This window comes from Streptomyces sp. NPDC058001 (assembly GCF_042886315.1).
Lineage (GTDB): Bacteria > Actinomycetota > Actinomycetes > Streptomycetales > Streptomycetaceae > Streptomyces.
Map to the genome: position 1 here is coordinate 1 of NZ_JBHVQT010000016.1, position 112,514 is coordinate 112,514.

Genomic DNA, 112,514 nt, shown 5'->3' on the forward strand with positions numbered 1-112,514 from the left:
CAAGACGCTCGACTGGGATAACCCAGCCGAGCGCCTACGTGATCTACTGACCGCCTGAATCTGGATCGGTGTTGCGACGATCACTAGAACCCAAGATGGCTGGGGGCCTTCGTCGTTTCGCATCGGTCGCCGGTCGCCGGTCGCCGGTCGCCGGTCGCCGGTCGCCGGTCGGCAGTGCGCGGCGGACAAAGTCACCGGTGCGCGGCCAAAGGCCACAGGTCACAGGTCACAAGCCACAGGTCGGCGGACGCGGTCACCGTCTCGGCAGCCGGTGGCGGGCCTGTGTGTTTCAGGCTCATCCGGGCGTTCACGGTGTCGGGGCCGATGAGGTCGGTCCAGTAGCGGTGGCAGGTGATGAAGATCGCCAGTTCGCGCTCGCGTTCACGGAGTTTCTCCACCTGGGCCTGTTCGTCGGGGGTCCAGCCGGGGGAGGCGGGGCGTTCGACCTTGCGCCAGCCGTTGTCGTCGCTGAAGCCGTCGAGGGGCTCCACCGACCAGGGCAGACGCTTGAGCAGTTCCAGAAGCTCGGTCCGTATCTGACGCAGCTCCTCCTGGCCAGCGAGGAGATCGCTCGGGAAGTCATAGGTCGCAGCCACGCGGTAATGCTACGCCTGTTCGATTTTGTGTTGCGAGTCAATCCTGGGACTTCCCCGGGGCTTCACACGAAAGGGGTGCCAGGGGAGACACTTGACGCATGTGCCGCAGCATCAAGACTCTCCGTCCGCCCGTGCTCCCCGAAGAGGCCACCGAGGAGGACATCCGCGCCGCCGCGCTTCAGTACGTACGGAAGGTGTCGGGGTTCCGGGCTCCGGCCGCGCACAATCGCGAGGTCTTCGAGCGTGCCGTGGAGGCCATCGCCGAAGCGACCGCCGAGTTGCTCGACGGTCTGGAGGTACGGGGACAGGCCGCCGGCGGCCGGGCAGCGGCGAGCTGAACCCTCATCCGGTGCCGGAGGGAGGGAAGAGTGCCACTCGGCACCCGGCCCTCAGATGTCACCGGCCCCCAGATGTCACCGGCCCCCGGATGTCACCCGGTGGCCGCCACCGGCCTCCGTATGACATAGGCCGCCCCGGCCCCCGCCGCGAAAAGCGCGAGCAGGGAGACCCCGGTGGCGAGCCAGGTCGCGCCCAGCCACTGGCCGCCGAAGTAGCCGAGGCCGACGCTGTACGCGGCCCAGGCGATGCCCGCGAGCGCGGACCAGGGGAGGAATTCGCGGATCGTACGGTGGGCGGCGCCCGCGGCCAGTGAGACGACCGAGCGTCCCGCGGGGGCGAAGCGGGCGATCACGACCAGGGCGCCGCCGCCCCGGGCGAGGGCCGCGCCGAGGTGCTCCTGGGCCCGGGTCAGCCGGCGGGAACGGGCGATGGCGCGGTCGAGGCGTGCGCCCCCGCGTCGGGCCAGACGGTACGCGACCAGGTCACCGAGTACCGAGGCGGTCGCCGCGCACAGGGTCAGTACCAGCATGTCCGGCACCTCGTGCGGGACCCGCCCCGACGCGGCGCCCGAGCCGGCGGCGGCGGCCGTCGCGGTCGCGATCACCAGGACACCGCTCGGCAGGACCGGCAGGAACACGTCACACAAGACCGAGAGGGCCACGACCGCGTAGATCCAAGGGCTGCCGGTCAGCGACCCCACACTCTCCAGCACCGGAACTCCCCGTTCGGCAGACGATGCCGCGATGTCGCGGGGGAGCGGCAGGGGCGGCCTGGTGACAGCCATACAGCGTACGCGGGATGGCGGGCCGGAGATCCACCGGGGGCTCAGGAGTTCGCCGGGCGACGTTCACCCGGCCGCCGTCCGCATTGGGTCGGCACCGGCTTCCCCAGGTACCCGGGCGACCGGATACCTGGGGATACCTGAGGCGAAGGGTCAGACCGTGACCGTCTCCCGGTCGCGCGCCTGCCCGGCGTTCTCCAGGCGTCCGGAGAACAGGCGGTCGAGGCCGAAGGCGCCCGACCCCGTGAAGACGAACAGCAGCGTGGCCCAGCAGAACATCGCCGCGGCCTCACCGCTGTTCTGGATCGGCCAGAGCGCCTCGGGCTGGTGGACCTTGAAGTACGCGTACGCCATCGACCCGGATGAGACGAGGGCGGCGGCGCGGGTGCCGAGGCCGAGCATGATCAGGGTGCCGCCGACGAGCTGGATCAGGGCCGCGTACCAGCCGGGCCAGGTGCCGGCGGGGATGGTGCCGCCGCCCGCCGCGCCGCCGAGGACGCCGAAGAGCGAGGCGGCGCCGTGGCAGGCGAAGAGCAGACCGATCACGATGCGGAACAGCCCGAGGGCATAGGGCTGGGCGCTGTTGAGACGTCCAGTCATGGTGGGGGGCTCCTTCGGTTGGGTGGGGGACTAACCGAGTGGGCCCAGATTAGGAGCGCCTTATCAGTGCTTGCAAGTTCAACATTTGGCCATGGCTCACCCGAGCCCCCACCCCGGTAAGCGCCCCCCGTAGCCCCGTAGCCCCGTAGCCCCGTAGCCCCGTAGCCCCGCAGTCCCGCAGTCCCGTCAGCCCGTCACCGCCAACTCCTCCACCGTCTCCAGCCGTGCCTCGCCGCCCCCCACCTCCCGCGCCTGGTCCAGCCGCAGTGACGCCGAACGGCCGCGCAGGGTCAGGGTCATGAGCTGGTTGCCGAACCAAGGGCCGCCCGTCCTGGCCCAGGCGAGACCCGGTTCGCCCGCGCGGCCATGGCGGGCGATACGCCGACCGAGTGCCTGGCCGACACGGCTCCAGCCGAAGCGGAATCCGAACTCGATATATCGGGGGATCGAGTTGTGCACGGGGGAACAGGTCAACTGCAACACCCGCGCGTCAGGCCCCGTACCCCCAGATCCCGTACGGGCAGGCCCCGTACCGCCAACTCCCGTACTGGAAGCCCCCGTACCGCCAAGTCCCGTACTGGAAGTCCCCGTACCGCCCGGCCACGACGACGGCTCCGCGACATACGCGTGGTGGACGTCACCGGACAGTACGCAGATCGACGCCGGAGCGTCCGGTCCCGATCCGGCCTCGGCGATGAGGTCGGTCAGGGCCCGGAAGGACGACGGAAACGCGGCCCAGTGCTCCAAGTCGGCCCTGCGGCGTAGCTTTTCGCCGAACCGGGCCCAGCGACCGCCGCGCGACCCCCCGCACAGCGCGGCGTTCCACGCCTCGGCGTCATGGATCAGCGGCGGCAGCAGCCAGGGCAGTGACGTACCGATCAGGAGGTGGTCGTACGAACCGGGCGTGTCCAGGGCCTGGGCCCGTACCCAGGCCGCCTCGTCCGGGTCGAGCATGGCCCGCCGGTCCTCGTCCAGGACGCGGGCGGCGCGGGTGTCGATCATCAGCAGCCGGACCCGGCCGAAGTCCCGGCGGTAGCTCCAACGGGTCGACGCGGGTTCGGCGTCGGCGCGGGCGGCGAAGGCGCGCAGCGCGTCGGTGCCGTCGGGGGTCGCGCGCACCGCCGCGTAGAGCGGGTCGGCGGCGAGGTCGGCGGGTGGGAGATTGCCGAGGTGCTGGTGGACCCAGTAGGACATCAGACCGCTGAGGATGCGCTCGTTCCACCAGGGGGTCGCCCGCATCGAGGCCAGCCAGGAGGCGCTGGTGTTCCAATCGTCGATCACGTCGTGGTCGTCGAAGATCATGCAACTGGGCACGGTGGACAGCAGCCAGCGGACCTCGGGGTCGAGCCAGGACTCGTAGTAGAGGCGGGTGTACTCCTCGTAGTCCGCGACCTGGCTGCCCGGGGGTTCGGCGAGATCGCGGCGGGCGGCGATCCAGCGGCGCGTGGCCTCGGAGGTCTCGTCGGCGTACACCTGGTCACCGAGGAGCAGCAGGACATCGGGCCACTCGGCGTCGGGGTTCGCGGCGAGGCGCGCCGCGAGGGTGTCCAGGGCGTCGGGGCCCACCGGATCATGGCCCCCGGCGGGCGGCGCGGCCCAGCGGCACGACCCGAACGACACCCGAACGGCCCGATCACCGGCGTCACCCGCGTCACCGGACCTGCCCGCGTCACCGGCGTCACCGGTGTCACCCGCGTCACCGGACCCGCCCTCGCCCGGTCCTCCACCCGGCGTACGGATCACCGACGCCGGAAACCGGGAGTCGGCCGGCGGCCACACCCGGACCCCGTCGAGCAGTACCTCGTACGCCGTGGACGTCCCCGGCGTGAGCCCTTCCACCGGTATGAGGGCGTAGTGATGCCCCGCGATCTGGAAGGTGCGCGTCACACCTCCCGTGCCGTCCGCGCAGCGCACCTCGGCGGAGCACGGACGGCCCGCCTCGACCCAGACCGTCGCGGACGAGCCGTCCACATACCTCAGCAGTGGCCCCAGACGCAGCTTCGCCACGGTGATCACCCTCCTCCGTCGCCCCGTACGGTACGGAACGACGGAGGCCGGTGTGGTGGTTCCGGTCAGGAGCCGCCGGAGAGTGTCAGCGGACGCCGGGGAGCGTCAGCAGCCGTTGAGGATGGACTGGAGCGCGCTCTTCTCGGCCGAGTCGACCGTGAGGTTGTAGTAGTACTTCACGTGCACCCACATACGGGCGTACGTGCAGCGGTAGGAGGTACGCGACGGGAGCCAGGCGGCCGGGTCCTTGTCGCCCTTGGACTGGTTGACGCTGTCGGTGACGGCGATGAGCTGCGGGCGGGTCAGGTCGTTGGCGAAGCCCTGGCGCTTGGCGGTGGTCCAGCTGTTGGCCCCCGACTTCCACGCCTCGGACAGCGGGACGACGTGGTCGATGTCGACGTCGGACGCGGCGGACCAGGTGGCGCCGTCGTACTCGGAGTACCAGGTGCCGGACACGGCGGCACAGCTGGAGTCCTGCTGGACGTTGGAGCCGTCGCGCTTGAGGACGACCTCACGGGTGTTGCAGGTACCGGACTGGGTGATCCAGTGCGGGAACAGGTCACGGCTGTAACCGGTCGAGGAGCCCGGGGCCTGGACGGTGAGCGAGGAGAGGTACGTACGGGCGGTGGCCGCACTGACGGGGGTGGGGGGTGCGGCCTGCGCGGGCGGGCCGGTGAGGAGCGCGACGGCGGACATGGCGGCGGTGAGGGCGCCGAGTACGCCGAGCCGACGGCGACGGGAGGAACCGGACAGTCGACGCGCGTAGACACCTGACATGCGAACTCCCTTGATGTGGGGGTGTATTGGCCGCTCGAACCCGGCCATGGTGGCGTTCGAGGGTTTCCGGGGGGTGGGCGACAGGTAACAGGGTGGGGTCATGCGCACGTCACATCAAGGGGCCTGTCGAGAAGTCATGTGTGTGGGTGAACAAGGGAGTTGAAATAAGGGGAGAAAAGGGGGGTGGGTTCGGGGGTCGGGTGTGGCGCGGATCACGTCGCGCGGGGGCGCCGTTCGCCTCTGGGGAGCCGCCCCTACTCCTGGGGGCCGTCCGGGGTGTCCGAGATGTCCCGTACCATGAGGGCGGTATTCAGGGGAGTAGCTCTTCGCCTTGAGGGATCTTGATCAGCTTCAGCGTGATGGCGGTCGTCTTCGGCGTTGTCTTCCTGGCCGAACTGCCCGACAAGACCGCGCTCGCCGGACTCGTCCTCGGTACGCGGTATCGCGGCTTGTACGTCTTCGTAGGGGTCGCCGCGGCCTTCGCCGTCCATGTCGCGCTCGCCGTCGCGGCGGGCAGCGTGCTGACCCTGCTGCCCGGCCGGCTGCTGAGTGTCATCACCGGTGTCCTCTTCATCGGTGGCGCCGCGGTGCTGCTCCTGAAGAAGGTCGACGGCGAGGAAGAGGTGCGCCGGCCCAAGGATCAGAGCTTCTGGCGGGTGTCCGCCGCGGGCTTCATGGTCATCCTGATCGCCGAGTTCGGGGATCTCACCCAGATCATGACGGCGAACCTCGCGGCTCGTTACGGCAATCCGCTCTCCGTCGGGATCGGCGCCGTACTGGCCCTGTGGGCGGTCGCGGGCCTGGGTATCGTCGGCGGCAAGGCCCTGATGAAGCGGGTGCCGCTGGGGCTCATCACCAAGATCGCGGCGGCGCTGATGCTGGCGCTCGGTGGGTGGAGTCTGTACGAGGCGGTGGCGGGCTGAGCGGTCTTTTTGTATCGTTGAGAAACAAAGTGGTTCCGTCCGCTCACCCTGACCGGCGGGCGGGACCACCTTGACCCGGACCACCTTCACCCGGACCGCTTGCCCTTTCCTTCCGCTTCTTTCCGGAGCTTTCTGGAGCCTGCCGATGTCGGCCACCCCTGTCCTGACCGCCCGCGCCCTGCTGCTCGACATGGACGGCACCCTCGTGAACTCGGATGCCGTGGTGGAGCGATGCTGGCGGCGCTGGTCCCACCGGCACGGCCTGGACTTCGACGAGGTCATCCGCGTCGTCCACGGCCGGCAGGGCTACGCGTCCATGGCGGTACTGCTCCCGGACCGTCCCATGGCCGAGAACTACGCCGAGAACGAGCTGATGCTCGCCGAGGAGACCGCCGACATCGACGGCGTCGTGCCCATCGAGGGCGCACCGGAATTCCTCGCCTCGCTCGTGGGTGTGCCGCACGCGCTGGTGACCTCCGCGACGCTGGAGTTGGCCAGATCGCGGATGGATGCCGCCGATCTGGCCATTCCTGAGACCTACATCACCGCCGAGTCGGTCGGCGAGAGCAAGCCGCACCCCGAGGGCTTCCTCAAGGGCGCGGCCGAACTCGGTGTCGACCCCGCCGACTGCGTCGTCTTCGAGGACTCCGAGGCGGGCATCGCCGCCGGACGTGCCGCCGGAATGCGCGTGATCGGCATCGGCCCCCGCGCGGCGGCCTACGGCCCCACGGTCCAGGTGGACGACCTGACGCGCGTACGCGTCGAGCGCACCCCCGAAGGACCGGTGCGCCTGCACATCGGCTGAGTCGCCGCGGGCCTCCGCACATCGGCTGAGTCGCCCCGCGCCTCCGCACATCGGCTGAGTCGCCGCGGGCCCCGCGCGTCGGTTCAGGCGCCGCGGGCCCCCGCACGGGTCAGCGGTACGACGTCTCCGACTCCAGGCTCCGCCGCGTCTTCGGGCCGTACACGCCCGACTCCTCGTCGATGCCGCGCGCCCACTGGTAGCGCGCGACGGCCTCTTCGACCCGGGAGCTGTAGACGCCGTTCATCCGGCCGGAGTAGAGGCGGAGTTGGCGCAGGCGCTCCTGGAGCCGCTGGACCTCGGGACCCTCGTCACCCCGGCGCAGCGTCTCGTCGGGAGCCGGTGGCGCCGGCGGCTGCGGTGCCGTGGATCCGCCGGCCTTCGCGGTCGACGGTGCGGGCGACGAGGGCGTGGACGGGGCCGAGCTGTTCGGCGACGGTGACGACGAGGGCGACGACGAGGGCGATCCGCTCCGAGTGCCCGACGGCGCGGGCGGCGACGGATTCGCCGGAGCCGGGGCGGAGGACCGGGCGGACGCCGACGGTGACGACGGTTCCGGTTCCGCGGTGTCCGGGGCGCTGCGCGGGGTGTCGGGCAGCGCCGTGTCCTCATGCCGGGGCTTCTCGTAGGAGAACAGGCCGCTCGCGAAGGCGGCGGCCCCGACCACGGCCACCGTGGCGCCGGACGCGGCGACCAGCGCGAGACGGCGGCGCCGGGAGCGGGGGCCGGGGCTCTCGGGCGGCTGTGCGAGCGGGCCCCCGGGTGCGCTCCCCACGGGACCCCCAAGTCCCGCAGGCCCCCCAGGACCCGCAGACACTCCAGGACCCGCAGACACCCCAGGACCCCCGAACCCCCCGAGCCCCTCGGCCCCCTGAGGCGGCGCCGCCGGCTCCGGCGGATCCGCCAGCGGTGGCAGCGGCCCGGCCGGAGTCAGCGGCGCGCTCCCGCCACCCGAAGGGTCCAACTCGTCGGGATCCGGCAGCGACACATAGGGACGTACCCGGAGCGGGTCGTAGTCCTCCGCCGCCGCGGTCTCCGCCGTTCTCGTCTCCCGCAGCGCGTCGGACGCGCGCTGCGCGCAGGTACAGCCGTGGGCGCCCCCCGGGCCCCGTGCCGTACCGCATTCTGGACATATCTGTCCGTTCACCGTTTTGGGTCCCCTCCCCTGAGAACACCGCCGATTATGCAGACACCGCGCCCCCGAGCCCAGCGCCGGGGTGAGTGCGTCAACAGGCCATAACGGGGCATACCGATCACGATGGAGGTGCGGAAAGCCTCGGGACGGTCTCAGGAGGTGTCCATGGCCCAGAGCGCTCACCGGGCGAGCGGTACGCACGCCGCACGCTCCGGCAAGGATGAGGACCGCATCCAGGGCGGCGTTCTGGTGTCGATCGGCGCGCTGCTCCTCGGAATGCTGCTCGCCGCCCTCGACCAGACCATCGTCTCCACGGCGCTGCCGACGATCGTCAGCGACCTCGGCGGTCTGGAACACCTCTCCTGGGTGGTCACGGCGTATCTGCTGGCGTCGACGGCGGCGACGCCGCTGTGGGGCAAGCTCGGCGACCAGTACGGCCGCAAGCGGCTGTTCCAGTACGCGATCGTGATCTTCCTGATCGGCTCGGCGCTCTGCGGTGTGGCGCAGAACATGTCGCAGCTCATCGGCTTCCGGGCGTTGCAGGGGCTCGGTGGCGGTGGGCTGATCGTGCTGTCGATGGCGATCGTCGGCGACATCGTGGCGCCGCGTGAACGCGGTAAGTACCAGGGCCTGTTCGGCGCGGTGTTCGGTGCGACGAGTGTGCTCGGGCCGCTGCTCGGCGGGGTGTTCACGGAGCATCTGAGCTGGCGTTGGGTGTTCTACGTCAACCTGCCGATCGGGGTGATCGCGCTCGCCGTCATCGCCGCGTATCTGCACATCCCGCGCCGCGCCACCCGGCACACCATCGACTATCTGGGCACCTTCCTCATCGCCTCCGTCGCGACCTGTCTGGTGCTCGTGGCCTCGCTCGGCGGCACCACCTGGGACTGGAACTCGACCCAGGTCATCGGGCTCGCCGCGCTCGGGGTGCTCCTGGCGGGCTGGTTCGTGAGCGTGGAGCGGCGGGCGCCCGAACCGGTGCTGCCGCTCAAGCTGTTCCGGATCCGCACCTTCACCCTGGCCGCGGTCATCAGCTTCGTCGTCGGCTTCGCGATGTTCGGGGCGATGACCTATCTGCCGACGTTCCTCCAGGTCGTACACCGCATCTCGCCGACCATGTCCGGCGTGCACATGCTGCCGATGGTCGTCGGGCTGCTCCTGTCGTCCACGCTGTCCGGACAGATCGTCAGCCGCACCGGCCGCTGGAAGGTGTTCCCCATAGCCGGCACCGGCATCACCACGATCGGGCTGCTCCTGCTGCACCGGCTCGACGAGTCGAGCAGCACGGCCGAGATGAGTGCCTACTTCTTCGTCTTCGGCCTGGGCCTCGGCCTGGTGATGCAGGTCCTGGTGCTCATCGTGCAGAACGCGGTCTCCTACGAGGACCTCGGCGTCGCGACCTCCGGGGCCACCTTCTTCCGGTCCATCGGGGCGTCGTTCGGCGTGGCCATCTTCGGTTCGATCTTCGCCGGCCGGCTCGGCGGCAAACTCACCGACGCGCTCGCGGGGCAGTCGCTGCCGCCCGGCGTCGGCGTCGACTCGCTCAAGTCCGACCCGCGCGGCATCGCCCAACTCCCGCCCCTCCTGCGCCCACCGGTCATCCACGCCTACGCGTCGTCGATCACCGATGTCTTCCTGTACGCGGCCCCGGTCGCGCTGCTCGCCTTCTTCCTCGCCTGGTTCATGCGCGAGGACCCGCTGCGCGGCTCGGTGCGGGCGCCCGACGCGACCGAGACCCTGGCCAGTAACCCCGTACAACGCTCCTCGCGCGACGAGGTGGCACGCGCCCTGTCCCTGCTCGGCACCCGCGAGGGCCGCCGCGAGATCTACCGGACGATCACCGAACGGGCCGGCTACGACCTGCTGCCGGCGGCGAGTTGGCTGCTGCTGCGCATCAACCGGTTCGGTTCGGCGGAACCCGCGCTCCTGGCCGAACGCAGCTCCGTCCCGCTCGACGTCATCACCAACGCGGCCCGGCAGGTCGAGGAGCGCCGTCTCGCCGTGCGCGAAGGGCTTCCGCTGATCCTCACCGACGAGGGCCGCGAGGTCGCCGCCGCGCTGTCCCGGGCCCGCGAGGAATCGCTCGCCGAAATGCTCGGCGACTGGTGGGGACCCGGCCGCCCCACCGACCTGGTCACGCTCGTCAAGGATCTCAACGCCGAGATGTGCGGCTGCGACGCGGAACGCCCGCACGACGGCAGCAGCAAGCAACGTCCGGTGCGCGGCACGGTGATCTGAATGACCGCCCCCACTTCCGTGATGTCGGCGCGCCGCCTTCCGGCGGCCGGAGCACGTACACGAGGCTGTGCGTCCCATCGGGACAGGCGCGACACTACCCGACGGTAACGACCAGTTCAGGCCATGTCATCGATATTTGAGGGACTTGCCATGGAACACGACGAGTTGTTACGGAACGTACGGCCCGTACCCGATGTCGTCTCCCGGCTCGACACCGAAGGGCGGCTGACCCTGCTGTGCGCGGCGCGCCACGAGACGTTCTCGTGCGGGCCCGGCGGTACGGCGATGTGGATCGCGTTGCAGCAGCACGACTGGCATCTCGACGCGACCGCGCACGCCCTCGGCGGAATCTGGGCGATGGACGTGCTCTGGGTACGGATGATGCTCGCCCGCTGGCTGGAGGAACTGATGGCGGCGGGCGTGGTCGAAGAGGTCCGAGGGGAGAGGGTCTGAGGTCAGAGGAGAGGTCGGAGAAGGGCGGCCGGGAGATGGGTGCGAGGACTGGCGGTCTTCTCGTTGATCGCCGTGGCGGGACGCGGTTACGCTCCCAGAGCGTCGTCGCCCGGTACGACGGCGAAGGGGGGTTGCGATGGCGGCACCGACCGGTGCTCTCCTCGCGGTGAGCGACCTGCACGTCGCCATGCGGGACAACCGGCCCATCGTGGAGTCCCTGCGGCCGGATTCGGACGAGGACTGGCTGATCGTCGCGGGTGACGTCGCCGAACGCTTCGACGACATCACCTGGGCCCTCGACCTGCTCGCCCGCCGCTTCTCACGGGTGATCTGGACCCCCGGCAACCACGAGCTGTGGACCCCGCGCGAGGACCCGGCGCCCCTGCGCGGCCAGGCACGCTACGAGCACCTGGTCGACCTCTGCCGAAGCCTGGACATCCTCACCCCCGAGGACCCCTACGCGCTCTGGCCCGGCCCGGAAGGACCGGTCGCGGTCGCCCCGCTGTTCCTGCTGTACGACTACACCTTCCGGGCGCCCGGTACGGCGACCAAGGAGGAGTCGCTGGCCGCCGCGCACGCCTCCGGAGTGGTGTGCACGGACGAGTTCCTGCTGCACCCGGACCCGTATCCCACCCGGGACGACTGGTGCCGCGCCCGGGTCGCGCTGACCGAACGCCGGCTCGCCGCCCACGACCCGGCACTCCCGCTGGTCCTCGCGGGCCACTGGCCGCTGGTCCGGCAACCGACATCGGTGCTCTGGTACCCGGAGTTCGCGCAGTGGTGCGGTACGGAACTCACCGCCGACTGGCACACCCGCTTCAACGTCGCCGCCGTCGTCTACGGCCATCTCCACATCCCCCGTACCACCGTCCACGACGGCGTCCGCTTCGAGGAGGTCTCGATCGGCTACCCCCGCGAGTGGCGCAAACGCGGGCACCCCCGGGGCCTGCTGCGCCGGATCCTGCCGTACGACGCGTCGGCCGACGCGGACCCCGTGTGATCGGCCGGCTGCTGCCCGCCGCGGTCTCGTCCGCCGACACCCGCGAGGACGCGCCGCCCGGCACCCTCTTCCCCGAGGAGGAGGCGCTCGTGGCGGCCAGTGTGCCGTCCCGGCAACGGGAGTTCGCGGCGGTCAGGGGCTGTGCCCGGCGCGCCATGAGCGGCCTCGGACTGCCGCCCGCGCCGGTGCTCAACGGAACACGCGGCGTGCCCCGCTGGCCGGCCGGGGTGGTCGGCAGCATGACGCACTGCGCGGGCTACCGGGCCGCCGCGCTCGCCCGCGCCACGGAGTTCCGGGGCCTGGGCATCGACGCCGAACCCAACGCGCCGCTGCCGTCCGGGATCCTCGACTCGATCGCCCTCGCGTCGGAGCTGAGACGGCTGCGCGAGAGGCCGTTGCCCGTCGGGGTGCACGAGGACCGGTTGCTGTTCAGCGCCAAGGAGAGCGTCTTCAAGACGTGGTTCCCGCTGACCCGGATCGAACTCGACTTCCACGACGCCGACATCACCTTCCACCCGGCGACGCCGACCGAGGGCACGCTCACGGCACGGCTGCTGCGGACCGTGCCGGAGCTGCCCGCGCGGTTCGACGGCCGGTGGATCGTGCACGAGGGCATCGCGGCGACCGCGATCACGCTGCCCGTGTGACCGGGCGGCACGACACCGGGGCTCAACGGAAGGGTCAGGCGAAGGGCTATGCCGAGGGTTCCGGAGGGTGCCTGCGGTGCCATTCGGCGGCGACCTTGTCCGGATCGAACGGCTTCATCCCCAGCGGCGGACCCGGCTGCGGCTTCAGCATCATGTCCTTGATCTTGGGATTGACCTTCTCGACGATCCGCCGGGCCGCCGCCTCGGACGGCGCCTCATAGGCCGCCGCGAGCGCGTCCTCCGCCTCCTTGCGCAGGGCGAGCGAAGGGGGCAGATGCGAGAGACCCTCGCGGGCCATCTTCGCCTTGATCCACCACAGTTCGTCGTAGGCCGTGTCCGCGGTGGCGGCGAGCGGCTTGCCCGCTCCGGCCAACCGTGCGAACTCGCCTCGGGCCTCCGCGTCGCGGATCTGCTTGTCGACCCATGACTCGAAGCTGACACCTGGGGGTTTCCGCTCCGTCATGCCCTCATTGTCCCAGACGGGAGACGAATGTCAGTGGGCTGTGCGACGCTCCCGAAGTCCACTCAGGACGACGGAAGACCACGGCATGCCGGGCGAACCGGCCGGAAGAAGGAGCCGTACGTGCTGGAGCTGACCATGGCCACGGTGGCGGAGGGCGACGCGGGTGCGACCGCGGGCATGCTGATGGCCGAGGCGCCGAGCGAGCCGGGCGCGGTGCTGCGCGTCGGCCGCGACCGGACCCAGTGCCGGCTGGCCACGCCCGACGACTGGCTGTTCGTGTCCCGCACCCATCTGGAGTTCCGCTGCGGACCCGACGGCACCTGGACCGTCACCTGGCTGCGCGGCTCCCAGCCCGACCCGTCGTCCGAGGCATGGGTCGTGATGGGCGGAGCCGCGCAGCCGCTCGTCCACGGCGGGTGTGCGACGCTGCCGCGCGGGGGCTCCGGCGAGGTCGTGGTACGGGACCGGACGAGCGCGCGCAGCGTCAACGTGGGCTTCTACCACGAGATATGACCCACCGGGGACCCGAGACCGGGGACCCGAGACCGGGGACCGGAGCGCCACGGAGGTGGTCAGTCGGTCACACGGGCCAGGACGAACCCGTCGTACCCCTTGCTGCCCACCGTCTGGATCGCGGTGCCGCTCAGCTTCGGATGGGCGGCGACCCGCTCGATCAGCGCACGGGTGCCCCGCACGCTCGGCTCGGTGCTCGCCGCGTCGATGACGGCGCCGCCGCGCACCACGTTGTCGCAGACGATCACGGAACCAGGCGCGGTCAGCTTCACCGACCAGTCCAGATAGTGCGGGTTGTTGACCTTGTCGGCGTCGATGAAGACCAGGTCGAACGGGCCCGCGCCCTCCGCTTCGAGGACCGGCAGCGAGTCGAGCGCCGCGCCCGTCCGTACCTCGGCGATCGTGTCGAGCCCCGCGTGGGCGAGGTTGCGGCGGGCCACGTCGGCGTGTGCCGGGTCGTATTCCAGGCTGATCAGCCGGCCGTCGGCGGGGAGTGCGCGGGCCAGCCAGATGGTGCTGTAGCCGCCGAGCGTGCCGATCTCCAGGATGCGCCGGGCGCCCTGGATCTGGGCGAGCAACTGGAGCAGCTTGCCCTGGTTCGGGGCGACGTTGATGTGCGGCAGTCCGGCGGCGTCGCTGGCGCGCAGGGCCGCGTCCAGGGGCTCGTCCGCCGGGGCGAGGGACGAGGTGAAGTAGGCGTCGACGTCGGTCCACAGCTGCTCGGTCATGGGTGGCTCTCCCCAAAAGTGGTCATTAGTACGACTAAGTAGTTTCGCTAAGGAATATAGCCGGGCGGTGTCCGCCGAAGCGACCGCGAAAGGGGCCAGAGCTGGCCAGATTGTGATCTGTGTCGCGCCTTACGGAGAAAACGGCACCTTCCCCGCACTATCGTCATCCGTTCAAAAGTGAAGAGGCCGCCAGGTGAATCGGGGGTTGCCCGCGTCTCTTCACCGGGGCAGTGCGAGCCTTTGACGATCCGGCCCGGGGACAGGGCCGGACACGGTGACGAACGGGCGGAGGGCCGACGCGGCGTGGCGAATGCGGAGCACGGTGGAGCAGGGAACGCCTTGGCGAGACCGGCCGGGGCGGTGAACTCCCGTATCGCGGCCGTGCGCGCCGGCCTCTGGCTGATGGCAGCGCTGCTCGCGGTGCGCCAGGTCACGGCAGTCCTGCGGCAGCCACCGGGAGAGCGCTTCACCGATCTGGAGGCGTGGGTCGGACCCAACGGCGTCCTGCACGTCAATGGGTCGCTGTACGACGCCGACCAGTTCACGGGTACCCCTTTCGGGGGACTCGTCCTGAAGCCGCTCGCCCGGTCCGCCGAACAGTCGCTGGGCTGGGCATGGACGTTCGGCACACTGCTGCTCGTCGTCGTCCTCGGTCTGGTCGCCGCACGCTCCCTGCCGCACCCCGTCTCGCGTCGTACCTCCCTGCTCGCCGCGCCCGTCGCGATCTGTCTGCTGATCCTGTCGCTGCCCGTCCGCAACACCCTCCACCTCGGCCAGACCAGCATCATCCCCGTCCTGCTCGTCCTCCTCGGCTGCTTCGCCGTGCGCGGGGAACGCGCGAGCGGTGTCCTGATCGGCATCGGCGCCGCCCTCCAGCCCACCGTGCTGCTCTTCGCACCGCTGCTCTGGTTCACCGGCCGCCGCAAAGCCGCCGTCGCCTCCGGCATCACCTTCGCCGCCTGCACCGCCCTCGCCTGGGCCGCGATGGCCGAGGACTCGTGGGCGTACTGGATACGCCATCTCGCGGGCGCAGGACTCGGCGCCGAACCCGACGGGCTCGCCAACCAGTCCCTGCACGGCGTCCTGCTCCGGTTCGGGCTGAGCGGACCGCTGGAACAGGGCCTGTTCCTGGTCATCGGTGCCACCGTCGCCGTGGTCGGTCTGCGCCGGGCCGTGCGGTACGCGGCCGACGGGCAGTTGCTGCTCGCCGTCGCCATCACCGGCTGTGTCGCCGTCGTCGTGTCCCCGACGACCTGGCAGCACCAACTCCTGTGGGTACTGCTCGCCGTCGTCGGCCGGGTCGGCAAGCGCGCGTCGGACCGCCCGGTGTGGCCGGTCGCGGTGGTCCTGGTGATGACGCTGCCCGCGACGATGATGCTGCCGAACATCACGGTGCTGGTCCCGGTGCGCGACAACGCCGTGGTCCTCGCGGCCCTCGCCGCCGCCTGCTTCGTACCATTCCTGTCCCGGACCTCGCCGTACTACCGGGACCCCGTCCCCACGGTGTACGCGGCGCCCGTACCGGCGCGCTGGAGCCGGGTGCCGCTGCTGCCGTTCTGGCGACGGGTCCTGAGCCGGCCCAACCTGTTGCTCGAACTGCTGCTGATCCGGGTCGGCTACTCCGCCTACTCACAGGTGCGGATCGCCGCCGCCGGGGGCCGGCCCGCCGCCGAGCGGCACGGGGAGCAGATCCACTCGATCGAGAAGTTCCTCTTCATCGACATCGAGTACGGGATCAACCACGCGGTGGTGAAGGTCCCCTGGCTGGAGAGCTTCTTCAACTTCTACTACACGTCCTTCCACTTCTTCGTACCGCTGACGGTCCTCGGTTTCCTGTACATGCGGCGGCCCGTCGACTTCCGCTGGGCGCGCACGGCACTCGGCTTCGCCACGGTGCTCGCGCTGCTCGGCTTCTGGCTCTATCCGCTGGCCCCGCCCCGGCTGATGCCGGACCTCGGGTTCATCGACACGGTGCACGGCGTCCAGGACTTCTCGCAGCCGGACTACGGCACCCTCACCTCGGTCACCAACCAGTACGCGGCGATGCCGTCGCTGCACTTCGGGTGGTCCCTGTGGTGCGGTGTCGTCGTCGTGATCCTGGCGCGCCGGTGGTGGATGAAGGCCCTGGGGCTGCTGCATCCGCTGCTGACCGTCTCGGCGATCGTCGCGACCGGCAACCACTGGATCCTCGACGCGGTCGGCGGCGCGGTCGTGGTCGCCCTGGGCTTCGGGCTCGGTCATCTCCTGGCGGGACCGAGGGCACGGGTCGTGACACGCACGGCGATGGAGGAGGCGGGGGAGGCGAAGAGGCCGGAAGGGGCGCCGGAAGGTGTCGTGCTGCCGGAACAGTCCAAAAAGGTGCCCGAACCGGGGCGGGAGGGTGTGCCCATCCCCGGTCAGGCGACCTCGTCCGACGGCAAACTCAACGCCCGCTGAGGGCAGGGCGGTTGGCGGGTCGGGCGTCGGGCCGGAATCGGGTCAGGCGGCGCCGGACACCCGTAGCTCCTTGACGCCGTTCAGCCACGCGGAGCGGAGCCGGCGCGGTTCACCGATGAGCCGCAGATCGGGCATCGCGTCGGCGACCGCGTTGAAGATGAGGTTGATCTCCAGCGTGGCGAGGGACTTGCCGAGGCAGAAGTGCGGTCCGCCGCCGCCGAATCCGAGGTGCGGGTTCGGGTCGCGCAGGACGTCGAACCGCTCGGGGGCTTCGAAGACCTCCGGGTCGTTGTTCGCCGAGGAGTAGAACATGCCGACGCGGTCGCCCTTCCTGATGCGCTGCCCGCCCAGGTCGGTGTCCTCGGTGGCGGTGCGCTGGAAGGAGACGACGGGCGTCGCCCAGCGGACGATCTCCTCGGCGGCGGTCTCGGGGCGCTCGCGCTTGTACAGCTCCCACTGGTCGGGGTGGGTGAGGAAGGCGTGCATGCCGTGGGTGATGGCGTTACGCGTGGTCTCGTTGCCGGCGACGGCGAGCAGGATCACGAAGAACCCGAACTCGTCGGAGCCGAGGTTGCCCTCGTCCTCGGCGGCCACGAGCTGCGACACGATGTCCTTGGCCGGGCACTCCTTGCGGGCCGCGGCGAGATTCATCGCGTACGAGACGAGTTCGGCGGCGGCCTCGACGCCGACCTCCTCGGTGATCGCGTACTCCGGATCGTCGTACGCGGCCATCTTGTTGGACCAGTCGAAGATCTTGGAGCGGTCCTCCTGCGGGACGCCGATCAGTTCGGCGATGGCCTGGAGCGGCAGTTCCACGGCGACGTTGGTGACGAAGTCGAAGGCGCCGTCCGGGCCCGCCTGGCTCAGCGCCGTCTCCACGATGGAGCGGGCGCGGGCGCGCAGGGTGTCCTCCAGGGAGCGGATCGCGCGCGGGGTGAAACCGCGCTGCACGATCTGCCGGACCCGGGTGTGCTCGGGCGGGTCCATGTTGAGCATGATCAGCCGCTGGACCTCGATCTGGTCGCGGCTGATGGTCTCGTTGAAGCGGATCACGGCGGTGTTGAGGTGCGAGGAGAAGAGTTCCGGGTGCGTGGAGACGTACTTGACGTCCGCGTGCCGGGTGACGGCCCAGTAACCGGCGTCCTGGAAGCCCGAGATGCCGGGGGTCTGGGCGATCCACCGGACCGGTTCGGACTCCCGGAGCGCGGCGAACTCCGGCAGCGGCACTCGGTGGTGGAGCAGATCGGGATCCGTGAAGTCGAACCCTTCGGACAGCGCGGGGCAGGACATCGGCAACTCCAGCTGTTTCACCGTAAGTCGATGGACCATCAAGGCGATGACGGATAGTGACGATCTATCAGAAAGTGACGGTCCATCAGAAGTTGCTGGAAAGGTAGTAACCGGTTCTACAACTCGCAAGGGGCGCGGCGGGATCTGTTGCGCACGCCGTACCGCGAGATGCGTGCACGACCCTTGCGTGCCGGGGGTTACGCAACGAGACTTCTCACAGAACTAGAACGCGTACTAGTTCTGTCGTGGGTCACCGCACGCCCCGCGGGATGTGGAGAGAGGACGCGCTCATGGCCGCTGAACCCGTCATCGTCGAAGCCGTACGGACCCCCATCGGCAAGCGGGGAGGGGCGCTCGCCAATCTTCACCCCGCCTATCTGCTGGGCGAGACCTACCGGGAACTCCTCGGCCGTACCGGCATCCAGCCGGACTGCGTCGAGCAGATCGTCGGCGGCACGGTCACCCACGCGGGTGAGCAGTCCATGAACCCGGCCCGCACCGCGTGGCTCACCATGGGGTTGCCCTACGAGACCGCGGCGACCACCGTCGACTGCCAGTGCGGCTCCTCGCAGCAGGCGTCGCACATGACCGCCAACATGATCGCGGCCGGAGTCATCGACATCGGCATCTCCTGCGGGATCGAGGCCATGTCCCGGGTGCCGCTCGGCTCCGCCTCCAAGCACGGCCCCGGCAAACCGGCGCCCGACGAGTGGAACGTGGACCTGCCCAACCAGTTCGAGGCCGCCGAACGCATCGCGCGGCACCGGGGGTTGACCCGCGAGAACGTCGACTCGCTCGGCTTGATCTCGCAGGAGCGGGCCGCCGTCGCCTGGGCCGAGGAGCGGTTCAAACGCGAGACGTTCGCCGTGCAGGTGCCGACCACCGAGACGGAACAGGCCGCCGGGCAGGGCATGTGGCGGCTCGTGGACCGGGACGAAGGGCTGCGTGACACCTCGATGGAGGCCCTGGGCCGGCTCAAGCCGGTGATGCCGACGGCCGTCCACACCGCGGGCAACTCCTCGCAGATCTCGGACGGCGCATCCGCGATCATGTGGGCGTCCAAGCGGATGGCGCGGGCCCTCAAGCTTCGCCCGCGCGCACGGATCGTCGCCCAGGCACTCGTCGGCTCCGATCCGCACTTCCACCTCGACGGGCCGGTCGACGCGACCCGCGCGGTCCTCGGCAAGGCCGGCATGACCCTCAAGGACATCGACCTGATCGAGATCAACGAAGCCTTCGCCTCAGTGGTGTTGAGCTGGGCCCAGGTCTTCGGTCAGGACCTGGAGAAGGTCAATGTCAACGGCGGCGCCATCGCCCTCGGACATCCGGTCGGCGCCACGGGGGCCCGGCTCATCACGACCGCGCTGCACGAACTGGAGCGCCGCGACAAGGAGTTCGCGCTGATCACGATGTGCGCGGGCGGCGCCCTGGCGACGGGGACGATCATCCAGCGGCTGTGACGCGGACGTGGACGCAGACGCAGGTGCAGACGCGGCCCGGTGTCAGAGTCGGTCCGGTGTCAGAGTCGGCCCGAGGCCGTCACGGCGAGTGCCGCCGCGATCAGCGCGGCCACCAGCAACGGCAGCCCCAGACCGTGGTTCAGGACCAGCCACGCGCCGAGCAGCGCGCCCGCCAGCAACGCCAGGGCCGAGCCCGCGCGCCGCAGCGTGTGGATGCTTTTGCCGCCGCCCAGCCAGGAGTCGGCGGCCAGACCGGTCAGGGCCATGGTGAGCACGGTCGTCGTCATGTCGGCCACGCCCAACTTCCGTACGGTGGCGTTGCGCAGGCCCATCGCGACCGCCGTCACCGCGATCAGCGCGAAGACGGTGCCGCGCGCGTCGGGGGCCGCGTACGCGATGACCGCCGACGCGCCGACCAGGACCGCCTCGCACGCCAGGACCGTCCGCATCCAGGTACGCCGTGAACCCTCGCTGAACCGCAGGACGCACCGGCCGCCGACCACCGAACCGACCAGGAACGCGCCGAGCGACACCAGTGAGTGCGTGGCCGAGAAGCCCGGCGCGCCGGCGGCGGCGAAACCGAGGACGACCACGTTGCCGGTCATGTTCGCGGTGAAGACATGGCCGAGGCCGAGATAGCTGACGGCGTCGATGAGTCCACTGACGACCGTCAGCGCACCGAGCACCAACGGCAGCCGCAGCCCCCGCGACTCGATGCTCGATGGATTCGGTTCGTCCGTACCGCCGACCGCCGTGGCCATGTCGCGCCTCCTGAGATGTGCAAACCGACATGGTGCTCTCCCCCGGACGCGCACATGGTCCCGGCGCGCGGGGCGCGACCGGGACCACGGGAAATGGGTCAGGCGGCGACACCCGGGGTGTCAGGGTGCCGCCGCCTGCGTCTGTGCGGGGGGCGCGGCTCAGTACCAGCCGTTGGCCTGCCAGAAGCTCCACGCGGCTGCGGGGCTGCCGTAGCGCTGCTTCATGTAGTCCAGGCCCCACTTGATCTGGGTCTCGGGGTTGGTCTTCCAGTCGCTGCCGTGCGTGGCCATCTTCGAGGCCGGCAGCGCCTGGACCAGGCCGTAGGCACCGGAGGACGCGTTGGTGGCCGTGACCTTCCAGTTGCTCTCGTGGGTCACGATCTTGTCGAAGGCGTTGTACTGCGCGGCGTCCGGGATCAGCTTCTTCGCGATCGACTGCGCCGAGGTGGGCGTGGCGGCGGGGGCCGCGGCCTGGGCCGGAGCCGCGGCGAACACCGAGCCGGCGGCGACAGCGGCGACGGCGGCACCGGTGAGGGCCTTCTTCGGGGACGCGATGCGGCGGAGCAGGGAGGCGGACAACTTCGGACCTTCCGGTGGGGGACAGATGCCGTCGCGGTACATCGGGGACCGCGGACGGACCGCGGGGACTGCGTCGGCGCCGCGGCCCGGGTGGGCACGTCGGCGCCGTGCGACTGCTCCAGAGAAGCAAAGCCGACCCCCTCGCGGCAATCGCCCCTTTTACTAGTCGGAGTCGCATTCGCCGGGAAGGCCCCCTGTGTGACGTGGCTCTCAAGTCGCAGGTCAGGGGCGTCGGCGACGCGAGCATGCCAACCCTGTGGGCTACGGCCCCGGATAGTGGAAGGCCGAAGTGCTGTGGGATGCCTCACGGCGCCGGGGTGTGTTCGGTGACGGACCGCGTGCGCGGGCCCACGGAGCGGATGCGGGGAGTGTGACGCGGGTCGCAGGGAGGGGAGTTGGGGTGTGACGCAGGCCGCTGACACGGTGTCCGAAATGGGTGAAATGTGCCGCTCGGGTCAGGGCTGGAGATCCTTGCCGGCCACCGGCGCCTTGTCGGCCACCGATCCTTCTGAAGCCCCCGACCCCTCGACAACCCCCGATCCCTCGAAAGCCACCGGCGCCTCGAACGCCGCCCGCCGTGTCGCCCGCCGCAACGCCTTCAGCACCGTCGCGCCCAGCGTCACCGTGAGCACCACCGTGAGCGCCGCCCGGCCCAGGTCCCAGCCGAGCGAGGTCGCCGCGCAGTAGGCGAGGAAGCGGACCAGATTCGCGTGCACCGCGTCCCCGGGGTGGAAGGCGACGCTCGACGTCAGCTCGCCCATGAAGGGCCAGCCCGCCAGATTCATGACCGTGCCGTACGCGAACGCGGCCAGGAACCCGTACACCGCGAGCATCAGCAGCTCACCGCGTCCCCGTAGCCGCTCGGGCCCCGGCAGCAGGCCCGCGCCGAGCGTGAACCAGCCCATCGCCAGCATCTGGAACGGCATCCACGGCCCGACGCCCCCGGTCAGCAGCGCGGACGCGAACATCGTCACCGAACCGAGGACGAATCCGAAGCCGGGCCCCAGGACCCGGCCGCTCAGCACCATCAGGAAGAACATCGGCTCGATGCCCGCCGTGCCCGCGCCCAGCGGCCGAAGTGCCGCGCCGGTAGCCGCCAGGACCCCGAGCATCGCCACCGCCTTGGGCCCGAGCCCGGACTCCGAGACGGTGGCCGCGACGACCCCGACCAGGAGCACGAGCAGCGCCGCGAACAGCCAGGGGGCGTCCTGGGCGTGGGCGCTGAGCTGGGAGCCGGGACCCGCGATCAGGGGCCAGCCGAAACCGGCGACCCCGACGGCGCTCACCAGACCGAGGGCGGCGACGGACCTCGGGCCCAGCCGGACGACCCGTGGCCTCGTACGAGCGCCTGCGACCCGCGCCCTCATGCCAGCGCCTCCCGCACCTGTGTGACCGTGAGCCACGGCTGGGGCGCGAGCACTTTGGTGACCTGCGGCGCGAAGGACGGCGACGCCACCACGACCTCGGGCGTCGGGCCGTCCGCGACGATCTCGCCGTCCGCGAGGATGACCACGCGGTGGGCGAGTTCGGCCGCCAGCTCCACATCGTGCGTGGCGAGCACGATCGCGTGCCCCTCGGCGGCCAGTGCGCGCAGCAGGGTGACCAGCCGGGCCTTCGCCGCGTAGTCCAGGCCCCGGGTCGGCTCGTCGAGCAGGAGCAGCGGCGGGCGGGCCGTGAGCACGACGGCGAGCGCGAGCGCCAGGCGCTGTCCCTCCGACAGGTCACGCGGATGCGTCGCGCCGTCGATCCCCGGCAGCAGCTCGGACACCAGGGCCCGGCAGGTACCGGGGTCCGCGCCCGCGTCCCGGTCGGCCGCCGCGCACTCGGCGGCCACCGTGTCCGCGTACAGCAGATCGCGCGGCTCCTGCGGGACCAGGCCGACGTGGCGCACCAGGTCGCGGGGGCTCGTTCGGTGCGGCACGGCGCCGCCGACGTGGACGGAGCCGGACGCGGGCGGGACCAGGCCGACCAGCGCGGACAACAGGGTGGACTTTCCGGCGCCGTTGCGGCCCATCAGCGCGACCGTCTCACCCGGGGCGAGGGAGAACCCGACCCCGCGCAGGGCCTCGACCCGGCCGTGCCGGACGGTGAGCCGGGAGACGTCCGCCACGGGGTTCCCGCCGACGGGTGCCGGTACCGATGGGGGCGTCGCCGTCGCCAGGCGTTCCCGCAGCCCGCCCGCCCGGCGCCGTGCGTCCCGCACCGTCAGCGGCAGCGGTGACCAGCCCGCGAGCCGGCCCAGGGCGACCACCGGCGGATACACCGGCGATCCGGCCATCACCTCGGCGGGCGCGCCGAGGACCGGACGGGCGCCCGGCGCCGCGAGAAGCATTACCTGGTCCGCGTACTGCACGACCCGTTCGAGCCGGTGCTCCGCCATCAGGACCGTCGTACCCAGGTCGTGCACCAGCCGTTGCAGCACGGCGAGGACCTCTTCGGCGGCGGCCGGGTCGAGCGCGGACGTCGGCTCGTCCAGGACCAGGACCCTCGGATGCGGGGTGAGGACCGAGCCGATCGCGACCCGCTGCCGCTGCCCGCCGGACAGCGTGGCGATGGCCCGGTCCCGCAGCTCGGCGAGCCCCAGCAGATCGAGGGTCTCCTCGACGCGCCGCCGCATCACGTCCGGGGCGATCCCCAACGACTCCATGCCGTAGGCGAGTTCGTCCTCGACGGTGTCCGTCACGAAGTGCGCCAGCGGGTCCTGGCCGACCGTGCCGACGACATCGGCGAGTTCACGCGGCTTGTGGGTCCGCGTGTCCCGGCCCGCCACGGTGACCCGGCCCCGCAGGGTGCCGCCGGTGAAGTGCGGTACGAGACCGCTCACGGCGCCGAGCAGGGTGGACTTGCCGACCCCGGACGGGCCGACGAGCAGCACGAGTTCGCCTTCCGGCACGGTGAAGTCGACGCCACGCACGGTCGGTTCACCGGCGCCGTCGTAGGTGACGGAGACATCCTCGAAGCGGATCATGAGGTCTCCTCGGAGCGGGCGGTGATCGACGGGGGCGGCGGCGAAGGGGTGGGGGCCGGGGTGACGAACGCGGGCAGCAGACCGACGAGGACCACGGCCGACCAGAGCGGCAACTCCGGGACGCTCAGCGGCACGACCCCCGGGTGCAGGGCCGCCGGGTCCACGGCCCCGCCCCGGATCAGCGCCGCCGCGACGACCGCGCCCGATCCGGCGACCAGCCACGCCCGCACCCCCCACGCGTCGGGCCGGTACCGGGTACGGATCGAGCGGCGCCCGCCCAGCCACAGTCCGCCGAGCGCGGCGGCGACCCCGGCGAGCAGCAACGGCAGCGCGTAGCCCGCGCCGTCCGTGGCGAGCAGCCCGTACGTCCCGGCGCAGACACCGAGCAGACCGCCGAGGGTGAGGACGGCGGTGGTACGGCGCACGGCGGTCGGCACTTCGGCGCTGCGCCCGTAACCGCGCGCGTCCATCGCCGCCGCCAGCGCCACGGACCGCTCCAACGCGCCCTCCAGGACCGGCAGTCCGACCTGGAGCAGCCCGCGCAGCCCCCGGTCGGGGCGCCCCCGCAGCCGGCGCGCGGACCGCAGGCGCCGTACATCGGCGATGAGTTGCGGCGCGAACGTCATCGCGACGACGACGGCGACCCCGGCCTCGTACAGGGCGCCCGGCAGGGACTTCAGGAGCCGTGCCGGGTTGGCGAGCGCGTTCGCGGCGCCGACGCAGATCAGCAGCGTGGCCAGCTTCAGCCCGTCGTACAGCGCGAACACCAGGCCCTCGGCGGTCACCCGGCCGCCGATCCGCATGCCCTGCGCCCAGTCGGGCAGCGGCAGTTCGGGCAGCGTGACCAGGACCTGCGTGCCGGGGATAGGCGACCCGAGGAACACCGCGAACACCAGCCGGATGCCGATCACCACCAGGGCGATCTTCACGAACGCGCCGTAGGAGCGGGCCCAGGGCGCCTCGATGCGGCGCGCGGCGACGACATAGCCCGCGACGCCGATCAGCAGACCGAGCAGCAGCGGGTTCGTCGTACGGGACGCGGCGGTGCCCAGGCCGAGCGCCCAGAGCCACCAGGCGCCGGGGTGGAGGGAGTTGGCGCGGTGGGCCTCCGGGGCGGTACGCGGGCGGACGCGAAAGGGCGCAGGACTCATGGTGGGGACCCGGTCAGCCCCGGCGGCGGCGGGACTGCCAGTACGCGGCGCCCCCGAGGACGACCACGGCACCGATCCCGACGGCGACCCCGACGGAGGAGCCGCCGCTGTCCCCGCTGTCCCCGCTGTTCTCGTTGTCGGACGCGGTGGTCGCCTTGCCGGTCTTCGCGCCCCCGGACCCCGCCACCTGCTCCCCGCACCCGGCCTTCGGATACCCGGAGATGGCGCACAGCAGCGCGTTGGTGTCGTACCGCAGCGGCTTCGCGACCTCGGCGAGCGCCTCGGCGGTGGTCGCGTCCTCGCCGACCCGGGCGCACGCGGTACGGGCCGCCGGCGGGGTCTCGCCGTCCGGGGCGTCGCCCGCCGTGCCGAAGTCGACGACGAGGGCGATCCGCTTCTCGCCGGACCGTGCCGGGGTGCCGTCGCAGATCGCGCCGAAGTCATGGGCGCCGCGCGGTGTCGTGGCGTCCTGGGAGTCCTCGCTCACGGCGAAGCGGAAGCCCTGTACGTCACCGTCCGACGGGCGTGCGGTGGAGGGGCCCTGGGTCGCGTACGCCCACCGGTCGCCGTCGAGGTCCCAGAAGGACCAGTAGCGGTAACCGGCGGCGTGCGCGGGGGCCGCGCCGAGGAGGGTGACGCACAGGGCGACGAGAAGGGCGCCGAACAGGGCGGCCACCGCCGGACCAGGGCGCCGGAGGACCGCTGCCGGCTTCACGACCGCTGCTTCTTCAGGCGTCCGCTCAGCAGGAATCCGATGCCGACACCGCCGACGAGTCCGACGCCGATGATCCACCAGACGCCGACACCGCCGTCGTCATCGGTGTTCTTGCTGGTGTCGGTCTTCCCGGTCGGGGACGCGTCGGCCGTCTTCGCCTGGGGCGCGGGCCCGGTCGCGTTCAACTGCCCTACCAGGTCGGTGGAGCCGAAGTCGCGCGGGTCGGAGCCCACCGCGTGCGCGGCGAAGATCAGCTGGGCGTACGCGGCCGGGCCGCCCTGGTCGGCCCAGGCGGTGGCGTTGCCCTCCAGCCAGGCCAGCGCCTTCTCGCCCTCGTCGGTCCGTCCGGCGGCGGCGAGCGCGACGACGGCGTCGGCGGTGTTGCCGTAGTCCGGCTGGTCCTCGGCGCCGGGCAGCGCGGACATCAGGTGCCCGTCCTTGAGGAGGGCCTTGGCGAGCTGGGCGGCGCCGTTGCGGGCGGCGCCGTCCGTAGTCTTGGCGGAAGCCGCGTCGCAGCCCGTACTGGTCTCCTTCGGAGCCTCGGCGGCCGTGGCCGCGAGGCCGACGCCGAGTCCGCCGACGATACCGGCGGCCGTGGCGTCCGCGTTCGCCGCGAGCTTGCCCTTCTTGTCCGGCTGGTAGGCGTAGGCGCCGCCGTCCTTCTCGTCGCAGGGGATCGCGAGGGCGAGGAGCGCGTCGTACGGGGACTTGCCGTCCGGCGAGGCGACGTCGGCGGGCTTGGTGCCCGCGGCGACGAGCGCGCCGATCACCACGGAGGTGGAGTTGGCGTCGCTGGGACCGCCCGGGTTGTAGGCCCAGCCGCCGTCCTTGTTCTGGACGGACCGCAGCCAGTCGACGCTCTTGCGTACCGTGGCGTCCTGCCCGCCGAGCGCGGCGAGTGCCTGAACGGCGGCGGCCGTGCTGTTGGTGTCGACGGGGGTCTTCGCGTCGCACGCCGTGCCGGAGTCGGCCCGGAACGCGGCGAAGGCGCCGTCCGCGCACTGCTGCCCGGTGAGCCAGTCGACGGCCTTGGCCGCCGGCTTCACCTTCACGGTGTCCTGGGCGAGCAGGGCGAGCGACTGCCGCCACACCCCGTCGTACGTCGGGTCGGCCTTGCCGTAGAGGCCCGAGGGGAGCGCCAGCGAAGGGGACGCGGAGGGAGCTGTCTCGTCGGCGAGGGCGGACGGGGCGGCCCCGGTGCCTATCACTGCGGTGGCGGCCAGGACCGCTGCGCTGCGGCGAATATTCATGATCGGCGGGTGCCTCTCCCTGCGGGGGCCGGGCGGCACGGGCACACGGGGGTACCAGGCGGCTCCGGCTCCGTATGCCTCGACGGTGCCGGTCACCGGAGGTCCCGGTGACATGGGCCGGTCACGTCCCCGGTGAGGCATTCCGGCTCACCTCGGAGACGGCTCGTATCGAGAAGGGCTCGATTCGAGGACGGCTCGAAGGCTCACGGCTGCGGGTCAGCGCCGGATTCCCACCGGCTTCCCCCCACCAGGGCATGATGACGACCTGCTTACTGTACCGGCCCCGGAATCGCGCTCTCCGGCACCTCGGAACCGGGCTCGGCCGCTCCGTTTTCCGCCGTCAGTCCACCGCCCGGTACGTCACCGGTTCACTGCTCGGCACCGGCTCGGCGCGGCCCAGTTTGACCAGCCGGCGCAGATGGGCCTCCGCCTCCGAGACGGCGATGGTGCGGGAGGCGAACGGAATCTCCGCCCAAGGCCGGTTCCAGTCCATGCGTTCGGCGAGCTGCCAGGGCGTGAGCGGGGCCGCGAGCAGGGCGTGCAGATGGGTGAGACGGGACTCGTGGTGGTCCAGGAGGGCCCGCACCCGGGCGGGCGCGTCGGTGAACGCGTGCTGGTGCGCCGGGAGGATCTCGGCCGGCCCGAGCCGGCCCACGCGCTCCAGCGAGTCGAGGTAGTCGCCGAGCGGGTCCGGTACGGCGGTGCTGTCGTCCGGGTCCTCGTAGAGACCGATGTGCGGGGTGATCCCGGGCAGCAGATGGTCGCCGGAGAAGAGCCGGCCATGGCCCGGTAGGCCCGCCGGGTGTTCCTCCTCCAGGTGGAGGCAGACATGGCCCGGGGTGTGGCCCGGCGTCCAGATCGCGCGCAGCCGGCGGCCCGCGAGGGGCAGCAGATCGCCCGGGACGATGTCACGGTCCGGGAGCGCGGGGCGCGTGCCGGGCATGCCCGAGCGCCCGGAGCCGCGGGCCGCGCGCAGCGGCGCCACCAACTCGTCGGGCGCCCCGGCCGCGGTGAGCTTCGCGGCCATGTAGGCGTACCAGCGCTCGGGCCGGTTCTCCCGGGTGCGGCGCACCACCTCCGCGTCGGCGGCGTGCATCGCGATCCACGCGCCCGACGCCTCACGGACCTTGCCCGACAGACCGTGGTGGTCGGGGTGGTGATGCGTGACGACGACGCCGTGCACCGCGTCCACCGAGGTGCCGCAGGCGGCCAGCCCCTCGGTCAAAGTGTCCCAGGACGTGGGGTCGTCCCAGCCGGTGTCGACCAGGACCGGGCCGCTGTCGGTGTCGAGGAGATGGACCAGGGTGTGGCCCAGCGGGTTGTCCGGAATGGGGACCCGGATCGACCGGACGCCTCCGCCGTGATCGGTCACCTGCGTCTGCGAAGTCAACGGTTGCCCCATCTCTCTGCGGTGGCACGGGCATTGCCCACTATAACTAGAACTGGTACTAGTTCTGAGACAGTGTCAGATAGCGTCCTCCGGGAGGCGGTCACAGCCATGACCGAGCGTGTGGAACACGGACAGCTGTTCATCGGCGGGGCGTTGGCCGACCCCCTCGGCCAGGAGGTCATCGAGGTGATCTCGCCGCACACCGGTGAGGTCTTCGGCCGCGTACCGCACGCCTCGCCCGCCGACGTCGACCGTGCCGTGGCCGCCGCCCGCACGGCGTTCGACGAGGGCCCCTGGCCTCGGATGACCCTCGACGAACGCATCGAGGTGGTGTCGCGGATCAAGGACGGAATCGCCGTACGGCACGAGGAGATCGCCCGCTCCATCAGCTCCCAGAACGGCACCCCGTACACATCGAGCGTCATGGTGCAGGCGCTCGCCGCGATGATGGTGTGGGACGCGGCGATCACCGTGGCGCGCGGCTTCCGGTACGAGGAGGCGCGCGACGGTGTCCTCGGGAAGCTGCTCGTGCGGCGCGAGCCGGTCGGGGTCGTGGCGGCCGTGGTGCCGTGGAACGTCCCGCAGTTCACCGCCGCCGCCAAGCTCGCGCCCGCGCTGCTCGCCGGGTGCCCGGCCATCCTGAAGACCTCGCCCGAGGCGCCTTTGGACGCGTACATCCTCGGTGAGATCGCCGCCGAAGCGGGCCTGCCCGAAGGTGTGTTGTCGATTCTCCCGGCCGACCGCGAGGTCAGCGAATACCTCGTCGGACACCCCGGCGTCGACAAGGTCTCCTTCACCGGGTCGGTCGCGGCGGGCAAGCGGGTGATGGAGGTGGCGGCGCGCCATCTCACCCGCGTCACCCTGGAGTTGGGCGGCAAGTCGGCGGCGGTGATCCTGCCGGACGCCGACGCGGCCACCGCGGTCGCGGGCATCACGCCCTTCGCGTGGATGATCAACGGCCAGGCGTGCGTGGCCCAGACCCGGATCCTCGTACCCCGCACGCGTTACGACGAGTTCGCGGAGGCGTTCGCCGCCGCCGCGAACGGGCTCAAGGTCGGCGACCCGCTCGACCCGGCGACCGAACTCGGCCCGCTGGTCGCCGAGCGCCAGCAGCGGCGCTCCCTCGACTACATCCGCATCGGCCAGGAGGAGGGCGCCAAGGTCCTTGCCGGGGGCGGCCGTCCGGCCGGATTCGACCAGGGCTGGTACGTCGAGCCGACGCTCTTCGGCGACGTCGACAACTCGATGCGGATCGCCCGCGAGGAGATCTTCGGGCCGGTGATCTGCCTGCTCCCGTACGGCGACGAGGACGAGGCCGTCCGGATCGCCGACGACTCCGACTACGGGCTCTCCGGCAGCGTATGGACCGCCGACGTCGAACGCGGCCTCGACATCGCCCGCCGGGTACGCACCGGCACCTACTCCGTGAACACCTTCAGCCTCGACATGCTCGGGCCGTTCGGCGGCTACAAGAACTCCGGTCTGGGGCGGGAGTTCGGGCCCGAGGGGTACGGCGAGTACTTCGAGCACAAGATGATCCATCTGCCGGCGGGGTGGGAGGCGTAGCGATGGGAGACCGCTGGCATGTCGAGGTGGACCGGGGGGTGTGCATCGGCTCCGGCATGTGCGTCGGCACCGCCCCGACCGGCTTCCAACTCGACCCGGCCCGCCAGTCCCACCCCCGGGACTCGGACACGGACGCCAACGAAGCCATCCTCGCGGCGGCGGAAGGCTGCCCCGTGGAGGCCATCACGATCACCCTGCGCGAAACCGGGGAACCGGTGTTCCCCCCTGACGACTGAACGCCCCCTTGCGCAGGGGGCGGCAACGAGCGAATCCCCGCCCCCCATTCCGCTACGCGGGACGCTCTCGGCCGTGGCGCACTGCGGCTGCGGCGGGAGGGGTTTCGGCGGGGTTCGGGGTGCGGGTTCGTTGCTCGTCCCGCCGGACTCTGGCCGATGTGGCGCACCACGGCTGCGGTGGGAAGGGGTTTCGGCGGGGTTCGGGTGGAGGCCGTCCTCCATTCCGCCGGACTCTCGCCGATGTGGCGCACCACGGCTGCGGCGGAAAGTGGGGCGGCGGCGGTCGGGGGTGAGCCTTCCCCGGCCGGGCGAGGGCGGGACTCCTGCCGCCGGCGCGGTGGCCTCTTGCCCCGGCGGGGCACCTTTCCGCCGCAGCGGTGGCGCGCCAGGGTGCTGGTTGTTCGGCGGAATGGGTGGCGGGCCCGGCCTGGGGGTGGTGTCTGCCTCCGTCGGCTCCGGGCATCCGCCCCGGCGGCGGCTGGTGTGCGGCGCTGCGGTGGGCTTTCGCCCCGGAGGGGCAAACTTCCCGCCGCAGCGGCGGTCCGCCACGGTGGCGGGTGTTCGGCGGAATGGGTGGCGGGCCCGGCCCGGGGGTGGTGTCCGCCTCAGCCGGCACCAGGCATCCGCCCCGGCGGCAGCCCTTCGCCCCGGAGGGGCACTTTCCCGCCGCAGCGGTGGCGCGCCACGGTGGTGGGTGTTTGGTGGAATGGGTGGCGGGCTCGGCCCGGGGCGGGCTTCGCTTGCCGTGTGGCGGGAAGCCAAGGACAGGGCTTCGCCCTTGGGTGTGGGGGCGGGCCGTGTCCGGGAACTCCGGTGACGTTACTTCCGGGGAGCCGGTTCCGTGAGGTCAATCAGGCGGCAGACCGTTTCGATGTCGATTTTTACCTGTGCGATCGACGCTCGGCCGGAGAGCCAGGTGATAAGGGCCGAGTGCCAGGTGTGTTCGATCACGCGGACCGCCGACAGTTGCTCGGGGGTCGGGTTCTCCAGGCCCATCGCGTCCAGGATGATCGCCGTGGTCTGGCGGGACACCTGGTCCACCTCGGGGCTGACCGACCGGTCGGCGAAGGTCAGGGCGCGCACCATGGCGTCCGCGAGATGCGGCTCCCGCTGGAGTGCGCGGAAGGCCCGCATCAGGGTCTCCGCGACCCGCTCGGCGGGCGCGTCGGCCCCGGGCGGACGCTTCCTCAGCGTCGTGTGCAGATGCTGCAACTGATCCTGCATCGTCGCCACCAGCAGATGCACCTTCGAGGGGAAGTACCGGTACAGCGTGCCCAGGGCGACACTCGACGACTCGGCGACCTCCCGCATCTGCACCGCGTCGAAACCGCCCCGGCTGGCCAGTTGGGCGCTGGCGTGCAGAATGCGCCGGCGCCGCGCCTCCTGGCGCTCGGTGAGAGGAGGCGATGCCGGATCCGACGGCTTGGCTTCCGCTGTCATCTGTCCCGTTCCATGGCGGTCGTCCGTGTTCGATCGAGTATGAAGGAATGTGCACCGAACTGAACCAAAGGGAACCAGGCTCCCGGCCGCACAGCATGGCAGGGCTCGCCGTCGTGGCGCGAATCACCTGGTCCGGCCGACCATCGGTGGCTACCTGCCGGTAGATTCAGAGCTTCTTGAACGATCAAGTCTGAAACTTGTTCTACATTAGCGCCCACGCGTAGGGTCGCGTGGAATCGCCGCGAGAAGGGGGCCCGGAGTGACCGCTGAGGCCATGGAAGCTGGCCCTCGTGCCTCCATGGAGAACGGCCCCCCGGCGGACGGCGGCAAGCCGCTGCGCATCGCCCTCCTCACCTATAAGGGCAACCCGTTCTGCGGCGGCCAGGGCGTCTACGTACGCCACCTCTCGCGTGAACTGGCCCGCCTGGGCCACCGCGTCGAGGTCATCGGAGCCCAGCCCTACCCCGTACTCGACGTGTTGGACGGAAACGAAGACGGGAACGAAGTCGGGGCCGAAGATCTCCCCCGCGCCATCGATCCCGCTCTCACCGAGCTGCCGAGTCTCGACCTCTACCGCCAGCCGGACCCCTTCCGCACCCCCGCCCGCTCCGAGTACCGCGACTGGATCGACGCCCTGGAGGTCGGCACCATGTGGACCGGCGGCTTCCCCGAGCCGCTGACCTTCTCGCTGCGCGCCCGCCGTCATCTGCGCGCCCGGCGCGGCGAGTTCGACGTCGTCCACGACAACCAGACCCTCGGCTACGGCCTGTTGGGCGGCCTCGGCGCCCCGCTGGTCACGACGATCCATCACCCCATCACCGTGGACCGCCAGTTGGAGCTGGACGCGGCCGACGACTGGAAGCGCCGCGCGTCCGTCCGCCGCTGGTACGCCTTCACCCGGATGCAGAAGCGCGTCGCCCGCCGTCTGCCGTCCGTACTCACCGTCTCCGGCTCCTCGCGCCAGGAGATCGTGGACCACCTCGGCGTACGCTCCGAGCGCGTCCACGTCGTCCCTATCGGCGCCGACACCGCCCTGTTCTCGCCGGACGCGTCGGTGCCCGAGATACCGGGCCGTATCGTCACCACGTCCAGCGCGGACGTCCCCCTCAAGGGCCTGATCCACCTGGTCGAGGCGCTCGCCAAACTCCGTACCGAACGCCCCGACGCGCATCTCGTCGTCGTCGGCAGGCGGGCCGAGGACGGACCGGTCGCGGGCGCCATAGAGCGGTACGGGCTCCAGGGCGCCGTCGAGTTCGTCAAGGGCATCTCCGACGCCGAACTGGTCGACCTCGTCCGCTCGGCCCAAGTCGCCTGCGTCCCTTCGCTGTACGAGGGTTTCTCGCTGCCCGCCGCCGAGGCGATGGCGACCGGGACACCGCTCGTGGCGACCACCGGCGGCGCCATCCCGGAGGTCGCCGGCGCCGACGGCGAGACCTGCCTCGCGGTGCCTCCGGGCGACGCGGGGGCGCTGGCCGCCGGGCTCGGCCGGCTGCTCGCCGACCCGGACCTGCGGACGCGACTCGGGCGCGCCGGACGCGAGCGGGTCCTGAACCACTTCACCTGGGCGCGGGCCGCGCGCGGGACGGTCGACCACTACCGTGACGCCATCGGCCGCTCGACGGCCACCGATCCCGGCCGCTCAGCGGCGGCCCCGCTGGGGAGCAACCACGCATGCTGACCGTCGACTTCACCCGCTTCCCGCTCGCTCCGGGGGACCGCGTCCTGGACCTCGGCTGCGGCGCGGGCCGGCACGCCTTCGAGTGCTACCGGCGCGGCGCCCAGGTCGTCGCCCTCGACCGCAACGGTGAGGAGATCCGCGAGGTCGCCAAGTGGTTCGCCGCGATGAAGCAGGAGGGCGAGGCACCCGAGGGCGCCACCGCCACCGCGATGGAGGGCGACGCGCTCGCGCTGCCGTTCCCCGACGAGTCCTTCGACGTCGTGATCATCTCCGAGGTGATGGAGCACATCCCCGACGACAAGGGCGTACTCGCCGAAATGGTCCGGGTGTTGCGCCCCGGCGGCCGGATCGCCGTCACCGTCCCGCGTTACGGCCCCGAGAAGGTCTGTTGGGCGCTCAGTGACGCGTACCACGAGGTCGAGGGCGGCCACATCCGTATCTACCGCGCCGACGAACTGCTCGGCAGGATGCGTGAGGCGGGCCTCAGGCCGTACGGCACGCACCACGCGCACGGGCTGCACTCGCCGTACTGGTGGCTCAAGTGCGCGTTCGGCGTCGACAACGACAAGGCGCTGCCCGTACGGGCGTACCACAAGCTCCTGGTCTGGGACATCATGAAGAAACCCCTGGCCACCCGGGTCGCCGAGCAGGCGCTGAACCCGCTGATCGGCAAGAGTTTCGTGGCCTACGCGACCAAGCCGCACCTGCCCGTGGCGGTCACCTCGTGACCACACCCCGGACAGAACATCTCGTACTGCCCGGGGTCCTCACCGCGGAAGAGGCGTCGGTCACCGTCCGGGGCATCCTCGCCGCACAGCGCGAGGACGGCGCGATCCCGTGGTTCCGCGGCCACCATCTCGACCCCTGGGACCACACCGAGGCGGCGATGGCCCTCGACGCGTCCGGCGAGCACGAGGCCGCCGCGCGCGCCTACGCGTGGCTGGCCCGGCATCAGAACCCGGACGGCTCCTGGTACGCCGCCTACGCGGACGGCGACTTCGAGCGGGTGACGGACCGGAGTCGCGAGTCCAACTTCTGCGCGTACGTCGCCGTCGGCGTCTGGCACCACTATCTGGCCACCGGTGACGATGTGTTCCTCGACCGGATGTGGCCCGTCGTGCACGCCGCCGTCGAGTTCGTCCTCGCGCTCCAGCGGCCCGGCGGCCAGATCGGCTGGAAGCGCGAGGCCGACGGAAGCGCCGTCACCGACGCGCTGCTGACCGGGAGTTCATCGGTGTACCACGCGCTGCGCTGCGCGCTCGCCGTCGCCGAGCAGCGCGAAGAGCCGCAGCCCGACTGGGAGTTGGCGGCGGGCGCGCTGCGGCACGCGATACGCCGGCACCCCGAGCGGTTCCTCGACAAGGACCGCTACTCGATGGACTGGTACTACCCGGTGCTCGGCGGCGCGGTCACCGGCGCGGAGGCCACCGCCCGGATCGCGGCGGGCTGGGACCGGTTCGTCGTGCCGGGACTCGGGGTGCGCTGTGTGGTGCCCAACCCGTGGGTGACGGGCGGTGAGTCGGCCGAACTCGCCCTCACCCTGTGGATGGTGGGCGAGTCCGACCGCGCTCTGGACGTCCTCCAGTCGATCCAGCATCTGCGGGATCCCGCGTCGGGCCTGTACTGGACGGGGTACGTCTTCGACGACCGGGCGATATGGCCCGAGGAACTCACCACCTGGACGGCGGGTTCCCTGCTGCTCGCCGTGGCGGCACTCGGCGGCGACGAGGCCACGTGCGCCGTGTTCGGCGGGGAGCGGCTGCCGGTGGGCCTGGACCCGGACTGCGCGTGCTAGGGCTTGGTACGGGTCCGGGCGGCGGGTTCTAACGTCGGTGGAGGCGGTTGGCGATGGCGTGGCCGATGAACAGGTAGACCACCGCCGCCAGACCGTAGCCCGCCACGACGCGGGCCCATGCCTCGTCGAAGGTGAACAGGTCGTGCGACCAGCCCGCCAGCCAGTCGGCGAGGTGGTGGACGAACTGGACGAGGTCGTTCCCGCGGTTCGCGTCCAGCAGATACATCAGGATCCACAGTCCGAGGATCACGGCCAGGACATCGGCGACGATCGCGACGACCGTCCCGGCCTGGTTGGCTCCGGTGCGCGTGTGAGACGACATGCCGTGCGAGTAGCCCGTATCGCGGCGGCCAAACCCGTACGGGCTCGCCCGACTGGCGCAGGACACGGCACCGGGTGAGGCTGCCCGGGAGAATCGCCCATCCCGGGAGGACCCGCCGTGCCCCGTACCGCGCCGTCGCCACGTTCCGCTCCGCTGCGTCGGACCGTCGTCGCCGTGACCCTGTGCTGCGGCCTGCTGGCCGGGGCCACCGCCTGCGGCGGCAAGGGCGACAGCGCCGCGTCGGCGTCCCTCGCGGACGCCGCGTCGCCGACCGCGTCCGACACCGCCGAGCGGCAGAAGCTCGCCAAGACCCGCTTCGTCGCCAACGCGGGCCTCGCGGCCGGGGCGACGTACCAGTGGATCGTGAAGCCCTATCGCGCGGGCACGTTCAAGAGCGGGGCGAAGGGCCGCAAGGTCGCCCTGGTGAAGGCGGGGCTCGCGGGGACCTTCGCCTACAACCGGTTCAAGGCCGCCTCGCGCAACGCCCAGGGCGACCCGACCCTCGCGAAGGCCGTCGCGCCGCTCACCGCGGGCATCGAATCCCTCAAGAGCCTCCCGTCGAAGCTGCGCAAGGGCGAGTCGACGGACTCCGTGGTGAACTCCTTCGACCAGGTCGTGGGCCAGGTCAAGGGGGCGGGCAAAAGCGCGGGCGCGGAGGTGACGGACAAGGTGCCGTCCACCTCGCAGCTCAACTCGGGGGGTTGAGGGGTTGAGGGGGAGCCGTGAAGGGGCGTCGGAAAAAACCGGTTGCCGTGGGCCCCGGGGTGCCCGGTAGCGTGACCGGCATGTGTTGTGGCTTCTCAGTCTTCGTAGGGATCGCGCTGATTCGCGAGCGCCGCGTCTAGCGGCGGCCCTTTCCCGTACCGCATCGCGTACCGAGTTCCGTACAGAATTCCGTACTGAATCGCGTACCGCATCGCGTACCGAGAAGTACCGCCGCTCCGGAGAGACCTCGCCGGGCGGCTCCTCTCGCGCTGCCCGGCTTCCCCCGAAGCCGCGGAGATCCAGCAGTGCCCACCTCATCTCGTCCTGGCCGTCATGAACTCGGCCAGAACTTCCTGTACGACCCGTCTGTCATCCGCTCCGTCGTCGGCCTGGTCGCCGAAACCGCCGGACCCATCATCGAGATCGGTGCCGGAGACGGCGCGCTGACCCTGCCGTTGCAGCGGCTCGGCCGACCGCTGACCGGTGTCGAGATCGACGACCGGCACGCGGCACGGCTCGCGCGCCGTACCCACCCGTCGACCGCCATCGTCCACGCGGACTTCCTCCGCTACACCGTGCCCGCCACCCCGCATGTCCTGGTGGGGAACCTGCCCTTCCACCAGACCACGGCGATGCTGCGGCACATCCTCGGCGCCCCCGGCTGGACCGAGGCCGTCCTCCTGGTGCAGTGGGAGGTCGCGCGGCGCCGCGCGGGGGTGGGCGGCGCGACGCTGATGACGGCCCAGTGGTGGCCGTGGTTCGCTTTCGGTCTCGTCCAGCGGGTCCCGGCCACGGCATTCCGCCCACGCCCCGGAGTCGACGCCGGCCTGATGACGATGACCCGCCGCCTCCACCCCCTGATCGACCACGGAGACCGAAAGCGGTACCAGGACTTCGTGCAGCGGGTGTTCACGGGAGCGGGGCGCGGTCTGCCGCACATCGTCTCGGGCGCCGCACCGCACCTGCCGCGACGTCAGATCCAGTGCACGCTGGGCAAGTTGGGCATCACCCCCACCGCCCTCCCCAAGTCACTGACCGCCGAACAGTGGGCGGGGCTGTTCCGGTCCGCCCGGTGCGGGCCTGTCTAGGCATACGAGCGCTACCGGGCGGGGCTCAACTGTTCAACTCCGCCAGGACGCGGAGCGTGTGGGGGTCCGGGGACAGGAGGAGTAGGTCTGTTACCGGGCCCTTGCGCCACAGGTCCAGGCGTTCCGCTATGCGTTCGCGCGGGCCCACCAAGGAGATTTCGTCGGCGAAGGCGTCCGGGACCGCGTGGATCGCCTTGTCGCGGTGGCCGGCGAGGAACAGGTCCTGGACCTGCCGGGCCTCCTCCTCGTATCCCATGCGGGCCATCAGGTCGGCGTGGAAATTGCGGGCCGCGTGACCCATGCCGCCGATGTAGAAGCCGAGCATCGCCTTCACCGGGAGGAGCCCTTCGGCCACGTCGTCGCAGACCGTCGCTCGGGCCATCGGCGCCACCATGAAGCCGTCCCGGGCCTCGGCGAGGGGCGCCTCGTAGAGGTCCGCCCGCTGCGGTGACCAGTACAGCGGCAGCCAGCCGTCCGCGATCCGGGCCGTCTGCGCGATGTTCTTGGGGCCTTCCGCGCCGAGCAGGATCGGCAGGTCGGCGCGGAGCGGGTGCGTGATCGGCTTCAGCGGTTTCCCGAGGCCCGTACCGTCCTCGCCCCGGTACGGATGCGGATGGAAGCGACCGTCCGACTCCACCGGGCCCTCGCGCCGCAGCACTTGGCGGATCACGTCCACGTACTCGCGGGTCGCCGTCAGCGGTGAGGAAGGGAACGGACGGCCGTACCAGCCCTCCACCACCTGCGGGCCCGACAGGCCCAGGCCCAACATCATGCGCCCGCCCGAGAGATGGTCCAACGTCAGTGCGTGCATCGCCGTCGTCGTGGGGGAGCGCGCCGCCATCTGCGCCACCGCCGTGCCCAGGCGGATACGGCTCGTACGCGCCGCGATCCAGGTCAGCGGGGTGAACGCGTCCGAGCCCCAGGACTCCGCGGTCCACACCGAGTGGTAGCCCAACTCCTCGGCCGCGCGGGCCAGTTCGATGTGCGCGGGGTCGGGGCCACGGCCCCAGTAGCCGAGCGCCACTCCTAGCCGCATGTCCCCACCAGCCTCCGTAGCACGACTGCTGCTGCTTTCTGACTGTTCGTCAGCTTCCTTATCCGCTCGGACTGTACGGGCACCCCGCGCCCGGCGCAACGGCCACGGGAACACGGGCAACGACAACGGCCCCCACCCATCAGGGTGGAGGCCGTCGCCAACCGTACAAGCGGACGCGGGGTCAGCCGCGCTGGATGCCCGTCGTGTCCTGGAGCATTCCGCGCCGACCGTCCTGCGTCTGCGCGATCAGCCCGGGACCCCGCTGCTCGACCGCCAAGTACCAGGTACCGGGGGCGAGTTCGGCGATCGGGGTGGGGGAGCCGTCCTCCGGGTACAGCGGACGCGGCACCGGCACCGCGAACCAGAACGGCGAGAACTCACCGGGGTTGGCTGCCTGCGGTGCCGGACCGGGCTGGCCCGCACCGGCCGGCGGCGGCTGCGGCGCGGCCTGGCCGCCGAACAGGTTCTGCTGCGGCGGCTGCTGGCCCCCGTACGGCTGCTGCTGCTGGGCGCCCGGGTAGCCGTAACCACCCTGCGGCTGGCCGCCGTACGGCGGGACCTGCGGGCGCGGGGCGCCGACGAGCGGTGCCTTGAGCGCCGGTACGAGCGGGGTCGCGACGGCCGCGCCGGCGAGCGCCAGCGCGGCGATCAGGCCGAGGATGAGGCCGACACCGCTCGACAGGTCGCCACCGAGACCCAGCAGGTCGTCGAACGAACCGGCCGGGTCGAAGATGGCGCCGAGCGACGACCAGGCGGCGAAGATCGCGAACGCGACGCCGACCTGGGCCAGTTCGAGACCGGCGACCTTCTTTCCCTCGGGCAGGGCGCGGCTCGCGATGATCAGGCCCGCGGCGATGATCCCCGCGAGATAGACGCTCATGATGAGGTTGCCGTTGTCCCAGGCGTTCGGCACGTTGTCGCAGCTGCCGCCCTTGCAGTCGAACGTGTCGAGGAACGAGGCGATGAACAGCAACACCGCTGCTCCGATCACCACGCCGTCGCCTCTAGTGAGGGAGCGGATATTCACTTCAGGTCCTTCGTCAGTCGTCTGGTCGGTCGCTGGTGGGCGTCGCTGTCGCCGATCGGTCGCGGTGTCTCGCGGTCGTGCGATGGTGCGGGGCCGCGGTGGTTCACGGTACGAAGCGCGGGGGTGGCCCCCCATCGTAGAGGTGACACTATCGTCCGTATGGCGGGGGTGTCTGCCAGGTCAGGGGCAGGAAAGGTCACCCTCGCAGGAAACTCACGATTCCCTCAGAGATCCCTTGCGCCGCGCGCTGCCGCCAGGCGCCGTCCGTCAGCAGCGCCGCGTCCTTGGAGTCCCGCATGTTGCCGCACTCGATGAACACCTTCGGGACCTTCGACAGGTTGAGACCGCCGAGGTCGCTGCGGACGTCCAGGCCCGTGCCGTCGCCGACATAGTTGGAGGGCGCGCTGCCGGTCGCGCGCACGAAATTGCCCGCGATCCGCTCACCGAGGTCACGCGAGGGCGCCATGATCGGGGCCGTGTCGGCGCCGCCGCCCTTGACCAGGGCGGGCAGGATCACATGGAAGCCCCGGTTGCCCGCGGCCGAACCGTCGGCGTGCACCGACACCACCGCGTCGGCCTTCGCCGTGTTGCCGATCCGGGCCCGCTCGTCCACGCAGGGGCCCCAGGGCCGGTCAGCGTTCTGCGTCAAGGTGACCGTGGCGCCCTGCTGTTGGAGCAGCGTCCGCAGCCTGCGGGACACGTCGAGGGTGAACTGCGCCTCGGTGTACCCCGCGTTGGTGGAGGTGCCCGTGGTGTCGCACTCCTTGCGATTCGTCCCGATATCGACCTGGCGGTTGATCTCGGTCGTGTGCTGGAAGTTGCCCGGATTGTGCCCCGGGTCGATGACGACGACCTTGCCCTTGAGGGGGCCCTTCGCGGCAGGCGCGGACGACGACGGCTGGCTGCCGCCGGGCTTGGTGTCGTCCTTGTCGCCGTCCTTGGCGCTCTTGCTCGGACCGGGGGACCGCGACGGCGTCGGCGTCGGGTCGGCCTCGGTTCCGGACACCGTGGCCGAGCCGTGCGTCTCGGGCAGCGAGCGGGCGGGCCCGCCCCCGTCGGAGGCGCTGCCCACCACCGTCCAGATCAGCCAGGCGACGAGCGCCGTGGGCACCAGTGTGGCGACCGCGACCATGGCGGTACGCCCACGGGAGCGGCTCGGCGGCGGGGTGGGCTCGAATTCCGGACCTGCGTACGACACGACAGCGACTCTAACCTCGGGGTCAGGCGCCGGGGCCTGTTCGGCGCAGGACGCGCAGGGAGTCGGTCACGGATACCTCCGAGAAGGCGCCGGACGCCAGTGCCCGGAGGTAGACGCGGTACGGGGCCTGGCCGGTGAATTCGTCCACCGGGTCGGGGAACACGTCATGGATCGCGAGCAGGCCGCCGTCCGCGAGACGTGGTGCCCAGCCCTCGTAGTCCGCGGTGGCGTGCTCGTCGGTGTGGCCGCCGTCGATGAAGACCAGACCGAGCGGGCCGCTCCAGATCCGGGCGACCTGCGGGGACCGGCCGACGATCGCGACGACGTGGTCCTCCAGGCCCGCGCGGTACAGGGTGCGGCGGAAGGTGGGCAGCGTGTCCATCGGCGCGGCTCTGGTGGCCGGGTCGAACAGCTCGGGGTCCACCACCTCCGGGTCGTGGAAGTCCCAGCCCGGCTGCTGTTCCTCGCTGCCGCGGTGGTGGTCGACGGTGACCGCGGTGACGCCGCGGGCGCGGGCGGCGTCGGCGAGCAGGATCGTGGACCGGCCGCAGTACGTGCCGACTTCCAGCAGGGGGAGCCCGAGGCGGCCGGCGTCGAGCGCCGCCCGATGCAGCGCCAGCCCCTCGTGTTCCGGGAGGAACCCTTTGGCCGCGCGAAAGGCGTCCAGGACTTCGGGGGACGGGGGCGCGGTGGTCATACGGTCATGGTCCCGTACGGATCGGGGTGACCGGTGACCGGGGCGACCGGGAGTCGGCGCGGACGAAGGTCAGGTCACATGTGCCGGGGCCGTCGCCGGCAGGCGCAGGTCCAGCTCGACCGTGTCCTCCCTGTTCAAGGCTGTTGCCGCGCGGGCCAAAGGGGCGTGGCCCGAAGCCGTCGCCGCGAGGACATACGCTCCGCCCGCCGGTACCGGCACCGCGTACCGCCCCGTCTCGTCCGTCAGGGTCGCGCCCGCCTGGCGGCCACGGTGGTCGATCAGGGTGATCTTCGCGCGGGCCACCGGCAGACCCGCCGCGTCCAGCACCCGGCCCCGGAACCCGGGGCACCGCGGTGCCGTCACTGTCTCCGCCGTCTCCGCTGTCTCCAGGCGAGGCGTCGCCGCGGTCTTCCGGCGCGACGGGAGGAACACCGCGAACAGCAGCCCCACCGCGACCGCGCCCGTGGCGATCAGGAACGAGAGCCGGAAACCGTGCAGCGTCGGCACCGCGACCCCTCCCGCCTGGGTGGCGGTGCGGGCCAGGACCATACCGATCACGGCACTCGACACGGACGTACCGATCGACCGCATCAACGTGTTCAGGCCGTTCGCCGCGCCCGTCTCGGACGGGTCGACCGCGCCGATGATCAGCGCGGGCAGCGAGGAGTACGCCAGACCGATGCCCGCGCCCAGGACCACCGAGATCACGACGGTCTGCCAGGCGGCGCTCATCATGCCGATCCCGGCGCCGTAGCCGATCGCGATGATCAGCATGCCGAGGATCAGCGTGACCCTCGGGCCGTACGTGGACGACAGGCGCCCGTACACCGGGGCCATGAACATCATCGTCAGACCCAGCGGCGCCACGCACAGCCCCGCGACCACCATCGACTGACCCAGGCCGTACCCGGTCGAGGCGGGGAGCTGGAGCAGCTGCGGGAGGACGAGCGAGACGGCGTAGAAGGCGACGCCGAGCATGACCGAGGCCAGGTTGGTGAGCAGTACCTCGCGGCGTGCGGTGGTGCGCAGGTCCACCAGCGGGGCCTTCACCCGCAGCTCCATCACGCCCCAGGCGAGGAGTACGGCGACGGCCGCGCCGAACAGGCCGAGCGTGAGCGGCGCGCCCCAGCCCCAGTCGCTGCCCTTGGTGACCGGCAGCAGGAGCAGGACCAGACCGGCCGAGAGGCCGAGCGCGCCCGGCAGGTCGAAGCGGCCCGGGGCGCGCAGCGGGGACTCCGGTACGACCCGCAGGGTCAGGACGATCGAGACCACCCCGAGGACCGCCGACGAGAAGAACAGGGCGTGCCAGTCGAGGTGCTGGGCGATCAGTGCGGCGGCGGGCAGCGCGAGACCGCCGCCGACGCCGATCGACGAACTCATCAGGGCCATCGCCGAGCCGAGCCGTTCGCGCGGCAGCGCGTCCCGCATCAGTCCGATGCCGAGCGGTATCGCACCCATCGCGAAGCCCTGGAGCGCCCGCCCGGCGATCATCACCAGGAGGTCGCTGGTGAACCCGGCGACCAGCGAACCGACCACCATCACGGCCAGGCTGCTCAGCAGCATCCGGCGCTTGCCGTACAGGTCGCCGAGGCGGCCCATGATCGGCGTGGAGACGGCGCCCGCGAGCAGGGTCGACGTCAAGACCCAGGTGGCGTTGGACGGGGTGGTGCTCAGCAGCGCCGGCAGGTCCTTGATGACCGGGACGAGCAGGGTCTGCATGACCGCGACGACGATGCCCGCGAAGGCGAGAACCGGAACGAGACCGCGCCCGGGGTTCCGGGTGCGGTCAGGATCGGGGGGAAGGGCGGACGAATCCGTCGTCTGCGTCATCGCGTGCTGCCTCCGGGCGGGGGAGAGGGTGCGTGGGGTACGTGCAAGGTGAACCTTTCCGCCCCGGGCTGCTATTCCGATGAACGTCGTACGACGGCGAGATTTGACTTCTTGTTTACTCAGGCAACGATCTCCCCCGTATCTGACCTTCCGTCAGATTGAAACGTGTTCTAGTCTTGCGCCGCATGGGGATCGGGATCACACAGGAGCAGCGGGAACTGGCCGAGGCCGTGCGCGGCCTCCTCGCGCGAACCGTGCCACCGGAGGAGATACGCAAGCTCCTCGACGCCCCGCCGGGCACCGGCGCCCGCCCCGCGCACTGGGACGTACTCGCCGAACAGGGACTGCTCGCCCCGCATCTGCCCGAGGAGTACGGCGGCGGGGGCGGCGGACTCGTGGACCTCGCGGTGATCGTGGAGGAGGCCGCGTACCGCGCGCTGCCGGGCCCCTTCGTCGCGAACGCGCTCGCGGCGGCCGTCCTGAGCGCGGCCGGTACCGGCGGGGTGTCCCACCTGTCAGCGGATCTGCCAGCGGATCTGTCAGCGGATCTGGCGGCCGATCTCGCGGCCGGGCGGCGTATCGGTGCCGTCGCCTTCGGGCCCGGCGGCCTGACCGCGACGGCAGCGCCGGGCGGGTACGTCATCGACGGCACCGCCCCGCCCGTCCTGTCCGGCGGCGACGCGGATCTGCTGGTCCTGGGCGCCACGGGTCCGGACGGGGTGGTGTGGTGCGCGATCGACGTCCACGACGAAACGGCCGCCCGCGACGAAACGGCCGGGCTCGCGGTCCGGGTGCACGACAGTGCCGACCCCACCCGCCCCACCGCCGAGGTCATCGCCACCGGCGCCTTCGTGCCGGACGACCGGATCCTCGCCGTGGATCCCGCACTCGTACACGACCTGGCGTGCGTACTGCTCGCGGCGGACGCGTGCGGGACCGCCGCGTGGTGTCTGGAGACGGCCACCGAACACGCCAAGGTGCGGGAGCAGTTCGGGCGGCCGATCGGGCGGTTCCAGGCGGTGAAGCATCTCTGCGCGGACATGCTGGTCCGGCTTGAGCAGGCGCGGGCCCTCGCCTGGGACGCGGCACGCGCCGCCGACGGATCGCCCGTCCGCGAGGACACCGCACCGGCCGTCCGCGAGGACACCGCACCGGCCGTCCGCGAGGGCACCGCGCCGGTCGCCCGCGAGGGCACCGCGTCGCGCGGTCTGGTGGCCGCGCTCGCCGCCGCCACCGCTCTCGACGCCGCCCTGTCCTGCGCCAAGGACTGTGTCCAGATCCTCGGCGGCATCGGCTTCACCTGGGAACACGACGCCCATCTGTATCTGCGCCGGGCCCTGGTCGCCCGGCAGCTCGTCGGCCCCGGCGACGCACACCGGCTGCGCGCGGTCCGGCTCGCGGAAGGCGGTGCCCGGCGCGAACTGCGCCTGGAACTTCCGGCCGAGGCAGACGCGTACCGCAGGGCCGCCCGTACGGTGATCGGGAGCGCGCGCGGACTCGACCCGGCCGCCGCCCGCCGCGCCCTGGCCCCCACCGGCTACGCGGCCCCGCATCTCCCCGCGCCCTACGGCCTGGGCGCAGGACCGGTCCAACAGCTCGCCGTACAGGAGGAGTTGAGGGACGCCGAGGTACGGCTCGGTGATCTCGGTATCGCCACCTGGGTCGTCCCCTCGCTCCTCGCCCACGGCACCACCGAGCAGCGGGAGCGGTATCTGCCGCCGACGCTCCGGGGCGAACTCCTCTGGTGCCAGCTCTTCTCGGAGCCCGGCGCCGGCTCCGATCTGGCGTCGCTGCGCACCCGCGCCGAGCGACTACCCGACGGGCGCTGGCGGGTGAACGGACAGAAGGTGTGGACCTCCGCCGCGCGCCAGGCCGACCACGGCGTCCTCCTCGCCCGCACGGACCCCGAGGCGCCCCGGCACCAGGGCCTGACGTACTTCGTGGTCGACATGAAGGCCGCCGAGGGCATCGACATCCGGCCACTCAAGGAGATCACCGGGGAATCCCTCTTCAACGAGGTCTGGTTCGACGATGTCGTGCTCCCGGCGGACGCGGTCGTCGGTGAGGTCGGCGGCGGCTGGCGGGTCGCCCGGAACACACTCGGCAACGAACGCGTGCACATGGCCGACCAGTTGACCTTCGACAGCGGCATCGAGGCCCTGGTCGCGCGGGCGCCGGACCTGGACGACGCGTACCGGGCGCGGATCGGCGCGCTCGCCGCCGAGGCGCACGCGCTCGCCTGCGTCGGGCTGCGGACCACCGTGCGGCAGGTGTCGGGCCTGGAACCCGGCGCGGGCGCCTCCGTACGCAAGCTGGTGCAGACCGCGCATCAGCAGCGGGTCGCCGACCTCGCGCTCGAACTGCTCGGCCCGGCCGGCGCGGTGCGCGTGGGCGCGGGGGAGCGGGCCGTGCACGGCTTCCTCCTCTCCCGCTGCCTCACCATCGCGGGCGGCACCACACAAGTGCAGTTGAACGTCGTCGCGGAACGGATCCTGGGACTGCCCCGGGACTAGGGGGCTTCTGATGGATCTCCGCGGCGTCGCGACGCCCGGCACGCACTCTCGCCGCACCGGGCGAAAACCCAAGTACGCCCAGTACGAGGGCTTCCGCCCGGCACTCCCCCAAGCTCTCCGAGCAGGGGGGACCCCCAGAGCACGCACCGAACACCGCTCCTTCTTCCACGGAGATCCATCAGAAACCCCCTAGGGCACGGCCGATGGGCCAGGGAGGCCACACCATGAACTCCGGCACCATGAAGTCCGGCAGCGGGAAGGCGTATGTCGTCGGGGTCGGGATGACCCGGTTCGAGAAGCCCGAGACGCGGGACTGGCAGTACTGGGACATGGCCGAGGAGGCGGGCACCAAGGCGCTCGCCGACGCGGGCATCGGATACGAGGATGTCCAGCAGGTGCCGGTCGGGTACTGCTTCCAGGCGTCCACCGCCGGGCAGCGCGCCGCGTACGGCCTCGGACTCACCGGCGTCCCCGTCTACAACGTCAACAACAACTGCGCCACGGGATCAACCGCCTTGATGCTGGCCCGGCAGTTCGTCGAGGGCGGTGTGAGCGACTGCGTCCTGGCGCTCGGGTTCGAGAAGATGACGAGGGGCGCGCTGGGCGGCGGCGCGGACAGCGGTGACTTCTCGACGTCACCGGTGGCCCGGCACTACGGGATCATGGCTGCCCGGCACGGCTTCGAGATGTCCCCGCCGACCGCGCAGATCTTCGGCGACGCGGCGCGCGAACACATGGAGCGGTACGGCACGACCGAGGCGCAACTCGCCGCAGTCGGCGCCAAGAACCACCGGCACTCGGTGCACAACCCCAACGCCCAGTTCCGCGACGCCTACACGGTCGCCGAGATCCTCGCCGCGAAGACCGTCCACCGGCCGCTGACCAAGCTCCAGTGCTCGCCGACGTCGGACGGCGCGGCGGCGGCCGTCGTCGTGTCGGAACGGTTCGTACGGGAGCGCGGCCTCGAAGACCGGGCCGTCGAGATCGTCGCGCAGACCATGACGACGGACACCGAGGAGTCCTTCGCCTCCGGTTCCTGTATCGACGTCGTGGGTCAGCCGATGTCCCGCGAGGCGGCCCGGCAGGCGTACGAGGCGTCGGGCCTCGGTATCGAGGACGTGGACGTGGTCGAACTCCACGACTGCTTCTCGATCAACGAACTCCTCACCTATGAGGCCCTGGGCATGTGCGCGGCCGGCGAGTCCGGCAAGCTGGTCGAGTCGGGCGCCACGACATACGGGGGCCGATGGGTGGTCAACCCGTCCGGCGGGCTGATCTCCAAGGGGCATCCGCTCGGCGCCACCGGAATCGCCCAAGTGGCCGAGCTGACCTGGCAGTTGCGGGGCGAGGCGGGCGAGCGGCAGGTCCCGGGCGCGACGGTCGGCCTGGCCCACAACATCGGCCTGGGCGGCGCGGCGGTGGTGACCCTCCTCCGTAAGTAGCCCTCCGTGAAGGGACAACGCACGGCGACCGCCGCCCGGAAACCCGGGAAGCGGTCGCGGCGCCCAACTGCTCCGACGCTCTTGTGCTTACGGAACTACGCTGTCGGTTCGATCCAGATGTTCCGGTACCGAACCTTGCTCCCGTGGTCCTGGAGGCGAATCGCGCCGGTCGACGCGGACTCGGACGCGCCGCCGCCGGTCGGACCGTCCACGGCGACACCGTCGTGGACGACGACGCCGTTCCACTTCACCGTCACGCGGGCGTCCTCCGTCTTCTTCCCGGCGGAGTCGAACCGCGCCGCCCGGAAGGTGATCTCGTACGTCTGCCACGTCTCAGGAGCCGTCGCGGCATTCGTGTCGGCGGCCTTCTTGAGGTAGATCGCCGCCGCCTCGTTGTTGGCGAGCTTCGGGACCCCGTACGAATCGAGGACCTGGACCTCGTAACGGTCCTGGAGATACACCCCGCTGTTGGCGCGGTCCTGTCCCGTCACGTCGTCGGGCAGCAGCGGCAGTTTGAACTCGACGTGCAGCTTGAAGTCGCGGAAAGCCTGCTTCGTACGGATGTCTCCGCAGCAGACTTCCATCTCCCCACCGGACGACGGCCATTGGACCGGTCGGCCGTCCGTGTGCTGCCACTGGTCCTGACCCGATCCGTCGAAGAGGGCGATACGGCTGCCCTGGGCGTGCACGGTGACCAGGTCGAGGTTGACGTGACCGGTGTCGTCGCCGTCGACCTTGTACGTGACGGAGTTGGTGCCCTTGCGCAGCGGCAGTGATTCCGTCCCGGTCGCCCACGCGTTCCAGGTGCCGGTGCTGGGCAGCGTCGTCTGTTTGACCCGGGTGCCGTTGACGTAGACGCTCACGGTCTTGTCCCCGGTGAAGGGGTTCGGCCCGTTGGAGTACCGCAGGCCGACGTCGTAGGTGCCCGCCTTGTCCACGTCCACGGCGAAGGTGGCGGCGGCCCCCTTGGTGCCGAATCCGTCGACGAATCCGCCGCCCGAGTAGCCCGAGTGGTCGGTGCCGAGCCCCGCGCCGCCGGTGAGCGTCGCCTCCTCGGCCTCGTACTGGGTCGGCGTCGCCTGCTTCCCCGGCAGGGAGTTCAGCGTGTACCAGGCTTCGGTGCTCCAGAGCGTCTCACCGTTCTGCGCGCTGAACGGGCGCGGTGAGCGGACGTGCACCACCCGGTTGGACTTCAGCCCGTCGACGGTGAGCGTGACCTTCTTGCCGTCGCGGGACAGCTTCGCCGAGCTGACCTTCAGGGTCTCCTCGCCGACCTTGGGGCCGCCGTAGGAGGCGGTGGCCGTGTAGTGCCACTGCTCCACCTTGTAGTGCTCGGCCAGGTCCTTCGCCGTCTCGTCGGACAGCGGCTGGGTGTACTCCAGCTCGAAACCGCCGGGCTTCGCGCGCATCGCCTTGATGTCGAAGGCGTTCTTGCCGTTGGGCGTCAGCTTCTGGAGGCCGTGGCTCAGCTTGCCCTCCTGGCCCCAGTTGCCGCCCGCGCCCAGACCGCCGGCGTAGATCGCGCCGTCCGGACCCATGCTGATCCGGTTGACCCCGGCCTCCAGGCCCTGCGTCATCCGGAACACCGCGCCCTGGTACTCGCCCTTGACCTTCTCCAGGTAGGCGCGCTGGATACCGCCGTACGTCACGTCACCGAACACCATCTGCCCGGCGAACGGCCCCTTCTTCAACAGCAGAGGTGTGCTGGGGGAGTTGGCGATCTCGTTCTGCGGCAGCCACAGCACCGGCTTGGTGACCGGCGCGGAGTCGAAGGGACCCGCCGGGTTCGTGTAGTGGTTGAAGAAGCGGCCCTGCTTGATCTGGACCAGCTTCGACGAGGGCAGCCAGCCGCCCTGGTTGTCCAGGACGAACAGGTCGTCGTCCGGGCCCCAGCCGATGCCGTTGGGGGTGCGCAGGCCACCGGCGATCCAGGAGACCTTGCCGGTCTTCCGGTTGACCTTGATCGTGGAGCCCCGGTCCTTCGCGGGCTGCGGATTCGTCGTCGCACCGCCGTAGTTGATGGCAACCGACAGGTTCAGATAGAAGTACCCGTCCCGGTAGAGCAGCCCGAACGCGAACTCGTGGAAGTTCCCGCCGAACGGCCAGGTGGCGATGGTCTTGTACTGGTCGGTGACGCCGTCCCCGTCGAGATCCTGGAGCTGGGTCAGCTCGTGTTTCTGCGACACGTACAGCGAGCCGTCCACGTACTTGATGCCCATCGGCTCCTTCAGGCCCTCGGCCACCTTCTTGGCCTTCACCTTGTCCGGGCCGGTGCTTCCCGTGACACCGCTGAGGACGTACACCTCACCGGTCTTGTTGTCGGTGCCGCCCCAGGTCGCCACGGCCAGGCGGCCGTCGGGCAGCCAGTCCATCGCCGTGACCTGCGGTTCGAAGCCCTTGGGCCGGAGGTCGGTCAGCGTGTAGTTCGGGTGCACGTCCCGCAGCGGCAGTCCGTCGCCCGGCGAGTCGTTGACGCCCTCGCACTCCTTGCGGCCCGGGGCGGTCACCCGGACCACATCGGCATCCGTACTGAGCACGGAGTTCGGGACGACGGCGAAGTCGGCGGCGCCCGGCGGCTTCCAGGCGAGCGTGACCTGCTGGCCACCGGTGCGCTCGAAGTGGTCGATGCGCAGGGCGTGGGCGCCCGCCGTCAGCGTGACGGTGCCGTCCTTCGGGTCGGCGCCGTGCAACCCGTCGTGGTCGATGACGAGTTGGCCGTCGATCAGCAGCCGCGAACCGTCGTCGCTGGTCAGCCGGAAGGTGTACGCGCCGTCCTCGGGCACCGTGATGTTGCCGATCGCCTCGGACGCGAAGTAGTCGCTGAACCCGCCGAAGTCGTCGGGCGACGACCAGTCGATGGTGGGCATCAGCTTGTCGACGTTCGGGGTCTGCCCCGGCTTGAGCGCGCAGATCTTTTCGAGCGGTACCTGTACGTCGTAGACGCGCAGGGTGACACCCGGTTCCTGCGGAGGCAGGTCACGGGCGGCGCGTTCGTCAGCGGCGGACGGGGACGCCGAGAGCCCGCTGACGAAGAACGATGCGGCGATCAGACCGATCAGGGATCTGCGCCATCGGCGGAGTGAGCTGTGGTCCATGGTTCCTCCTGGCACGTGCGTCAGGGGGCGGCTCGCACGGCGGTCCTCGCGCCGCCACAGTCAACTTGGTCCGAGACCATAGGTACTTCTGCCCATGGCGTCCATACTTTGTACTGAGAGAGTTGAAAGTCGGTGTCGAGGGAGAGGCCGATCCGGTTCCAGTCGCGGACCGGGCCTTCTCTGCGGGGCGCGCTAGACGGGCAGTGTCCAGCTCGGTCCGTGCGGTACGCGGAGCCAGACCTTCTGGGTCTCCGGCGTGATGGTCATCCCGAACTCGGACAGGTGCGGCGAACCGTGGATCTGCCATGTGGCGACCGAGTCCTCGACCTTGTCCCACAGCTTGAGCGGTCCGCGCTGAACCACGGTCCAGCCGTCGCCGTCGCCGTCGCCGTCGCCGTCGCCGTCGCCGTCGCCGTCGCCGTCGCCGTCGCCGGCCGGGCGGACCCGTGCCTGTGACCCGGTGGCCACGTCGAGCAGCACCTGCTCGGCACCCGCACCGAAACGCTCGGCCGAGGGCGCGGCGAGTTGGGCGACGAATCGCCCGGTCCAGTCGTCGAGCAGGGCGGGGTCGATTCGGCTCGGGCGCTCATCCCCGGGCAGCAACTCGACCGGCCCGTGCGGGGGGTGGTCATGAGGGCGGGCCATCATGAATGAGGTGTAGCCGGGCAGGAAGCGCCCCTGTGCGGCGCCGCTCTGCTCGACCGTGAGACGGACGAGCCCGTACGCGGCACCCCAGCCGGAGAGCGTGACAAGCAGGGTGCCCCCGGGGGCGATCTGCCGTAGCAGTCCGTACGGAACATGCCGCATCGAACAGAACGCCATCACGATGTCGTACGGGGCCCGGTCGGGGTAGCCGCGCAGACCGTCGGCTGTGACAAGGGTTGGAGCGTAACCCGCTTCACCAAGAGCCTTGCGGGCGCGCTCTGCCGCATCGGCGTCGGTCTCGATCGAGATCACGTTCTTCTCGTCGGCGACCTCGCAGACGTAGGCGGTCGAAAGACCCGTTCCTGTGCCGATGACGAGCACGCGTTCACCACGGGCGACACCGGCCTGCTCGATCATCCACAGCACGACGCCGGGCAGGGTCGATGACGAGGTCGGGCTCCCTCCGGTGACGGGACCAACGGCGTCCTCGGCGAGTACGCCGTCGATCTGAGTCACCCAAGTCCGATTCTGATAGGTGAGGCGCAGCCACTCGTCGGCGGGCATGTCGTCGCGACGGACAGGCGTCCAGACTGTGACGCCCGGCGGGCTGCTCGGCCTGTAGATCGCACCGCCGAGGAACACCTCGCGAGGGACGATCTCAGCCGCGCGGCGCACCTCGGGGGCGTGCAGCACGTCGTCGGCGACGAGTTGTTCGACGAGTCGATGCCGCAGGTCGGCGGCGGTTTCATGGGTCATGCGGTGTCGCCTTTCTGGAGTGTGTCGGCGAGTGTGCTCGCGATGGCACGGGCCGTGGGCTCGTCGACGAACGCCCACTGGCCATTCGGGTTGCATTCGAGGAACCACCATCGACCGGACGAGTCGAGGGCGAAGTCGAAAGCGCCGAAGCTGAGTCCGAACGCATGAAGGAAGGCGCGTACCGCCTCGCGAACGGAACAGGGGACCGGGAGCGGCGAACAGGTGATCAGGCTTTGGTCCTGGCGCCAGTCGAGGTGATCGCCGTCGGTGTCGATACGAGTCGCGAATGCCTCATCCCCGACGGCGGCGAGGCGGATGTCGGCGACCTTCGGTACGCAGGCTTGGAAGAGATGTGGGCACAGCGCGATCGAGTTGTCGAGCTGGTCGGCTTGGACGGTACGCACCCAGACAGTTCGGTTCCGCCCGTCCTCGCACGCGAGGTGTACCCGGTGCACGGGCTTGTAGATCACTGTTCCGTGCTCGGCCGCGAACTTCACGGCGTCCGCCGGCACGTCCGTGATCAGGGTGTCGGGGAGCGTGAACCCCAAGCGCGCCGCGGTGGCGAGCTGGAGCACCTTGTTATCGGCGTCACGGTTCCGTGCGGGGTGGTTGACGTACAAGGCTCTGGGGATCGCGTGCAGTACGCCCATGTAGCCACGGCGCGACTGCTCGATCGCGAACCGATGCTCGGGTGTCTCCGCCGCCTGTGGGTTACCGAACGGCGTCGGGCGGCGCCATTAGACGGAGCTGACGCGCGACAGGTCGATATGCCGGGTTGCGGTGGTGACATCCCCTGTGAAGAAGCCCTGATCGATCCGGGCACTCATGGTCGCCGTTGTGGGCAGGTCGGCGGCGGGGTCGAGCCGTACGACCGGGACGCCCCGGCCGTACAGCTCGGCCAACACCAGATCCGCCGTGACGTCACCGAGGGCGGTGACGACGAGAACCGGTGCATCGGTCATGTCAGTCCGAGTCACTGTCTTCGGTCAGGTCCTCGTCCGCAGGGGGTGGGGGGTTGGGGCCTCCTCCGTCGGACGAAGTCGAGGTCTGGTTCGCCGTTGATGTTCCACTGCCGTGCCCGCCGTCCATCTCGACGCGATTGCCGTCCTCGTCGAGATAGCGGGTCGTCTGAGTCTCGGGGTCTATTTCCGTCCGGACGTAGGGCACGGGAGTGATGTCGGGGTAAAGCGCCAATCGCTGCACGCCCCAGGGCGCCGCCGTGGAAATGGACACTTCTCTCTCCTTCTGGTTTGCATTCGTTGGGTGGTGCGTTCTCACGCAGACGGATCGGTTCGGCGGTGTCGGCCGTGATCACCGACCCGCCTGGGCCGATCTCCAGGACGCTCGTGCCGGGGCGGGTGAGCGTCGGTGGGGCGCGGGGTGTTGTCAGTCGGTTCTTGGGGGTGGGCAGGTTCCGGGGTGTCCGGTGAAGAGGGGGCAGGTGTGGTCGTGGGTGGTGGAGCGGGTGCAGTCGGTGAGGGTGACCAGTTCGTTCACGGGGCCGAGCCATCTGATCCATACGACTTTGTCGCCGGTCAGGTAGCGGAGGAGGGCGTAGTGGGGGCCGGAGTGGTGAGGACGCAACGGACACCAGGACCCGGGGGTGATGTCTTCGTCCGCGTCCGGTCCGCCGTCGATGGCGAGTGCGGTCGCCTTCTGCTGGGCGGTGAGGTGGTGGTCGTCCCGTGCGCAGGGCAGGTCGAGTTCCTCTGGTTTGAAGAGGCGTGTGAGGAGGGCGGTCCTGTAGGACGGGTCGCTGGCGGCGGGCTTGAGTGGATCGGCCATGGCTTCGTCACCGGCCCCGGGTGGTGTGGGCGGCGATGACGGCGGTGAGTAAGGAGGTGACGCTGAGGCAGGTGCCGAGTACGTGGATCAGTGCGGGGTGTTTGCGGCGCGGTGCTTTGAGGGCGGCGGAACTCGTCCTGTTCTCGGTTCGTGGGTCGCCGTGCATGAGGGTGTGGGGTTCGTAGTCCTTGCGCGGGGAGTGGTGGGTGCGGATGTGGCGCCCGGTCTGGAGGTGGGACATCGGTCAGTCGGCCTTCCCGGTTGCTGGTAGGTCGGTGTGGAGCCGTGGGCGCGGGGAGCCGCTTCTCAGGGCAGTCCGTCGTTGTTGAGTTTGAGTGGGGAGGGCGGATCAGGAGGCGGCGTCTCCCATCAGGTCAAGGAGTGTGAGAACCGCCGTGGCCAGGCGGACCAGGTGTCTACGAGCAGCTTCTGGCTGTGGCTGTTCGGCACACAGGGCGATCACGCGCCGTACCTCGTCGATCGGGTACGGCGAGACGAGGTGCGGAATGATCTCGATGAGCTTGGTGGTGGAATGCCGTAACCGCTCTGCGACGGAGGGGACTTCATTGGGCGTGAGGTTCGCGTGCTCGCCGAGGACGCTCTCCAGGTCGTCGTACAGTTCGTCGTTGACCGCCTCGCGCGCCAGGGAGCGGCGCAGGCCGAGGAGGAGCATGCCGGCGGTCACATCGTCGGCTGAATATCGGCTACTGAGGTCCGCGACGGGTTCATACGCGACTGTGGCCATCACGCCATCTCCGCCGTCGCACGGAATACGCACCACGTAGTCCTGCCGCCATCGCTGACACCCCAGTCCCGTGCGAGGAATGCGACGAGGAACAGGCCGCGGCCGGAGACGTCTTCGTCGTCCGCGACGGTGAGTTCAGCTGAGGCTGGGTTGCCGTCGGTGACCTCGACCCGCACCTCTCCGGCGGTGTGGGTGACCTTCAGTCGGATGTTCCCGTGGCCGTGCTGAATGGCGTTCGTGACGAGTTCGGAGACGGCGTGCACGATGTTGTCGGCGGGTGGTCCGGATATCTTCCACAGCCGCAAGTGGGCCGTAGTGATCCGGCGCATGTGTCCGACACGGGCTTTGTCCGGGGCAAAGGCCACCGCGAAGCCGCAGGCAGTTTGGTGCCTCAGTTGTGCCGCGACGACGACGGCGGCTGGGGCTCGGCTCTTCTGCATGAATCAAGTGCACTGCGAAAGGCAGGGGCGCAGACAGGTGAAAGCGGTGGACGCCGAACGCCGTGCCCCGGTGATTTTTACCTTCAGGGTGTCGCCTTGCCAGACTGCGCAGCTACGTTGCCGCAATGGGAGAGAACCGTGAGCTAGCCGCCGCGATGGCGGAACTCGACATGAGTCAAGCCGAGTTAGCCCGCCGCGTGAACGCGGAGACTCAGCAGCTCACCGGGAAGGAAGGCGGCCTCACCGATCGGGACATCCGGCGCTACCTGCGCGGCAAGACTGCTTGGCCGCAGCACAAGCAGCGCATCGGACTGGAGCGGTATTGGGCCGTCCGGCCACCGAGCTCGGATTCACACCCCGGCCGTGCAGGGCGCGCCAGACGCAAGCGGAGGACCCAATGCACCGCCGTACCTTGTTTCTGGCAGCCACCGGATCAGCCGTCGCCGCAGCCACCTCGACACCACGCTCCCGGCTGGGACAGTCCGACGCAGATCGGTTCCGTCGGGAGTACACGGAATTGCTGCGCGATGACGCGCGGGTCGGCGGAGCATGGAGGATCGAGAACAAGGCCGTTGAGATCGCAGTGAGTATTAAGTCCTCGCTCACAAGTGGCGGCGCCTCCGACCACATCCGACGCCAGATGTACCGGCTCGCGTCCGACGCCACGTGTTTGGCGGCCTCAGTCGCCATCGACGCAAGCGCTCCACAGCGGGCACGCGCCTACCTGGACAAGGCCCTCACCCTCGCGGGCCTCGCGCGCGACGGTGAGGCCATGTATCAGGTGTGGGATCGCCTGATGCTCACCTCCAGCCAGCGGGAGCATCACGCCGAAGCCGCAGCGGGCGCGGAGGTAATGAAGCACTCGACGGTGGCACGGCGTGACCCGCTGTGCGCGTCGCTGGGGCACATGCGGCATGCCAACGCTTTGGCCAGGCTGCATCAGCCCACGGAGTCGCTGCGGGCCATGAACCTCGCGGAGAAGGCGTTCGGCCGAGCCCAGGGCGAGCAGTCGGCGGAGTGGATCGCGTTCTACTGCCGGGCCGAGTTCGATGCCCTGTCGTCGTATGTCTGGACGGCGCTCGGGGAGCACGACCGGGCCGAGTTCTGCCTCCACCGCACCCTTTCCGCCATCCCCGGCGACATGGTCCGCAACAGGGCCCTCTACACGGCGCACCTGTCACTGGCCCAGGCGAAGCAGGGAGAGGTGGAACTGGCCTGCGCAACCGGAAGGCGGTCCTACGGGATGCTGTCGCCGTCGTCCGGTTCGAAGCGAACGACGAACACGCTCGCCAGAACACGCCAAGTCATCGAGGCCACGGGTACGAAGGCACCCGAGGTCGTGAGCTGGATCGAGGAGGCAAGCCGGTGGACCTGAAGTGTCACACCCACGCCGACGCCCGCGACGTCCGCTCCCTGCTCCTGGACATCCACGACGAGGTGTACGGGAGCGATCCCGACCCGTTCCACTCACGCGAACGGTTCTCGTACTTCGTCGACCTGTGGTCCGGGCGCGAGGACTGGCTGTGCGTCTCGGGGTGGGAGGACGGCGACCCGGTCGGCTACGCGTACGGCTCGACGTTCAGACCAGGCGGCTGGTGGAAAGGAACGGACCGGCCCAGGGACGTACGCGGTCGGATCTTCGCCCTGTCCGAGCTGATGGTGGTACCCCAGTGGCAGGGCACCGGCCGTGCGCAACGGATTCATGACGCACTGGTCCGCACGGTCGACGTCGACTTCGTGACGCTCCTCGTCGACTCCACGCACCCCAAGGTGCGGTCCCTGTACGAGAATTGGGGATATCAGAAGCGGGACGAGGCCAAGCCCTCCGACGACTCTCCGCTGTACGCAGTCATGGTCAAACGCGTCAACCACTGAATGAACAGCCGGGATGGGGACATGGCTCTGGAGATCGAACCGATCGGGGAAGTCGTCGCCGGTCGAACCGAGGTCGCCGACGACTACTGGGGCGGCGTCGAGTCGGTGATCCAGCTCGACGAGGCGAAGTTCCCTCTCGACTCGGTGCAGGGCCTGGAGGAGTTCTCCCACCTGGTGGTGGTGTGGCACTTCGACCAGGCGTCACCGGACGATGTCGAGTACCACGCCCGCAGCCCGCGTGGAAACACCCGGTGGCCGGCGACGGGGACCTTCGCCCACCGCAACCACCGCCGCCCCAATCAGTTGGCACAGAGCTTCCCCCGACTGCTCAAGGTCGATGGACTCAGGCTCCGCGTGACCGACCTGGACGCCGTGATCGGCACAAAGATCTACGACCTGTCGCCGTACTTCGGGGCAATGGGCCCACGCGGCCCGGTCCACGAGCCCACCTGGCCCGGCGAAATGCTGACCGACTACTGGTCGGTCAGGACCTGACACGGAGAGCACCATTCCCACTGACCCCGCCGCGCTCCGCTTGTCCCTGGCCGAGGAGATCGCCGCCGCCAACCCCACGCTCGACCCCGCCTGGCGCGACGCCATCGCAGTCGTCCCCCGCGAACTGTTCCTCGACGATGCCGCCTTCCGGCTCACCGGACGCGCGTGGGAACCCGTACACCGGGCCGAGGCCGGGCAGGACGAATGGCTGCGGATGGTCTACTCCGACCAGACGGTATGGATCGGCTCCCCGGCCGGACCGAACTGGCGGCTCCCCCTCTGAAGCTGCCCCGAAATGCTCGTGCAATAGGTCAGTCGGCCCTGAGAGCATTACGCCCATGCCCCGCACCCCCTCCCACAAGGGCGCCGAATCCGACTCCGGCACCGAATCCGGTACCGCATCCCGCTCCGGCCGCCGCGCGGCGAAAACCTGGCTCGTCGTGGCGACCGCCTGCGCCGGTCAGTTCCTCGTCGTCCTCGATGTCTCCGTCGTGAATGTCGCGCTGCCCTCGATGCGCTCCGACCTGGCCCTGAGCGGCACCGGCCTTCAGTGGGTCGTCAACGCGTACTCGATCGCCTTCGCCGGCTTCATGCTGCTCGGCGGGCGCGCGGGCGACCTGTTCGGACGCAAGCGGATGTTCCTCGTCGGGCTCGGCCTGTTCACGCTGGCGTCGCTCGCGGGCGGACTCGCCCAGGAGGGCTGGCAGTTGCTCGCCGCCCGCGCCGCGCAGGGACTCGGCGCCGCCGTTCTCGCGCCGTCCACGCTGACGATCCTGACATCGGCGGTGCCCGAAGGCGCGGCCCGCGCACGGGCGATAGCGACCTGGACCGCGGTCGGCGCGGGCGGCGGTGCGGCGGGCGGCCTGGTCGGAGGAGTCCTCACGGACGGGCTTTCCTGGCGCTGGGTCCTGCTCATCAACGTACCGATCGGCGCCCTTGTCCTGGCCGCCGCGGCCCGCTGGATACCCGAGAGCCGCGCCGGGGGCGCCCGCCGCCTCGACCTGCCGGGCGCCGTCCTGGTGACGGCGGGCGCGGCGACCCTCGCGTACGGCATCGTGCAGACCGAGGCGGCGGGTTGGACGTCGGCTTCGACCCTCGTACCCCTGTGTACGGGGCTCGCGCTGCTCGGGGTCTTCCTCGCCGTCGAGGCCCGGACGAGGGCGCCGCTGATGCCGCTGAACCTGTTCCGCCGACGGTCGGTCGCCTCGGCGAACGTGGCGATGTTCGTGTGCGGCGGCGGCATGTTCTCGATGTGGTTCTTCATGACGCTGTACGCCCAGAACGTCCTCGGCTACACCCCGCTCGGTGCCGGACTCGCCCTCATACCCTCCTCGTTGAGCGTCGTCATCGGCTCCAAGCTCGCGCCCCGCCTGATGCCCCGCTTCGGTGCGCGGAACGTGGCGGCGGGCGGCACCCTCCTCGCCGCGATCGGCTTCGGCTGGCAGTCCACGATGGGCGCGCACGGCGCGTATGTCACCGCGATCATGCTGCCCGGCATCCTGATGATGCTCGGCGCCGGACTCGCCGCGACCCCCCTCGCCGCACTCGCCACCTCGGGCGCGGACCCGGGCGACGCGGGCCTCGTCTCCGGCCTGGTCAACACCTCCCGCACCCTCGGCGGCGCCCTCGGACTCGCGGTCCTGTCCACGGTCGCCGCGTCCCGCACCGGCGGCGGCGCCGACCCGGTGTCCCTGGCCGCGGGCTACGCGCTGGCGTTCCGCTGGGGCGCCGTCATCCTCCTCGTCGGCGTGCTGCTGATGGCGCTCTGGCTCCCGAGGAAGCCCACGGCACCCATCCTCCGGGACAGCTCGCAGGATCATCTCCCGCAGGATCTCCCGGAGGACCGCCCCCAGGACCGTCGCCCCCGGAACCGTCAGAGCCAGCCCCGCTGACGTGCCTCCCGTACCGCCTCCATCCGGTTGCGGGTGCTCGTCTTGCCGATCGCCGACGACAGATAGTTGCGGACGGTCGACTCGGACAGGCTGAGCCGGCCGGCGATGTCCGCGACCGTCGCCCCGTCCACCGATGCTTTCAGGACATCGCACTCACGGGCCGTCAGCGGATTCGGCCCGGCGCTCAGCGCGGCGGCGGCCAGCGCCGGATCGATCACCGTCTCACCGGTGAGCACCCGCCGAATGGCCTGCGCCAGCTCCTCCACGGGCCCGTCCTTGACGAGGAATCCGGCCGCGCCCGCGTCCATCGCGCGCCGCAGATACCCCGGCCGCCCGAACGTCGTCAGGATCAGCACCCGGCAGTCCGGGCACTCCTCGCGCAGCTCCGCCGCCGCGTCCAGGCCGCTGCACCCCGGCAGTTCGATGTCGAGCAGCGCCACGTCCGGCCGGGACAGCAGGGCCTCACCCACGATGGCGTCCCCCGTCCCGACCTGCGCGACGACCTCGATGTCGGGCTCCATCCCGAGCAGCAGCGCGAGCGCGCCCCGCATCATGCCCTGGTCCTCGGCGAGCAGCACACGGATGGACCGGGCGGGACGGTGATCACGGGGCATCTCGTTCACGGAGTCAGGCTACGGTGAGGCCGGCGCCGCGCCCGTCAGAAGTGCTGATCGAGCCCTCCCCGTACGCGTCCGAAATTGCTCAACGCACGCACCGCCGACCCCATCGGGCCCGCGCCCGAGGCGTCCGAGAAGGCCACGACCTGGCCGAGCGCGCCGGCGAGCGAGATGATTTTGCGCAGGGTCACCTGGTCGTCCCGGAACTCCGGGGCCGGGAACCGGCCGTGGACGTCCTGGAGGACCTGGATGTGCTGGTTCAGCCGGTCGGTGGCCGATTCGCGGTCGTTCTCGTACAGGTCGTCCAGCGCGTAGAAGGTGATCTCGCTGGTCCGCAGGCCCACCGCGTGGACCGTCACCGTCTCGGGGGACAACTCGCCCGCCGCCGCCAGGTCGATCTCATGGCGGCGCGCCTCCCGCGCCACCGTGTCCACGTACTGCACGACCGCCGTCCCCGGCGCCGGCCCGTCGCCGCCCTCCGGCACCTTGATCTCCAGGACCACCCAGTACGTCTCACCGAACGCGAGGTCCGGGGCGAAGATCCTGATGCCCCGCTCCTCGTCGATCAGATCCGGCAGCGGCGCCGTCCCGTACTCCTCACGCGCCTGCCGCCCCGCCGCGGCGGCGGCCCTGCGCACCGACGCCCGCTCCTTCGGGTCGGTGATCAGGTCGTGCCCGTACAGATGCCAGACCTCGACGTCCGCCGCCACGTCGATCTTCACCTGGATGTCGATCGCCGCGAGATGGTCCCGGCGCCCCAGATCCTCCAGGAGGTGCGCGCCGACCTGCTCGGGCCGGGTCACGAACGTCGCCTGACCGCCCGCGATCCCGGCGAGCGCCGCCAGCTCCGGCATCCGCGCGTCCGAGCCGAACCCGAAGCACGACAGCGTCAGTCCGCCCCGGGTGCGTGCCGCGATGTTCGTCCGGATCCGGATCCAGTCCCGCTCACCGGAGGTCGGATCGCCGTCCGAGAACAGATAGAGACAGTCCACGGTCCGGCCGCTGCGCGCGTACCGGCTGATCTCGTCGATGCCGTACTGCACCCCGAGGTTGATGTCCGTCGCCCCGCTCGCCCGCAGCCCCCCGACGACCCGCGCGAACTCCGCGTCGTCCAGGTCGGCCTTACGGGTCGCCTTGAGCGCGGTACGGACCTGCGAGTCGAAGGTGACGATGCCCAGGCAGTCGTCGGGCCGCAGCCGGGTGTGGATCGCCTGGAGCGCCGACTTCACCGTGTCGAGCTTCTCGCCGCGCATGGACGAACTCGTGTCCACGACGAACACGAAGTTCACCGGCAGCGGCTCCTTCGCCGGGGTGTCCGGCGGCGGCTCGGGCGCGGCCCGCAACGCGATCTCCACGAAGTGCGTCGTCGCCTCCTTCGCCTTGGACTCACCCGGCACGGCGGCCACGCCATGACTCACCGCGATCGCCTCACCCGCCCCCGGACCCGGCACCTGATCGGTACGCGCCGCCACGAAGTCGTCGAACCGGATCTGCTCCTGGTCGATCAGCACCCCGTGGTCCACGAGTTCGGACACACCGAGCGCGGCCCGGGTACCGAAGGCGTTGTTGCGACGGATGTAGAGGCCGTCGTGGGGGAGCGGGACGGCGGGGTCGCGGGAGGGGTGGCGGGGGGTGCCGGCACCGGCGCCGCGCCGCCCGGGAGCCGCTACGGAGAGGCGCCTGCTCATCAGCTCCGAGCCCGCGTGGTCGCCGTCCAGGCCCAGCCAGTCGGAGACGTTCTCGGAGTACGTGGACCCCCCGGCGGGCAACGAGAACTCCTGGTCGCGCCCGGCCTGGTAAATGCGTCCTTCCCCCCGCGCTTGGGCAGAGAGGCGCACGCCACTGTGGTGGGCGGAGATGTCCTGAATCCGCATCTCCTCCCCGGCCCCGACCGGTCGGACCACCCGCCCCGCGCGCAGCCAGTCGAGCAGGAGCGTGTCGGGCGCGTCAGGGGCGAGGCCCAAGTCGACGGTGAGCGCGTCCGGATGGATCAGGAACGCCGAGCCGACCGGGTCCCGGCGCTCGCGCAGAAAGGCCGTCGCCGTCAGATACGTGGAACCGTCACGGGTGCCGACCTCGCCCATGTAGGACAGGCCGAACCGTTCTGCGTAGGCCCGGCAGTACGCGGCCCGGCCCGCCTCCTCGTCGGCGGCCAGGGTGGGGGCGCCGGGCAGGGACGTGAGGGAGTAGACCGGTCCGCCCCGGACGACGGGACGATCATCCGCAGCCGTACCCGCACCCTCCCGGCAGACCCACAACACGCTCCCGAGACCGAGCAGATGCCACAGCACCGCGCCGGTCCGGGGCTGCCGTTCCGCGACGTCCCACCAGAGGTCGGGGTCGTGCCCGGTATGTACGAAGACGGTGGCGTCCGGCACCGACGCCAGCAACACGTCCGCCGTCTCACGGTCGTGCGCGGCGGGACGAAGCGGCTTCAGCCCGAGCCGGAACGCCGCCGCGCGGCACTCGGGGACCAAGTCGTCCCACCCGAAGTCGACGGCAGGCGGCCCCACGTACAAAACAGCGGCCGGGGAAGGAGACGAACCGAGAGACATGAACACACACTCCGGGAACCGGAAAGGGAGAACCTGGCAAAGGGAGGACGGACCAAGGAGGTCTGGCGGTTGCGGTACGGGAGCGCCCCGAAGGGGCGCGGGGCTGTGACATTTTGCGGCTCCGCCGCGTGGGCGCGACCAGCCACGGACCGGCCCGCGCTTTCGCACCGACCCTCAAGCCGGATCCCTCACGCCGTCTCAAGACCATGCCGGGCAGGCAAAGGACACCGGTCATCCAATTCCGTATTGGTCCGAACCCCCGGCTCAAACATGCCCTCCGCCCGCAACCGGCGGAGCCACACGTCGAGTTCGGCGCCGAAACCTTCACTCGCCGAAGCCAGCGCAGCGGCCCTCTCCCGGTCACCCACCTCGTCACCGAGCAGCAGGAGCTTGATCTTCAGGGCGACGGCATGAGGGTTGCGGGCGTCGAGCTGAAGGGCCTCGTCGGTGTAGCCGAGTGCGACGGGGACATGGCCTCGGGCGAGGGCGATCCGGGCCTTCCAGTACCAGAACTCCTCGGCCTCGCGGTCGACTCCCGCACCCTCCAGGATCCGCTCGGCCCGGTCGGGTTCGGCGCGGGCGACATGCCGGGCGACCTGCGTCAGGGCGCGTTCCACGGTCGTCCCGTCATCGGTGGGCGACCGGCGTCCACCCGTGACGACCCGTACCGCGACCAGCAGCACCGCGAGCAGGAACGCCAGCAGGATGCCCGCCATCACCATGAACCGCTGGGCGCCCTCGCCGTCCGCGAGCGTCACGAACAGCCCGAGGATCGCGATGGTGAACGCGAGGACGATGACCGCCCCGAACAGCGCGGTCGCCTGCGCCGGGGTCAGGGCGCGGAACATCTTCTCGCGGATGATGGTGCGGACGAAGTCCCGGTAGAGGAGAAAGAGGACGCCGAGCGCGACACCGCTGAGGCCGGCGATGCCGCCGAGCACCTGGAATAGCTCCACCATGCAAGGGACTGTAGGGGCCCGGCGGCCGATCGGGGGTCATTTCGTGGTCAACTCGACACATTCCGTGGTCAGTTCGGGCCGCTCCGACGGGAGTTCCGCCGTCACCAGGAAGCCGCCGGGTGCCGCCGGACCGGCGGTGAGGGAGCCGCCCGCCGCGGCGAGGCGTTCCGTGAGGCCCTTCAGACCGGTGCCGTCAACGGCCCCCGTGCCGCCACTACTACCGACGCCGTCGTCGGCGACCGTCAACCGGACCCGTTCCTGACCGCTGTCGATGGTGACCTCGCAGCGGGTCGCACCGCTGTGCCGGACCACATTGGTGACGGCCTCGCGGACCACCCAGCCGAGCAGGGCCTCGGTCGTCGAGGCGAGTGGTGGGCCCGAGCGGCGGACGACGAGTTCCACCCCGGCGGCGGTCAACACACCCCGCGCGCCGTCCAGTTCGGTGTCCAGGCTGCCCCCGCGATAGCCGGTGACGGCCTCGCGGATCTCGGTGAGGGCCTGCCGGCCGACGGACTCGATATCGGTGACCTGTGCCAGCGCCGCCGCCATGTCGTGAGGTGCCACGCGCCGGGCGGCCTCCGACTTCACCACGATCACGGAGAGGGTGTGCCCGAGCAGATCGTGCAGATCGCGCGAGAACCTCAGCCGCTCCTTCTCGACCGCCGACCGCGCCAGTTCCTCCCGGGTCTCACGGAGTTCCCGCACTGTCTCGGACAGGGTGAGGATCGCCGCCGTGACCATGCAGGACAGGAAGGTCCCGTACGCGACGTTGATCGCGCCCCAGCCGTCCCGCAGCCCGGCGACGACGCCCGCGAGCGTGCTCAGGCCGAGTCCGACGGGACCGATCGCGCGGTTGCGGACGACCGCGCCGGTCGCGAGGCCGAGCAGCGGGAAGAACAGCAGCCAGCTCCCGCCGTACCCGATGGCGAGCGCGCAGGTCACCGCGCCGAGGGCGAGCAGCAGCCAGCGGGTCGCCGTGGACTCGCGCGCCTGCTTGACGAAGGCGCGGAACACCAGGCTCACGTAGAGCGAATTGAAGACCAGCAGACCGATCCCGGCGATCAGCGGGTTCGGGGTCTTGCCCTGGAGCAGGTTCGAGAAGGACCCCATCCCCATGAGGAGCCAGGGCAGCAGCGCGAAGCCGTTCGGCGGGCCCATCGCCTCGGCGGCCCGCGAGCGCTTGTGCCGCTGGACCCATGCGCCGATGCGGCCCCTGTTCCCGGTGGTCGAACTCATCGTCACTCCCGTGCCGCCAGTCGTAGGGGCCGCATCCGCGGTGTCGCCTGTCGTACTCTCCGTGCCTGTCGTACTCTCCGTGCCTGCCCTACCCGCTGTGTCGGTCATCTTCGGTCACACCGTCCGTGCGGCCCTGCGGTACGAGACCACAGCGTAGGAGCCGAAGGCCAGCAGCCAGATGACCAGGACGGACACCGTGGCCAGGCCCGGCAGCCGCCCGTCCGCCACCGTCCGGCCCAGCTCGGCGAAGCGGTACGTCGGCGTCCAGTCCGACAGGGCGCGCAGCCAGCCCGGGAACAGGGCGATCGGGAACCACAGTCCGCCGACGACGGACAGGCCGAGGTTGCACACCAGGTTCACCACGCCCGTGGTCTGCGCGGTCAGCCGGTAGCCGTTGCCCAGGCCGAGCAGCGTGAAGGGCAGCGCGCCGAGCCACAGCAGCAACGCGAGCGCCACCCACTGGACCGGGGCGAGCCGGACGCCGTTGACCAGGGCGCCCGCGAGGAGGACCGCGGCGACGGCGGGCGCGACCGTGACCGAGCCGGCCAGCGCCCGGCCGACGACCACCGCGCGCGGCGACATCGGGGTGACCCGCAGTTGCCGCAGCCAGCCGACGGTCTTGTCCTCGGCGACGCCGGTCCCGGTGTTCAGCGCGGCACCGACGGCGCCGTACGCGGCCATGCCGACCATGGACAGGGTCTTCCAGTCGCCGTCCGCACCGCCGCCGACGTTCGTGAACAGCAGATACATCAGGACCGGCATCCCGATACCGAAGACCACGAAGCCGGTGTCGCGCAGCGTCCGGCGCACTTCGAGACGCAGATAGTCGATCATCGGACGGACTCCTTCAGGGGAGGAGTGGCGGCAGGCGCGGTGTCGGACGCGGGGGCAGCCGGGTTCGCCGGATCAGCCGGGTCCGAGGTCAGGGCGAGGAACGCGTCCTCCAGTGACGCGGGCGCCACCTCAAGTTGCCGGATCGCGCCCATCTCGGCGAGGGCGATCACGGTCGCGTCGGAGTCGTCGGTACGCAGTCGGGCCCGGTCGCCCCGTATCTCCACGGAGACCACGCCGGGCAGCAGGCCCAGCCCCTCAGTGCCGCGTCCCGCCAGGTCGAAGGCGACGAGATGGCCCCCGGCGGAACGCTTGACGCTCTCGCCGGAGCCGTCCGCGACGATTTCGCCGTGGTCGATGACGACGATCCGGTCCGCGTGCGCGTCGGCCTCCTCCAGGTAGTGCGTGGAGAACAGGACGGTGTGCCCGCGCCGCGCGTAGGCCCGCATGGACGCCCAGAACGCGTGCCGCGCCTCGACGTCCAGGGCGGCCGTCGGCTCGTCCAGGACCACCAGCTCGGGATCACCGGCCAGCGCGACCGCGAACCGTACGCGCTGGGTCTGGCCGCCGGACAGCCGGTCCACGCGCCGGTCGGCGAGGTCGGTGACACCCGCGAGGCGCAGCGCGTCGGCCACGGGCATCGGGTCCGGGTAGCGCCGGGCCACGAACGTCACCAGCTCGCGGACCGTGACCCGGGGCACCGCGCGGCCCTCCTGGAGCATCGCGCCGACCCGGCCCGCCCGCACCGCCGCTTCGGGCGCCGTGCCGAACAGCCGTACCGTGCCCGCGTCCGGCTCGTCGAGGCCGAGGAGCAGGGCGATGGTGGTCGACTTGCCCGCGCCGTTGCGCCCGAGCAGGGCGACCGTCTCACCGCGGGCGATGTCCAGCCCGATCCCGTCGACGGCACGCACCGCGCCGAAACTCTTCAGGGCCCCCGTGAACGAAACGGCCGGTGCGGAGGCCGTCGTTCCTGATGTCTTCGTCATGCCAGGAACGCTACGGACCCGGGGGCACCGCCCGGCAGATGCACCTGTACGGAGTCGGGCAGGACAAATGTCACGGGTGCCGGAGCGCGGGCCGCCGTGGGTGCGGGGTCGCGGGTGCCGGGTCACAGGCGCCGTTCCGGTGCCGAACGCCCATGCTGAGAACCGAATCTGACATGACGTCAGCAGTCTTCACAACTCGGGTGGCCTCGGCTATACATGGGGTTCGCCGGACTGGAACGCGTTCTAGAACGGACGGTTGGTCCGGCCCCGATGACGACCTCGGTGCGGCCGACGGTGCGGACGGCCGCACCGAGGTCTTGTCCGCCAGAAGGCAGGAGACCCATGCCTATTGATGCCGCCCAGGCCCTCTCGGCCGAGCCCCGGTCGGCCGAGATCGCCTGGGACCACAAGGACGTCCAGCTCTACCACCTCGGCCTCGGCGCGGGCGTCCCCGCCACCGACCCCGACGAACTCCGCTACACCCTGGAGTCCCGGCTGCATGTGCTGCCGAGCTTCGCCACCGTCGCGGGCGCGGGCATGGGCGTGGTCGGCGGTCTCTCGGCGCCCGGCGTCGACATCGACCTGGCCGCCGTCCTGCACGGCGGCCAGACCGTCCAGGTGCACCGGCCCATCCCGGTCACCGGCCGCGCGGTCTCCACCTCGCGGGTCGCCGCCGTGTACGACAAGGGGAAGGCCGCGATCCTCGTCCTGCGCTCCGAGGCCACCGACGCCGACGGACCGCTGTGGACCAGCGACAGCCAGATCTTCGTACGCGGCGAGGGCGGCTGGGGCGGCGACCGGGGCCCCTCGACCCGCCTGGAGCTGCCGGCGCGGGAGCCCGACCGCACCGTGGAACGCCCGGTCCGCGCGGACCAGGCCCTGCTGTACCGGCTCTCCGGCGACTGGAACCCGTTGCACGCCGACCCCGAGTTCGCGAAGCTCGCGGGCTTCGACCGGCCGATCCTGCACGGCCTGTGCTCGTACGGAATGACCCTCAAGGCCGTCGTCGACACCCTGCTCGACGGCGATGTCACCCGCGTCCGCTCCTTCGCCACGCGCTTCACCGGCGTCGTCTTCCCCGGCGAGACGCTGCGCGTACGGATGTGGCGCGAGGGTCCGGACGCGGGTCGGATCCAGGTGACGGTCACCGTCGTGGAACGCGACGACGCCCCGGTCCTCGCCGACACCGTCGTCAGCCACACCTGAACCACGAGCACATCTGAGCACGAGCGCACCCGAACACGAGCACACCTGGACACGAGAGGACCCGCAGCATGCGCGCAGCCGTACTCCACGAGACAGGCCAGGACAAGCTCGAAGTCCTCGACGACGTCGAGGCGGTGGGCTTCGGCCCCGGCAAGGTGAGGATCCGCGTCCGGGCCACCGGGCTGTGCCACTCCGACGTCTCGGCGATGAACGGGGTGCTGCCGCAGCCCGCGCCGTTCGTCCCCGGACACGAGGGCGCCGGTGAGATCCTGGACGTGGGCGACGGGGTCACGACGGTCGCGCCCGGAGACAGGGTCCTGCTGTGCTGGCTGCCGTCCTGCGGCCAGTGCCCGTCCTGCAAACGCGGCCAGACCCACCTGTGCCTCGCGGGCTTCATGAACGCGGGCACCCCCAACTTCAGGCGCCCCTCCGGCGATGTCTTCGGCTTCGCGGGCACCGGCACCTTCGCCGAGGAGGTCGTCGTGGACGCGGGCTGCGCTGTGCCGATCCCCGACGACGTGCCCTTCGACATCGCCGCGCTCATCGGCTGCGGGGTGACCACGGGCCTGGGCGCCGCCGTCAACACCGCGGACGTGGCGGCCGGTTCGTCGGTCGCCGTCATCGGCTGCGGCGGTGTCGGGATCTCCGCGATCCAGGGCGCCCGGCTCAAGGGCGCGGCGGAGATCGTCGCCGTCGACCCGGTCGCGTCCCGGCGCGAGGCGGCGCTCCGCTTCGGCGCGACCGAGGCCGTGGCACCGGACGGGCTCGCCGACGCCAAGCAGCGCCTCACCGCGGGCGAGGGCTTCGACTACGTCTTCGAGGTCGTCGGCAAGTCCGCGACGGCCCGTACCGCCTACGAGTCCACCCGGCGCGGCGGCACCCTCTGTGTCGTCGGCGCGGGCGCCATGGACGACTTCCTCCAACTCAACATGTTCGAGCTGTTCTTCGACGAGAAGCGGATCCTGCCGTCGATGTACGGCGGCGGCGATGTGCTGCGGTCCTACGAGCGTGCCATCGCGCTGTGGCGGGCGGGCCGTATCGACCTGGAGAACCTGATCACCCACCGGGTGCCGCTCGCCGAGATCAACGACGCGTTGGAGCAGATGCGGACGGGCACGGCCCTGCGTACCTGCATCGAGATCTGACCCCCTGAGGCCCTGAGCCCCTGAGTCACCGAGAGGACCTTGATGTCACTGCCACTGGAGGGCCTGTCCGCGATCGTCACGGGCGCGGGCCGCGGTCTGGGCCGGGCCGAGGCGCTGGAACTCGCCCGGCTCGGCGCGTCCGTCGTCGTCAACGACTACGGGCAGCCAGGCCGTGACGGTTCCGGTACGGCGTCGTCGGGTCCCGCCGATGACGTCGTCGCCGAGATCGTCGCGGCGGGCGGCACAGCCGTCGCCCACACCGGGGACGTCGCCGACTTCGCGCAGGCCCGTGCCCTGGTCGCCCTGGCGGCCGACACCTTCGGGAAGTTGGACATCCTCGTCAACAACGCGGGCATCCTGCGGGACCGGATGGTCTTCTCGATGACCGAGGACGAGTGGGACTCGGTGATCCGGGTCCATCTCAAGGGCCATTTCAACACCACCCACTTCGCGTCCGTGCACTGGCGCGAGCGGTCCAAGGCGGCGGGCGGTCCGGTGTACGGGCGGATCGTCAACACCTCGTCCGAGGCGTTCCTCGCGGGCTCGGCGGGACAGCCCAACTACGCGGCGGCCAAGGGCGGCATCGTCGGTCTGACGACATCGACCGCGCTGGCCCTGGCGAAGTACGGGGTCACCGCCAACGCCATTTGCCCACGTGCGCGTACCCGCATGACCGAGGATGTGTTCGCCGGGTTCGGGGTACCGGATGCCGGTGCCCTTGACTCGCTGTCGCCCGAGCATGTCGCTCCGCTCGTGGGGTACTTGGCGTCACCGGCCGCCGACCGGGTCAACGGTCAGCTGCTCGTGGTGCACGGGGGGATGGTCGCGGTGGTGGAACGACCGTGCGTGTCCGCCCAGTTCGACACGGGGAACGATGTGTTCACGTTCAAGGAGTTGGACGCGGTGCTGACTCCGTATTACGCGGAGCGCTCGCCTGGTCAGACGTTCGCGGCCACCGAAGTGCTCGGGCTCAAGCGGAGGTAGTGCCCTCCTCATGCGGCCTGCGGTGGCGGCCGTGGGGAGTTGCCTCGTCGTCCTGTGGGGACACCTGGCCCCGGTGCTTGCCGTGTGGGGCGGGTTCTGCCTGGTCGGTAGGGTCGGTGGTCACATCCGTACGTGCTTCGGTCATCGAAAAGCTCACCCCGTCATGAAGATCTTTCGCGTAACAGCCGGAAGATTCTAACCGGCGGCCACCCGCCCTCTGAGGGGGGCCTGTTGCAACGGCACCGGGCGTGGCGTGAACCGGAGGGCGGGCGGCTTCCTGTCGCCCGCCGGGACTGTCACCGGAGTTCCGGCCGGCGCGGCGACGCCGGCCACCCCGCACGGCACCGCGTCCGTCGCGTACGGCAGCCGCAGCACCCCGTCCCGCGTCCACACCCCGGCCCCCGTCAACCATCCCTCCGGCGCCGCGAGTAGGTGCACCTGTCGGTCGGTGGGGCGCCACAGTCCGATGCCGGTACCGGTCGGGCCGTCGACGCGCAGCGCCACCGCGCAGTTCTCCGGGGTCAGCACCTGGCCCGGCTGGACCGCGAACGGCGTGACCGCGTGGTCCGGCAGCCGCAGACACTCCGGGAACCGCACCGGCAGCGTGGAGCCCAGGACACCCCAGCCGAGCCGTTCGTGCCCGGGGGACGGCGCGTCGGAGCGGATCAGCAGCAGCCCGCTGTCGGCGTCCGCGAGCAGCAGCCGGTCCGTACTGTCCTCGGCGATCTGGAGCAGCGGCGACACCTCACCGCCCCGCTCGATGTCGACCGCCACGGCCTTCGTACGCCCGTCGAGTTCCCGGTCGAGCGCGATCATCCGCCCGGCCCGGTCCAGCCACGCGCCCCCGGAACAGCGGCCGGGCAGTTCGGCGATCAGCTCGGGCCCGAAGGCACCGCCCGCCACCAGCCACAGTGCCGTGGTCGTGGCGCCGGGGGCGAGGGCGTACGCGCGGTCGCCGCCCGGCGCGGGCGGCAGCAGCCTCAACTCCCCGCACTCCAGGGCCCCGAGCGGCACCTCGCCCGTACCGGGACCCGTCGGATACAGCAGCGAGAACGCGTGCCGCCCGTCGACCGGCCGCCGGATCAGTACCCGGCCGTCCCCCATCGGGTGCACATCGCTGCCGGCCTCCTCGGGCTGGTTGCCGGGCAGCGGCACCGCGTACGGCTCGGGGCCGTCCAGGGTCCAGCGCTCCGGGAACCAGGCGTCACCGGAAGCCGCGTCACGGGGACGGGTCAGGCGCGCCGCGTAGGCCCCGGCCGCGGCGATGACGCACCCCGCCGTCGGTGCCTCCGGTCCGGCGTCGCCGCCGTGCTCGGTGTGCTCGTGCTCGTGCTCGGCGTGGTCGTCCTCGTGTCCCGCCGCGGTTTCGATGGCACAGGCCGTCATCGATCGGTCACCTCCGGCGACGAAGCTAGTTTTCGCACGCGCTGGCGTGGCATCCATGGCCACCTCTTCACACATAAGGGTGGCGATGTCCTGATTCGCCGGTGGGTACGGGGGCGGTTGTGCTGCGCGGAACCCCGTCTTCTAAGGTTAGGCAGACCTAACTCACACGTTTCAGGAGTTCTCGATGTCCATACGACGCCGCGGTACGGCCGCCGTCGCTCTCGCCGTGGCCGCCGCGCTGTCCCTCGCCGCCTGCGGTTCCGGGGACGACACGTCCTCCTCCGGTGCCGGCTCCAAGGACAAGGGCGCCGGCGGCAAGTCCGTCGCGCAGGGCGGCGAGGACTTCGCGAAGGCCGCCGAGGACACCGCGAAGATGGGCACCGACGCGAAGCCGGGCGAGTTCCCGCGCACCGTCGAGCACGCCATGGGCAGCACCGAGATCAAGGCCAGACCGCAGCGGGTCGTCGTCCTCGACGTCGGCGAACTCGACAACGTCGTCTCGCTCGGCGTGCGGCCAGTCGGTTACGCCCCGACCGAGGGCGACACGGCCCTCCCGTCGTACCTGGGGAAGAACGCCGGATCGCCGAAGAACGTCGGCACGATCAACTCCCTCAACCTGGAGGCCATCGCGAACCTCCGGCCCGACCTCATCCTCGGCAGCGAACTGCGCGCCGCCAAGCTCTACCCGCAGCTGTCGAAGATCGCGCCCACCGTGTTCTCCATCCGCCCCGGCTTCACCTGGAAGGAGAACTACCGCCTCAACGCCGCCGCGCTCGACCGGTCCGCCGAGGCCGACGCGAAGCTCGCCGCGTACGAGAGGAAGGCGAAGGCGCTCGGCGCCGAACTCGGCGACAGGAAGCCGACCGTGACCATGCTCCGTTACATGCCGGGCATGATCCGCCTCTACGCGAAGGCGTCGTTCATCGGCACCATCCTGAACGACGTCGGCGTGCCCCGCCCCAAGAACCAGCAGGTCAACGATCTCGCGACGGAGATCTCCCCGGAGAAGATCGACGACGCCGACGCCGACTGGGTCTTCACCGGCGTCTACGGCGACGCCAAGAAGACGGACCGCGCCAAGGCCGAGGACAACCCCCTCTGGAAGAAGCTCGGCGCCGTGAAGAACGGCCAGGCCAAGGATGTCCCGGACGAGACCTGGTACCTCGGCCTCGGCGTCACGGCGGCGGACAAGGTCCTGGACGATTTGAAGGGCTTCCTGGCCTCGTAACGGTGTTCGGCTCCGGGTCTTGTCGCGACCACTGCCGCCACCATCAATTGAGGACCCCGACGGTGCCCAGCCAGTTCCGCGAGAGCGGCGGCGGCTTAGCCGCAAGGGGGCGGTAGCCTGTGGTTTGTGCCCCGCCTTTCCGAAGTCATCGCCGCGCTCGACGCACTGTGGCCCCCCGAGCGGGCCGAAGGCTGGGACGCGGTCGGGACGGTCTGCGGTGACCCGGACAGCGAGGTCGGACGGGTCCTGTTCGCGGTCGACCCCGTCCAGGACATCGCCGACGAGGCCGTGAAACTGGGCGCCGACCTCCTCGTCACGCACCACCCGCTCTATCTGCGCGGTACGACGACGGTCGCGGCCTCGCACTTCAAGGGCCGGGTCGTACACACCTTGATCAGGAACGAGATCGCCCTGCACGTCGCCCACACCAACGCGGATCGCGCCGACCCCGGCGTCTCGGACGCCCTCGCCGGCGCCCTGGACCTGCGCGTCGTCCGGCCCCTGGTGCCCGACCCGACCGACCCCGAGGGCCGCCGGGGCCTCGGCCGGGTCTGCGAGGTGGACGGCCCGCTGACCGTCGGCGGACTCGCCGCGCGCGCCGCCGAGCGGCTGCCCGCCACCGCGCAGGGCATCCGCGTGGCGGGCGACCCCGACGCACCGGTCCGCACGGTCGCCGTCAGCGGCGGCTCGGGCGACAGCCTCTTCGACGACGTACGCGCCGCGGGCGTCGACGCCTTCCTCACCGCGGACCTGCGCCACCACCCGGCGTCCGAGGCCCGCCAGCCCCACGGCCAGGGCACACCGGCGCTGCTCGACGCGGCCCACTGGGCCACCGAGTGGCCCTGGTGCGAGCTGGCCGCCGCTCAGCTCGACGAGATCTCCGACCGGTACGGATGGGGACTGCGTACGCATGTCTCCGCGACGGTCACCGACCCCTGGACCGCCCACGCGGCGTCCACCCACCCCGCCGGCACCTTCGCCCGCTACCCCTCGAACCCGGGAGCCCCCAACTGAACGCCGCGCCCGCCGACCAGCTCCGCCTCCTTGACGTCCAGGCACTCGACGCCCGACTGCAACAGCTCGCGCACAAGCGGAAGTCGCTGCCCGAGCACGCCGAGATCGAGTCGCTGACCAAGGACCTCACCCAGCTCCGTGACCTGCTCGTCGCGGCGCAGACCGAGGAGGGCGACTGCGCCCGCGAGCAGACCAAGGCCGAGCAGGACGTCGACCAGGTGCGCCAGCGCGCCGCCCGCGACCAGCAGCGGCTGGACTCCGGCGCCATCACCTCGCCGAAGGACCTGGAGAACCTCCAGCGCGAGATCGCCTCGCTCGCCAAGCGCCAGGGCGACCTGGAGGACATCGTCCTGGAGGTCATGGAGCGCCGTGAGTCCGCGCAGGAGCGCGTCGGCGAACTGACCGGCCGGGTCTCATCGGTCCAGTCGAAGATCGACGACGCGACCGCCCGTCGTGACGCGTCCTTCCAGCAGATCGACGGCGAGGCGGCCTCCGCCACCAAGGAGCGCGGGGTCATCTCCGGCACCATCCCCGCCGACCTCCTCAAGCTCTACGACAAGCTCCGCGAGCAGCAGGGCGGCGTCGGCGCGGCCAAGCTGTACCAGCGGCGCTGCGAGGGCTGCCGCCTGGAGCTGAACATCACCGAGGTGAACGAGGTGCGGGCCGCCGCCCCGGACACGGTGCTGCGCTGCGAGAACTGCCGCCGCATCCTGGTCCGTACGTCCGACTCCGGCCTGTAGGGGTTGTCCAGGTGAGCGCTGTACGGGAGTTCGTGGTCGAGGCCGACGGCGGATCCCGGGGCAACCCGGGGCCCGCGGGCTACGGTTCCGTCGTGATCGACGCGGCCACGGGGGAGACCCTGGTGGAGGCCGCCGAGTACATCGGGATCGCCACGAACAACGTCGCCGAGTACCGGGGTCTCGTCGCGGGTCTGCGCGCGGCCCACGCCCTCGATCCGGCGGCGCCGGTCCATGTCCGTATGGACTCCAAGCTGGTCGTGGAGCAGATGTCGGGCCGCTGGAAGATCAAGCACCCCGACATGAAGCCCCTCGCCGCCGAGGCCGCGTCGATCTACCCGCCGGGCCAGGTCACGTACGAGTGGATGCCCCGCGAGCAGAACAAGCACGCGGACCGGCTGGCCAACGAGGCGATGGACGCGGGCAAGCGGGGCGAGAAGTGGTCCCCGTCCACATCGACTGCGGACCTCGACACGGGTACGGGTTCCCGCGCGACCCGGGAGCCGGGTGACGCGGCGGCGGGTGCGGCGAAGGCGAGGGCGGCTCTGGCGGGCGGTTCGGCCCGTCGCGGAGCGGCGGAGCCTCCGCGGTCCGCGGGGCTCAAGGCCGCCGCCGACGCGCGCGCGGCGCGCAATGTCGCGCAGGCGCCCACCGTCGGCTGGGGCGGGGCCGACCTCGGCACCCCGGCGACCTTCGTCCTGCTGCGGCACGGCGACACCCCGCTGACCCCCGAGAAGCGGTTCTCCGGCAGCGGGGGCAGCGACCCGGCGCTGACCGGGGCGGGCCGTGCCCAGGCCGAACGGGCCGCCGTGGCGCTCGCGGCGCGCGGCACCATCCAGGCCGTGGTGTCGTCCCCGCTCATCCGCTGCATGGAGACCGCGCGGACCGTCGCGGACCGCCTCGGCCTCGACGTGACCATCGAAGACGGCCTGCGCGAAACGGACTTCGGCGCCTGGGAGGGCCTCACCTTCGCCGAGGTCCAGGAGCGCCACCCGGACGACCTCACCGCCTGGCTCTCCTCCACCGACGTCCGTCCCACGGGCGGCGGCGAGAGCTTCGACGAGGTCACCCACCGGGTCACCGCGGCCCGCGACAAACTCCTCGCCGCGTACGCGGGCCGCACCGTCCTCGTGGTCACGCATGTGACGCCGATCAAGACGCTGGTACGGCTCGCCCTGGGCGCCCCGCCGGAGTCCGTGTTCCGGATGGAACTCTCCTCGGCGTCCGTGTCGGTCGTCGCGTACTACGCCGACGGCAACCCGAGCGTCCGGCTCCTCAACGACACCGCTCACCTGCGCTGAACCCCCGCTGAACCGGGGCGCGTCAGCGCAGCGCCGCCGCCTCGCGTGCCAGGGACTCCACCCGGTCCCAGTCCCCGGCCGCGACGGCATCGGCGGGCAGCATCCACGAACCGCCCACGCACCCCACGTTCCCGAGCGCCAGATACGCGGGCGCCGACGCGGGCGTGATCCCGCCGGTCGGACAGAACCGGGCACCGGGCAGCGGCCCCGCGAGGGACTTCAGATACGCGATGCCGCCCGCTGCCTCGGCCGGGAAGAACTTCATCTCGGGCACGCCGCGTTCCAGGAGCGCCACGACCTCCGACGCCGTCGAGACCCCCGGCAGGAACGGCACCCCGGACGCCTTCATCGCGTCGAGCAGCCGCTCGGTCCACCCGGGGCTCACCAGGAACCGGGCACCGGCCGCGACCGAGGCGGTGACCTGCTCGGGCGTGATGACGGTACCCGCGCCGACCACGGCGTCCGGCACCTCGTCCGCGATGGCGCGGATCGCGTCGAGCGCGGCGGGCGTCCGCAGCGTCACCTCGATCGCCGGCAGCCCACCCGCGACCAGCGCCCGCGCCAGCGGCACGGCGTCGCCGACGTCCTCCACGACGACGACCGGGAGCACCGGCGCGAGAGCGAGGACCGAGGGGGGCGGAGATGAAGGCAGGGGCGCGGGAGTGGCCGGCGGGGGAGTCATGGCGTCATCCTGCCGCGCGGGAGGCATCCTGCGCAAAGGGCGTTGCGCAGGATGCAATCAGTGTCAGTGTCTGCCTCAGTGGATCTCCGTCACCACCACATCCAGCTCCCACGGCCGCCCGGCCCGTTCCGGCGCCGCCGCCTCCACCACGTACCCGAGATCCCGCAACGCCTCCACCAGGGCCGCCGGATTCCTGGGCTCCGCGGCCGCCGTGAGCAGGCTGCGGACGATCCGGCCCTTCGTCGCCTTGTTGAAGTGGCTGACGACGGACCGCTTCTCGACGCCGTTCACCCTCTGCGCGTGCAGCACCCGCACGGTCGCCGTCCGGGACGCGACCTCGCCCGTGGGGCGCCACGCCGCCGCGTACGCCGACGACCGCAGGTCCAGGACGAGCCCCCGGCCCACCGCGTCGGGCAGTGCTTCGGCGAGCACGGGCCGCCAGTACGCGCCGAGCGCCCCGAGCCCCGGCAGCTTCACGCCCATCGAGCAGCGGTAGGGCGGGATCCGGTCGTTCACGCGGACCGCGCCCCACAGCCCCGAGAACACGAGAAGCGACCGCGTCGCCCGCCGCTTCGCCGCCGGCTCCAGCGAGGACAGCTCAAGGGCGTCGTAGAGGACGCCGGTGTAGATCTCGCCGGCCGGGCGGGTGCCCGCCGTGCGCAGTTCCGCGTTGAGCGCGATCTCACCGCGCAGCCCCTCGCTCAGGCCCAGTACCTCGCGCGCCTTCTCCTCGTCGGCGACGCACAGCTCGACGAGTTCGTCGATGACGGCCTGCCGGGCGCCGGTGAGTCCGGGCAGCGACAGCGATTCCGGCTTCAGCGGGGCACCGCGACCGGAGGACGCCTTGCCTTCGGAGGGCGGAAGCAGCACGAGCACGATCGGTTCTCCGTAAGGTCTCGGGGCGGTACGAGGGTCAGTACGGGGGCGGTACGGGCGTCCGTACGGGAATCCGTACCGGGATCGGTCCAGGTGGGGTCCGAGGCGGGACGCGCCTGCCCCGGCGCCAGCGTACGCGGCACGGTAGGCCGTACCGGCGACCGCACAGGGTGCCGTACCCCCCGCCCCGACCTACGCTCGATCCATGCCCCGCCGCCATCTGCACGTCACCGGCGCAGCCGAGGCTCCGCTGCGGGCCGCCCTGCGCACCCTGCGGACCACGCTCGGGGTGCCCGGGGACTTCCCGCCCGAGGTCGCCGACGAGGCGCGCCGGGTCGCCAGGGACCCCCGGCTGCCGATCCGGGACGCGACCGACATCCCCTTCTTCACGCTCGACCCGCCCACCTCACGCGACCTCGACCAGGCCATGTACCTGACGCGCACCCCCGGCGGCGGCTACCGGGTGCGGTACGCCATCGCCGACGTCGCCGCCTTCGTCGCCCCGGGCAGCGCCCTCGACCGCGAGGCACACCGGCGGGTCACCACGCTGTACTTCCCGGACCTGCGGGTCCCGCTGCACCCGACCGTCCTCAGCGAGGGCGCCGCCAGCCTGCTCCCCGGGCAGACCCGTCCAGCGGTGCTGTGGACCCTCGACCTCGACGCGGAAGGGCGCACCGTCACGACCGACGTACGGCGCGCCCTGGTCCGCAGCCGCGCCCAGCTCGACTACCCCGGGGTGCAACGGGCCCTGGACGCGGGCACCGCCGAGGAGACCGTGGCCCTGCTCGCCGAGATCGGGCGGCTGCGCGAACGGCTGGAGATCGCACGCGGCGGCATCTCCCTCAACGTGCCCGAGCAGGAGATCGTCGAACGCGACCACACCTACGTACCGGCCTTCCGCGCCCCCCTGCCCGCCGACGCGTGGAACGCCCAGATCTCCCTGCTCACCGGCATGGCCGCCGCCGATCTGATGCTCGCCACCGGCACCGGTGTCCTGCGCACCCTGCCCCCGGCCCCGGACGGCGCCGTCGGCCGGCTGCGCCGCACCGCGAAAGCCCTGCGCATCGACTGGCCGCACCACGTCCCGTACGCGGAACTCGTCCGCTCCCTCGACCCGGCGCTGCCCCGGCACGCGGCGTTCCTCCAGGAGTGCACGACGCTGCTGCGCGGCGCCGGGTACACCGTCTTCCGCGACGGCGCCCGCCCCGACCGCGCGCTGCACGCCGCCGTCGCCGCGCCCTACACGCACTGCACCGCGCCGCTGCGCCGCCTGGTCGACCGGTACACGTCCGAGCTGTGCGTGGCCGCGTCGGCGGGCACCGCGCCGCCCGCCTGGGTGCTCGCCGCGCTGGACGGGCTGCCCAAAGAGATGGCCGAGGGGACCCGGCGCGCGGCCACCGTGGAGCGAGCCTGCGTCGACGTGGTGGAGGCGGGGCTCCTCAAGGACCGGGTCGGCGACCTCTTCGACGGCTGGGTGGTCGACGTACGGGAACACGAACCGACCGTCGGGACCGTCCAGTTGGAGAATCCGGCGATCGTGGCCCGGGTCGCGGGCGGCGCGACGCCGCTGCCGCTGGGCGGGCGGCTGAGCGTCCGGCTCGTCCAGGCGGACCCCGGGACCGCCCATGTGCTGTTCGCCCCTGGGTGAGACGGCCGGACCGGCGAGCGCCTCACGGATCACCTTCTCCATAGGCCGTGACGGTCTGCTGCCGCGCCGCGTCTTCGGCCGGCTGCATCCCAAGTTCCGTACCCCGGTTCGCCGTTCCCGCACCGGGACCCGGGGGCGCCACGACCGGGTGGGTCCGGTGGAATGCGGAATCGCGGTGAGGCCGGGGACGCTCGTCAGGGCTGGACCTCTACTTCCCTTACCTCCATGCGGGACCGCAACTCCCTTACCAGCGCGTCCGGTTCTTCCGCGTGGAGTCTGACCACCGTCACCCGTTGGGTCCGCCCGAACAGGGTCACGCGTTCGACGGGCGCCGCCAGTTCAAGGGTCACCGATGTCATCGCCCCGATGTCGAGGTCGAGTTCGCCCTCGGTCCTCGTGTGCGAGGTACGCAGCTCACGCCGTACAGCCGTGACGTTGTCGAGCGGTATCCGCAGATCGACATGGGCCCCCTTCCGTACCCGCAGCGAGGTCGGCCCCAGTACGTGCGGCCGGGTCACCGACACGGCCTGGAGTCCGACGATCATCACCACCGTGTAGACGTCGAGAAACAGCACCACCTGGTGCACGGCCGGCCAGTCCCGCAGCAGATACGCGAGCCCGACGGTCTCCACCACGCACGCGAACGCGAACCCGTACATCAGCGCGGCCTGTTCCCGCGCGTACCCGAACACCCGGTTCCCGTCCCCGCGCCGCACCCCGTGCCGGCGCCGCGCCACCCAGAGCCCGAAGGCCAGCAGAACGGTCATCTCGTGCCGGACGATTCCGGCGACCGGCGCCGGCAGCCGGAGGTTCATGGCGTACCCCTCTCCAGGACCAGCCGGACACCCCGGCGTACCGCCTCCGCCTGCGCGGGCGCGAACTCGGCGAAGAACGCCTCCATGAAACTGCCCGGCGGATCATCCAGGGCGTCGAGAACGTCCGCGTCGACCAAGGACGTGGGCAGAAGACCCGCGAGCGCCCGCGCCGCCTCGTCCACGCGCGGATCGTCCGCCTCCGCGTCGGCCAGGGCGTCGAGGAGCGCGTACACCTCGTTCGCGCGTTCCGTCCCGCCGGGCGCCCGCACCACGTCCGCCAAAGCGCCCATCATCCGGGCCTGCGCGTCCGGTGCCGTCGTCGTGTCGAGGAGTACGAGCAGCTCCCGGTCCTTCGCGGCCATCGGTGACTCCGATCCGCCCGGTGGGTGTCCGGAGTCCGCCAATTCGCGGAGCAGCGCGCCGAGTTCGGGGGACACGGGCCCTTCGGCGGGCAGTCGCCCGGCCCGCGAGTCCGCCAGCAGGTCACGCAGCCGCGCCCGCCGCTCACGCAGGGCTTCCTCCTGCCGGGCCAGGTCGTCGTCGAGTTCGCCGAGCACCTCGACGAGTTCCCGCCCGGCGTCGTCCGCGAGGACGTCCCGTACCTCCGCGAGGCCGAGCCCCAGCTCGGTGAGGCGGCGGATGCGGGCCAGTACGACGGCGTGCCGCAGCCCGTAGTCGCGGTAGCCGTTGGGCCGCCGCTCAGGCTCGGGCAGCAGGCCGAGGTGGTGGTAGTGCCTGATGGCGCGCGTCGTCACCCCGACGACGGCGCTCAGCTCGCCGATTCGCATGGCTCAAGTAGAAACGTTGACGCTGCGGCAAGGTCAAGCGACGAGGCATGGACGACGGGGTTCCGGACGTTGCGCCTGTAGGACCTGGCGCACGGGCCGGTCCCGCGACGAGGGAGCGAATGCCATGGGGGCCTCCGGTACGGGGATACGCGAGGAGTCCGACGGAGTCGGTATCGGGTCCGGACTTGGTGACCGTTCCGCGCCGCGTGAGCTGGCCGTCTGGACCCGTACCCCCCTCGGTCCCGCGGGTCGCGGCGAATCCCTCGACCTGCTCACCGCCCGCTTCGACCGGCACCGCTACGCACCGCACGCGCACCAGGAGTTCACCATCGGCGTCTGCGTCGGCGGCTCCGAGATCATCGACTACCGGGGCGGGCGCCTGCACGTGGGCCCCGGCTCCATCGTTGTCCTCGACCCCGGCGAGGTGCACACCGGCGGCCCCGGCCCCTGCGGCGGCTACGCGTACCGGGCCATGTACCCCGTCCAGCCGCTCCTCACCGAGGGCACCACGAGCCTCCCGCACTTCCGCGACCCGATACTGGACGACCCCGAACTCGCGACGGCCCTGCGTACCGCGCACACCGAACTCAGCGACGGCGCCGACCCGTTGGAGGCCGAGTCCCGGCTGCCCTGGCTGCTCACGGCGCTCGCCCGCCGGCACGGCACCGCCCGGCCCGTACGCGACCTGGTGCCCGGCGCCGACCGCGTCGCCCTCGCCGTACGGGACCGGCTCGCCGACGAACTGCTCGCCCCGCCGTCGCTCGCCGAACTCGCCGCCGAGCTGGACCTCTCCCGCTATCAGGTGCTGCGCGCCTTCCGCGACACCATGGGCCTGCCCCCGTACGCCTGGCTGGCGCAGCACCGGGTGACACGCGCCCGCGCGCTGCTGGAGTCCGGGCTGCGGCCCGCCGAGGCCGCCGCCCTCGTCGGCTTCGCGGACCAGGCCCATCTGACGCGCTGGTTCCGCCGGGTACTGGGGGTCACACCGGCGGCGTACCGGAGGAGTGTGCGGGGGCCGGGCTTTCGCTAGGCGTGCGGGGCGGGTGCAACAGCGTTCAAGACCACGGAGCCCGATCTGTCGGATGCTGCCCGCATGACGGCACGAGGCTGGGTCCTGTTCTCGCTGATGGGCGTCCTGTGGGGCATCCCGTATCTGATGATCAAAGTGGCGGTCGAGGGGATGTCCCCGTCGGGCGTCGTCTTCGTACGCTGTGCCCTCGGGGCCGCGCTGCTGTTGCCCTTCGCGCTCCGGCAGGGCGGACTCGGGCGCACGATGCGTACGCACTGGCGGCCCATGCTCGCTTTCGCGTGCGTGGAGATCCTCGGCCCCTGGTGGACCCTGACCGACGCCGAACGCCACCTGTCCAGCTCCACGGCCGGGCTGCTGATCGCGGCGGTGCCGATCATCGGCGTCGTGGTGGCCCGGGTCTTCGGCCGCCACTTCGGCGCGAGCGAACGACTGGGCGGGCGCCGGCTGACGGGTCTGGGCCTCGGCCTCGCGGGCGTCGCGGTCCTCACCGCACCCCATCTGACCGGCGGCGACACCTGGTCCCTCACGGAGGTCCTGCTCACCGCGCTCGGCTACGCGATCGCGCCGCTGATCGTCGCCCGCCATCTGAAGGCCGTACCGACCCTCCACCTGATCGTGCCGTGCCTGACGCTGGCGGCGATCGTGTACGCCCCGGCCGCCGCGGTGACCTGGCCGTCCGAGCCCCCTACCCCCCAGGTCTGGCTCTCCCTGGCGGGCCTCGGAGCGATCTGCACGGCACTCGCCTTCGTGGTCTTCCTCGAACTGATCCGCGAGGCGGGCCCGACCCGGGCGGTCGTCTTCACCTACGTGAACCCGGCGGTGGCGGTCGCGGCCGGAGTGGCGTTCCTGGACGAGCCGTTGACGGCGGGCGTGGTGACGGCGTTCGCACTGATCCTGGCGGGTTCGTTCCTGGCGACGGGGACATCGGCGGGGGCGGGGGCGGGCGGGACGGGGCCCCGCTCGCGCCGGGTAACATGGTCATCACGGCAGACGAGCCGGGCGGACGGCCGCGTGGAGTCCCCTTAGGGGGCTTCCCGAGGAACGTCCGGGCTCCACAGGGCAGGGTGGTGGCTAACGGCCACCCGGGGTGACCCGCGGGACAGTGCCACAGAAAACAGACCGCCGGGGACCTCGGTCCTCGGTAAGGGTGAAACGGTGGTGTAAGAGACCACCAGTGCCCAGGGTGACCTGGGCAGCTAGGTAAACCCCACCCGGAGCAAGGTCAAAAGGGAGCACCCCGGTGCTCCTGCGCGGACGTTCGAGGGCTGCCCGCCCGAGTCCGCGGGTAGACCGCACGAGGCCGGTGGCAACACCGACCCTAGATGGATGGCCGTCACCCCGACGACCGCGAGGCCCCGGGGAACAGGACCCGGCGTATAGCCCGGCTCGTCTGCCCTTTGTAGCTCTGTCCTGGGATTTTGCCCGGGGCGGGGCTGTTTTTGTTGAGGGAGCCTTCCCGCTTCTGTCTCCGGTTTCGTTTCGCGGCTGTGGTACGGATTTCAGTACCAGTCAGGTACGATATTTTGTACCAGTCTAGAGAGGAAGTGTCATGACCCTCACCGCCAGCGAGGCGCGCAAGGAACTCTTTCCCCTGATCAAGAAGGTTAACGACGACCACGCGCCCGTTCGCATCCACTCGAAGAACGGCGATGCCATCCTCATGTCCGCCGAGGATTACGACGCCTGGCAGGAGACCGTCTACCTCCTGCGATCTCCGGCCAACGCCCGCCGTCTCATGGAAGCTGTCGCCCGCGACCGGGCAGGCCGGACGGGGACGTCCAAGACCCTTGACGAGCTCCAAGAGTTGGTCGGTGAGGAGTGAGGGGCGTCAACTTCGACCCGGCCGCCTGGGACGACTTTCAGCACTGGCAGGAGACCGATCGCAAAATGGCGCGCCGCGTTGTTCGTCTCGTCGGAGAGATCCAGCGCGATCCGTTCAACGGCATCGGCAAGCCTGAACCGTTCAAAGGAGACCTGTCCGGCTACTGGTCGCGACGCATCGACGACGAGCATCGCCTCGTCTACCGAGCCGATGACAAAGAGGTCAAGATCCTCAAGGCTCGCTATCACTACACCGACTGAGCGGAACAGCCGCGAAGGTCGGAGACCGTTGTCGTGCGGCATGTCGTTGCCCACGGCCGACAGCCCGACTCGGCTGTCGTTCTTCGCTGTTGTTCTGCTCCGGCGTGCTCCTCGGCATGGGTGATGTCCCACCTGGTGGGGCGAATCGTAGGGGTACCAGGCACACTTCTGGTGTCGTGGTTTCTTTTCTTCGTTTTGAGGATTGCGCATGATTACGCTGAAGAAGGAAGACGGGCCGGCGGATCTGGGTGGGGTGACTCATCTGTCCATCGGGGTGTCCTGGGACCCCACCGCCGGGAGCAGCGGCGGGGTGATCGGGAAGCTTCGCCGGAAGTCCGGTACCGATCTCGATCTGATCGCCGTCGCGATGCAGGGGGCCGATCCGGTGCGGCTCGCCGGGCTCGACTCGTTGGATCCGCTGGGCAACGGCTCGCTGGTGCACACCGGGGACAACCAGACCGGGCACGGCGACGGTGACGACGAGACCGTGATCGTCGAGTTCAGCAAGGTGCCGGACAACATCACCTCCATCGTGTTCATCGCCGCCGCGTACAAGAAGGGCAGCGCCTTCCAGAAGGCGCGGAACATCAGCTTCAAGGTGTACGACGCCACCGGGGGCAGCACCGAACAGGTCGCCGACATCTGGCCGAGCCTGCTCACCAACGACAACGGCTGCGCCGTCGCCAAGGCGATGCGGGACGGCGCGAGTTGGAAGCTCCAGGTCATCAACGAGACCGGGAAGATCAAGCAGGGCGACGAGCAGGCCCTCATGCGCTTCGCCGTCAGTAAGTAGTCAGTACGTCAGCGCATTGTGGTGGGTAGGAGAGATCCGGTGGGGGAAGGGGGAACTCCGTGATTGAACTCGCTGAGATGATCGGGCAGTTGCGTGCCGAGCTGGCTCGCGCCATGGTCGCCGCCGAGGGGGAAGAGCTGCGGTTCGGGCTGGGGACCGTCGAGTTGGAGGCCGAGTTCGTCGTGGAGCGGTCCGCGGGGGGCGAAGGCCGGGTGCGGTTCTGGGTGGTCGAGGCCGGCGCCTCGGGCCAGGTCGGCACCAGCGCCACCCACCGGGTCACCCTCAGCCTGGAGCCGCTGCTGCGCGACTCCGACGCCCGGCCCTGGGTCAGCGGCGCCGAAGCGGCGGGTGAGCGCTGACGTTCCCCCGCCAGTCACCCGACGCGTCCGAAGTCCTCGAAGCCGGTCGCGTCGCCGAAGTGATCGTCGGGCTGCCGGGCGGACAGCCCGGCCGCCGCGGATCCGGCTACCGGGTCACGCACGGCTGCGTGCTGACCGCCGCACATGTGGTGGCCGGGCCCACCGCGGCGGTCCGCGTACGCTTCGACGCCGACCGGCCCGGCGAGTGGACCTCCGACGCCCGGATCGTGCTGCTCGCCGAGGCCGCCGACATCGCCCTCCTGGAGATCGCCGACCCGGCGGCGGGGGCCGGCGCCGGGCCTGTCCGTTACGCGTCGGTGCCCGACGCCGACCTGGTCCTCCCCTTCAGCGCCGTCGGCTTCCCCCGCTTCAAACTGCGCGGCCACGACGGCGGAAACGGCCGCTACCGGGACTCCAGCCATGTCACCGGCACGGTCTCCGTACTGTCCAACCGCCGTGAAGGCACGCTCGAACTGGCCGTCGCCCCACCTCAGGCCGACCCCGACCCCCGCCGTTCCCCGTGGGAAGGCATGTCCGGCGCCGCGGTCTGGTGCGACGGTGCCGTCATCGGCGTCGTCAGCGCCCACCACCGTACGGACGGGCTCGGGAGACTCGCGGCGAGCCGGGTGGAGCACTGGTACGACGCCCTGTCCCCGGACGAGTTGGACCGCTGCTCGCGGTACGCCGGGCTACCCGCGCGGCACGGGCTCGGCGCCGCCACCGGCTCGCGGCAACTCCCGGTACCCGGGGGACTGGCAGGGCTGCCCGCCGACCTTCCCCTGCGCGAACTGGCCGATCTGGTCGACGCGTTGGTGACACTGCCCTCCCTGCGCGCTCCGACCAGTCTCGCCCTCGTACTCGACAGCATCAGCGCGGAGATCGCGGCCAACAGCCCCCGGGACCCACGGCTCAGGATGGATGTCTACGGCATCGTCCGCACCTGTCTGCGCTATCCCGGCACCCTCGACCAACTCCTCGAAGCGGTACGCCTGCTGGACGGTCCTTCCGCCGAAATGGCCCACGTGGACCGGGCTGTTGCCCAACTGGCGGTGCGTCACGGCTGACTTGATGTCGCGACGCGCCCAGGTGCGGGGTTTCGCGGGGTGCCCCGCTGGGTCATGATGAAGGGGGCACGGACCGCGCGGACATGGAATCACGGGAGGGGACTTGGCAGCCATGGAGCAATCGATGCCTGCCATCGAATCCGGTCTCGTGGATCTCTCGGGGGTTTCTCTTGAAGCGCTGCGCTCCATGGACGGCACGGCTGTCACGGAGTCGCTGCAACACCTGCTGCTCCTTATCGACGGTCCACAGGCCATCACCGTCTCGTACAACCCGTCCCGCTTCGACTGATCCGGCCGGAGTGATCGGTACGAGGCTGTGGAGGACCCCATGACGGGGGAGTCGGTGCCGGGCGCCCCGGCGCCCGACCTTCCCTATCACAGCCTCTCGGTCGCCGCCTTACAGGCCATCGCACACGGTGAAGGTGACGGCTCGGCGGTCCGTGAACTGCTCGGGGCCGAGCGCAGCCGCCGGCTTCTGTTGCTACGGGCACTGGACGACGGGGTCTCGCAGACCGACGTAGCGCCGCCGACCGACATGGCGCCGCAGGTCGACATACCGTCGCAGGACGGCACCGGGATCTCGCACCGCGCGGGTTGGGACCTGCTGGAGCGCGTCCAGGCCCACGCGCCCACCGTGTTCGAGGATGTCCTGATGTCCCCGCACACCGGCATGTGGCTCTCCCTGGCGTTACGGCAGTTGAGGGGCCGGCTCTCCGAGGACGCGCCCCTGTGGATCGTGCTCGGGCATCTCTCCGCCCTGGCCGCGTCGGCCGGCGCACGGGCCGGCCTCGACTTCGCGATCACCGTCCCCGTACGCCACGGTCTGGTGCCCCTGCCGACCCTGGGATGCGCCGTACTCCCGGTGACCGAGCCGTGGAGCGAGGCCCGTGTCGAGGCCAAGGACGGGCGGCTGACCGTCACCGGCGCCCCCGGCGAGGTCGTGCTCCGGCCGAACGGCACGCGACCCGGCTGGGAGGCCACGGCACCCGGCTGGCACGCCGTACGCCGCGTACTCCTGGACGCCGAACGGACCCCGAGCGACGCCGAACGGATCCTGAGTGACCAAGAAGGCGCCCCGACCGACCCTCAACGGCCCCTGACCGACCCCCAACGGCCCCCGAAACCCGTCGTCCTGGAAGACCTGGACCCGTACCGCACCTTCCCCCGCCCCAGCACCCCCCGCCCCCTCCCCGCCCACGAGGCCGCCGACTGGGAGCGCATGCTCGTCGGTGCCTGGGAGGTCCTGCTGCGGGACGAGCCGGAGAGCGCCGACGCGATGCGGCAGGGGCTGATGTCGATGGCGCCCGCGCCGAGGAGAGAAAGGTTTCGGCCGTACAGCGGAACGGCCGGCGACGCGTTCGGCGGCATCAACGCCTCCCTCCCGGACGACGTCCCGCAACTCGCGGCCACACTCGTGCACGAGTTCCAGCACACCAAGCTCGGCGGCCTGATGCACCTGGAAGCCCTCACCGTGCCGACACCGGCCGGTGCGGCACCGAAGGAACGGTTCTACGCGCCGTGGCGTGACGACCCCCGTCCCCTGGGCGGTCTGCTCCAGGGGATCTACGCCTTCGCCGGTGTCACCCGGTTCTGGCGGACCCACCGGCACACCGCCGACGCCGCGTACGCCCCGCTGGCGCACTTCGAGTTCGCGCTCTGGCGCATCCAGGTGTGGTCCACGCTCACCCTGGTCCGCGACCACGAGCAGTTGACACCGCTCGGACGGCATCTGCTGGCGAGCCTCGCCGAGCGCTGCGCGCCCTGGATGACCGACACCGTCCCGGCCGCCGAACTGGCGCTGGCCGAAGAGGCGGCGGCCGACCATCACGCCCGGTGGCGCGCCCATCACCTGCGGCCCCCCGCCACGGCCGTCGCGGAGGCGGTGAGCGCCTGGCGGCGCGGCGACCGGCACCCCCCGGCCGCCCTGGCCGACGCACCCGAACTCGTCCCGGACCCCGAGATCCGGTTCCTGGACAGCGCGGCGGTCCTGACCCGCTACCGCCTCGCCGAGCCCGACCGTGCCTGGCGGCACACCGCGGCCGAGACCGTCGAAGGTGCCAGCGAGGCGGACGTCCTGCTGGCCGTCGACGAACACGCCGCCGCACGGGACGTCTTCGTCGCCCAACTGTCCGACAAGGGCGCCCCCGTCGCCGCCTGGACCGGCCTCGGCCGAGCCCTGGCACACGACGGCGACGAAGCGCACCGCACGGCGGCCTCCGCCGCCTCCCGCCTCCTCCTGCACTTCCCCGAGCGCGCCCGCGCCGTACAGGACGCCCTGATCGCCACGACGGGCCGGCCCGCGGATCCGCTACGTCTCGCGGCCTGGCTGGGCCACACCTGACGTCGGTACGGATCGTGCGGACCGGCCCGTCGGCCGGGGTCGCCCCGGTCGGCTACAGCAGCATCGGGTCGATGTCGCAGTTGCCCCGGAGGCCCTCCTTGGCCTGGACGGTGGCCGGGTGCGGTCCCGCCGAGCGGGTGCGCAGCCGGGGCGCGTCGAGGACCCGCTCCATACGCGTCAGGGTGTCGAGGCGAAGCGCCGCTCCGTCCTCCTCCTCGCCGACGGCGATCATGTCCGCCGCGAGATTCCCCGCGCACACCAGGGTGGTGGGGTGGTCCACGCCCAACGACGTCCGGCACAGCGCCAGCGTCTCCTCGCCCCGGGTACGCGCCTCCTGGTGCTCTCCGAGCGCGACCAGGTCGCTGGCCAGGTTGATGGCGCAGGCGAGGGTGTGCGGGTGTCCGGTGCCGAGCCGCTCGGTCAGCAGGCGGAGCGCGGCCTCGTCGAGACGGCGGGCCTCTTCCGCGTCGCCGAGCAGACGCAGCGTCACCGCGAGGTCCACATCGGCGGCCAGGACGTGCGGATGGTTGGGGTCGAAGACCTGCCGGTAGCCCTCGCACGCCTTGAGGCCCCGGGCCCGCGCTGCCTGGAGGTCGCCGTTCTCGCGCAGCGCGACCGACAGGGTCAGTGAGGCGGACAGCGACTGCTGGTGGGTGTCGCCGTAGCGCCGGGTGAACCGGCTGTGTGCCTGCGTCGCCAGGTCCAGGGAGCGCGCGTGGTCACCTTCCTTGCGGCACGACTCGCTGAGCTGCCGCATCCCGGTGATCGTGGCGGGGTTGCCCCGGCCGAACACCTCGCGGTACGCCTCCACCACGGCTTCCTGGAGGGCGCGTCCGCCCACGTAGTCCCCGGTCTCGCGGGTGTCGATGGCGACCGAGTTCTCTGTCATCAGGGTCGCCCGGCTGTCCCGGCCGAACAGGCGCATCTTCAGGGCGAGGGTGTGCTGGTCCAGCTCCAGGGCCCGGCGGAAGTCGCCGGCGACACGCAGACTGACGCCGAGGTTGTGCGCGATGTTCAGGGTGGTGGGGTCGTCCTCACCGAACGCCCTGCGGGCCCTTTCGTAGGCTGTCTCGTCCAGTTCGACTCCGGCGATGAAGCGGCCCTGGATCCGGCCCACGGCCGCTTCGAGCTGGATCGCGTCCAGGGCGTCCTCGCGGGTGTCCTCGCGGTCGGTGGGGGCGGTGCGCTCGTAGATCTCCTTGAGCTGCGCCACCAGTTCCGCCGCGCGGTCGAAGCGGCCCACCTTCTGGTACACGAAGCAGAGCCACTGGCCCATGAGGAGGGTCTGCTGGTCCTCCTCGCCGAAGATGGTCCGCCAGGAGTTCCACGCCTCCTCGGAGAAGTCGAGCGATACCTCGTGGTCGCCCCAGTAGTAGAGGTACTGGGCGATGTTCATCACGAGCTGCCGCATCCACGGCTGGTCGGACTTGACCGCCTCGGAGGCGATGACGTGGGCGTACAGCTCCGCGTACTGCGCCCAACTATCGGGACTTCCCGGGGATTTCGGGTCGGCGGCGGCCAGCAGGGTGTGGGCGCCATGGCGCATGCGGGACTGCTCCTCGACGGTCATGCGGTTGTTCAGAACGAGTTGCACCAGCCGGTGCATCTCGATCGAGTTGGTGCGGTAGTCGATCCGGGCGAGCGAGTAGCGGTTCACCTCCCTTATGGCCCGCGCGAGCTTGATCGGGTCGTTCAGGGTGGCGTCCAGCTCGGGGAAGATGCTGCTGTTCCCGAGGCCCGAGAAAATGGAGCGGGAGATCGGGTCCGGCGCGAAGTAGGAGCACAGCTGCAACAGTCGAAGCGCCGCCGGGCTGCGGTTCTCCAGATGGTCGAGGGAGACGTTCCACGCGGCGGCGACGGGCAGTTGGTAGTCCGGCGGCGGAGCCACTTCGAGGAGTTCGGTCCGCTTGCTCTCGAACAGCCGCAGATACTCGGACGCGGGCATACCGGTCTCCGCGCGCCAGGCGGCGGCCTGCTCCAGGGCCAGCGGCAGATCGCCGAGGGCCTCGGCCAACTGGTCGGCCTCGTCCTCCTGGAGCGGCGGACCGGAACGGCGCAGCAGCTCCTTGCTCTCCTCACGCGTGAACACGTCGACTTCGAGGGAGCCGCCGACCAGCCCCCAGCGCCGGTTGCGCGAGGTGACGAGGATCGTGCCGTCGCCGCCCGTGGGGAAGTAGTGGCGGACCTGCTCGGGGTTGTCGGCGTTGTCGAAGATGAGCAGCCAGCGGGAGAACGGCCGCCCCTCGCGCAGCGCCTCACGGACCGCGGGTCCCGCGATGTTCGCCTCGGTACTGGTCTCCAGGCCGAGCCGCCCGGCCAGTTCCACGAGGGCCTGCCCGATCTGGCCGGGCCGCTCGGACGGAATCCACCACACGATGTCGTAGTCGGCCTGGTGCCGGTACGCGTATTCGATGGCGAGCTGTGTCTTGCCGACGCCGCCCATTCCGTGGATGGCTTCCGGAAGGACCGTGGTGGTGCCCTCGCGCAGTCGTTCGTCGAGCAGTTCGAGCAGCTCCATGCGGCCCGTGAAGTTCTGGTTCCGGGGCGGCAGGTTTCCCCAGACGCGCGGCTGTGATGTGCGGTCCCCCTCCACCGTGCGCTGGGGCGAAGTCGACATGTCCGAGGCTCCTTCAGAAACATGGTGCGAATCAGTGGCATCAAGGTGTCCGGATGCCGGGGTGGTCGGGCCGGACGGTGCGCGGCCCGCCGAGGTATGGGGTGTTTTGTCCAGGCTCACCGCGTAGCGACGATCGTGCCAGCTGAGGACCGTGGCCAGCATCGCGGCACGCTGCGTGTAGCGGCCCGAGAGCGCCCGTAGCGCCGCCAGCTCCACGCGGAGGAACGCGATGTTACGACTCGTCACCCGGGGCATGGCCAGGGTGTCCAGCGGTTCGCCGGGCGGCGGAAGCAGGGCGGCGGCACCGGCGGGCCCGGCGACCCTGGCGTCGTCGGCGAGCAGCGCGCGTACGTCGCGCAGGATGCGGACCGTCTCGCTGCGGCGCCCCAGGGCGAGCAGTTCCTCGCGGATGTCGGGCGCGAACGAGAACACCACATCGGCCGGGCCCCGGCCCGGCTCACGGGCGGCCCTGACCAGACCGCTCATCAGCAGCTCGGACACCTGGACCGGGCCCGCTTCCGGTGTCGTGCCGACCACCCGGCGGATCACCGGCAGGCTCAGCGGGGCGGCGGACAGCCGGGCCGCGAGGGCGAACGCGGTGGGCGATGCGGCGGCCCGGAACTCCGAGACCCGATCGGCCGCCGGCACCGTGCTGTTCGGGTCGGGGACATCGTCCCGCCAGGGCAGCGCGCGCGCCGCGTCGGGCCTGCGCTTCCACTCCCTGGCCCGAATGGCGGACAGGTCGAGCCACTGCGGCTCGGGCCGCGACACGAGCCGCGTCCACGCCGTCGCCCAACGGCTGGTCAGCGCGAGCACCGGTACGAGGACCGCGTCGCCGTCGGACTCCGGGTCGTCGGCGTCACCCGACTCCACGGGGGCGTCCCGCAGCTCCCAGTCGAACACGGCGTTGGCCGCCCAGGCATGGGGCGCACGGACGCGCACACGGCAGACGTCCAGGCCCGTGCGGTACCAGAGATGCTGCGGCAGAACATGCGCCACCGCGACGGGATACGTGCGCCCCGAGGCGCGTAACAGGGGCTGGACGGCGCCCGAAGTCCAGCCGGCGGCCAGGCCGTCCGTCACGAACAGCACCATCCGGCGCGCGTCCGCCGGTTCGCCGAGCGGCTCCTCCAGGCGTACGAGGGCCGGATCGGTCTCGTCGGTGCCCCGCAGCCGCACCACCCGTACCCGGGTGAAGTCGCCCGCGCGGTCCAGCTCACCCGCGAGTTCCTCGACGGCCTGGTCCCAGACCGCCATCGTCAGGTGGGTGTCGAGGACGAGGACCGCCTCCGCGGGCCGGTGCCCGCCCGGCTGTCCAAGTCGGCTCAGGACCTGCGCGGCGTCTCGTCGTGCCCGCGTGGCCCGTACCGGTCGCTGCCCGTCGTCCTCATGCATATGCGCTCTCAAGGCGTCGATGTGACGGTGAGAGTTGCACGGAATCCCGCAGACCGTCGGCATGCGAGACATCCACATGCGAAGCCTGGCAGTGCCGCGGCGCTCGGGGCAAGTGCGCAGCGTGGGCCGGGACGGGTGCGCGCACCGGCACGCCGGGGGGCACACAGGCACCTGGCTGCGGTTGTGCGGCGGTGGAGTCCGACGGGGTCACGGCGTGGCGCACCTTTCTCGCCGTGTGCGGGCGGTGCCTGACTGTGCGACGCGTGCGCCGGGTCACTGCTTCACCGGCGCACGGTCGGGTCCGGCGGGCCCCGGTCTGCGCTCCGGATCGTCGAGCAGGATCGCCAGATGGCGCCCCACATGGCTGTCCCAGCCCTCGGGCCCCATCGCCAGGGCCTCCCTGCGCCATTTTCCGGCGCGCTCCATCAGCCCGGCGAGCCCCCTGTCCTGCACGATGTCGGCGACCGCCTCCTTGAACGCCGGGTCGGCGCAGTCACCGCGGTGCCAGATCATCGCCGGAATCCCGGCGCGCAGCCCGGCCAGGAACTCCTCACGGCCGGCCGGTGACGCGCTGCCCGGCGGCTGGCTGAGCACCAGACAGACCGCGTGCTCGTCCTCCTTCAACTCGCGCTCCAGATGGAAGTGCGAGCGGCCGGGCCGGTTCCAGTACGAGTGGCTGTCCGCCGGCTTCTCCTTGAGCTGGCGCCATTTGTTGTGCCAGGGCCGGTGCCAGGCCGCCTTGCGGAGCCGTTCGAAGCTGCGGACGAGGACCGCGTAGTCCATCACCAGCGGGGTCGGGGACGGCGAGGAGGACTCCTTGTGCCACCACTCGACCGGCTCCCCGAGGAGTTCCCACGGCAGGATGAATTCGAGTACGACGGGTTGCCGCAGATCCGCCCACCGCTCCTCGGTCTGCTCGATGAGGAGTTCGACCTCGCCGGGCAGGTCGTCACGGTGCAGATGCAGGGTCTCGCCCGGGATCGGATGCCAGCCCTCCGCGTCGGACTGCCGCCAGTGCGTGAGGTAGTACCGCTCGGGGTCGACCCCGTCGGGCTCGAACTGGATCATCAGATACGCGGGGACCATCGACGGGGGCGCCTCGACGACACCGCCGCGCTGCCAGTCCGCCATCGTGTCCTCCAGGCCCCAGACGCGGGCCTGCTGCCGGTTCCAGTGGCGCAGCCGCTCCGCCGCCGCCACCTGGCCGTCCTCCACCAGATGGTCGGCGGCCAGGGCCAGGAACGCCATGCTCACCGGCAGTTCCTTCGGGCCCGAGTTCTCCCCGGCGAGCCGGAGGAAGACCGCCCAGCCCGTGTCGCACCATGCGGGCAGCTCCTGCACCCGGGACCGGCTGGCCCGCCGTGCCAGGGTCGCGAGACCGGCCGACGAACGCATCTCGAACAGGATCGGCCGTAACGGATGCAGATCGGCGCCGTCGAAGAAGTCCATGGCCTCCCACTCGTCCACCAAGCGCCGTAACGACGCGACGGCGGCGGACTGTTGCTCCACATAGCCCAGGCAGCGCACCAGACAGGGCAGACCGTCCGGGACCTGCGCGGATGTCTCCACCAGGTTCATCAGCCAGGGCCGCAGCGCCTCCGCGCGCTGCGGCTCCACCGATGTGCCCAGCTCCTGGCCCAGCATGCTCACCCACAGATCGGCACTGCTCGTGTGCCGTACGGTGGCCGACTCCTGGAGCACGTCGACAATGCCGGCCACCAATTCGTTGCGAACCCGCGCAGGGCTACGCCCTTCCACCCCCGTGACCTCCCGATCGCCGCTGTCTGCCGTCGAGTTCGGTATTGCCGACCAGCGTAAGGCCAGGGTCACACCCGCGTCTGCGGGTCGAGGGAGCGGGAAATCATGGAAGGGCACCGCCCGGAGGGGACAGGGACGTCAGTCGGGCAGGGTCGGGAGGTCCGTGAGGAGGCTGGTGGCGCGGGTGATGTCGTCCGTGAGAGGGCGGTCGGTCATGTCCGGGTTCAGGGTGGCGGACGCCAGGGCGTAGGCGCGGCCCGCCGGGGTCGTGGGGGACGGGGGCGTGCCGAGCTGGCGCAGGGCCCTTACCGCGGTGACCAGTTCACAGGCGAGCACCAAGCGGTACGCGTCGGCCGCGCGCAGTGCCTTGCGGGCCGCCTGCGTCGCGAAGCTGGCCGCCTCCTCGACGCCGTGCGACAGGACCACATGGCCGAGAGTGGCCGGGGTTGCGCACGCGTGGATCTCGGCGACGGCCGCCGCCGCGCCGTACTCCAGGATCATCATGCCCGAACTCGCCGACGCCTCATCGGCCAAGTAGGAGCGCAGACCGGTGAGTTCGGGTCGGCCGAGGCCCGAAAGGCGGGCCGTGGACAGCCGGGCCGTGCCGAGCACCGCCAGACACAGCTGGTCGAGGGCGAGGGTCAGCGGGGTCGCGAAGAAGCCGCCGTGATGGTGGGCGACCGGCGTCCTTCCGTCGGGGTCCCAGCCGATCAGGGGGTTCTCGGACGCCGAGTTGAGGTCGATCGACAGCACCCGCTCCAGGGTCGCGTGCGCCTCCATCGCCGGGCCGTGACTCTGCGGGAAACAGCGGAACCCGAAAGGGTCCTGGACCCGGGCCGACGGCGGGAGCGGTCCGTCCGGGACGCCCAGGAGATGGCGTACGTGGGTCGCGGCGCGCAAAGTCGCCGGGTGCGGGCGGGCCCGGTGCACCTCGGCCGCGTACGCCTCAAGGGAGCCGCCCGTCGCGAGCAGCGAGAGGGCCGTGACGGTGTGGGACGCGCGTAGCAGGACGCCCAGGTCGTGACAGGCGAGCGCGGACTGGCCGAGCGTGAGGGCGTTGCTGCTCAACAGGGCCAGTGCCTCGCCCTGTTGAAGCGTCAGGGGCGCGGGCGCGCCCACGGCACCGTCCCCGGCCGGACCTTCCCCTCCTTCGCGGTGCCACTCCCGGTACCCGATGAGGGTGAGCCCGGTCTGCGCGAGCGCCGTCAGGTCGCCCGTGCCCACCGCCCCGTACTCGTTGATCTCGGGACGCACCCCCGCCCGCAGCGCACCGGCCAGCGTCACCGCGTACTCGGGGCGCAACCCCGAACCGGCCGCCAGCAGTTGGTTGACCCGCACCGCCATCATCGCCCGTACGTCGCGGGACGGCAGGGGGTCGCCGATGCCGCCCGCGTGGCTGAGCAGCAGCCGCAGGTCGTGCCCGGCGCCGTCCCGGTCCTGGACGGTCATTCCCCGGTGGGCGCCGACCCCGGTACTGCGCCCGTACACCCGGGCGCCCTCCGCGGCCATGCGCCGGGCGGCCCGCCAGGTGTGCTCCATCGCGTCGAGCGCCGCCGGGTCGATCTCCGGTACGGGGCCGCCGCCGGCGATCCGGGCGACCGTGTCCACGTCGAGCCTCCGGCCGTCGAGCCGCGCGCCGGTGACCGTGTCCACGGTGACCGGATCCGACGTGACCGGATCCGACGTGACCGACCCCGCGGTGGGCGGACCGGCCATGGGGGTACCGGCTGTGGGTGTCAGCATGAAGGCCGCTCCTCGACTCTGCTCGGCGGATGTCGACTTGGTGGATGTCGACAGGGAAAGCCGCCCGCCCCGGCCTGATCGACCGGGACGAACGGCGCGTCCCGCTGGTGGTTCTCAGCCGGTCCGTCAGGTGAGTCCCTGGGCGGACAGCCACGACTTGGCCACGTCCAAGGGGTCCTTGCTCTCGTCCTGCACCTCGCTGTTGAGCTTCAGCAACGTCGCCGTGTCGAGCTTGGCCGACACCGCGTTCAGCGCGGCCACCCCGGCCTCGGGAAGGTCGCTTTTGTACACGAGTGGGGTGACATTCTCAAATCCGAAGAGATTCTTCGGATCCTGGAGGACGACAAAATTGTTCTTGCCGATACTCGGGTCCGTGGTGAAAACATCTGCGGCCTGGATGTGGTTGCCCTTGAGGGCCGCCACGGTCAGCGGGCCACCCGCGTCCAGCGCCTTGAAGGATTTGAATTCGACGTCGTATAGGTCCTTGAGGCCCGGCAGACCGTGCTTCCGGGTCTGGAATTCCGGCGAGCCGCCGATGACCATCTCGGGTGCTACGTCGACAAGGTCGGCGATGGTGGACTTGTCCGTGAGGTTGTATTTCTTGGCGGTAGCGGCGTTGACGGCCACCGCGTCACGGTCCTGCGCCTCGGACGGTTCGAGCAGGGTCAGTTTCGGGTCCAGCTTGGCCTCGATGGCCTTGCCCGTGCCCTCGACCGTCGTCGGGTGCGCCTTGGGGTCGAGATAGGCCATCAGGGCGCCGTTGTACTCCGGCAGAACCGTCAGCGTACCGTTCTTGATCAGACCGTACGTGGTCTCCCGGCTGCCGATGTTCGGCTTGTAAGTGACCTTGATCCCCTTGGCCTTGAGCGCCTCGCCGTAGATGTCGGCGAGCAGGATGCTCTCGGGGAAGTTGTTCGAACCGACGACGACCGTTCCGCCCTTGGCGGCCTGGTCACTGGTCAACGGGTCGTCGGAGGAGCTGTCGTCGGAGGAACCGCAGCCCGTGAGGGCGGCGGCGAGCAGAACCAGCAGGGGGGCGGCGGTCGTCCTGGCGGTTCTGGTGGTCATGACGCGTCTCATGCGGTCTCATCCAGACTCGGTCTAGGCAGACGACGCCGGGATCCGGCGTCGGCGTAGCGTCGATCCAAGCGAGCCGGGTTACCGACCGTCAAGACACGAATAGATCACTGAAGGACACTGGACGACTTCACACAGTGCGCTATGCGGCTAAGATCGAGCGAATCGAACATGACCGCTTGTCAGTTTTTGGTTGACTCATGGCCGTGGTGTTCCGTTACTCGCTACTGTGGGCACCCCGAAGGCCCCGCTCCGCTTGACCAGCCTGACCCGCTGTCACGGCCGCGAATCCACCCGGCACGGACGGCGGGCTGCCATGGGAATGAAGCCAAGGAGGTTTGGTGCCCGCGCACAGGAAAGCCGTCCGGAGACAGCCGTCCGCGGCTCCCCGAATACGCCGGACGGCAGCCCTCCTCCTTGACCGTTGGCCTTTCCGCAGGAAACTCAACGTCCTGGTCGTCGTCCCATTGGCCATCGTGTCGGCGATGCTCGCCTGGGTCGTGTACGGACAGGTGGGACAGGCCAGGACCGAGGCCAATACCGCCCAACTCGTCCGCGACAGCGCCCAGGTGGCGAAGCTCATCGACGCCGTCGAGACCGAGCACCGCCAAGCGCTCCTGGTCTCCCTGCGCTACGAGGCGGCGCGCCCCGGCGCCAGCCCGCCCGACACCTCCTCCTACCTCCAGGCCCAGCAGAAGACCAACGCCCAGGTCGACGCGGTCCGCGCGGCCTTCGGTGACCGGCTGCCCGACGTCGAGGCGCAGGCCCTCAAGGAGCTGGAGGGCCTGGACAGTCTGCGCCAGACCATCGAGCAGGGACCGATCCCCGCCGACAACATCGACCCGGCCTACAGCTCCGTACTCGACGAACTCATCAACGGACTCGGGCTCGGCCAGTCCGGCAGCGAGTCCTCGTCGTCCGCGGGCAATCTGCTCGACGCGCTGCTGCGCGCCGACACCGCCCACGCCTCCTTCGAGACCAGCGTCTTCTCGGCCAGGACCCGTGACCCCAACGCGCTCATCGAGTTCACCGGCGCGGTCGGCGACTACGAGCAGTACACCTACCAGGCCGAACGTTTCACCCGCTTCGCGACGCAGGCACAGGGCGCCGAACTCGCCGGCATGGAGCGCAGCCCGTACCAGGGCGTCATCGCCCAGCACTACGCGGCGCTCCAGGTCGACCCCAGCGGTCTCGTCGCCGAGAACCCCGCACAGGTGCGGGCCGCGCTCGACGAGGCGCTGCGCGCCGACCCGACCTACGAACGCCAGGCACAGAACCGGCTGAAGATCACCCAGTCCCTGATCGGGCAGATCGCCACCAAGACCCAGACCCAGTCCAACGACGCCTGGTGGCGCGCCGTCTGGCTGATCGCGGGCACCATCGCCGCCTTCGTCGCCTGGTTCCTGTTCTCGGTGCTGATCCGCCGGTCCGTGGTGCGGACCGTGCAGGTGCTCACCGGCGCGGCACAGCATGTGGCCGCCGCCGCCGAGCAGGAGTTGGCCCGGGTCGCCGACGACGACTCCGAGGACACCAGCCCACCGCGCCTGGAAGCGGTGCCGGTGCCGGTGCGCGACGAGATCGGCGAACTCGCCGAAGCCTTCAACCAGGTGCAGATCACCGCCACCGCGCTGCTGGAACGCCAGGTCGTCAGCCGGCGCAACATCGCCGAGATGTTCGGCAACGTCGGCCGCCGCGTCAGCAACCTGACGGCACGTCAACTCGCCCTGATCGACTCGGTGGAGCGCGGCGAGACCGACCCGGACGTCCTGGACCGCCTCTACCGCATCGACCACATCGCGGTACGCCTCCAGCGCAACGCCGACAGCCTCATGCTGCTCGCCGGCATCCGCGAGGCGGGCCTCGGCACCGGACCGATGCGGCTCAGCAACATCGTGCGCGCGGCCCTCGGCCAGATCGAGGCGTACCAGCGCGTCACCCCGCACGCCGAGGGCGATGTGACGGTCGCGCCCGACATCGTCAGCGATCTCACCCTGATGCTCGCCGAGTTGCTGGAGAACGCGGTGACGTTCTCGCCCGCGTCCAGCCGTGTCGAGGTCGTCCTGCGGCCCCGCCGCGACCCGGCCACCGGCGACGGCGCGCTGATCGAGATCATCGACCACGGGCTCGGTATGAACGCCGAGCGGATGGCCGAGGAGAACGCGCGTCTGGTCCGCCGGGAACGGCTCGACCTGGTGCCCACCGAGGTACTGGGCCTGTTCGTGGTCGGCGGTCTGTCCCGGCGCTGGGGCATCGAGGTCGTCCTGTCCCGCACCCCCGGCGGCGGTGTCACCGCCACCGTCGGAATCCCCGCGACCCATCTGCTGCTCGCCGACCCCTCCGGTTCCGCGTCGCGCGCCCCGCACATGCTGCCGCCCGCCCGGCGCGGTACGTCGATCTCGCCCCGCCCGGCGATGGTCGAGCCGCCCCGCGACCCGGCCCCGGGCCGTTCGGCACTTCCCCGCCGGATCCCCGCAGGATCGGGCCGGGGAACCGGCGGCCACGGGCGCCCGTCCGAAGCCGTGGACGGCATCGGCAGGGAGGACGCCTTGACGCACCACCCAGGCGGGCACCACCCGGGCGGACATCACGGGCATCACGCAGGCGGTCCGGGAGCGCCGCAGGGCCGTGGGGCCGTCGGTCCCGCGATGCCGCCGCGCGGACCGGTCGGTGGTTCCGGCATGCCGCCCGGCCCACCGCCGAGGACCGGTGGCCCCGGCATGGCGCCGCCGCCCGCCAGGCCCGGCCCGCCCGGTACGCAGCCCCCGTTCCCACCACGACCCGGAATGCCCCGCCCCGGCAACCCGGGTACCGCACCGCCCCGAGGCGGCGCGCTGCCGCCCCGCAGCGGCGGCCCCGGCATGCCACCGCCCCGCAATGACGGCCCTGGATTGCCACCGTCCCGCAGCGGCGGTCCTGGAATGCCCCCGCCCGGCACCGGCGGTCCCGGTATGCCGCCGCGAGGCGGTGGCGCGGGCGCGCCTCCGCCCCCCATGACCGGCGACGGCACCGCGCCGCCCCGGTCGGGCGAGCCACCGCGCCCGCTGCGGCGCCGGGTGCGCGGTGCGACCCTGAAGGCCACCACCGCGTCCAGCGTGCTGTCCAAGCGGCCCACCACCCAACGGCCCCCGAGCCAGCGGCTGCCTGCCTGGCGGCCCAGCGACGCGGAGGCGGCCCGCACCGAGATCGACGAGTTCGAGGCAGCCGTGCAGCGCGCGCACCGCGAGAGCGCCGCCGCTGAGGGCCGTCACGGATCGTCCCCACAACCCCCCGGCGCGCCGACGGCGCACACGTTTGACGACAACAGACCCTCATTCCCGGAAGGCATGAGCCAGTGACCATGTGGACAGGTGGGCCGGAGTCCGGAGCGGTGGAACCGGTGACGGACATGCGTGCCGCCGCTGCCGACTTCAATTGGCTGCTCAATCGATTCGCCACCGAGACGGCCGGTGTCGTCGACGCCATCGGGGTGTCGTCGGACGGCCTGCTGCTCGCGGTCTCCCAACTCCGCGGCCAGGCCGACTCGGAGCGGCTCGCCGCGATCGTGTCGGGCATCACCAGCCTCGCCATGGGCGCGTCCGGCAACTACGGCCTGGGCGGCCTCAACAAGGTCATCATCGACCTGGAGGGCGGCCACCTCCTGGTGTCGGCCCTCGGCGCGGGAGCCGTACTCGGCGTCATCGCGTCCAAGGAGGCGAAGCTCGGCAACATCGCCTACGAGATGACACTGTTCGCCAACCGCGCCGGCACCGCGCTCAGCCCACAACTCGTCCTGGAACTGAAGAACACCGTGGGCATCGCGTCGACGGGCTGACCGTGTGCCCGACCGCGGCGCCGCGTGAGGGCCCGTGAGGTGAAGAGGGAGGACCGCGATGACGGCCGGTGACACACCTGCCGCCGACGAGGCCGGCTGGGGGATCGAGCCACCGGCCTCGGTCGTCCGTCCGTTCCTGCTGACCGCCGGGCGGATCGCGGGGGGCGACGGTCTCGTCCCGCCGGTCCCGATCGAGACGCAGGTGGTGGCGACCAAGCTGGGCCTGTCCGCGCTGGACGCCTTCGTCTTCGATCAGCACCGCGACATCGTGGCGGTCTGCCGTCAGCCCCAGTCGCTGGCGGAGATCGCGGCGAAGCTGCGTATGCACCTGAATGTGATCCGCGTCCTCGCCGAAGACCTGCGCGCCGACGGACAACTGGCCCTGTACGCGCCGCAGGCCGCATCCGCGCGGGACGTCACCGTATTGCGAAGGGTTATCGATGGTCTCCGAGCTATCCCCGACTCCCGGGGAGCCATCCGTGAAGGCTGACACGGACAGAACCCGGCCGCCGCTGCCGGTGAAGATGGTGATCGCCGGCGGGTTCGGCGTGGGCAAGACGACCACGGTGGGCGCGATCTCCGAGATCGAGCCGCTGACCACCGAGGCGTCCATCACCTCCGTGGCCGCGGGCATCGACGACCTCACGCACACCCCCGAGAAGACCACCACCACGGTGGCGATGGACTTCGGCTGTGTCACCCTCGACCCGACGCTGAAGCTCTATCTGTTCGGGACACCCGGCCAGGAACGCTTCGGGTTCATGTGGGACGACCTGGTCGAGGGCGCGCTCGGCGGGCTCGTGATCGTCGACACCCGCCGGCTGGACGACTGTTACGCCGCCGTCGACTACTTCGAGCACCGCGAGATCCCGTTCGCCGTGGCGGTCAACGCCTTCGACGGAACGGTCGAGCACAACCTGGACGACGTGCGGTGGGCGCTGGACGTCGGCGACCATGTGCCGCTCACCGTGTTCGACGCCCGGGAACGCGGCTCCGTACGGGACGCGCTCCTCGTCGTCCTCGAACACGCCCTGGCCACCGCGGAGCAGTGACAGAGAGACATGGGCCGGCCGGGTACGCGTCACGCGTACCCGGCCGGCCCATGTGCCGTATCAAGGGCTCACGCCGTACGGCGCCTGCGGACCCCCGGTGACACCCACACCCGGCCCGCCGCCCAGAACAGGCCGAGCACCAGGAGCGCCAGCATCGCCGTGAGCGTGGCGCCACCCACCACCTTCTCGTAGTTCCGCTGGTACAGGCCGTCCACGATGTACCGGCCGACGCCGCCCAGACTCACGTACGCCGCGATGGTCGCCGTCGACACGATCTGGATCGCCGCCGACCGCAGACCGCTGAGGATCAGCGGCAGCGCGACCGGCAGTTCGACCTGGAGCAGGATCTTCGCCGGATGCATGCCCATGCCCTGCGCCGCGTCCACCGGCGCCGGGTCCACGCCCCGCACGGCCTCGTACGTGGTGACGAGGATCGGCGGGACGGCGAGGACGACCAGCGGGATCATCACCGGCAGCACGCTCAGCCCGAGCCAGACGAACATCAGCACCAGCAGACCGAACGTCGGTAGGGCGCGGCCCGCCGCGGCCACCAGCGCGAGCGCGTTGCCGCCACGTCCGGTGTGCCCGGTGATCAGACCGATGGGCAGGCCGATGGCCGCGGCGATGGCGAGTGCGGCGGCCGAGTACTGCACGTGCTCCCACACGCGCTGCGGAATGCCGTCGTAACCGTGCCAGTGGGCCCCGTCGGAGAAGAAGCCCTGCACGAAGTGGAGAACGTTCACGAGACACGCTCCGGTGCGCGGGTGGACGACGTGGTCGCGTGGGGGGCGTCCGCCTTGGAGTGCCGCGCGGGAGTGCGGCGAGCGCCGGAGCCGGACGTATGGGTGGAGGGTGGCTGCCAGGGCGTCAGGACGCGCCGCAGCAGGACGAGCAGGGCGTCCACGACCACCGCGAGGACAGCGGTCGTGACGACGGAGGTCACCGCCAGCTTGGGCCGGTCGTAGAGCATCGCGGTACTGAGGAGATTACCGAGCGCGCCCTGGTTGCCGATCAGGGCGCCGACGCTGACCAGGCTGATGCTGGACGCGGCGGCCACCCGCAGCCCGGCGATGATCGCCGGTACGGCGATGGGGAGTTGGACCTGCACATAGCGGCGCACGGGTCCGATGCCCATCGCGGCGGCGGCCTGGTTCGTCTCCTCGGGTACGGCCCGTACGCCGTCCACGACGGCCGGGACGAGGACCACCAGGCTGTAGAAGCCCAGCGGGATCATCACCGTGGTCTGGCTCAGCCCCGTGTAGTCGATGAGGACCACGAAGAACGCGAGCGACGGGATCGCGTACAGCACGGTCGTGATCCACAGCACCGGTGGATAGAGCCACTTGAAGCGGACGCAGAGCGCGCCGATCGGCAGCGCGGCGGCGAATCCGGCGAGCACCGGGATCAGGGCCTCCTGCAAGTGCCAGGAGACCAGGCCCAGATAGCTGTGCTGGAGGTCGCTGGGGATGTCGAAGAACCCGTTCACCGGCCTGCCTTCACCTGCGGGGCGTCCTCGGGGACCGCCGCGTCCGGGCGCCCGCGCGCGGCGCGGACCGCCGCCGAGACCGCGTCCTGTCCGGCGACGCCCAGGACCCGTCCGGTCCGGTCGACGGCGACGGCCTGCCCGGTCGGCGAGAGCACCGCCCGGTCCAGCGCGACCCGCAGCGAGTCCCGGCCCACCTCGAAGGTCTGCCCGCACGGCAGCAGGGCCTGTACGTCGCCGCGCGACACCGTGGGATCCGCCCAGCCGAGCGGCCTGCCGTCGGCGTCCGTGACCAGCACGGGGCCCGGTCCGGAACGCTCCGCGATCTGCTGCCAGTTCGCGCCCGCCGGGAAGACCCGGCTCCGGTCGACCGCCAGGTCGCCCGTGGACAGGAACGACAGGCCGCGGATGCCCCGGTCGGCGCCGAGGAACTCCGCCACGAACGGGTCGGCGGGCGCGGCGAGCAGTTCGTCCGGTGGCGCGTACTGCGCGAGCCTGCCGCCAGTGCGCAGCACCGCGATCCGGTCGCCGATCGTGATGGCCTCGTCGATGTCGTGCGTCACGAAGACGATGGCCTTGCCGAGTTCGCTCTGGATCCGCAGCAACTCGTCCTGGAGACCCTTGCGTACGACCGGGTCGACCGCCGAGAACGGCTCGTCCATCAGCAGTACGGGCGGATCGGCCGCAAGTGCCCTGGCGACACCGACGCGTTGCTGCTGGCCGCCGGAGAGCTGGTACGGGTAGCGGGCGGCCATCGCCGGGTCGAGGCCGACCCGCTCCATGAGTTCCGCCGCGCGGGCGCGGGACCGCTGCCGGGTCCAGCCGAGCAGCCTCGGCACCGTACCGATGTTGTCCAGGACGGTGCGGTGCTGGAACAGCCCGGCGTTCTGGATGACGTAACCCATCGAACGGCGCAGGGTGTTGACCGGCTGCCGTGTGATGTCCTCGCCGTTGAAGCGGATGGTGCCCGAGGTCGGCTCGACCATGCGGTTGATCATGCGCAGGGTGGTCGTCTTGCCGCAGCCGGAGGGGCCGACGAGCACCGTGATGGAGTGGTCCGGAATGTTGAGTGACAGGTGATCGACAGCCACCGTGCCGTCCGCGTACCGCTTGCTGGCATCCTCGATGACTATCAAGCGTCGAACCCCTTCGGGAATGGTCCTGTTCGAACAGATCGCGATCAACGGCGATCAAGCGTGCGAGGGGGTGCAGTCTAGGACGCCCGCGCCCGCCACACTGAAAGACCCCGGAAATCGGTCGATCAGTCGCTCGATCGCGTGGTCGATCAGTCAGTCCATCGGCTGGTCGATCGGCTGGTCCATCGGAGTAGTCCATCGGAGGGACGCCCCGCCCTGTCGGCCTGCCCCGCAGACGAGTTCAGTTTCCGCGCGCCCCGGGCCGCCGTCCCTGTCCCGGGCACCCCGCGCCCTACGCTTCGTACGGTGATCGAAACCATTGTGCTCGACGTCGGCGAGACCGTGATCCGCGACGACCGGTACTGGTCCGGCTGGGCCGACTGGCTCCGGATCCCGCGCCACACCGTCTCCGCGCTGGTCGGCGCCGTCGTCGCCCAGGGCCGTGACCACGACGACGCCCTGCGCCTCATCAGCCCCGACATGGACATCGCGTCGGCCGACCGCGCCCGGAACGCGGCGGGCCGGGGCGAATACCTTGACGAGACCGACCTGTACCCCGATGTGCGACCGGCACTCGGAGGGCTGCGTGAGCGCGGGGTGCGCGTCATCGTCGCGGGGAACAGGACCGCCCGCGCGGGCGACCTGCTGCGCGGGCTCGACCTGCCCGCCGACCACGTCTGCACCTCGGGCGACTGGGGCGTGGCCAAGCCGAGCCCCGAGTTCTTCGAGCGGCTGCTCGACGTCTGCGGTACGGCGCCCGAGCGGACCGTCCATGTCGGCGTCCATCCCGCGCACGACGTCTTCCCGGCCAAGGCCGCCGGGCTGCGCGTCGCCCATCTGCGCCGGGGGCCCTGGGGACATCTGTGGGCGGACGACCCGGAGGTGCTCGCCGCCACGGACTGGCAGGTGGGCAATCTGACGCAGCTCGCGTCGATCATCGCCGACTGAGCCGACCGACCTGCCCGGTCCCATGTCGTGCCCTAGCCGGTGTGGGCCGTGAACTCCCGTACGTAGCGCCGCTGCCACGGTGTCTCCACGGCGTGCCGGTCGTAGTGCTCCCGTACGTACGCGACCGCACGGTCCGCCGGTACGCCGTCCAGGACCGCCAGACAGGCCAGAGCCGTCCCGGTCCGGCCCCGGCCGGCGCCGCACGCGATCTCGACCCGCTCGGCCGCGCACCGCTGCCACACGTCGGTGAGTACGGCACGGGCCTCCGCGCGGTCCCGGGGCAGCCGGAAGTCGGGCCAGCGCAGCCAGCGGGACTCCCAGTCGGTCGCGGGCGGCTGCTTGCCGAGCAGATACACGCCGTACGCGGGGGTCGGGCCCGGCGGCAGGGGGTGCCGCAGACCGCGGCCCCGGACCAGCCGGCCGGACGGCAGCCGCAGGATTCCGGCGACCGGGTCACCGTCCCGTCCCCAGGTCTCGTTCACCGTGTCGCGCGCGTCCATTCGGTCGTCGGTCATCGGGCCACGGTAGGCCGGGGGAGCGGGGCGCGGAGAGGGTTCAGCCCTTCTTCTCGCTCCGGCCGTCCGGGCCGCCTTGGCCGCCCTGGTCCTCGTCCGGGGTGCGTGCGGTGCCGGAGCGGTCCACCTCGAAGACCCGGCGCGGCTGCCCGGCGGCGCCGCGCGGGCGCTTCCCGGACGCGGGTGTCCCGGCCGTCTCGGTCTGCTCCCGCTGGTTCTGCTGCTCGCGCTGCTTCCGCTGCTGCGCGCCGGTGGACTTCTCGTCGTGCGGGTCGGACTTCCTGGTACTCATGGGGGCCTCCTCTGTTACGCCGAACGGGTGGTCAGTCGTCCTGCTGCGCCTCCTCCGCCGCCGCCCGGACACGGCGATTGCGGGCGCCGACGACCTGCACGGCGGCGGCCGTCGCGACCGCGAAAGCGAGGGGCACCATCCAGTCGCGGTTGACCATGTGGCCGAGTGCCTCGTCGAGGGAATAGCGGCCGGGGCCCGCGACGGCGATGCTCGCGGCGGCCAGGCCCAGCAGGCCCGGCAGTTCGAATCCGCCGTTCTGGCCGAACCAGCCGTTCGGGGCGAGCACGGCCGACGCGCCCGCCATACCGCCGGCCGCCGCCGCGCCCGCCGCCGGGGTGGCGAGACCGAGCGCGAGGAGGGTGCCGCCGCCCGCCTCGGCCAGACCGGACGCGACGGCGCTGGGCCGGCCGGGCGTGTACCCCATGGACTCCATGGCGGCACCGGTCGCCTCGACGCCGCCTCCGCCGAACCAGCCGAACAGTTTCTGCGTGCCGTGGGCGGCCAGCGTGCCGCCGACCCCGAGACGGAGCAGCAGCAGGCCCAGGTCACGCCGGTCGAAGCAGCTCACGGTGGGGTCCTCTCGCGGGGGTACGGACGGATGCCTGTGTCCCTCCACGGTGGCACCGCTCGGGCCGCTCGGACGTGCTTCCGCCGCCGTTCGGGTGGCGGGCGGGTGGCGGGCGCCCGAGGCCGGTGTTTGTCTGGGCGGGGCCGCGGTGCATCCGTGGCGGGGGCCGTCGAGCAGAGGAGAGACCCCATGCCCATCCAGGTGACCCGGCTGAGCGATCCCGCCGTCCGGGACTTCGTGTCGGCCGTCAACGCCCATGACAGGGCCGCGTTCCAGGCCGTGCTCGCGCCCGACGCGACCATGTCCGACGACGGGTCCGACCGGGACGTCGCCGAATGGACCGACCGGGAGATCTTCTCGTCCCACGGCCACATGGACATCGACAAGGAGACGGCCGGCGGCCGGTCACTGCTGGTCAGCTACCGCAACGACACCTGGGGCGAGATGCGCACCAAGTGGGACTTCGTGGTGGAACACGGCAAGGTCACCAGATTCGAAACGGGCCAGGCATGACGCTGCGCTGAGCTTGACCCCAGCCTGAAGGGGCGGAGCCCCATCCCCCCACCGTGACTGGAGGGGCTCCGCCCTCCTCCCTGTCGCGACAGTGCGGGAGACCGGTGGGCTATGTCGTGGGTAGGGGTACCGCCGCTCCTGTCACGCGTACCCGAGGGTCGTTCTCCCTCAGGTTTACCGTCAGGAGGCCCGGTCGGCCCAGGTCCTCGCCCTGGTGGAGGGTGAGTTCGGCGGTGGGTGGGACCAGGGTGAGGGCGCGGGCGTAGGCGCCGAACGCCGCTGCCGCCGCGCCGGTCGCCGGGTCCTCGAAGACGCCGCCGACCGGGAACGGGTCACGTACATGGAAGGCGAACTCCGTCTCGCGCCACACCAGTTGGACCGTCGTCAGATCGAGCCGGTGCATCAGGGCGGTCAGCCGCGGTACGTCGTAGGCGAGGTCGGCGAGGCGGGCGCGGGTCGCGGCGCCCAGGACGAGATGGCGGGCGCCCGCGTAGGCGATACGCGGCGGGAACGCCGGGTCGAGGTCGGCCTCCGGCCAGTCAAGGGCGGCCAGCGCCTCCGTGAGGTCGTCGTCGGCGATCTCCTCGATGTGCGGCACGACACTGGTGAGCGTCGCCCGCAGGGTCCCGTCGACCGACGCGACGGTCACCGGGACGGTGCCGGCCGGGGTCGCGAAGACATAGTCGCCGGTGCCGTGCCGCTCGGCGAGGGCGACCGCCGTGGCCACGGTCGCGTGGCCGCAGAAGGAGACCTCGGCCCGGGGGCTGAAGAACCGCAGTGTGTACGCGCGGTCCGGCTCGCCCAGGCCGGGCGGCGGGGCGGTCAGGAAGGCGGACTCGCTGTAGCCGAGGTCCGCCGCGACGGCGAGACGCGCCGCGTCGTCGAGCCCGGCGGCGTCCAGGACGACGCCGGCCGGGTTCCCGCCCGCGGGGTCGGTGGCGAAGGCGGTGTACCGCAGCACGTCAGCGGGTTCGGCAGGCGAGGTCTCGTTCACGTGTCGGGCAACCGCTCCGCGGTCCAGGTCATTCCCCGGGTCCGCGTGGTTCCGGCCACGCCCCCGCGGGTCCACCCCCGACCCGGCGTCGCGGCGCGGTTGCCCTCCCCCCTTCAGGAGTGGCTCAGTGGCAGCGTTTGTACCCGGGGTCGGAGGTCGTCCAGGCACAGGAGTCGAGCAGGGAGCCGCTGGACTTGAACAGCCGGGCCTTGTCGCTGGTGTTGTTCCAGACGTAGGAGCCCCGGCCCCAGTAGCGGACGCCCGACGCGTCGGTGCCCTTCCCGGTACGGACCTTGACCGTCTTGCCCGCGCCGATCCTGTAGCTGCCGAACGTGTATGTGTAGCCGGTGTTGTCCTTGAGCTTGTAGCCCTTGAGTTGGATCGCGGAGCGGGTGCCGTTGTGGATGTTCACCCACTCCGCGTTCAGCGAGCGGTTGGAGCGGTTGTCCGATCCCGGGCTGTCGTACTGGATGTAGCCCAGGTGCAGCCCGCCCTGATGGGTCGGTGCGGTGGCCGCCGAGGCGGGGGATATCGCGAGGAGCGGCGCCGCCAGGGCGAGGGCGGCGAGGACGGACGGGGCTGCGGCACGCATGCGCAACATGTGCTCCAGGTGTGGAGATTCAATGGAGAGTTACGAAGAGATGCTGAGCATAGGAGGTTTACTCGGGCGTACCGTACGGAACTTCCACTTCCGTATGTGCAGATCTCGGTCACCCCCGCCCGATGAACGGCATCGTCGTGGCGAGCACCGTCGCGAACTGCACATTCGCCTCCAGCGGCAGTTCCGCCATGTGCCGTACCGTGCGGGCCACATCCGTCGCGTCCATCACCGGCTCGACCGCCAGTTCGCCGTTCGCCTGAAGGGTTCCGGTCCGCATCCGCTCGGTCATGTCGGTCGCCGCGTTCCCGATGTCGATCTGCCCGCACGCGATCCGGTACGGCCGGCCGTCCAGGTACAGTGCCTTGGTCAGACCGGTCAGGGCGTGTTTCGTCGCCGTGTAGGGCGCCGAGTTCGGGCGGGGCGTGTGGGCCGAGATCGAGCCGTTGTTGATGATGCGCCCGCCCTGCGGATCCTGCGCCCGCATCTGCCGGAACGCCGCCTGCGCGCACAGGAAGGCGCCGTTCAGATTGGTGTCCACGACATGGCGCCAGGCGTCGTACGGCAACTCGTCGAAGGGGATGCCGCCGGGGCCGAAGGTGCCCGCGTTGTTGAACAGCAGGTCGAGCCGGCCGTAGTGGTCGCGCACCGCCGTGAACAGGGCCGTCACATCGTCGGGCCGTGCCACGTCGGTACGTACCACCAGGGCCCGCGCCCCCTCGGCGGCCAGCGCGACCGTCGCCTCCAGCTTCTCGGGGCGGCGCCCCGCGAGCGCCACGGACCAGCCGGTCCGCAGCAGTTCGAGGGCGACGGCCCGGCCGATGCCGGAACCCGCGCCGGTCACGATCGCGATCTTCGTTCGCTCGTCGGTCATGGCCCCGCAGCGTACGGGGACGGGTTCCGGAGGCCGAGGAGTGTGGCCGGATCCGGATAGGTGACCGGGTGTCCATCATGCGGAACTCATGCATCCGCCATCTGAGTGTTGTGTACGCGACAGGATCGCGTCGTTCCCCACCACTCCAATGCCCATGACATCACCTGTCAGGGGAGGACCGGATGACACCCGCAGCACGTCGTACACCGCCGTCGCAGCACGCCCCCGAGCTTCGCGCCGCCGCCCGTCACCTCGGCCGCCGTCGTTTCCTCACCGTCACCGGCGCGGCAGCCGCGCTCGCCTTCGCCACCAACCTGCCGACCGCGGGCGCCGCGGCTGCGGCCGAACTCGACGCCGGCAAGCTCACCGACGACCCGTTCACGCTGGGCGTCGCGTCCGGCGACCCCCGGCCCGGCTCCGTCCTGCTGTGGACCCGGCTCGCCCCTGCGCCGTACCAGCCGGACAGCGGGCTGCCCGCGCGGCGCGTCACCGTGCACTGGGAACTCGCCCACGACGACCGCTTCCGCCGGACCGTGCGGCGCGGCACGGCCACCGCGCACCCCGAGTTCCACCACGCCGTACATGTGGAGGTCGAGCACCTCGACGCCGACCGCGTGTACTACTTCCGTTTCCGCGCGGGCGACTGGACCAGCGAGACCGGACGCACCCGTACCGCGCCCGCGAGCCGGTCCAAGGTCGCCGGACTCTCCTTCGCCGCCGTGTCCTGCCAGGCGTACCACGACGGCTACTTCACCGCGTACCGGCATCTCGCGGACGAGGACGTCGACGTCGTCTTCCACCTCGGGGACTACATCTACGAGTACGCCGTCAACTCCGCCGGGGGCGCCCGCGCCTACACCGACCGGACCCTGCCCGACCTCTTCAACCGCGAGACCGTCACCCTGGAGGACTACCGGCTGCGGTACGCCCTCTACAAGAGCGACCCGGACCTGCGCGCCGCACACGCCGCGCACCCCTTCGTCGTCACCTGGGACGACCACGAGGCCGAGAACAACTACGCCGGCGCCATCGACGAACAGGGCGGCCCGCCCGAGGAGTTCCTGCTGCGCCGGGCCGGCGCGTACCGGGCGTACTGGGAGAACCAGCCGCTGCGCCGCGCCCAACTGCCGCAGGGGCCCGACGCCCAGCTCTACCGCCGCCTCGACTGGGGCACCCTCTCGCAGTTCGACATCCTCGACACCCGCCAGTACCGCTCCGACCAGGCGTACGGGGATGTCGCCCATGTGCCAGGACCGGAAACCCTGGACCCGGCCCGGACGATCACCGGCGGCACACAGGAGCGGTGGCTGATCGACGGCTGGCGACGCTCGCGTGCCCTCTGGAACGTCGTTCCCCAGCAAGTCGTCTTCTCCCAGCGCGAGTTCGACCTGAACCCGGTCTCCAAGGTGAGCATGGACGCCTGGGACGGTTACGCGGCGTCCCGTGCGCGAGTGCTCGCCGGGGCCGAGTCCGCCGGTGTGGAGAACCTCATGATCCTCACGGGTGACGTCCATGTCGGCTACGCCTTCGACATCAAGCGGGACTTCGACGACCCCGGGTCACGGACGGTCGGTACGGAGATCGTGGCGACCTCCATCACCAGCGGCAGAAACGGTTCCGAGAAGCCGGCCAACTGGAACACCTACATGACGGCCAACCCCCACCTGAAGTTCTACAACGGCCGCCGGGGCTATGTGACGGTGTCCCTGACCAGGGAGGCGGCCCGCTCCGACTTCAAGACGGTGGACGCGGTGACGACCCCGGGAGCGGCCCTGACCACGGCAGCCTCTTTCACCACGGAAGCGGGCAGGCCGGGCTTGAACCCGTCCTGAACGGACCGTTACGCACCGCTGCGGCGGGGTACGGGGGGCGCCGCCCCCGCTCTCCCGCCGCCGCGCTGCTACCGGGTCTCACCCGGGTACCGGACCCCCACCTGGTCCCGGACGGAGTCCAACGTCCGCATCACCGCCAGCGAAGAGGACAACGGCACCAAAGGAGATTCGGTCGCGCCGGCACGGAGGCACCGCATGACCTCCGCCGCCTCGTGCCGCAGGCTGTTCCGGGGGCCGTCCGCCGGATCCGCCACGAACTCCTCCGGCTCGCGCCCGTCCCGATGCAGCACGAACCGTTCGGGATGGAAGAAGTCCCCCGGAATCTGCACCCGCCCCTCGGACCCGGTGACCGAAGCGGCCACCGGCGTACTGCTGTTGACGGCACAGTGCAGCACGGCCTGCGCACCGCTGTCCCACGAGAGCACCATCCCGGTCTGGAGGTCGACGCCCTCGGGTGACAGGGTCGACCGTGCCGTCACCCCGGAAGGCTCCCCGAGGACGAGATGCGCGAACGACACCGGATACACCCCGAGATCGAGCAGCGCCCCACCACCCTGCGCGGGATCCCGCAACCGGTGCGAGGGCGGAAAGGGTCCGTCGATGCCGAAGTCGGCCTGCACGGTACGGATCTCACCGAGCGCGCCGTCGTCGACGAGCGCCTTGAGCTTGCGGATCAGCGGGTTGCAGTACATCCACATGGCCTCCATCAGGAAGAGGCCACGCTCCCGCGCCAGATCGACCAGCTCACCCGCCTCGCGCGCGTTGATGGTGAACGCCTTCTCGCACAGCACCGCACGCCCCGCCTCCAGACAGAGCCCGGCGGCCTTGCGGTGCGCCATGTGCGGGGTCGCGACATAGACGATGTCGACCTCGTCGTCGGCGGCGAGCGACGCCCAGTCCCCGTACGCGCGAGGAATCCCGAACCGTTCCGCGAACGCCTTCGCGGACGCGTCGGTACGGGACGCCACCGCCACCACCTCCGCGTCCGGCAGATCCAGCAGGTCGCCCGTGAACGCGGCGGCGATCCCGCCGGTCGCCAGGACGCCCCACCGCACTCGTTCCACCGTCATCGCGGCCCCTCCGAAGAAGCAGGAAAAAGAGTGGTCTCGACCACTCTGTTCGAACTGAGAGCATAGAGACCGGATTCGATGAAGGGGAGGGGCAGATGCCCGAGCGCGGGCGCACCAGACGCGACGGCGACGACCGGGAGAGCCACATACCGGACCACCGGCAGGGACCCTCACCGACCACGACACCGACCGCCACACCGACCGTCACACCCCACCCGAAGCCGACCCCGCCCAGGATCCCCGTACAGGCCAAGGCACCGACCGAGGCACGAGCCGAGGCACTGCCCAAGGCACCGGCACCCGCACGCGCACCGGCCCCCGCCGCCCTCCGCCGCACCGGCCTCCTCGTCACCTTCATCCTCGGCGGCCTCACCGCCGTACCGCCGCTGTCGATGGACATGTACCTTCCGGCGCTGCCCGACGTCACCGGCTCGCTGAACGCGTCCGCGGCCACCGTGCAGCTCACCCTCACCGCCTGCCTCGCGGGCATGGCGCTCGGGCAGCTCGTCATCGGCCCGATGAGCGACAAGTGGGGCCGGCGGCGCCCCCTGCTGATCGGGATGCTCGTCTACATCGTCGCCACCGCGGCCTGCGCGCTCGCCCCCGACCTGGAACTCCTCATCGCCTTCCGGCTCCTCCAGGGCCTCGCCGGAGCCGCCGGGATCGTCATCGCCCGCGCGGTCGTCCGCGATCTGTACGACGGCGTCGACATGGCCCGGTTCTTCTCCACGCTGATGCTGATCTCCGGTGTCGCCCCCATCGTGGCGCCCGTCATCGGCGGCCAGGTGCTCCGCTTCACCGACTGGCGGGGCGTGTTCTACATCCTCACCGTCATCGGCGTCCTCCTCACCGTCCTCGTCTGGTTCCGGCTGCCCGAGACCCTCGCCCCCACTGCCCGGCACGCGGGCGGGGTCGGCGCGGCTCTGCGGACCATGCGGGGCCTGCTCGCCGACCGTGCCTTCAGCGGCTACATGCTCGCGGGCGGCTTCACCTTCGCCGCCCTGTTCTCGTACGTCGCCGCGTCCCCGTTCGTCGTCCAGGAGATCTACGGCGCGTCCCCGCAGACCTTCTCGCTGCTGTTCGGCGTCAACTCCGTGGGCCTCGTCATCGTCGGCCAGATCAACGGCAAGATCCTGATCGGCCGGGTCAGCCTCGACAAGGCGCTCGGCACCGGACTCGCCCTGGTCACCGCCGCTTCGGTCGCGCTGCTCCTGATGACCACCGGCGTCTTCGGCGAGGTCGGCCTGTTCCCCGTCGCCGCCGCCCTGTTCG

106 protein-coding genes, 1 other RNA gene, 1 pseudogene and 1 riboswitch (1 of these 109 running past the window's edge) are annotated in these 112,514 nt (G+C 71.1%); of the genes and pseudogenes, 50 read left to right on the forward strand and 58 right to left on the reverse strand.

The genetic code is table 11. The annotated features are described in order from the left end of the window. Window positions 1–191 precede the first annotated feature (191 nt). Window positions 192–596 (reverse strand): hypothetical protein, encoded by a 405-nt coding sequence (locus ACFVT5_RS34720; protein WP_389896398.1) that lies wholly within the window; start codon window positions 594–596, stop codon window positions 192–194. A gap of 98 nt (window positions 597–694) precedes the next feature. Between ACFVT5_RS34720 and ACFVT5_RS34725 the strand changes: the two genes are divergently transcribed. After that, window positions 695–934, forward strand: coding sequence for a DUF2277 domain-containing protein (locus tag ACFVT5_RS34725; RefSeq protein ID WP_389896400.1), 240 nt, complete (start codon window positions 695–697; stop codon window positions 932–934). 92 nt (window positions 935–1,026) lie between these two features. On the opposite strand, the gene ACFVT5_RS34730 is transcribed toward ACFVT5_RS34725, so the two are convergent. The 4 genes from ACFVT5_RS34730 to ACFVT5_RS34745 all read right to left on the reverse strand — a co-directional run bounded on the left by ACFVT5_RS34730 (window position 1,027) and on the right by ACFVT5_RS34745 (window position 5,100). After that, the gene (locus ACFVT5_RS34730) at window positions 1,027–1,647 is read right to left on the reverse strand and encodes a DedA family protein (RefSeq protein ID WP_389896403.1); all 621 of its coding nucleotides are present in this window, start codon (window positions 1,645–1,647) and stop codon (window positions 1,027–1,029) included. 222 nt (window positions 1,648–1,869) lie between these two features. Continuing rightward, complete coding sequence (locus ACFVT5_RS34735) at window positions 1,870–2,316, reverse strand: DoxX family protein (RefSeq protein WP_389896406.1); 447 nt, start codon at window positions 2,314–2,316, stop codon at window positions 1,870–1,872. Window positions 2,317–2,502: 186 nt separating this feature from the next. Next, window positions 2,503–4,323: an alkaline phosphatase D family protein gene (locus tag ACFVT5_RS34740; RefSeq protein WP_389896408.1), complete on the reverse strand. Its 1,821-nt coding sequence runs from the start codon at window positions 4,321–4,323 to the stop codon at window positions 2,503–2,505. Between the two features lie 105 nt (window positions 4,324–4,428). Continuing rightward, window positions 4,429–5,100: an HNH endonuclease family protein gene (locus ACFVT5_RS34745; RefSeq protein ID WP_389896411.1), complete on the reverse strand. Its 672-nt coding sequence runs from the start codon at window positions 5,098–5,100 to the stop codon at window positions 4,429–4,431. Between the two features lie 341 nt (window positions 5,101–5,441). Here ACFVT5_RS34745 and ACFVT5_RS34750 point away from each other — a divergent pair, with 341 nt between their 5' ends. Together ACFVT5_RS34750 and ACFVT5_RS34755 are read left to right on the forward strand one after the other, a co-directional pair. Beyond that, complete coding sequence (locus ACFVT5_RS34750; RefSeq protein ID WP_389896414.1) at window positions 5,442–6,023, forward strand: TMEM165/GDT1 family protein; 582 nt, start codon at window positions 5,442–5,444, stop codon at window positions 6,021–6,023. A gap of 145 nt (window positions 6,024–6,168) precedes the next feature. After that, on the forward strand, window positions 6,169–6,828 hold the full coding sequence (locus ACFVT5_RS34755) for an HAD-IA family hydrolase (RefSeq protein ID WP_389896417.1): 660 nt from the start codon (window positions 6,169–6,171) through the stop codon (window positions 6,826–6,828). A gap of 109 nt (window positions 6,829–6,937) precedes the next feature. Here ACFVT5_RS34755 and ACFVT5_RS34760 read toward each other — a convergent pair whose 3' ends face one another. Continuing rightward, on the reverse strand, window positions 6,938–7,600 hold the full coding sequence (locus ACFVT5_RS34760; protein WP_389896419.1) for a peptidoglycan-binding protein: 663 nt from the start codon (window positions 7,598–7,600) through the stop codon (window positions 6,938–6,940). A 525-nt stretch (window positions 7,601–8,125) separates the two neighbouring features. Between ACFVT5_RS34760 and ACFVT5_RS34765 the strand changes: the two genes are divergently transcribed. From ACFVT5_RS34765 to ACFVT5_RS34780, 4 genes are all read left to right on the forward strand, one after another. Then, a complete protein-coding gene (locus ACFVT5_RS34765; RefSeq protein WP_389896421.1) occupies window positions 8,126–10,198 on the forward strand; it encodes a DHA2 family efflux MFS transporter permease subunit in 2,073 nt (690 codons plus the stop codon). Between the two features lie 150 nt (window positions 10,199–10,348). Beyond that, window positions 10,349–10,651, forward strand: coding sequence for a PqqD family protein (locus ACFVT5_RS34770; protein WP_389896424.1), 303 nt, complete (start codon window positions 10,349–10,351; stop codon window positions 10,649–10,651). A gap of 136 nt (window positions 10,652–10,787) precedes the next feature. Next, on the forward strand, window positions 10,788–11,651 hold the full coding sequence (locus ACFVT5_RS34775; protein ID WP_389896426.1) for a metallophosphoesterase family protein: 864 nt from the start codon (window positions 10,788–10,790) through the stop codon (window positions 11,649–11,651). Continuing rightward, on the forward strand, window positions 11,648–12,298 hold the full coding sequence (locus tag ACFVT5_RS34780; protein WP_389896429.1) for a 4'-phosphopantetheinyl transferase: 651 nt from the start codon (window positions 11,648–11,650) through the stop codon (window positions 12,296–12,298). Before ACFVT5_RS34775 ends, ACFVT5_RS34780 begins: the two co-directional genes overlap by 4 nt. Before the next feature lie 46 nt (window positions 12,299–12,344). Here ACFVT5_RS34780 and ACFVT5_RS34785 read toward each other — a convergent pair whose 3' ends face one another. Next, the gene (locus ACFVT5_RS34785; RefSeq protein WP_389896431.1) at window positions 12,345–12,761 is read right to left on the reverse strand and encodes a DUF1992 domain-containing protein; all 417 of its coding nucleotides are present in this window, start codon (window positions 12,759–12,761) and stop codon (window positions 12,345–12,347) included. A 120-nt stretch (window positions 12,762–12,881) separates the two neighbouring features. Between ACFVT5_RS34785 and ACFVT5_RS34790 the strand changes: the two genes are divergently transcribed. Continuing rightward, a complete protein-coding gene (locus ACFVT5_RS34790) occupies window positions 12,882–13,274 on the forward strand; it encodes a hypothetical protein (protein WP_389896434.1) in 393 nt (130 codons plus the stop codon). A gap of 59 nt (window positions 13,275–13,333) precedes the next feature. On the opposite strand, the gene ACFVT5_RS34795 is transcribed toward ACFVT5_RS34790, so the two are convergent. Next, a complete protein-coding gene (locus tag ACFVT5_RS34795; protein ID WP_389896437.1) occupies window positions 13,334–14,002 on the reverse strand; it encodes an O-methyltransferase in 669 nt (222 codons plus the stop codon). A gap of 303 nt (window positions 14,003–14,305) precedes the next feature. Here ACFVT5_RS34795 and ACFVT5_RS34800 point away from each other — a divergent pair, with 303 nt between their 5' ends. Beyond that, complete coding sequence (locus ACFVT5_RS34800; RefSeq protein WP_389896440.1) at window positions 14,306–16,438, forward strand: bifunctional glycosyltransferase 87/phosphatase PAP2 family protein; 2,133 nt, start codon at window positions 14,306–14,308, stop codon at window positions 16,436–16,438. 42 nt (window positions 16,439–16,480) lie between these two features. Here ACFVT5_RS34800 and ACFVT5_RS34805 read toward each other — a convergent pair whose 3' ends face one another. After that, the gene (locus tag ACFVT5_RS34805; RefSeq protein WP_389896972.1) at window positions 16,481–17,728 is read right to left on the reverse strand and encodes a cytochrome P450; all 1,248 of its coding nucleotides are present in this window, start codon (window positions 17,726–17,728) and stop codon (window positions 16,481–16,483) included. A gap of 290 nt (window positions 17,729–18,018) precedes the next feature. On the opposite strand from ACFVT5_RS34805, the gene ACFVT5_RS34810 reads away from it, so the two are divergent. Beyond that, window positions 18,019–19,188 carry a steroid 3-ketoacyl-CoA thiolase gene (locus ACFVT5_RS34810; RefSeq protein WP_389896442.1) on the forward strand — a complete coding sequence of 390 codons (1,170 nt, stop codon included), beginning with the start codon at window positions 18,019–18,021 and terminating at the stop codon, window positions 19,186–19,188. A 59-nt stretch (window positions 19,189–19,247) separates the two neighbouring features. Here ACFVT5_RS34810 and ACFVT5_RS34815 read toward each other — a convergent pair whose 3' ends face one another. The 8 genes from ACFVT5_RS34815 to ACFVT5_RS34850 form a co-directional block, all read right to left on the reverse strand. Then, the gene (locus ACFVT5_RS34815) at window positions 19,248–19,949 is read right to left on the reverse strand and encodes a YoaK family protein (protein WP_389896444.1); all 702 of its coding nucleotides are present in this window, start codon (window positions 19,947–19,949) and stop codon (window positions 19,248–19,250) included. A 159-nt stretch (window positions 19,950–20,108) separates the two neighbouring features. After that, window positions 20,109–20,528 carry a transglycosylase SLT domain-containing protein gene (locus ACFVT5_RS34820; protein ID WP_389896446.1) on the reverse strand — a complete coding sequence of 140 codons (420 nt, stop codon included), beginning with the start codon at window positions 20,526–20,528 and terminating at the stop codon, window positions 20,109–20,111. A gap of 455 nt (window positions 20,529–20,983) precedes the next feature. Next, complete coding sequence (locus tag ACFVT5_RS34825; protein ID WP_389896448.1) at window positions 20,984–21,895, reverse strand: ECF transporter S component; 912 nt, start codon at window positions 21,893–21,895, stop codon at window positions 20,984–20,986. Further along, a complete protein-coding gene (locus ACFVT5_RS34830; RefSeq protein ID WP_389896451.1) occupies window positions 21,892–23,496 on the reverse strand; it encodes an ABC transporter ATP-binding protein in 1,605 nt (534 codons plus the stop codon). The genes ACFVT5_RS34825 and ACFVT5_RS34830 overlap by 4 nt, the downstream gene beginning before the upstream one ends. Then, a complete protein-coding gene (locus ACFVT5_RS34835) occupies window positions 23,493–24,647 on the reverse strand; it encodes an energy-coupling factor transporter transmembrane component T (RefSeq protein ID WP_389896453.1) in 1,155 nt (384 codons plus the stop codon). The genes ACFVT5_RS34830 and ACFVT5_RS34835 overlap by 4 nt, the downstream gene beginning before the upstream one ends. Window positions 24,648–24,660: 13 nt before the next feature. Next, complete coding sequence (locus ACFVT5_RS34840) at window positions 24,661–25,362, reverse strand: SCO2322 family protein (protein ID WP_389896456.1); 702 nt, start codon at window positions 25,360–25,362, stop codon at window positions 24,661–24,663. Further along, window positions 25,359–26,612: a prenyltransferase/squalene oxidase repeat-containing protein gene (locus tag ACFVT5_RS34845; RefSeq protein ID WP_389896457.1), complete on the reverse strand. Its 1,254-nt coding sequence runs from the start codon at window positions 26,610–26,612 to the stop codon at window positions 25,359–25,361. The genes ACFVT5_RS34840 and ACFVT5_RS34845 overlap by 4 nt, the downstream gene beginning before the upstream one ends. A gap of 136 nt (window positions 26,613–26,748) precedes the next feature. Then, window positions 26,749–26,855, reverse strand: a riboswitch (cobalamin riboswitch). Between the two features lie 97 nt (window positions 26,856–26,952). Further along, window positions 26,953–28,014: an MBL fold metallo-hydrolase gene (locus tag ACFVT5_RS34850; RefSeq protein ID WP_389896460.1), complete on the reverse strand. Its 1,062-nt coding sequence runs from the start codon at window positions 28,012–28,014 to the stop codon at window positions 26,953–26,955. A 96-nt stretch (window positions 28,015–28,110) separates the two neighbouring features. Here ACFVT5_RS34850 and ACFVT5_RS34855 point away from each other — a divergent pair, with 96 nt between their 5' ends. Continuing rightward, on the forward strand, window positions 28,111–29,568 hold the full coding sequence (locus tag ACFVT5_RS34855; protein WP_389896463.1) for an aldehyde dehydrogenase: 1,458 nt from the start codon (window positions 28,111–28,113) through the stop codon (window positions 29,566–29,568). Between the two features lie 2 nt (window positions 29,569–29,570). Next, window positions 29,571–29,804: a ferredoxin gene (locus ACFVT5_RS34860; protein WP_389896466.1), complete on the forward strand. Its 234-nt coding sequence runs from the start codon at window positions 29,571–29,573 to the stop codon at window positions 29,802–29,804. Between the two features lie 819 nt (window positions 29,805–30,623). Here the strand turns inward: ACFVT5_RS34860 and ACFVT5_RS34865 are convergent. Further along, on the reverse strand, window positions 30,624–31,244 hold the full coding sequence (locus tag ACFVT5_RS34865) for a TetR family transcriptional regulator (RefSeq protein WP_389896469.1): 621 nt from the start codon (window positions 31,242–31,244) through the stop codon (window positions 30,624–30,626). Between the two features lie 259 nt (window positions 31,245–31,503). Here ACFVT5_RS34865 and ACFVT5_RS34870 point away from each other — a divergent pair, with 259 nt between their 5' ends. Genes ACFVT5_RS34870 through ACFVT5_RS34880 form a run of 3 tightly spaced genes read left to right on the forward strand, consistent with a single transcriptional unit; the run spans window position 31,504 to window position 34,717 of the window. After that, on the forward strand, window positions 31,504–32,922 hold the full coding sequence (locus tag ACFVT5_RS34870; RefSeq protein WP_389896471.1) for a glycosyltransferase family 4 protein: 1,419 nt from the start codon (window positions 31,504–31,506) through the stop codon (window positions 32,920–32,922). Then, on the forward strand, window positions 32,916–33,650 hold the full coding sequence (locus ACFVT5_RS34875) for a methyltransferase domain-containing protein (RefSeq protein WP_389896473.1): 735 nt from the start codon (window positions 32,916–32,918) through the stop codon (window positions 33,648–33,650). Before ACFVT5_RS34870 ends, ACFVT5_RS34875 begins: the two co-directional genes overlap by 7 nt. Then, entirely contained in the window at window positions 33,647–34,717 is a 1,071-nt protein-coding gene (locus tag ACFVT5_RS34880; protein ID WP_389896476.1) for a prenyltransferase, read from the forward strand. Before ACFVT5_RS34875 ends, ACFVT5_RS34880 begins: the two co-directional genes overlap by 4 nt. Window positions 34,718–34,745: 28 nt before the next feature. Here ACFVT5_RS34880 and ACFVT5_RS34885 read toward each other — a convergent pair whose 3' ends face one another. Continuing rightward, complete coding sequence (locus ACFVT5_RS34885) at window positions 34,746–35,039, reverse strand: hypothetical protein (protein WP_389896478.1); 294 nt, start codon at window positions 35,037–35,039, stop codon at window positions 34,746–34,748. Window positions 35,040–35,156: 117 nt separating this feature from the next. Between ACFVT5_RS34885 and ACFVT5_RS34890 the strand changes: the two genes are divergently transcribed. Both ACFVT5_RS34890 and erm read left to right on the forward strand, forming a co-directional pair. After that, window positions 35,157–35,744: a hypothetical protein gene (locus ACFVT5_RS34890; RefSeq protein WP_389896481.1), complete on the forward strand. Its 588-nt coding sequence runs from the start codon at window positions 35,157–35,159 to the stop codon at window positions 35,742–35,744. A 305-nt stretch (window positions 35,745–36,049) separates the two neighbouring features. Beyond that, complete coding sequence (gene erm / locus ACFVT5_RS34895; protein WP_389896483.1) at window positions 36,050–36,832, forward strand: 23S ribosomal RNA methyltransferase Erm; 783 nt, start codon at window positions 36,050–36,052, stop codon at window positions 36,830–36,832. Between the two features lie 25 nt (window positions 36,833–36,857). Here erm and ACFVT5_RS34900 read toward each other — a convergent pair whose 3' ends face one another. From ACFVT5_RS34900 to ACFVT5_RS34920, 5 genes are all read right to left on the reverse strand, one after another. Further along, the gene (locus tag ACFVT5_RS34900) at window positions 36,858–37,868 is read right to left on the reverse strand and encodes an LLM class F420-dependent oxidoreductase (protein WP_389896486.1); all 1,011 of its coding nucleotides are present in this window, start codon (window positions 37,866–37,868) and stop codon (window positions 36,858–36,860) included. 181 nt (window positions 37,869–38,049) lie between these two features. Further along, on the reverse strand, window positions 38,050–38,895 hold the full coding sequence (locus ACFVT5_RS34905; protein ID WP_389896489.1) for a hypothetical protein: 846 nt from the start codon (window positions 38,893–38,895) through the stop codon (window positions 38,050–38,052). A gap of 196 nt (window positions 38,896–39,091) precedes the next feature. Beyond that, window positions 39,092–40,093, reverse strand: coding sequence for an N-acetylmuramoyl-L-alanine amidase (locus tag ACFVT5_RS34910; protein ID WP_389896492.1), 1,002 nt, complete (start codon window positions 40,091–40,093; stop codon window positions 39,092–39,094). 22 nt (window positions 40,094–40,115) lie between these two features. Next, a complete protein-coding gene (locus tag ACFVT5_RS34915; RefSeq protein ID WP_389896494.1) occupies window positions 40,116–40,790 on the reverse strand; it encodes a class I SAM-dependent methyltransferase in 675 nt (224 codons plus the stop codon). Between the two features lie 69 nt (window positions 40,791–40,859). Further along, entirely contained in the window at window positions 40,860–42,620 is a 1,761-nt protein-coding gene (locus ACFVT5_RS34920; protein WP_389896496.1) for an MFS transporter, read from the reverse strand. Window positions 42,621–42,805: 185 nt separating this feature from the next. On the opposite strand from ACFVT5_RS34920, the gene ACFVT5_RS34925 reads away from it, so the two are divergent. Together ACFVT5_RS34925 and ACFVT5_RS34930 are read left to right on the forward strand one after the other, a co-directional pair. Continuing rightward, the gene (locus ACFVT5_RS34925) at window positions 42,806–45,133 is read left to right on the forward strand and encodes an acyl-CoA dehydrogenase family protein (protein WP_389896499.1); all 2,328 of its coding nucleotides are present in this window, start codon (window positions 42,806–42,808) and stop codon (window positions 45,131–45,133) included. 224 nt (window positions 45,134–45,357) lie between these two features. Next, window positions 45,358–46,575, forward strand: a complete 1,218-nt coding sequence (locus ACFVT5_RS34930) for a lipid-transfer protein (RefSeq protein ID WP_389896501.1) — start codon at window positions 45,358–45,360, stop codon at window positions 46,573–46,575. Window positions 46,576–46,670: 95 nt separating this feature from the next. Here ACFVT5_RS34930 and ACFVT5_RS34935 read toward each other — a convergent pair whose 3' ends face one another. The 9 genes from ACFVT5_RS34935 to ACFVT5_RS34975 all read right to left on the reverse strand — a co-directional run bounded on the left by ACFVT5_RS34935 (window position 46,671) and on the right by ACFVT5_RS34975 (window position 54,041). Continuing rightward, window positions 46,671–49,670 (reverse strand): family 16 glycoside hydrolase, encoded by a 3,000-nt coding sequence (locus tag ACFVT5_RS34935; RefSeq protein WP_389896504.1) that lies wholly within the window; start codon window positions 49,668–49,670, stop codon window positions 46,671–46,673. 192 nt (window positions 49,671–49,862) lie between these two features. Continuing rightward, window positions 49,863–51,071 carry an ATP-grasp peptide maturase system methyltransferase gene (gene tgmC / locus ACFVT5_RS34940; protein WP_389896506.1) on the reverse strand — a complete coding sequence of 403 codons (1,209 nt, stop codon included), beginning with the start codon at window positions 51,069–51,071 and terminating at the stop codon, window positions 49,863–49,865. Then, window positions 51,068–51,721 (reverse strand): hypothetical protein, encoded by a 654-nt coding sequence (locus ACFVT5_RS34945; protein WP_389896509.1) that lies wholly within the window; start codon window positions 51,719–51,721, stop codon window positions 51,068–51,070. Before ACFVT5_RS34945 ends, tgmC begins: the two co-directional genes overlap by 4 nt. A gap of 87 nt (window positions 51,722–51,808) precedes the next feature. Continuing rightward, window positions 51,809–52,033, reverse strand: coding sequence for a hypothetical protein (locus ACFVT5_RS34950; protein ID WP_389896511.1), 225 nt, complete (start codon window positions 52,031–52,033; stop codon window positions 51,809–51,811). A 1-nt stretch (window position 52,034) separates the two neighbouring features. Then, window positions 52,035–52,304, reverse strand: coding sequence for a putative ATP-grasp-modified RiPP (gene tgmA, locus ACFVT5_RS34955; RefSeq protein WP_389896514.1), 270 nt, complete (start codon window positions 52,302–52,304; stop codon window positions 52,035–52,037). Between the two features lie 153 nt (window positions 52,305–52,457). Next, on the reverse strand, window positions 52,458–52,856 hold the full coding sequence (locus tag ACFVT5_RS34960; protein WP_389896517.1) for a hypothetical protein: 399 nt from the start codon (window positions 52,854–52,856) through the stop codon (window positions 52,458–52,460). A 7-nt stretch (window positions 52,857–52,863) separates the two neighbouring features. Next, window positions 52,864–53,097: a hypothetical protein gene (locus ACFVT5_RS34965; protein ID WP_389896520.1), complete on the reverse strand. Its 234-nt coding sequence runs from the start codon at window positions 53,095–53,097 to the stop codon at window positions 52,864–52,866. A 108-nt stretch (window positions 53,098–53,205) separates the two neighbouring features. Continuing rightward, window positions 53,206–53,601 (reverse strand): DUF6415 family natural product biosynthesis protein, encoded by a 396-nt coding sequence (locus tag ACFVT5_RS34970; protein ID WP_389896523.1) that lies wholly within the window; start codon window positions 53,599–53,601, stop codon window positions 53,206–53,208. Next, window positions 53,601–54,041, reverse strand: coding sequence for an ATP-binding protein (locus tag ACFVT5_RS34975; protein ID WP_389896526.1), 441 nt, complete (start codon window positions 54,039–54,041; stop codon window positions 53,601–53,603). Before ACFVT5_RS34975 ends, ACFVT5_RS34970 begins: the two co-directional genes overlap by 1 nt. 670 nt (window positions 54,042–54,711) lie before the next feature. Between ACFVT5_RS34975 and ACFVT5_RS34980 the strand changes: the two genes are divergently transcribed. From ACFVT5_RS34980 to ACFVT5_RS35000, 5 genes are read left to right on the forward strand one after another with little or no spacing between them, the layout of a single operon-like run. Further along, entirely contained in the window at window positions 54,712–55,416 is a 705-nt protein-coding gene (locus tag ACFVT5_RS34980; protein ID WP_389896529.1) for a hypothetical protein, read from the forward strand. Beyond that, window positions 55,407–55,916: a GNAT family N-acetyltransferase gene (locus tag ACFVT5_RS34985; protein WP_389896531.1), complete on the forward strand. Its 510-nt coding sequence runs from the start codon at window positions 55,407–55,409 to the stop codon at window positions 55,914–55,916. Before ACFVT5_RS34980 ends, ACFVT5_RS34985 begins: the two co-directional genes overlap by 10 nt. Before the next feature lie 21 nt (window positions 55,917–55,937). Beyond that, complete coding sequence (locus ACFVT5_RS34990) at window positions 55,938–56,411, forward strand: TrmO family methyltransferase (RefSeq protein WP_389896534.1); 474 nt, start codon at window positions 55,938–55,940, stop codon at window positions 56,409–56,411. Window positions 56,412–56,451: 40 nt separating this feature from the next. Then, complete coding sequence (locus ACFVT5_RS34995; protein WP_389896537.1) at window positions 56,452–56,694, forward strand: hypothetical protein; 243 nt, start codon at window positions 56,452–56,454, stop codon at window positions 56,692–56,694. Between the two features lie 55 nt (window positions 56,695–56,749). Next, window positions 56,750–58,303 carry an MFS transporter gene (locus ACFVT5_RS35000; protein WP_389896539.1) on the forward strand — a complete coding sequence of 518 codons (1,554 nt, stop codon included), beginning with the start codon at window positions 56,750–56,752 and terminating at the stop codon, window positions 58,301–58,303. Here the strand turns inward: ACFVT5_RS35000 and ACFVT5_RS35005 are convergent. The 6 genes from ACFVT5_RS35005 to ACFVT5_RS35030 all read right to left on the reverse strand — a co-directional run bounded on the left by ACFVT5_RS35005 (window position 58,285) and on the right by ACFVT5_RS35030 (window position 65,487). After that, window positions 58,285–58,917, reverse strand: a complete 633-nt coding sequence (locus ACFVT5_RS35005; protein ID WP_389896975.1) for a response regulator — start codon at window positions 58,915–58,917, stop codon at window positions 58,285–58,287. The two genes, ACFVT5_RS35000 and ACFVT5_RS35005, sit on opposite strands and share 19 nt — an antisense overlap. A gap of 44 nt (window positions 58,918–58,961) precedes the next feature. After that, on the reverse strand, window positions 58,962–61,433 hold the full coding sequence (locus ACFVT5_RS35010; protein ID WP_389896542.1) for a VWA domain-containing protein: 2,472 nt from the start codon (window positions 61,431–61,433) through the stop codon (window positions 58,962–58,964). 230 nt (window positions 61,434–61,663) lie between these two features. After that, window positions 61,664–62,434, reverse strand: a complete 771-nt coding sequence (locus tag ACFVT5_RS35015; protein ID WP_389896545.1) for a hypothetical protein — start codon at window positions 62,432–62,434, stop codon at window positions 61,664–61,666. Window positions 62,435–62,470: 36 nt separating this feature from the next. Next, window positions 62,471–63,670 carry a sensor histidine kinase gene (locus ACFVT5_RS35020; RefSeq protein ID WP_389896549.1) on the reverse strand — a complete coding sequence of 400 codons (1,200 nt, stop codon included), beginning with the start codon at window positions 63,668–63,670 and terminating at the stop codon, window positions 62,471–62,473. Window positions 63,671–63,784: 114 nt separating this feature from the next. Further along, entirely contained in the window at window positions 63,785–64,504 is a 720-nt protein-coding gene (locus ACFVT5_RS35025) for an ABC transporter permease (protein WP_389896552.1), read from the reverse strand. Beyond that, on the reverse strand, window positions 64,501–65,487 hold the full coding sequence (locus tag ACFVT5_RS35030) for an ABC transporter ATP-binding protein (protein WP_389896554.1): 987 nt from the start codon (window positions 65,485–65,487) through the stop codon (window positions 64,501–64,503). The genes ACFVT5_RS35025 and ACFVT5_RS35030 overlap by 4 nt, the downstream gene beginning before the upstream one ends. 342 nt (window positions 65,488–65,829) lie before the next feature. Here ACFVT5_RS35030 and ACFVT5_RS35035 point away from each other — a divergent pair, with 342 nt between their 5' ends. The 3 genes from ACFVT5_RS35035 to ACFVT5_RS35045 all read left to right on the forward strand — a co-directional run bounded on the left by ACFVT5_RS35035 (window position 65,830) and on the right by ACFVT5_RS35045 (window position 68,822). Further along, a complete protein-coding gene (locus ACFVT5_RS35035) occupies window positions 65,830–66,693 on the forward strand; it encodes a MaoC/PaaZ C-terminal domain-containing protein (protein ID WP_389896557.1) in 864 nt (287 codons plus the stop codon). Window positions 66,694–66,761: 68 nt separating this feature from the next. After that, on the forward strand, window positions 66,762–67,838 hold the full coding sequence (locus ACFVT5_RS35040; RefSeq protein WP_389896560.1) for a Zn-dependent alcohol dehydrogenase: 1,077 nt from the start codon (window positions 66,762–66,764) through the stop codon (window positions 67,836–67,838). Window positions 67,839–67,880: 42 nt separating this feature from the next. Beyond that, a complete protein-coding gene (locus tag ACFVT5_RS35045) occupies window positions 67,881–68,822 on the forward strand; it encodes a 3-oxoacyl-ACP reductase (protein ID WP_389896566.1) in 942 nt (313 codons plus the stop codon). Between the two features lie 195 nt (window positions 68,823–69,017). Here the strand turns inward: ACFVT5_RS35045 and ACFVT5_RS35050 are convergent, their stop codons facing one another. Then, window positions 69,018–70,208 carry a hypothetical protein gene (locus ACFVT5_RS35050; RefSeq protein ID WP_389896569.1) on the reverse strand — a complete coding sequence of 397 codons (1,191 nt, stop codon included), beginning with the start codon at window positions 70,206–70,208 and terminating at the stop codon, window positions 69,018–69,020. Between the two features lie 184 nt (window positions 70,209–70,392). Between ACFVT5_RS35050 and ACFVT5_RS35055 the strand changes: the two genes are divergently transcribed. The 4 genes from ACFVT5_RS35055 to ACFVT5_RS35070 all read left to right on the forward strand — a co-directional run bounded on the left by ACFVT5_RS35055 (window position 70,393) and on the right by ACFVT5_RS35070 (window position 74,488). After that, window positions 70,393–71,436: an ABC transporter substrate-binding protein gene (locus ACFVT5_RS35055; RefSeq protein ID WP_389896571.1), complete on the forward strand. Its 1,044-nt coding sequence runs from the start codon at window positions 70,393–70,395 to the stop codon at window positions 71,434–71,436. A gap of 126 nt (window positions 71,437–71,562) precedes the next feature. Next, on the forward strand, window positions 71,563–72,450 hold the full coding sequence (locus tag ACFVT5_RS35060; protein WP_389896574.1) for a Nif3-like dinuclear metal center hexameric protein: 888 nt from the start codon (window positions 71,563–71,565) through the stop codon (window positions 72,448–72,450). Beyond that, window positions 72,447–73,190: a zinc ribbon domain-containing protein gene (locus ACFVT5_RS35065; RefSeq protein WP_389896978.1), complete on the forward strand. Its 744-nt coding sequence runs from the start codon at window positions 72,447–72,449 to the stop codon at window positions 73,188–73,190. The genes ACFVT5_RS35060 and ACFVT5_RS35065 overlap by 4 nt, the downstream gene beginning before the upstream one ends. An 11-nt stretch (window positions 73,191–73,201) precedes the next feature. Then, window positions 73,202–74,488: a bifunctional RNase H/acid phosphatase gene (locus ACFVT5_RS35070; RefSeq protein ID WP_389896576.1), complete on the forward strand. Its 1,287-nt coding sequence runs from the start codon at window positions 73,202–73,204 to the stop codon at window positions 74,486–74,488. A gap of 22 nt (window positions 74,489–74,510) precedes the next feature. Here the strand turns inward: ACFVT5_RS35070 and eda are convergent, their stop codons facing one another. Next, on the reverse strand, window positions 74,511–75,170 hold the full coding sequence (gene eda, locus ACFVT5_RS35075; protein ID WP_389896579.1) for a bifunctional 4-hydroxy-2-oxoglutarate aldolase/2-dehydro-3-deoxy-phosphogluconate aldolase: 660 nt from the start codon (window positions 75,168–75,170) through the stop codon (window positions 74,511–74,513). 75 nt (window positions 75,171–75,245) lie between these two features. Then, the gene (gene yaaA / locus ACFVT5_RS35080) at window positions 75,246–76,046 is read right to left on the reverse strand and encodes a peroxide stress protein YaaA (RefSeq protein WP_389896581.1); all 801 of its coding nucleotides are present in this window, start codon (window positions 76,044–76,046) and stop codon (window positions 75,246–75,248) included. A 205-nt stretch (window positions 76,047–76,251) separates the two neighbouring features. Here yaaA and ACFVT5_RS35085 point away from each other — a divergent pair, with 205 nt between their 5' ends. Beyond that, window positions 76,252–77,694: an RNB domain-containing ribonuclease gene (locus tag ACFVT5_RS35085; RefSeq protein ID WP_389896583.1), complete on the forward strand. Its 1,443-nt coding sequence runs from the start codon at window positions 76,252–76,254 to the stop codon at window positions 77,692–77,694. A gap of 194 nt (window positions 77,695–77,888) precedes the next feature. Here the strand turns inward: ACFVT5_RS35085 and ACFVT5_RS35090 are convergent, their stop codons facing one another. Beyond that, the gene (locus tag ACFVT5_RS35090; RefSeq protein WP_389896585.1) at window positions 77,889–78,509 is read right to left on the reverse strand and encodes a hypothetical protein; all 621 of its coding nucleotides are present in this window, start codon (window positions 78,507–78,509) and stop codon (window positions 77,889–77,891) included. Then, window positions 78,506–79,297: a MerR family transcriptional regulator gene (locus tag ACFVT5_RS35095; RefSeq protein ID WP_389896587.1), complete on the reverse strand. Its 792-nt coding sequence runs from the start codon at window positions 79,295–79,297 to the stop codon at window positions 78,506–78,508. The genes ACFVT5_RS35090 and ACFVT5_RS35095 overlap by 4 nt, the downstream gene beginning before the upstream one ends. Before the next feature lie 124 nt (window positions 79,298–79,421). On the opposite strand from ACFVT5_RS35095, the gene ACFVT5_RS35100 reads away from it, so the two are divergent. From ACFVT5_RS35100 to ACFVT5_RS35145, 10 genes and pseudogenes are all read left to right on the forward strand, one after another. Then, entirely contained in the window at window positions 79,422–80,327 is a 906-nt protein-coding gene (locus ACFVT5_RS35100) for a helix-turn-helix domain-containing protein (RefSeq protein WP_389896590.1), read from the forward strand. A gap of 126 nt (window positions 80,328–80,453) precedes the next feature. Continuing rightward, window positions 80,454–81,182: pseudogene (locus ACFVT5_RS35105) on the forward strand (DMT family transporter); the annotation flags it as partial. A 136-nt stretch (window positions 81,183–81,318) separates the two neighbouring features. Next, window positions 81,319–81,720: RNase P RNA component class A (rnpB, locus tag ACFVT5_RS35110), an RNA gene on the forward strand. A gap of 156 nt (window positions 81,721–81,876) precedes the next feature. Then, the gene (locus ACFVT5_RS35115; RefSeq protein ID WP_389896593.1) at window positions 81,877–82,149 is read left to right on the forward strand and encodes a type II toxin-antitoxin system Phd/YefM family antitoxin; all 273 of its coding nucleotides are present in this window, start codon (window positions 81,877–81,879) and stop codon (window positions 82,147–82,149) included. Then, window positions 82,146–82,409, forward strand: a complete 264-nt coding sequence (locus ACFVT5_RS35120; RefSeq protein WP_389896596.1) for a Txe/YoeB family addiction module toxin — start codon at window positions 82,146–82,148, stop codon at window positions 82,407–82,409. Before ACFVT5_RS35115 ends, ACFVT5_RS35120 begins: the two co-directional genes overlap by 4 nt. Before the next feature lie 208 nt (window positions 82,410–82,617). Next, on the forward strand, window positions 82,618–83,202 hold the full coding sequence (locus ACFVT5_RS35125; RefSeq protein WP_389896598.1) for a TerD family protein: 585 nt from the start codon (window positions 82,618–82,620) through the stop codon (window positions 83,200–83,202). Window positions 83,203–83,261: 59 nt separating this feature from the next. Then, entirely contained in the window at window positions 83,262–83,561 is a 300-nt protein-coding gene (locus ACFVT5_RS35130; protein WP_389896600.1) for a trypco2 family protein, read from the forward strand. 128 nt (window positions 83,562–83,689) lie between these two features. Then, a complete protein-coding gene (locus ACFVT5_RS35135; RefSeq protein ID WP_389896602.1) occupies window positions 83,690–84,625 on the forward strand; it encodes a trypsin-like peptidase domain-containing protein in 936 nt (311 codons plus the stop codon). A gap of 124 nt (window positions 84,626–84,749) precedes the next feature. Further along, a complete protein-coding gene (locus ACFVT5_RS35140) occupies window positions 84,750–84,914 on the forward strand; it encodes a hypothetical protein (RefSeq protein WP_389896605.1) in 165 nt (54 codons plus the stop codon). Window positions 84,915–84,953: 39 nt separating this feature from the next. Continuing rightward, the gene (locus ACFVT5_RS35145) at window positions 84,954–86,966 is read left to right on the forward strand and encodes an HEXXH motif domain-containing protein (RefSeq protein WP_389896607.1); all 2,013 of its coding nucleotides are present in this window, start codon (window positions 84,954–84,956) and stop codon (window positions 86,964–86,966) included. A 52-nt stretch (window positions 86,967–87,018) separates the two neighbouring features. Here ACFVT5_RS35145 and fxsT read toward each other — a convergent pair whose 3' ends face one another. The 4 genes from fxsT to ACFVT5_RS35165 form a co-directional block, all read right to left on the reverse strand. Further along, entirely contained in the window at window positions 87,019–90,978 is a 3,960-nt protein-coding gene (gene fxsT, locus ACFVT5_RS35150; RefSeq protein WP_389896610.1) for an FxSxx-COOH system tetratricopeptide repeat protein, read from the reverse strand. Between the two features lie 273 nt (window positions 90,979–91,251). Next, entirely contained in the window at window positions 91,252–92,697 is a 1,446-nt protein-coding gene (locus ACFVT5_RS35155; RefSeq protein ID WP_389896612.1) for a hypothetical protein, read from the reverse strand. A 177-nt stretch (window positions 92,698–92,874) separates the two neighbouring features. Beyond that, complete coding sequence (locus tag ACFVT5_RS35160; RefSeq protein ID WP_389896615.1) at window positions 92,875–94,479, reverse strand: aromatic amino acid ammonia-lyase; 1,605 nt, start codon at window positions 94,477–94,479, stop codon at window positions 92,875–92,877. Window positions 94,480–94,605: 126 nt separating this feature from the next. Beyond that, window positions 94,606–95,547 carry an ABC transporter substrate-binding protein gene (locus ACFVT5_RS35165; protein WP_389896617.1) on the reverse strand — a complete coding sequence of 314 codons (942 nt, stop codon included), beginning with the start codon at window positions 95,545–95,547 and terminating at the stop codon, window positions 94,606–94,608. Between the two features lie 350 nt (window positions 95,548–95,897). Between ACFVT5_RS35165 and ACFVT5_RS35170 the strand changes: the two genes are divergently transcribed. The 4 genes from ACFVT5_RS35170 to ACFVT5_RS35185 are packed head-to-tail and all read left to right on the forward strand — an operon-like array spanning window position 95,898 to window position 100,419. Then, complete coding sequence (locus ACFVT5_RS35170; protein WP_389896619.1) at window positions 95,898–98,891, forward strand: ATP-binding protein; 2,994 nt, start codon at window positions 95,898–95,900, stop codon at window positions 98,889–98,891. 2 nt (window positions 98,892–98,893) lie between these two features. After that, a complete protein-coding gene (locus tag ACFVT5_RS35175; RefSeq protein ID WP_389896981.1) occupies window positions 98,894–99,367 on the forward strand; it encodes a roadblock/LC7 domain-containing protein in 474 nt (157 codons plus the stop codon). Window positions 99,368–99,425: 58 nt separating this feature from the next. Beyond that, on the forward strand, window positions 99,426–99,857 hold the full coding sequence (locus ACFVT5_RS35180; protein ID WP_389896622.1) for a DUF742 domain-containing protein: 432 nt from the start codon (window positions 99,426–99,428) through the stop codon (window positions 99,855–99,857). Then, on the forward strand, window positions 99,808–100,419 hold the full coding sequence (locus ACFVT5_RS35185; protein ID WP_389896624.1) for an ATP/GTP-binding protein: 612 nt from the start codon (window positions 99,808–99,810) through the stop codon (window positions 100,417–100,419). Before ACFVT5_RS35180 ends, ACFVT5_RS35185 begins: the two co-directional genes overlap by 50 nt. A gap of 68 nt (window positions 100,420–100,487) precedes the next feature. Here the strand turns inward: ACFVT5_RS35185 and ACFVT5_RS35190 are convergent, their stop codons facing one another. The 3 genes from ACFVT5_RS35190 to ACFVT5_RS35200 are packed head-to-tail and all read right to left on the reverse strand — an operon-like array spanning window position 100,488 to window position 103,038. Next, complete coding sequence (locus ACFVT5_RS35190; protein WP_389896627.1) at window positions 100,488–101,162, reverse strand: ABC transporter permease; 675 nt, start codon at window positions 101,160–101,162, stop codon at window positions 100,488–100,490. Then, entirely contained in the window at window positions 101,159–101,905 is a 747-nt protein-coding gene (locus ACFVT5_RS35195; protein WP_389896629.1) for an ABC transporter permease, read from the reverse strand. The genes ACFVT5_RS35190 and ACFVT5_RS35195 overlap by 4 nt, the downstream gene beginning before the upstream one ends. Next, entirely contained in the window at window positions 101,902–103,038 is a 1,137-nt protein-coding gene (locus ACFVT5_RS35200) for an ABC transporter ATP-binding protein (RefSeq protein ID WP_389896632.1), read from the reverse strand. The genes ACFVT5_RS35195 and ACFVT5_RS35200 overlap by 4 nt, the downstream gene beginning before the upstream one ends. A 306-nt stretch (window positions 103,039–103,344) precedes the next feature. Between ACFVT5_RS35200 and ACFVT5_RS35205 the strand changes: the two genes are divergently transcribed. Further along, the gene (locus ACFVT5_RS35205; RefSeq protein WP_389896635.1) at window positions 103,345–103,986 is read left to right on the forward strand and encodes an HAD family hydrolase; all 642 of its coding nucleotides are present in this window, start codon (window positions 103,345–103,347) and stop codon (window positions 103,984–103,986) included. A gap of 32 nt (window positions 103,987–104,018) precedes the next feature. On the opposite strand, the gene ACFVT5_RS35210 is transcribed toward ACFVT5_RS35205, so the two are convergent. Genes ACFVT5_RS35210 through ACFVT5_RS35220 form a run of 3 tightly spaced genes read right to left on the reverse strand, consistent with a single transcriptional unit; the run spans window position 104,019 to window position 105,361 of the window. After that, a complete protein-coding gene (locus ACFVT5_RS35210) occupies window positions 104,019–104,486 on the reverse strand; it encodes a protein-tyrosine phosphatase family protein (protein ID WP_389896983.1) in 468 nt (155 codons plus the stop codon). A 55-nt stretch (window positions 104,487–104,541) separates the two neighbouring features. After that, complete coding sequence (locus tag ACFVT5_RS35215) at window positions 104,542–104,793, reverse strand: hypothetical protein (protein ID WP_389896637.1); 252 nt, start codon at window positions 104,791–104,793, stop codon at window positions 104,542–104,544. A 31-nt stretch (window positions 104,794–104,824) separates the two neighbouring features. After that, window positions 104,825–105,361 carry a DoxX family protein gene (locus ACFVT5_RS35220; RefSeq protein ID WP_389896639.1) on the reverse strand — a complete coding sequence of 179 codons (537 nt, stop codon included), beginning with the start codon at window positions 105,359–105,361 and terminating at the stop codon, window positions 104,825–104,827. A 189-nt stretch (window positions 105,362–105,550) separates the two neighbouring features. Between ACFVT5_RS35220 and ACFVT5_RS35225 the strand changes: the two genes are divergently transcribed. Further along, window positions 105,551–105,874, forward strand: coding sequence for a nuclear transport factor 2 family protein (locus ACFVT5_RS35225; RefSeq protein ID WP_389896641.1), 324 nt, complete (start codon window positions 105,551–105,553; stop codon window positions 105,872–105,874). Window positions 105,875–105,983: 109 nt separating this feature from the next. On the opposite strand, the gene ACFVT5_RS35230 is transcribed toward ACFVT5_RS35225, so the two are convergent. From ACFVT5_RS35230 to ACFVT5_RS35240, 3 genes are all read right to left on the reverse strand, one after another. After that, window positions 105,984–106,868 carry a PhzF family phenazine biosynthesis protein gene (locus ACFVT5_RS35230; RefSeq protein ID WP_389896644.1) on the reverse strand — a complete coding sequence of 295 codons (885 nt, stop codon included), beginning with the start codon at window positions 106,866–106,868 and terminating at the stop codon, window positions 105,984–105,986. A gap of 124 nt (window positions 106,869–106,992) precedes the next feature. Continuing rightward, window positions 106,993–107,466: a lamin tail domain-containing protein gene (locus ACFVT5_RS35235; protein ID WP_389896986.1), complete on the reverse strand. Its 474-nt coding sequence runs from the start codon at window positions 107,464–107,466 to the stop codon at window positions 106,993–106,995. A 112-nt stretch (window positions 107,467–107,578) separates the two neighbouring features. After that, on the reverse strand, window positions 107,579–108,340 hold the full coding sequence (locus tag ACFVT5_RS35240; protein WP_389896646.1) for an SDR family oxidoreductase: 762 nt from the start codon (window positions 108,338–108,340) through the stop codon (window positions 107,579–107,581). A gap of 182 nt (window positions 108,341–108,522) precedes the next feature. Here ACFVT5_RS35240 and ACFVT5_RS35245 point away from each other — a divergent pair, with 182 nt between their 5' ends. Continuing rightward, window positions 108,523–110,172, forward strand: a complete 1,650-nt coding sequence (locus ACFVT5_RS35245) for an alkaline phosphatase D family protein (RefSeq protein ID WP_389896648.1) — start codon at window positions 108,523–108,525, stop codon at window positions 110,170–110,172. 68 nt (window positions 110,173–110,240) lie between these two features. Here ACFVT5_RS35245 and ACFVT5_RS35250 read toward each other — a convergent pair whose 3' ends face one another. After that, complete coding sequence (locus ACFVT5_RS35250) at window positions 110,241–111,242, reverse strand: Gfo/Idh/MocA family protein (RefSeq protein ID WP_389896651.1); 1,002 nt, start codon at window positions 111,240–111,242, stop codon at window positions 110,241–110,243. Between the two features lie 95 nt (window positions 111,243–111,337). On the opposite strand from ACFVT5_RS35250, the gene ACFVT5_RS35255 reads away from it, so the two are divergent. Beyond that, window positions 111,338–112,514, forward strand: the 5' portion of a protein-coding gene (locus tag ACFVT5_RS35255) for a multidrug effflux MFS transporter (RefSeq protein WP_389896653.1). Its footprint extends 272 nt past the window's final position; the window shows 1,177 of its 1,449 coding nt (coding positions 1–1,177); its start codon is at window positions 111,338–111,340; the stop codon falls past the right edge of the window.

Coding starts and splice junctions, on each gene's coding strand:
- ACFVT5_RS34775 (WP_389896426.1), top strand. CDS start 10,788: ATGGCGGCACCGACCGGTGCTCTCCTCGCGGTGAGCGACCTGCACGTC.
- ACFVT5_RS35055 (WP_389896571.1), top strand. CDS start 70,393: ATGTCCATACGACGCCGCGGTACGGCCGCCGTCGCTCTCGCCGTGGCC.
- ACFVT5_RS34950 (WP_389896511.1), bottom strand. CDS start 52,033: ATGACCGATGCACCGGTTCTCGTCGTCACCGCCCTCGGTGACGTCACG.
- ACFVT5_RS35160 (WP_389896615.1), bottom strand. CDS start 94,479: ATGCTGACACCCACAGCCGGTACCCCCATGGCCGGTCCGCCCACCGCG.
- ACFVT5_RS35035 (WP_389896557.1), top strand. CDS start 65,830: ATGCCTATTGATGCCGCCCAGGCCCTCTCGGCCGAGCCCCGGTCGGCC.
- ACFVT5_RS34865 (WP_389896469.1), bottom strand. CDS start 31,244: ATGACAGCGGAAGCCAAGCCGTCGGATCCGGCATCGCCTCCTCTCACC.
- ACFVT5_RS34765 (WP_389896421.1), top strand. CDS start 8,126: ATGGCCCAGAGCGCTCACCGGGCGAGCGGTACGCACGCCGCACGCTCC.
- ACFVT5_RS34960 (WP_389896517.1), bottom strand. CDS start 52,856: ATGGCCGATCCACTCAAGCCCGCCGCCAGCGACCCGTCCTACAGGACC.
- ACFVT5_RS35050 (WP_389896569.1), bottom strand. CDS start 70,208: ATGACGGCCTGTGCCATCGAAACCGCGGCGGGACACGAGGACGACCAC.
- ACFVT5_RS34835 (WP_389896453.1), bottom strand. CDS start 24,647: ATGAGTCCTGCGCCCTTTCGCGTCCGCCCGCGTACCGCCCCGGAGGCC.
- ACFVT5_RS35020 (WP_389896549.1), bottom strand. CDS start 63,670: ATGAGTTCGACCACCGGGAACAGGGGCCGCATCGGCGCATGGGTCCAG.
- ACFVT5_RS35030 (WP_389896554.1), bottom strand. CDS start 65,487: ATGACGAAGACATCAGGAACGACGGCCTCCGCACCGGCCGTTTCGTTC.
- ACFVT5_RS35085 (WP_389896583.1), top strand. CDS start 76,252: ATGCCCCGCCGCCATCTGCACGTCACCGGCGCAGCCGAGGCTCCGCTG.
- ACFVT5_RS34860 (WP_389896466.1), top strand. CDS start 29,571: ATGGGAGACCGCTGGCATGTCGAGGTGGACCGGGGGGTGTGCATCGGC.
- ACFVT5_RS34825 (WP_389896448.1), bottom strand. CDS start 21,895: ATGAGGGCGCGGGTCGCAGGCGCTCGTACGAGGCCACGGGTCGTCCGG.
- ACFVT5_RS35095 (WP_389896587.1), bottom strand. CDS start 79,297: ATGCGAATCGGCGAGCTGAGCGCCGTCGTCGGGGTGACGACGCGCGCC.
- ACFVT5_RS35025 (WP_389896552.1), bottom strand. CDS start 64,504: ATGATCGACTATCTGCGTCTCGAAGTGCGCCGGACGCTGCGCGACACC.
- ACFVT5_RS35140 (WP_389896605.1), top strand. CDS start 84,750: ATGCCTGCCATCGAATCCGGTCTCGTGGATCTCTCGGGGGTTTCTCTT.
- ACFVT5_RS34805 (WP_389896972.1), bottom strand. CDS start 17,728: ATGTCCTGCCCCGCGCTGTCCGAAGGGTTCGACTTCACGGATCCCGAT.
- ACFVT5_RS34815 (WP_389896444.1), bottom strand. CDS start 19,949: ATGGCCACGGCGGTCGGCGGTACGGACGAACCGAATCCATCGAGCATC.
- ACFVT5_RS35000 (WP_389896539.1), top strand. CDS start 56,750: ATGCCCCGCACCCCCTCCCACAAGGGCGCCGAATCCGACTCCGGCACC.
- ACFVT5_RS34915 (WP_389896494.1), bottom strand. CDS start 40,790: ATGACCACCGCGCCCCCGTCCCCCGAAGTCCTGGACGCCTTTCGCGCG.
- ACFVT5_RS34830 (WP_389896451.1), bottom strand. CDS start 23,496: ATGATCCGCTTCGAGGATGTCTCCGTCACCTACGACGGCGCCGGTGAA.
- ACFVT5_RS34945 (WP_389896509.1), bottom strand. CDS start 51,721: ATGGGCGTACTGCACGCGATCCCCAGAGCCTTGTACGTCAACCACCCC.
- ACFVT5_RS34725 (WP_389896400.1), top strand. CDS start 695: ATGTGCCGCAGCATCAAGACTCTCCGTCCGCCCGTGCTCCCCGAAGAG.
- ACFVT5_RS35100 (WP_389896590.1), top strand. CDS start 79,422: ATGGGGGCCTCCGGTACGGGGATACGCGAGGAGTCCGACGGAGTCGGT.
- ACFVT5_RS35015 (WP_389896545.1), bottom strand. CDS start 62,434: ATGGTGGAGCTATTCCAGGTGCTCGGCGGCATCGCCGGCCTCAGCGGT.
- ACFVT5_RS35180 (WP_389896622.1), top strand. CDS start 99,426: ATGACGGCCGGTGACACACCTGCCGCCGACGAGGCCGGCTGGGGGATC.
- ACFVT5_RS34875 (WP_389896473.1), top strand. CDS start 32,916: ATGCTGACCGTCGACTTCACCCGCTTCCCGCTCGCTCCGGGGGACCGC.
- ACFVT5_RS34735 (WP_389896406.1), bottom strand. CDS start 2,316: ATGACTGGACGTCTCAACAGCGCCCAGCCCTATGCCCTCGGGCTGTTC.
- ACFVT5_RS35185 (WP_389896624.1), top strand. CDS start 99,808: ATGGTCTCCGAGCTATCCCCGACTCCCGGGGAGCCATCCGTGAAGGCT.
- ACFVT5_RS34795 (WP_389896437.1), bottom strand. CDS start 14,002: ATGACCGAGCAGCTGTGGACCGACGTCGACGCCTACTTCACCTCGTCC.
- ACFVT5_RS34755 (WP_389896417.1), top strand. CDS start 6,169: ATGTCGGCCACCCCTGTCCTGACCGCCCGCGCCCTGCTGCTCGACATG.
- ACFVT5_RS35090 (WP_389896585.1), bottom strand. CDS start 78,509: ATGAACCTCCGGCTGCCGGCGCCGGTCGCCGGAATCGTCCGGCACGAG.
- ACFVT5_RS34745 (WP_389896411.1), bottom strand. CDS start 5,100: ATGTCAGGTGTCTACGCGCGTCGACTGTCCGGTTCCTCCCGTCGCCGT.
- ACFVT5_RS35165 (WP_389896617.1), bottom strand. CDS start 95,547: ATGACCACCAGAACCGCCAGGACGACCGCCGCCCCCCTGCTGGTTCTG.
- ACFVT5_RS34965 (WP_389896520.1), bottom strand. CDS start 53,097: ATGTCCCACCTCCAGACCGGGCGCCACATCCGCACCCACCACTCCCCG.
- ACFVT5_RS35245 (WP_389896648.1), top strand. CDS start 108,523: ATGACACCCGCAGCACGTCGTACACCGCCGTCGCAGCACGCCCCCGAG.
- ACFVT5_RS34930 (WP_389896501.1), top strand. CDS start 45,358: ATGAACTCCGGCACCATGAAGTCCGGCAGCGGGAAGGCGTATGTCGTC.
- ACFVT5_RS34810 (WP_389896442.1), top strand. CDS start 18,019: ATGGCCGCTGAACCCGTCATCGTCGAAGCCGTACGGACCCCCATCGGC.
- ACFVT5_RS35215 (WP_389896637.1), bottom strand. CDS start 104,793: ATGAGTACCAGGAAGTCCGACCCGCACGACGAGAAGTCCACCGGCGCG.
- tgmC (WP_389896506.1), bottom strand. CDS start 51,071: ATGACCCATGAAACCGCCGCCGACCTGCGGCATCGACTCGTCGAACAA.
- ACFVT5_RS35250 (WP_389896651.1), bottom strand. CDS start 111,242: ATGACGGTGGAACGAGTGCGGTGGGGCGTCCTGGCGACCGGCGGGATC.
- ACFVT5_RS34845 (WP_389896457.1), bottom strand. CDS start 26,612: ATGAATATTCGCCGCAGCGCAGCGGTCCTGGCCGCCACCGCAGTGATA.
- ACFVT5_RS34990 (WP_389896534.1), top strand. CDS start 55,938: ATGGCTCTGGAGATCGAACCGATCGGGGAAGTCGTCGCCGGTCGAACC.
- ACFVT5_RS34975 (WP_389896526.1), bottom strand. CDS start 54,041: ATGCAGAAGAGCCGAGCCCCAGCCGCCGTCGTCGTCGCGGCACAACTG.
- ACFVT5_RS34925 (WP_389896499.1), top strand. CDS start 42,806: ATGGGGATCGGGATCACACAGGAGCAGCGGGAACTGGCCGAGGCCGTG.
- ACFVT5_RS35115 (WP_389896593.1), top strand. CDS start 81,877: ATGACCCTCACCGCCAGCGAGGCGCGCAAGGAACTCTTTCCCCTGATC.
- ACFVT5_RS34785 (WP_389896431.1), bottom strand. CDS start 12,761: ATGACGGAGCGGAAACCCCCAGGTGTCAGCTTCGAGTCATGGGTCGAC.
- ACFVT5_RS35175 (WP_389896981.1), top strand. CDS start 98,894: ATGTGGACAGGTGGGCCGGAGTCCGGAGCGGTGGAACCGGTGACGGAC.
- ACFVT5_RS34935 (WP_389896504.1), bottom strand. CDS start 49,670: ATGGACCACAGCTCACTCCGCCGATGGCGCAGATCCCTGATCGGTCTG.
- ACFVT5_RS35225 (WP_389896641.1), top strand. CDS start 105,551: ATGCCCATCCAGGTGACCCGGCTGAGCGATCCCGCCGTCCGGGACTTC.
- fxsT (WP_389896610.1), bottom strand. CDS start 90,978: ATGCATGAGGACGACGGGCAGCGACCGGTACGGGCCACGCGGGCACGA.
- ACFVT5_RS34970 (WP_389896523.1), bottom strand. CDS start 53,601: ATGGCCACAGTCGCGTATGAACCCGTCGCGGACCTCAGTAGCCGATAT.
- ACFVT5_RS35210 (WP_389896983.1), bottom strand. CDS start 104,486: ATGGACGCGCGCGACACGGTGAACGAGACCTGGGGACGGGACGGTGAC.
- ACFVT5_RS34920 (WP_389896496.1), bottom strand. CDS start 42,620: ATGACGCAGACGACGGATTCGTCCGCCCTTCCCCCCGATCCTGACCGC.
- ACFVT5_RS34885 (WP_389896478.1), bottom strand. CDS start 35,039: ATGTCGTCTCACACGCGCACCGGAGCCAACCAGGCCGGGACGGTCGTC.
- ACFVT5_RS35240 (WP_389896646.1), bottom strand. CDS start 108,340: ATGACCGACGAGCGAACGAAGATCGCGATCGTGACCGGCGCGGGTTCC.
- eda (WP_389896579.1), bottom strand. CDS start 75,170: ATGACTCCCCCGCCGGCCACTCCCGCGCCCCTGCCTTCATCTCCGCCC.
- ACFVT5_RS35005 (WP_389896975.1), bottom strand. CDS start 58,917: ATGCCCCGTGATCACCGTCCCGCCCGGTCCATCCGTGTGCTGCTCGCC.
- ACFVT5_RS34855 (WP_389896463.1), top strand. CDS start 28,111: ATGACCGAGCGTGTGGAACACGGACAGCTGTTCATCGGCGGGGCGTTG.
- ACFVT5_RS35045 (WP_389896566.1), top strand. CDS start 67,881: ATGTCACTGCCACTGGAGGGCCTGTCCGCGATCGTCACGGGCGCGGGC.
- ACFVT5_RS35040 (WP_389896560.1), top strand. CDS start 66,762: ATGCGCGCAGCCGTACTCCACGAGACAGGCCAGGACAAGCTCGAAGTC.
- ACFVT5_RS34900 (WP_389896486.1), bottom strand. CDS start 37,868: ATGCGGCTAGGAGTGGCGCTCGGCTACTGGGGCCGTGGCCCCGACCCC.
- ACFVT5_RS35125 (WP_389896598.1), top strand. CDS start 82,618: ATGATTACGCTGAAGAAGGAAGACGGGCCGGCGGATCTGGGTGGGGTG.
- ACFVT5_RS34850 (WP_389896460.1), bottom strand. CDS start 28,014: ATGGGGCAACCGTTGACTTCGCAGACGCAGGTGACCGATCACGGCGGA.
- ACFVT5_RS34770 (WP_389896424.1), top strand. CDS start 10,349: ATGGAACACGACGAGTTGTTACGGAACGTACGGCCCGTACCCGATGTC.
- ACFVT5_RS35145 (WP_389896607.1), top strand. CDS start 84,954: ATGACGGGGGAGTCGGTGCCGGGCGCCCCGGCGCCCGACCTTCCCTAT.